The following is a 115,343-nucleotide window of genomic DNA, read 5'->3' on the forward strand; positions in this document are numbered from 1 at the left end:
ATAACGAGCATGTAGTGGGAGAGGTGTTGCTGACAGAGGAGCTCTATGCGGTTCTTCCTGCCAAGCACGCCCTTGCGGATAAAAAGTCCATTATGCTGTCCGAACTCAAGGATGATGAATTTGTAATGTTCAGAGAAGGGTATTCTCTGCGTCCGATTGTATGGGAGGCTTGCAAAAAGGCTGGCTTTACTCCGAGCATCGGCTTTGAAGGGGAAGAGACAGAGACGATCCGCGGGCTGGTCGCAGCGGGAATGGGGGTAAGCCTGCTGCCGGAGATGGCGCTGCATCAGGCAGGGCCGCTCCAGACGGCCAAGGTGCGTATTGAGTCTCCAAGTGTCACCCGCACGATCGGACTCATTCGCCGCTCGAACCAGAAGCTTCCGTTAGTCGCCAAGGTCTTTTATAAATATTTACTGGATCATTTCTCTAAGGAATGTAAGTCCCTATAGCAAAGAGAACCCCGTCCTTATGTGGACGGGGTTCTTGTTTTGAATTGCAAATGGTTCAAAGATATTTGAAATCGCATGAATTATTGGTTAATCCCGGTTCTGAGTAAAGATCATAATATATTTGACGAGCTCCAGCAGAGAGATCAGCGCTGCGGCGACATAAGTCAGTGCAGCGGCGTTCAGTACCTTGGCGACACCTTGCTCTTCCTCGTTGCTTACAAAGCCTTCGGCAATCATCAGATCGCGGGCACGGTTGCTGGCATTGAACTCGACCGGCAGTGTGACCAACTGGAAAGCAACCACTGCGGAGAAGAAGATAATCCCGAGCCCGACAAGTCCCATGTTTTGGAACAGGAAGCCTGCAATAAGCAGAAACGGCGCGATGCCTGATGTTATATTGACGACCGGGAACATCCGGTGGCGCAGCACCAGCATCGGATAATTAACCGAATGCTGAATAGCGTGTCCGACCTCGTGACAAGCTACGGCTACGGCAGAGATCGAATTCTCATAGTAGACCGGTTCGGACAGTCTAACCACACGGTTAATCGGGTCGTAGTGGTCTGACAGGCGGCCGGGAACGGCTTCAATCGGCACATCATGCAGTCCGTTATTATCGAGCATGCGGCGGGCGGCCTGATAGCCTGTAAGTCCGCTGTTGATCGGAACCTCGGCCCATTTGTTGAACGTTCCCTTAACGCGGAACTGCGCCCACAGCGACAGCAGGAATGCAATAATAATCAGAAAATCCATCGGGTGAAAAAACATAATCCAATCGCCTCCATATTGGTAAGTCAGGTGCTGCGGAACGAATCTTGATTAAAACTTACATAAATGGACCTTTGCCAAGCAGCAGCATTAGCGCTTCAATACAGGCGGCTGTCTGCGGCATCAGCTTCGTTGTCAGATGTTTGGCCTGCTGAGGCTTAAGCTTCCCGATGACCGGTTCCAGCTCCTTGACTTCGCGCTCAAGCTTCTGCATATGAAGCTGAAGATCGCTTAGCTTTTTGGTAACCTGCTCCTCGGCCGAAACCTTGTTCCACTGGTCCAAGTTGGCTTTGATCTCTTCCAGCGTATATTTATCCTGCTTCATCTGTTCTATACGTTTGAGCCGGAGCAAAGTTTCATTGCTATACAGACGATAATTTTTTTCTGATCGCTGTTGCGGCTCGAGTAGTCCCATAGAAGTATAAAAATCAATCGTACGCGGGCTGACATTCGCTTTCTTGGCGAGCTCGCCTATGCGGAATAATTTTGTATCCCCAACTGAATCACCTTCCTTCCTTAAAACTGGATTGATGCTTCGTTTTTCTCTTTACCCTTATAAAACCTATATTTATATGATACAGAAAACAGAACCATACAGTCAAACGTTATGCTTTGAGAAAGCCTATGAATCTGTGAACAATGTATGACATGAAGGTAGGCAAATGTGCCTAATCCGAATAAGAACAGAATTTTATGCAGCGATTCATGGAATAAGGTCGAAAAAGCGAAAGATATTTCTTGAATTACCCAATAATATAGATTCATGTATAAAAAACTTAACATTGATTATTGGATCGAGGTCAAACGTTAGACTTTTCGCATGATTATTTGCACTTTTTTGAAAACTCTATTGTCAAAACAGGTCTTACTATCTATAATGACATTAAGTCTTTCTTATCATGTAATAAAAGATAACACATTAAGGGAGTGGTCGTTTTGGTCAAAAAAATGATTCTTACAGTGGGTGCTCTGCTTCTCTTGTTTCCTGCAATGGCATTTGCGGATGCTCCATCCACGGCAATGCTGAATACCGGTTTGAACTCGCTGTGGGTTATGCTAGCTGCAATCCTTGTTATTCTGATGCAGGGCGGATTCATTTTGCTGGAAGCTGGTTCGACCCGAATGAAGAATGCCGGACACGTAGCAGGCAAAACGATCTTTACCTTTGGTCTTGGCTCATTGATTTATTGGGCAGTTGGTTATGGAATTGCATTTGGCGAAAACGGAAACTTATTGTACGGGTTAGGCAAGTTCTTCTATAATCCTCCGGTTTTATATAGTGAGGATGCAGGTCTTTCAGATTCCGTATTTTTTATCTTCCAGCTTGCGTTTGCTACGATTTCATTATCTATCGCATGGGGCGGCTTCGCCGAGCGCGCCAAGCTTTCATCTTATTTGATCTTTACCATTGTGTTTGTCGGTGTCATTTATCCGATGGTTGCCCACTGGATCTGGGGCGGCGGCTGGCTTGCTGAAGACGGTGCGCAAGACTTTGCCGGCTCTACTGTCGTTCACTTGTCCGGTGCGGCAGCTGCGCTCGCGGCTACCATTCTGCTCAAGCCGCGGATCGGCAAATTCAACAAGGACGGCTCTTCCAATCAAATTTTGGGACACAACCAGGTCTATACCACACTCGCAGTTCTGTTCCTGTGGGTAGGCTGGTTCGGCTTTAATGCGGGAAGTACGGTAGCGATTGAAACCGGGTTTTTCGGTTATGTGGCATTCAATACGCAAATCGCAGCCGCCGCAGGAGCTGTTGCCGCGATGCTGATTTCCTGGGCTTTCCTTGGTAAATCCGATATTACAACGATGCTGAACGGCGGTCTGGCTGGTCTGGTGGCGATCACAGCCTCTTGTGCATTCGTTGAGCCTTGGGCGGCAGTAGTGATAGGTCTTTTGGCAGGCGTACTCGTATTCTTCAGCCAAAAATTCTTTGAGAAAATGAAAATCGATGATCCGATCTTCGCATTGTCCGTACACGGTGCGGCAGGTGTATGGGGAACTTTGGCTAACGGCTTGTTTGCAACGCCGGAGCTGGCCGAGACTGCAGGTGTAGGTAAAGCGGGGTTGTTCTACGGCGGCGGATTGGAACAACTTTGGGTACAATTTTTAAGTGTTGTCGTCTGCGGATTGTTCGTATTCATCGTGTCGTTCGCTGTCTTGTACGTCATCAAGAAGGCGGCTGGCTTCCGCGTAACCGAGGAGCAAGAAATAATCGGTCTTGACCTGAGCGAGCACGGTGCTTATGGTTATCCTGAGCAAATGAAAAAAGCACAGCAAAATCTGAACGCTTAATTAGAGCAGGATATCTAATAGGGGGGAGCGCCGTATGAACGATCCGGTACTTGTGCAGCTCCTGCTGCAGATCAGCGCTGCCGAGCTGACCGCAGCGCTGAGACGTCTGCGGGATGCAGCACACAGCCGTATGGATGCTCTTTTCCCTTCGCTGCCTCTGGATGAATACTATCGACAATTAAATGGAGTGCATGATGCGCTGATCAGGCGCGCGGTTGCTCTGGCGGAAGCAGAATTGGCACGGTCGGGGACGGGTTCTCCCCCCGTGCCTTATGCGTATTTATTGTTTGGCAGCGGAGGGCGGAAGGAACAGACACTGTCCAGTGACCAGGATAGCGGAATTATATATGAAAATGCAGAGACAGAGGAAAAGGAGCTCGCAGCGGGGAACTATTTTGCCCATCTGTCGGAGAAGGCGGTTGCGCTGCTCCAGGAGATCGGCTATCCGCCTTGCGAAGGCAATGTAATCAGCGCCAATCCGCAGTGGTGCTTGCCGGAAAGCCGCTGGAAGCAGCAGCTTGAGGGCTGGTTCGAGACTGCGGACTGGGAATCGGTGCGGTATTTGCTGATTGTAGCCGATTGCCGCCATGTATATGGCAGCGAAGAGCTTTTCACAAGGCTAAAAAAGCATTTCTACTCCGATATGCTTGCCAGACCGGTCATTGTGCAGCGGATGCTGGACAATACGATCCGTCACAAGATGCTGATCGGCGTGTTCGGGCAGCTGCTGAAGGAGCAGTACGGCGAGGACGCCGGAAGCATTGATATCAAGTACGGCGCTTATATTCCAATGGTCAATGCGGTCCGTCTTATGGCGGTGCAATCGCAACTGCGGCCGACCTCGACATTGGAGCGGCTGAATGCGCTTGTGCAGGCGGAGGTCGTTACGCAGGAGGAAGCTGCGGCATACAGTGAGGCGTTTTTGTTTTTTCTAAAGCTGAGAATGATTGCTACAGAGAACAATAAGGATGGCATGTACATGAATAACGGCAAGCTGGCAAATCACCACTTGACCAAGGAAATGATCGAGGAATTAAAACAAAGCCTGAAGGTTGGCAAAAGGCTGCAAAGACAGGTGCAGAAATTGACATTGGGCAGGCTGAAAAAATAGTATTTGCGCTGGATGCGTTTGTCAGTTGAATCAAAGAAAGGGTGGCCGGATCTCAAATTGACAGGCCAGCGAAGGAAAGGCAATGCGGAGGCGAGAGCATGAAACAGCAAAAAGGTGTCGGACGTATGTGGCATTTATATAAAATGGGTGGGATTACGCCTGCAATCGCCTCAATGATGGGCTCGCAAAATGCGCAGCAGATGGCTTTCATCCGGTCCGTAAGCAAGGAACAGCGGAAGCAGTCGGTTTTGGATACCCCCCTAAAGGAGCTGGAGATTGTAGTCTTTGATTTGGAGACGACAGGCTTTTACCCTTATAACGGAGATGAAATTATTTCCGCCGGGGGCATTATTGTGCGTGGTGACGAACCGCTGGACGAAAGCCGCACCTTCTACAGCCTGGTCAATCCGCGGCGCAAGGTACCAAGGCATATTACGTCGCTCACCGGCATCACGAATGATATGGTAGGGGATGCGCCGGATTTAATGCAGGTGCTGCATGATTTTATGGAGTTTATCGGTAAACGGGTGCTGATTGCGCATGGCAGCGGCCATGATAAGCAGTTCCTGAATGCGGCGTTGTGGCGGACATCCAAGGTGAACTTGACCCATCGGGTGCTGGATACGATGATGGTCGCCAAGTGGCTGGAGCCAAAGCGGGGAACTTACGGATTGGATGAGCTTCTCGAACATGCAGGAATCCCGGTTACGGAGCGTCATCATGCGCTCCAGGACGCAATCATGACGGCGAAGCTGTGGCAGGCCTATTTAAAGGAGATCACGTTCAGAAATATTACGACACTGGCTGATTTATATGCATATCTGAGCAAGCATTAGCCGCTTCAGAGTGTTTGCAAGTCCCCGTAGGGACTTGCAAACACTCTTTTTTCTGATATTATGAATCATCTCAGCTGCAAGTCAGGCTGTCCCGGCATCGCCAGCTTTGACGGGGGGGCGGATGAGCCAAATGGTCAGCATGAGTGAAGCGGCAGCAAGAACGGTAATAACAATAAACAGTACCGTCTGGGACCGTCCGGTCAGCCATCCGAAGATCGGAGGGCCGAATGCGACGCCGAGAAAGCGGAGGCTGCTGTACAGGGACGTAATCATTCCGCGGTGCTGGCGGTCTACAGCGCCGGTTATCATCGTATTCAAGCAAGGCAGAACAAGGCCTGTTCCAATACTGGAAACAAGCAGCAGGCCAATCAGCCAGTAGATTTGTCCGTGCAGGGCAATGGCAGTTCCGAGCGCTGCTGTCATTGCGGCCAGGCCGATACTCATAAGGGTTTTCATGAGAACGCCGTTATTTTTAATCTTTCTGCCGCTCAGATAAGCGGTAACAACAAGTCCCAGGAGCGGGATGGCAAGCACGCCGCCTTTGGCCACGCCGTCAATATTGTATGGCGCTTTCTCCAGCAAATCAGATAAGTAGAACAAAGCCCCGAACAAAATAAACAATGCCATGGAACCGACGGCAAATGCCGGAAGCAGCCACCGGCCCTTCTCTTTGAAGATCACGCCGATTTGCCTGACATAATATTTCACCGGCGGAGCCTGTGTCTTCTTCTCGGGTTCCTTGATCATAAAGATCATGGCAAGCAGTGAAAGAGCACAGAATACAGGAAAAGCGAAAAAGGGAGCGTACCAGATAATTAAAGCGAACAAGGATCCAAGTATCGGGCTGATCACTTTGCCTGCTCCGTTGGATGCTTCAATTAGACCAAGTGCTTCGCTCTCATTGCCGTCTCTATACATATCTCCGACGAGGGCCATGGCAATCGGGGCGGTGCCTGCTGCACCCAGCCCTTGCAGGGCACGGGCAATAATGACAATTGGATAGGAACCCCATACTGCACCGAACCCGGCCAATATGCCGGCCAGTCCATAAACGATCAGGGAGGGCAGTATTATCGCCTTGCGGCTGAAGCGATCGGATAAATACCCGGCAAAAGGTATGAAAACACCGGCTGTCACCGAAAATAAAGTTATAATCAGACTGGATTGAAAATCGCTGATGCCAAGCTTTTGTTCCATATCGGGCAAAATCGGCACCAGCATAGAGTTGCCGAGTACAAGCACCATTGGAACTGTCGCGAGGGCGATGTATTCCATGAGCTTCGATCCTTTGCCGCTGCTGGGAGACTTGCCATCCGGAGAGGATTTTGCTTCCGCATCATCCTCGCGGTGTCTGCGGTCGACGACAACCCATGGCCACCTGCTTTTGGTCGATTGCATAAAAATTGTTCACCATCCGATCACATTCTTGTCATCACTTATGGTGTTATACTGCCCGCCTGCTTGAGCTTCAATTCTAACCCATGCTATCATGGATTCTAAAGGAGCGATTGGACGATGAAAAAAATCGGGATCATTGTTGCAGCCTGCGTATTGCTGATTTTTGGCTACTTTTTTGTCAGCGAAAAACAGGCGAGCCTTGTGTCCTCTGATACAATGGGAGCACACGAACCACAACCGAAGCCAGGTTTTACCGCACCGGCCTTTGAGCTGCCCGCGCTTGATGAACAAAATTATGCAGTCGGAGGGCAGAAGAAGAAGCTGCTGATGCTGAACTTTTGGGCATCCTGGTGCGGACCTTGTGAACTGGAAGCGCCGGATCTGGTAGAACTGCATAATAAATATGAAAAGCAGATGGATTTGTACGCGGTAAATGCCACCTCCTACGATAAGGAGCGACAGGCCAGGCAATTCGTGGATGATTTTGAGCTGAATTTCCCGATACTAATGGATCGTGACGGGATCGCCACCAAACTGTACAAAATCAGCACGTTCCCGACGACGCTGCTTATTGATGAAAATGGAGTGGTAATGGAAAGAATTGTTGGGGTTATTCCACGGGAGCAATGGGAGAAACGGATTGAAGCGTTAATCAACCCGTCTTGACGACGGCTGAGCGGGATCACAAACGGACATAGAAAAACAACCTTCCAGGCGCTTCGCAGCAGCCCCGGAAGGTTGTTTTTGTTTTAATAAACAAATCGGAGAAAGAGATAATCTCCTCCTAGTGGTTGATCAAGCCCAACCGCTCGCGCTGATCGGACCCGCTGATCTCCAGCTTGGCGGAATTAAGGAGTGCATAACGTATGCTGTCCACGAGCGCCTGCCAGCTTGCTTCAATAATATTGCTGGAGACACCAACCGTGCTCCAGGTGTTATTGAAGTCGGTTGATTCAATCAGAACCCGCACCTTGGCCGCTGTTGCATCATTCTCGTCAAACACCCGAACCTTGTAATCGGAGAGATGAACGTCCATAATGCCGGGATAATATTGTACCAGCGCTTTGCGCAGTGCATTATCCAGTGCATTGACAGGGCCGTTGCCCTCTGCTGCCGTGTAGACGGTCTCGCCATCCACATTAATTTTGACAATGGCCTCTGACAGGAGCTGTCCGTGGCTCTTCTCAACAAGCATTTTGAACGACTCCAGCTTGAAGATTTCCTTGGTTTCGCCGAAGGCTTCGCGAAGCAGCAGTTCCAGGGATGCATCAGCGCCCTCGAATTGATAGCCTTGATGCTCAAGCTCTTTGATTTTGTCGATGATTTGCTTTGTTTTCTCGTTGTTCGCATTAATATCCAGTCCAAGCTCCTGGGCTTTGGAGATGATATTGCTCTGTCCGGCCAGCTCCGAAACAAGAATGCGCTGTTTGTTCCCGACGAGCTCAGGTGCGATATGCTCATACGTTTTGGAATCCTTAAGAATAGCCGAAACATGGATACCGCCTTTATGTGCAAATGCGGCATTGCCGACATACGCCTGATTGACAGGCATATGAACGTTAGCGATCTCGCTTACATAACGGGCTACATTCGTTAGCTGAGCCAGTTGATCGCTGCTGACGCATTGATAATTCATTTTGATCTGCAAATTCGGGATGATGGAGCACAGATTAGCGTTGCCGCAGCGTTCGCCGTATCCGTTAATCGTACCTTGGACTTGACGTGCCCCGGCACCTACAGCTGCCAGCGTATTGGCTACCGCAAGCTCGCAGTCATTATGTGTATGAATGCCGATTGGCGCTGTCAGCTCCTGGCGTACACGGGTAACGATCTCGTGAATTTCACCAGGCAGTGTGCCTCCATTCGTATCACAGAGCACGATCCAGTCTGCACCGGCATCCTGGGCGCTGCGCAGGGCGGCAATGGCATATTCCGGATTATTCTTGTATCCGTCGAAGAAATGCTCTGCATCGTAAATCGCTTCCACATCATTCCGCTTCAGGAAAGCGAAAGAATCGGAAATCATCGCGAGATTTTCTTCCAATGTCGTCTGCAGGGCAGTATGAACATGAAAATCCCAAGACTTTCCGACCAGCGTTGCCGCGGGCACGCCTGATTCTACAATGCGCAGCAGGCTGCTGTCATGCTCGGCAATGCTGTTTTTGCGCCGCGTGCTGCCAAAAGCCGTAATTTTGGCTTGAAGCTGCAAGGATTTGACCCGCTGAAAAAATTCAATGTCCTTGCTGTTGCTTCCCGGATTGCCTCCCTCAATATACTGAACACCCAGCGTGTCCAACTTTTGAGCGATTTTAATTTTGTCATCGGCTGACAAACTGATGCCTTCGCCCTGTGTGCCATCACGCAGAGTCGTATCGAAAATGGAGATTTTTTCTGTCATCGGGATGCTTCCTTTCCTAAATACTATCATTGACAGGCTTAATAAATATTAACGAAGTCATAATTTCCTATTATAACACGGAGCGTCTTCATATGGGTAGCCTAAAACTGGTACGGACAATTGCTCCGGTGATCTTTTTATAGGTAGAAAGAGCATCGTTCTTCTGAAATAAATGCGGGGGATATGCCGGTGCGGCAGCATCCGATCACACAAAGGCCCTGCCTGACATCCTGGAGGGAGTTCAGACAGGGCCTTTGTCATCAATTTATAGCATTTCGTTGTCAATAATACGCCAGTGATACTTTAGAATAGCTTCAAGCTTCTCTTTGTCTTTTGCTTTGAAGTATTCAATGATTTTGCGGTGCTCGGCATTGACTTCATTTAATACCAGTGCAAGCTTTTTGTTATCATTGCTCAGATAGGATTGACGGATAAAGCTGTTTTTCAGCGAGTGAAGCATTTCAATCAGGTTCGGATTATCACATTGGCGAATATAAACGTTATGAAATTTATATTGGTCCTTATGATACTCTGAAAAATCAAACTGGATAATATCGTTTTGAATTTTATCCACAATCGCTTCCATTTCTTTAATATCCTTTTCCGCCAGATTATCTGTGGCAAGTGTCGCGGCAAGAGCATCAAGGGCGCCTATAATTTGTGAGACGTTGAGCTTTTCTTTGCCTTCAAACGGCTTGACGATAAATCCGCGGCGGGGGATATAATCGAGCAGATTGTCAGAGGATAGCTGAAACAGCGCCTCCCGGGTAGGTGTCCGGCTGATATCCAGCTTTTTGCAAATTTCCGCTTCATTGATTTTCTGGTTTGGAAGAAGCGTTCCGTCCTGGATTTTCTGGGCGATGTAATCATAGACATGATCCTTGAGAGACTGATATTTTGGCGCTTGCATGCCGGATTCCCCTTTCGTAATACTTGTTTGCTAAAATATAGAAAGCGCGTCCAAATCAATTGGCTGTTTACATTGACTATTGATCGTCGTGTAGTGTACACTTTTGGATGCAAGTGTTTTGTGCCGCTCTATTGGATCACGCGGATTCGTGTGTTCTGGTAGCCATGTCAGGCCATGTCGCAGTATATGTGTTCATATGCTTCATACATCATATTGCATAAATCAGTCACACTTCTTATTCAACTTCATTGAAGTAAATGAGGTCCATTTTCCTTGTCATTCTAGGGGTTTTCCGTAATGGGAAATGAATGGCGGGTTAAAAATGGATCGTACAGGTATGGTGATTAATGAATAATAATTAACGAAAGTAATTCTTTATCCATGTTTACATCTTATCACTGGAGTTCGCGTTGTTCAAGATGGAGTTGAATTTATATGTTAGATTTATGTCAGGTGGATAACAAGAACAAGCGTAATACAAGGAAAAGCAGTCGAAAAAATAAGTTGTTGATCCCACTTGCTGATGTTATAATAAGTGACATATTAAAAAGAAAACTTGCATAAGTTAGTGTATATTGTATACAGATTTGGAAAAGTATATGACTTTATTTAATATTTTGGAAATCTGTAATACGACTAAATATATAAAATATTAAAAAAGCGGGAGAGATGAAAGAAATGAAGAAACTTTTGATTTTGGCAGTCATGCTCACAACGGTGCTTGCGGGTTGCGGGCAGAAGGATACTGGAACAACAAATACACAAGGCGGTACCGACAATAAGCCGGCTGTAACAGATAAAGCAAAACTGACGGTCGGAACAAGCGCTGATTTCGCGCCATATGAATTCCATAAGAACATTGATGGAAAAGATACAATTGTAGGTTTTGATATTGAAATTGCCAAAGAAGTGGCTAAAGATGCGAATGCCGAGCTGAAGATCGAAGATATGGATTTTGACAGCCTGTTGATGGCGCTGGATACCGGCAAGCTGGACTTTGTTATTTCCGGCATGAACCCGACGCAAGAGCGCAGAGAAGCTGTTGATTTCTCCGATATTTACTACCTGGGCGAGCATAGCGTACTGGTGAAAAAAGATGCTGTGGGCAATTTCAAATCCGCTGACGATTTGAAGGGCAAAAAGATTGGTGTTCAAAAAGGTTCCCTGCAAGAGGAAATTGGCCAAGGCGTAGAAGGCGCACAACTGACTTCCCTGGCGAAGCTGCCTGAGCTGGTTATGGAGCTGAAAACCGGCCGTGTGGATGCTGTAATCGTAGATAAGCCGGTTGCAGACCAATATGCTGCCAACCAGGACGATATCGCAGTAGCATCCGATGTGAAATTCGAGCTTTCCGAAGATGAGACAGGCTATGCGATTGCTGTGAAGAAAGGCAATAAGGAGCTTCTGGACAAAATTAATGCTACCATTAAACGCTTGAGTGAAAATGGGGATATCGAGCGCTTCGTAGTTGAAGCCAACGAATTGGTCGAATAATTTCAGGGACGGAGTAGAAGCTGATGTCGCTAGACTTTACTTTTATGGCGAAATACTGGGAGATGTTTTTGCAAGGAGCCTGGGTTACGCTGCAGCTGTCGTTTTTCGGCGTACTACTGGGTACCGTGTTTGGCATTTTCCTGGCTTTAATGAAAATTTCGAAGGTATGGGTCTTCAGGGCCCTATCTTCGACTTATATTGAGATTATCCGCGGCACTCCAATGCTCGTTCAAGTATTCATCATATACTTCGGGCTGGTGCCTTTTGGCCTTGAATTAACGAAGTTTGAGGCCGGGATTGCAGCACTGACGATCAACAGTGCCGCCTATATGGCAGAAGTATTCCGTGCGGGAATCAATGCAATCGACAAGGGGCAGGCGGAGGCCGCCCGTTCGCTTGGGATGTCGCATGGCATGACGCTGCGCCACATTATCCTTCCGCAGGCGTTCCGTAACATGCTGCCTGCAATCGGCAATGAGTTCATTATTATTGTAAAAGATTCTTCCTTGGTGTCCACAATTGGTGCTGCGGAGATTATGTACACGGCACGGACCGTACAAGGAGCAGCATTTAAGCCGCTCGAGCCTTTGCTTGTAGCTGCTGCGATGTATTTTGTGCTCACATTTACGCTATCCAAGCTGCTGAGTGCTCTTGAAAGGAGGCTGCAAAAACGATGATCCGAGTTAGCGGCCTGCGCAAATCCTTCGGCAAAAATGAAATTCTTAAAGGCATCGATACCGAGATCAAAAAGGGCGAGGTTGTCGTTGTCATTGGACCAAGCGGCTCCGGCAAGAGTACGTTTTTACGCTGTCTCAACCGGCTCGAGGAGCCGACGGGCGGACAGATCTGGTTTGAGGAACAGCAGTTAACCGGGAAGCAGTCGGACCTGAACAGAATCCGCCAGCGAATGGGAATGGTGTTCCAGCAGTTCAATCTTTTCCCGCATATGAGCGTTATGGACAACCTGACTCTTGCGCCGCGAAAGCTTAAGAATCAGAGCAAGGGCGCGGCGGAGAAGATTGCAATGGAACTGCTCAAGTCCGTAGGGCTTGAAGACAAGGCTTCGGCTTACCCGGACAGTCTGTCAGGCGGTCAGAAGCAGCGGATTGCAATTGCAAGAGCGCTGGCGATGGAGCCGGCAATGATTCTGTTTGACGAGCCGACATCGGCGCTTGACCCGGAGATGGTCGGCGAGGTATTGGATGTTATGAAGCGTCTGGCGAAAAATGGCATGACGATGGTTATTGTTACCCATGAGATGGGATTTGCGCGTGAGGTAGGCGACCGCCTTATTTTTATGGATGGCGGTGTTATTGTCGAAGAAGGCGATCCGCGGGCTATTTTTGAAAATCCGCAGCATTCACGGACAAAGGATTTTTTGTCAAAGGTATTGTAATTGCTGCATATAATGCAGGAAACAAAGCGGATTTTGCTTTTGGCGAATCCGGAACTGGAAAGGAATACGTTCCAATCCAGTTTTTTTATCCGAATTTAAGTATATTGTATTTTGTATACAAAATTCATATGAGGTGATTGCGATGCTGGATTCCAGAATGGTGATTCAAATGTCGGATCAATATAGTGCCCATAACTATCATCCGCTGCCGATTGTAATCTCAAAAGCAGAGGGCGTATGGGTGGAAGACCCCGAAGGCAATCGGTATATGGATATGCTAAGCGCTTATTCCGCATTAAATCAGGGACATCGTCATCCAAAAATCATCCAGGCTTTAAAAGATCAGGCAGACCAAGTCACATTGACATCAAGAGCCTTTCATAGCAGCACAGCAGGTGTTTTCTATGAAAAGCTTTCACGATATACAGGCAAACCCAAAATACTCGCAATGAATACGGGTGCAGAGGCTGTAGAGACAGCCATCAAGGCTGTGAGACGCTGGGCATACCGGCATAAGGGCGTTGCCGGCAACGAGGCGGAGATCATCGTCTGCAGCGGCAATTTTCACGGACGGACGATTACAGTGACCTCCTTCTCTTCCTCAGAGGAATACAAGAAGGACTTCGGACCATTCACTCCAGGCTTCAATCTGGTGCCCTATGGGGATATAGCAGCGCTGGAACAGGCTATTACCCCGAATACGGCAGCCTTTCTCGTAGAGCCGATTCAGGGAGAAGCGGGGATTGTCATCCCGGAGAACGGATATCTGGCTGCTGCACAGGCGTTGTGCCGCAAACATCAAGTGCTGCTGGTGGCGGATGAAATTCAGACCGGCTTTGGCCGGACCGGACGCCGCTTCGCCTCTGATTGGGAGCAGGTGGAGCCGGACGTCTATATTATGGGCAAAGCGCTTGGAGGCGGTGTCATGCCGATCTCGGCTGTTGCTGCAGGCGATGAAGTGCTGGGCGTCTTCGAGCCGGGTTCCCACGGTTCCACCTTTGGCGGCAATCCGCTCGCCTGTGCGGTCGCGATAGCGGCGCTGGACGTACTGGAGGACGAGAAGCTGGCAGAGCGCTCTGATGAGCTTGGGAAGTATTTCATCCATAAACTTGCAGAGATTGAGAGTCCAATTGTGAAGGAGATTCGTGGCAGAGGACTATTCATTGGCCTGGAGCTTCATGGGCAGGCCCGTCCTTACTGTGAGAAGCTGATGAAACTGGGACTTTTGTGCAAGGAGACTCATGATACCACAATCAGATTTGCGCCGCCTTTAATTGTCAGCAGGGAAGAACTGGACTGGGCGCTTGAGAGAATCGTGAGCGTATTGCAATAGCAGGATTCTTGACTCAGGTTTTTACTCAATCAGGGAGGGGAAACAGATGAGTATGATGATGCAAAGCAAGAAAGTCGATTTGATTCAGGTTCCTTTTTGGCTGGGGTGCGGCCGGGCGGGAACCGAGCTTGGTCCGGAAAGCATGATGCAGGCAGGCCTGGGCAGACAATTAAAGGCGATTGACGGACTTGCGCTCCGCAGTAATGTGGTTATTGACTGTCCGGCGCCGGCAGCAGCAGCAGGGAGCGGCTCGGCCAAAGCCAAGTATTTGCAGGAGGTAACGGCCATGAGCGGGCTTTTATGCGGGCAGGTAGCGAAATCTGTCAAAGCAGGCGCCTTCCCTCTTGTGCTTGGCGGAGATCACAGCATCGCGATCGGCTCGTTGGCAGGTCTTACCGCTTGTTGCCCGAACCTTGGCGTCATCTGGTTTGACGCGCATGCGGACCTGAACACGGAGGACACGACACTCAGCGGAAATATACACGGGATGCCGCTTGCGGTTGCCCTTGGCCGGTCCCGGTTCAAGCTGACGGATATTCCGGGAGCAGGTCCGCTTTTGAAAAAGGAAAATCTCGTGATTATCGGCGCACGTGATCTGGATCCTGCCGAGAAGGAATATATTCGTTCTGAGGGCATTACCTGTTTCTCGATGCATGAGATTGACCGCATGGGAATTCAGGCTGTTGTGAAAGAAGCGCTTGAGGTGGCCGGAAACGGAACAGACGGCATCCATCTTAGCTTTGACATGGATTGTCTGGACCCGCTGGAAGCACCGGGAGTTGGAACGCCGGTTCCCGGCGGCCTGACTTACCGCGAAGCCCATTTTGCACTGGAACTGTTGGCAGAGACGAAACGCATTACGTCGATGGATCTGGTGGAGGTCAATCCGCTGATTGATTACAACATGCGGACGGCGCGGCTCGCCACTCAACTGATTGCTTCAACATTGGGCAAGCGGATTTTGTAAATTGGCAGGTACAAACTAACGAAAGCTGAGGCGATTGACATGTCTGAGAAGAAGCTTAGTTTTCCACCGTTTACGAATGAACCGTTCACCGATTTCAGCAAGGAAGAAAACCGCCGCGAGATGCTGGCAGCTCTTGCCCATGTCAAAAGAGAGCTGAACCGCACGTATCCGCTGCATATCGGCGGCAAGGAAGTGTATACAGGGGACTGGATCATCTCCATTAATCCGGCTCATACCGGTGAGACAATCGGAAAAGTGAGCAAGGCAGGCTTGGAGCAGGCCGAACAGGCGATGCAGTCTGCGCTCCAAGTATTTGAATCGTGGAAAAAGACTTCTGTAGCGGAGCGTGCAGCGCTGCTCGTCAACGCAGCAAATCTGATGCGTCAGCGCAAGCATGAGTTTTCCGCCCGGCTGGTGTTTGAATCCGGGAAGAACTGGGGAGAGGCGGACGCGGATACAGCAGAAGCAATTGACTTCCTTGAATATTATGCGCGTGAGATGATCCGGCTGGACGAAACTAACGAGCACCGGCCCCTGGTTCCGGTTGCAGGGGAGACGAACAGACTAAGTTACATCCCGCTTGGAGTTGGCATTGTCATCCCGCCATGGAATTTTCCATTGGCCATTTGCGCAGGGATGTCAGCGGCAGCCGTAGTTGCAGGTAATACAATTATTCTTAAACCAGCTTCGACTACTCCGGTCATTGCGTACAAATTTTATGAGGTAATGGTGGAGGCAGGCATTCCTGCAGATGTCATTCAGTACCTTCCGGGCAGCGGTTCCGAGATTGGCGACTACCTGGTAGGGCATCCGCAGACCCGTTTTATCAGCTTCACCGGTTCCAAGGAGGTCGGGCTGCACATTAACCAGCTTGCGGCCGGGCAGGCTCCAGGTCAAATCTGGATCAAGCGCCTGATCGCGGAGATGGGCGGCAAGGACGGCATTGTCGTTGATGAAACGGCAGATTTGGATGCCGCGGCGGATGCAATTGTTGCTTCAGCATTTGGCTTTCAGGGACAAAAATGCTCCGCAGGCTCCCGCGCAATCATTGTGCAGGATGTGTATGACGAGCTGGTGGATAAAATCACGGAACGGACTGCGCGGCTAATCGTCGGTCTCCCTGAGGATAATGTGCCTGTCGGTCCGGTCATCGACAACAGCTCCTATAAGCGGATTCTCGATTACATCGAGAAAGGGAAGGCCGAAGGCAAATTGCTGGCAGGCGGGGGGAAAGCTCCCGGCAGCGGCTACTTCATTGAGCCGACCGTATTTTCCGACGTGGCTGAAGACGCGGTGCTGATGCAGGAGGAAATATTCGGTCCGGTGCTGGCGATCAGCAAGGCCAAAGATTGGCAGGATGCGATCCGCATTTACAACCATACCGAGTTCGGGCTTACCGGCTCCTATTTTTCGGCCGACGAACAGCGGATTGGAGTTGCGCTGGAACACATGCATTGTGGAAACCTCTACATCAACCGCAAATGTACGGGAGCTTTAGTCGGTGCTCATCCATTTGGCGGTTTTAACCTGTCAGGTACAGATTCCAAGGCAGGCGGCCATGATTATCTGCTGCTGTTTACACAGGCCAAGCTAACATCGAGGAAAAATTAGCGGTGAATCTCATGGCGTAGAGAGTACAGGATTATAGAAATTTAAGCACATTTCCCTGGACTGAGTGAGATTAGGATGGGGAATAAATGAGACATGCAGACCATGCTGCATGTCTTTCTTTTTCACAGATGGTGCAGAGTTAAATCGAGTGTAATTGGGCTTACTTTTACATAAAAACGATTGGATTGCAATTTTGCCGCGAAAAATGTAACGTAGGTTGTAGATATTTCATAGAAAGGTCGTGTCATCGTGACAGCATATGCATTTTTGATCAAGCCTGACTTCTATCAGGCATTCGAGAATGAAGAGGAACAGATTGCACATTGCAAGGACTGGGGGCTTCTGTCGGATAAGGCGACAAAGACAAAAGCATTTTACTATAAAGCAGGCGGCGTCAATTTGCCTTGCACGATTGCAGGTTTTGTGGACAAGCTGACCGCTGTCATTGAATTTGAGAATGGTCAGCGGCATTGCATCCATCCCTCCTATTTGAAGGAAATGCAGGCGGCGAATTACGGGCAAAGGTTCTCAGCGCTTGCCGAAGAGATTTCTGCAGAAGGATCGTCTGACTCGAAAACTGCCGGGAGCACAGCAGAATCCGAAAATCCGCAGGATGCGAAAGCCGAAGGGCAGGCAGAAAGCACTCCGCTTGAGGACGTTCAGTTTGAGGAGCTTGCACCGATTGAAGAAACAGTTGCGAGCGGCGAGAGTTCACCGGACAAGCAGGATTCGGCAGATTCGGTCGTCGATTTGTTCGGCAATGTAGAGACTCCAGCAGAGGAAGCGCCAGCGAAACCCAAGGCGAAAAAAGAAAAGAAGCTGAAGCTTCAACTGCCGGAGGATAAAGTGAAAATGACCGCTACAGTGAAGGAGTTCACTAGTGTGCCGAATCATTTCACGGAGACTGAAGATGAGGTTATTATTTATGAGCTGGTCTCTATTGTGGAGCCTGAACTGGAAATTGGCGATGCCTGGTCCAGCTACAGTGCAACCCTGAAAAAGCTGGAGCTCGAAGCCGGAGACATGCTGACCTTTGACGCCAAAGTCGTAGCCAAAAAGCTGACGAAACATCCTGTTCCGTATAAGATAAATAACCCTTCGAAGATACAGAAGGGGTAAGTACCCCGCGTACTAAATTGACTCTATGGACTATATCCGACAAGCCTGTCTTTCTTATTTTTATTATTCAAAGATAGTTGGGTTTGTCGGTTGATGGTTAATTCCTCTTATTTTCGCTTGCTGCCGACAGAGCGGTGAATACGTCTGGCAAGTTAAAGTCCCTCCTAATAGGAGCAAGCATCATTAATCTGTTTGCCCTTACCTGGTTCACACTTGGATCTACCGCAAACTTTAATCGAGGAATAGATCTGGTAACAACAATTCTTTTTCTTATGATCGGGATACCTTCCTTTTTTATGTTAATCATTTCAATATCATTGATCATTTTGGTAAAAAATGAGAACTTAGCGGACTGGAAGAGGACAGATGACAGACAATTCAAATATTGTATCGAGCTTGTTAATTTATTTCAAAAAAATAGTTCCGCGAGACTCTATTTAAAAAATCTGCAGAGCGCAGATGAATTGTATATTTCGTTAGATTTACCGGTTAGAGATATTGGAGGGTTGATGCCTGATAAATATTTTAGTCATTTAGAACCTACAGCCGATTCGAATATTTATAAATTAGTGACAACGAATGAATCCCCGTTTCCGAAAATTGAATTTGAAATTCATATAAAAGAAAAAACAGCAATCGGAATAAGTTCAAAATAGCTAATAACTGTACTTTTGAATGAACCACATGGAGTTTTAAACTGTAGCCCGTAAAATAGACACTCGGAAAAGTACTTCTTTTGGGTTAAAGTCTATGACTCTATGTGTTTTTTTATATCTATATTTAATAAATACATATTTTGTAATATTTATAATATGAATTCACTTACATTAAAACTAGATTAAAATAATCTTAAAATTCTCTTGTCGATACAAATCTCCGATGTTATAATACCTTACGTTTAAGTATGCATTTTGATTTATATTGTATACATAATTTGGTATACAAAATTCAATCTTGTTAGGGGGTTGTCCATGAAGCAAGGTTAGCTACATACGTATATTTATGCATCTAATCTTCTTTGTTCACAACTTTTTCAATTCAATTAAGGGGGAATAAAAGTGTCAGGAAACAAATTGTTTTACAAGTTTACCTCGCTGTTTTTGGCATTAGTGCTGGCTTTATCTGTTATAACGCCTAGCATTTTTGCTGCTGATCCGGAGACGGAGACGAATGTACCAGTTGTTGAAGTTGAACAACCGGCTCAGTCTGTTGAGGAAACTGGTCAAGTAGAAGAAGTTCAAGCAGAAGCTAATCCTGTAGTAGAAATCCCTGGTGTAAGCTTTGAAGAAGGGGCACCGGGTGCAATTGCTTATAAGCATGTCGAGAAGCTTGCTTTAGAAATCGGAAGCCGTTTAACTGGTTCTGTCGGAGAACAAGCGGCTCGTGCTTATATTAAAGAACAGTTTGAAAAGCTAGAGTTTAAAACGGAACTTCAGGACTTCAGTTTTACAAATAGAGGTAATTTTTTCCAATCTCAAAATGTTATTGCTACTAAAAAGGGACAATCGCCTCAAGTTATTATCGTAGGCGCACATTACGATTCCGTAACTGCGGGTAAAGGCGCAGATGACAATGCATCCGGCGTTGCCGTTATGCTGGAAACTGCAGCAAAAGTTGCAGATATTCAAACACCGTATACGATTAAATTCATTGCATTCAGTGGAGAAGAGCAGAGTAAAAAGGGTTCCGAATTCTTCAAGAGCCAAATGACTGCTGAAGAAATTAGAAACACAGTTGCAATGATTAACCTGGATAGCGTTATTGCTGGCGATAACATGTATATCTATGGTGGTAAACAAGACGGCGGTTGGGTTCGGGAAACGGGTCTTGCGATTGCCCAAAGACTGGACTTGAAGCTGCAAACCAATCCTGGTGACAACCCTCAATACCCGAAAGGGACTACAGGTAACTGGAGTGACCATGCTCCATTCCAAGCAGCAGGTATCCCTATAGCATACTTGGAAGCAACAAACTGGGCACTTGGAGAAAAGGATGGCTACACCCAGACTGAAAAAGATGGTAGCATTTGGCATACTGCCAAGGATGATCTGAACTTTATTGCACAGAACTATCCGGGCCGTATTGAAGAGAGACTTTCCACGTTCAGCCAGGTTCTGACTGGGCTTGTAACTGAAATTCAAGGCTTGAGAGTCAGCAATGACAAGGTTTCCATGACCGAGAAACGTGTTATTGATGTGGAATTCGAACTGAATGGTCAAGATGTTGATGTTAGCAAGTTGCAGTTCACTTTTGGCGACAAACCGCTGAATGCCTGGAAGCAATGGAAAGGCTCATCCAAGCAATATGATGGAGATCCCTTCATTACTTTGGTGGAAGCACCTACAGTTACAGGAACTACACTTAAAGCTAAAATTGCTTTTGACTTGATGTATACTCTTAGTACACCTAAGAAAGATGAACAAGGCAACACAATCTATGTTGATATCCCGACCAACGACCTCTCCAGCCGTACAGTCCGTACACTGTACCCGTCCCAAATTGGAACTTTCCAATTGGCGCTGAAGGATGGAGAAAGCACGCTTGCAACAACGCAAATGAAACTCAACGTTTATGATGGCTATCATACATTCGATGAAATCAAGCCTGCAATTGACAGAATCACCAAGGAAGCTAATGAGCTGAATGATCGTTATATCAATACTTCCGTTCTTGGCAAATCAGTTCAGGGGCGTGATATTCAGTTCACGGTTCTGGCTAAAGACAAAGCAACTGTCGACAAGTATCTGAACGAGACATTGCCGGCGATGAAGCAGGACCCTGCAGCTTTGCAAGAAGCAATCAAATCCGGAAATACAGAATTTAAAGTGCCAATCTGGATCAACAACATTCACCCGGATGAAGCTCCAGGCGTCGATGCCATTCTGGATTTGTTCAAAGCCCTGTCTCAGGACAAAATCGTTACATTTAAAACAACAGACAAAGACGGCCAGGAAACATCCATTGATTTTAATGTTGATGAAGCATTGAATCATGTATTCTTCCTAATCAACTATACGCAAAACCCTGATGGACGTTATTTGAACACGCGGGAAAATGCCAATAAATTTGACCTGAACCGCGACAACTCGTACCAGACGCAAGTGGAAACTCAAATTGTAACAGCTGAAATTGCTAAATGGTCGCCAATCTCGTTCCTGGATTTCCATGGTTTCGTTGGCGGGTTCCTGATTGAGCCTTGTACGCCGCCGCATGATCCGAACATTGAATACGATCTTGTGATCGACAATATGATTGAATTGGCAACTGCATTTGGTGAAGCCGGTATTGCGAATACATCGTATACAAGCTATCACATTCCTTATGAGGAAAACCGCAAAAAAGCAGAAGATCCAAACTATGTGCCTAAGCCGGGTTCCCAAGTAACTGGCTGGGATGACGCATCACCTGCTTACACAGCTGTGTACGCGATGCACCAAGGTTCTTTGGGCCACACCATTGAAATTCCATCCTTGAACGAGGAGTCTTCCAAAGCTCTGTTCTATGGTGGAGTTGCTGCAATCGATTATATCGCTAACAATACGCAGAAACTCTTTGTTAACCAGCTTGAAATCTTTAAGCGCGGATTGAACAATAAAGATGTGGGCGAGGCAGTCGACAAATATCTGATCAATGCCAAGCATGAACAAATTGGCAGACCGCGCGGGGACAATGCGAACTTCTTCCCTGAGTATTATGTACTGCCGCTGGACAAAAAACTGCAAAAGAACCAGCTTGAAGTGTACCGCATGGTTCAATACTTGCTGCGCAATGATGTTAAAGTGGAGCAATCTGCACAAGCGGTCAAAGTAGGAGAGGTCGAATATCCTGCGGGCAGCTACATTGTGAACATGCATCAGGTGAAACGCGGCTTTGCAAACCTTGTGCTTTACGATGGAATTAATGTATCCGATTATGATGCATTGTACGCCGATATCATTCAGAACTTCCCGGATATGCGCGGATTCAACAGCTATGTTGTGCGCCAGGCAGATGCTTTCAAAGGCAAAACCAATCCGGTTGCGAAAGTTGAAATTCCTGCAACATCGGTTTCTGCTAATGTAGACAACTACGTGCTGCGCAATACGAATAATGACGTTATTAAAGCAGTGAATGAACTGCTGGCTAATAACAAAAGAGTTCTGATGCTGACTAGCGGCGGCTCAAACTATGAAACGGGAGACTTCCTCGTTTCCAAAGAGAGCCTGCAATCGGTCTCGTCGAAATACTTCCTGGAAGTTGTACCGTTTAACGGGAATGCAAGCACGTCCGGCAAATTGCTGAAATCAGCGAAGGTTGCTGCAGCAGGCATTTTCCCTACCTATGTATTGAAAGAGCTTGGTTTTAACCTGGTTGATGATCAAGCGAATGGCGATGTACTGGTAAACAGCTTTAATAAAGATTTGATCAGCACTGGCAAGCCGTATATCGGCTTTGGCAGAGCGGAACTTGATTCTCTTGACAAGTCCAAACTGCTGGACGGATTCACCTTCAAGACGACATTCAGATCACATGAAGGGCTGTTCAAATCCGTGCTGTCGCAAAACAATGTCATTACAGCACCATATGACAGCAATGAATATTTATACACGGCATCCGGTTCTTACATCACGTCCGTTCCTAACGACGCTAAAGTCATTGCGACTGTAAGCAACGATGCAGATTACTTTAAAGCCGGCTGGTGGCCTGGCAATGAAGCGATTAAAGGCCAGATTGTAGCCTTCACTTATAATGTTGGCAAGCTGAACCTGACATACTTCTCCAACGAGCCGCTTCATCGCGCACATGGTCAAAAGCAATTCCGTCTGCTTGCCAACGCGATTTACAATGCAACTGCAACAGATTATGAAGCGCCTTACTACCCGTCCAATCCGGGAGGTCCGGTTAACCCTGGCACACCTGTTGACCCTGGAAAACCAGTTGATCCTGAGACGCCAGTAACACCGGAAAAGCCGGAAACACCGGAAACACCTGCATTTACCGATCTTGGACCTGTTGCATCCTGGGCTCAGGAAGCAATTGAGGCTTTGACGAAGAAGGGAATTCTGCAAGGTGTGGCAGAAGGCAAATTCGCTCCGGCGAAGGATGTGACACGCGCTGAGTTTATTACGATGCTCGTTAGAGCATTTGATCTGCTCGATGTCAAAGCGAAAGTAGATTTCACAGATGTTCAATCGAATGCATGGTACTACGAGTATGTAGCAACCGCAGTGGAGAAAGGTCTGATCCAAGGCGTGGGCGGCAACAAATTCGATCCAAACCGTGCAATCACCCGTGAAGAAATGGCCATTATGAGTGCGAATGTACTGAAAGCCGTTAAAAACAAGACAGCAGCCGATGCGGCAGCCGCACTGGCAAAATTCAAAGATCAGGACAGCATGGCTTCCTATGCGAAGGATGCAATTGCTCTTCTGACGGAGAACAATGTCATCAACGGCATGACAGCGACAACCTTCCAGCCGAAGGGAATCGCTAACCGTGCCCAGGCAGCGGTAATCATCAACCGGATGCTGGGAATCGAGTAATTGAAGCTCTGATTCCACTGATCCACCCGATTAAAGGGGCCCTTAGAGGCTCCTTTTTTCTATGAATATAAGTATTAATAAACTTTCACTTTATAAGGGATTCTATTTCTGTAGGAATGAAGCTTTTGCCTCACAGCGGACAAAGCCATTTACGCTTGTCTCTATTTCTTATATTGAAAATACTGCTTCAACAGCCTGAGCTGGAAGCCCGGACTTGATTCAGACATGCTCTGTTCGGTTGCCGGAGCGAACAGATCGTTGTATGATCATTATTGGATATGGCGAAAAAAGGGGATGGCTGAATCATGAAGTCCGTTCATGAACATTATCCTGCCAACGGCAGAGTAATCCTTCATCTGGATATGAATGCCTTCTATTGCTCCGTGCACGAGGCAGAGGAGCCGGCCCGGTACAAGGGAGTTCCAACGGCCGTTGCAGGTAGCGTAGAGCTGCGCAAGGGCATTATTGTGACCAGCTCTTATGCGGCGCGCAAACGGGGCGTCAAGACAGGAATGACCGTACGGGAAGGCATGCGCCATTGTCCGGAGCTTGTGCTGATCAAGCCGGATTTCGATTTGTACCGGAAGTATTCGCGTGGCTTTTTGTCCATCGCAAGCCAATACACACCGCTTGTCGAGCGGGTATCCATCGATGAGTGTTATCTGGATATAACAGGCTCCAAGTCATTCGGAACGCCGCTGGAGATTGCGGAGATGATCCAGTACCGCATCCGCACGGAATGGTCCTTGCCCTGCTCGATTGGCGTTGCACCGAACAAGCTGCTGGCCAAGGTAGCCAGTGACATGCATAAACCGAATGGGCTGACAGTGCTGCGCATAAGAGATGTGCCGCGGGTATTGTGGAACCGCCGCTGTGACACCCTGCCCGGAATAGGCAGCAAAACAGCTGACAAGCTCATGCGATTAAATATTACGACACTCGGGCAGCTGGCTGAGGCCGATGAATCCATGCTCCGAAAGCAATTTGGCATTATCGGCTCCTGGCTAAAACAGGCGGCGAACGGGTATGATTATTCTGACGTCAATCCTGTACGGGAGCAGAACAAGTCCATTGGACATACGACAACGCTGCCACAGGATGTAACAGAGTGGGAGGATGTGAAGCGGGTACTGCTTAATCTGGCTGACCAGACGGGCAGGAGACTGCGCAGGCATAAGCTGATTGCCTCCGGAATCCAAATTACGATTCGCACACCGGATATGAAGACGATTACCCGTTCCAGTACGCTGAATGCGCCTATTGAATCAACCGACGATATATACAGAGAGGCAAGCCGTGTGTACAAGCACCATTGGCGGGACGGCAAGCCGATCCGTCTGCTTGGGGTGGCGCTGCATCATCTGACGCCGAAGCAAGATACGGCGCTGCAGCTTGATCTGTTTGATTATGAGGAGCAGCCGAAGAAAGAAGCGCTGACCAAGGTCATGGACTCGCTCCGCGATAAATTCGGGGAGAGTGCCGTGCTTACGGCTGGCATGCTTGGAGATGACCCTTCCGCTTTAATCCGGAACAAGAAAATTCGGGGAACCTCCCTGCAACTGGACGAGGAAGCATTTGATGTTGATGACTAGATGTAATTCTGATATAGTATCATATGATAGAATATAGGAGGGAATACCATGGCTAAGTTTACTTGGGTAGAGAAAGACACATGCATCGCCTGTGGGGCTTGCGGGGCAACCGCTCCTGACATTTATGATTACGATGATGAAGGCCTTGCTGAAGTTATTTTCAATAATGATTGCAATCGCGGCGTAACCGAGATTCCAGAGGATATGTACGATGATCTTCAGGATGCGGCGGACGGCTGTCCGACGGATTCAATCAAAATTGCAGACGAACCTTTTAATATGTAATCTTAATGATTTGAAATAGATCGTTTCAAATTCCCCCGGCCCCGGCAGCAGGGGTTTTTTTTTGTGACCTGGATCACATTTTTGGGTGAAATTTGATCTGAATACATTGTTTTTACTGCTTTTGTATTGTCAACTATGGAAAGCGTGAAATAGAATAAGAGAAAGGTGTTTCAGACAGAGAGGGAGGAAGCAGGTGTTCATTCGGAAGTGGCCCAAAATTGCAGCCGCGGGGGTTATTATCAGCCTGTTCTGGTCACTGTTTGCCAGTCTTGGCACAGGAGGGATGCTGAACTTCATCGAAGCTCCGCTCAGGGATTTGATGCGCGAGATGTCGGATCAGGAGCGTGCCCCATACGATCAGATTAAAATTATCAAAATCGATGATGCCTCGCTAGAGCAGCTGGGACAGTTTCCATGGGACCGAAGCTTGTATGCACAGCTGATTTCGATGCTTGAGGAAGCAAAAGTGAAAGCGGTTTTTCTCGATATCGTGCTCGCTGAGCCGGGCCAGAATCCGGAAGCCGATGAGGCGATGGCCGAGGTGATGAGCAGCTATGACAATATCATTCTGCCAGTTGTATTTGATATGAAGGTCAGGCAGGAGGAGAAGGGCAGGCTGGAGACGGAATCGGTAATTTACCCGGCTTCGACGATTGGCGCTCCTCCGGAACAGACGGGTCATATTAATGTCATGCCGGACAAGGATGGTACGGTTCGCATGCTGACAATCGGGTTGCCGGACCTGGAGGGGAAAGAGGTCCCTGCTGCCAGCGTAAAGCTGGCTAATTACATATTAGATGAAGACAAACAAATCCGTTACGACCCATCGCAGGCTAAGTGGTTCAGGGGCGACAGGCCAATTCCGCTCAATAGCAAAAATCAGGTTACGACGGATTTCTTCTCCAAGCCGAGGGAAGCGATCAGCACCGATACAGGCTATGATACGCAATCCTTCTTTAACGTGCTCAGTGGCGAGGTTCCTGCAGAATACTTTGAGAACAGTATTGTGCTGATTGGCCCGTGGGCCTCCGGCCTGCAGGATGAATATTTGACCCCTTTAAGCAAAAATTTGCGCATGTACGGTGTAGAAATTCACGCCAATATGATTCAATCTCTTGCAATGGGAGCCTTTTACTTCGAAGCGCCGGAAGCTGTTAACTATGCGATTATCATTGCTTTAACCCTGCTGTCTTTGCTGCTTTTTGAGAGATATAGAGGCAGGATATCTTTTATGATTTATATCGCTTTGGCTTTGCTGTATGTGATGTGCTGGCTGAGCATTTATTTCTTCTTCTCCTTATTTATTTCCTTTACCTATCCTTTCCTGGCTATGACGTCTGCATTAGTATGGGCGATCGTATCCCATTATACGGCGGAGCGGCGGGAGCGCGGACGGGTGACGAATATTTTTGGGAGATTTGTCTCCCGCAGTGTCGTGGATGAACTGCTTGCTTCCGGCGAGGAAATCAAGGTAGGCGGCCAGCGGCGGGATATTAGTGTCATCTTCGTCGATATCCGCGGATTCACCCCTATGTCAGAGCGTCTCCAGCCGGAAGAGGTCATTCAGGTGCTGAACGAATACCTGGATATTTGTACGAAAGCCGTCTTCAAATGGAACGGGACTCTGGACAAATTTATCGGGGATGGCGTGATGGCATTCTTCGGCGCACCAGTAGAGCTCACGAATCATCCTGAGCTGGCAGTTCGTGCTGCACTGGAAATGAAGAAGCAATCGGACATACTGGAGCAAAAATGTATCGAGAAGTTCGGAATCGGCGTTAAATTCGGCGTCGGCATCAACTGTGGTCCTGCGGTTGTCGGAAATATCGGCTCTGAGCTGCTGCGGCTCGACTACACAGCGATAGGGGATACCGTGAATCTGGCAGCACGTCTCGAGTCGAACGCGAAGCCAGGACAGATATTGATAAGTGAAGAAATGTACAAGCGTACAGGCGGGCTGTTCGAGCTGGAAGACATGGGAGAAATCAAAGTCAAAGGCAAAGAATTGCCAGTGAGGGTATATGCGGTATTGTCGGAAAAAGAGCCGTATAGCAGTTAGATTCCCGGGAGGAGCACTAAAGAATGATAATAAGAAAAATACTGCTTTCCGTATTGGCCTTAATGCTGCTGGCTGGCCCGCTTGCCGTCTTGACGGGTTCGCGTGATGCGGCAGCGGCAGCATTGAAGCGTGTAGCGGTGCTTAAAGAATTGAAAGGGGACGTCAAGGTCAAAAAGTCCGGCGGTACCAAGGCGTTCAAGGCATTCAAGAAGATGAGCCTCAATGAAGGCGATACGCTGACAACTGGCGCCGGGGCAAGCGTGGTGCTGGAGCTGTCCAGCAAGGATGCGGACGAGGATACGGTAACGATCGGGGAGAGCTCCCAGGTTGATTTCACCAAGCTGTCCGATGCCAAGGGCACCAAGTCAAAAATGAACATCTGGGCTGGTTCCATGTGGGTGAAGGTGAAGTCGATCTCCAATGCCGGCGATACGTTCGAGATCGAAACACCGACCTCCATTATGGGCGTGCGGGGAACCCAGTTTTTTGTCAGCGTCTCTCCTGTGACAGGGACACAGCATACGGCTGTCTTTGCAGGAACTGTACAGGTGACTCCAGCCGGGAAGGCAAGGGAGGCCTATTACCTTTATCCCGCTCAAAATCTGCTCGTGGCTGCCGGGGAAGGCAATGTTCAATCCCAGTTGTCATTTTTAGGAGTTACGGATTTTATCAAAAATTTGTCTCCGGACTTAATTGCGAAAATTATTCAGGATGCAGCTAATATAAATGAGGAAAATGAGGCGATGCTCAAGAAGATGAGCGAGCAAATCGGCCGCGATGTACCGTCAACTTTCCCGGTAAATGATGCGGATTCGTTGGAACGGTATCAGCACAATATCGATCATCTGATCGCAAATATTGCCAAACAGGCAATTGATAAAGGGAAATTCTCTCTTGAGGACATGAAGAAGCTTGTAGACGCTGTAAATCCGGGCCTGCCGGATGGAAAGAAAATTGATCTTTCCAAGGTGGAGGAGCTCAAATTTAGCGAGCAGGAAAAAGCGGAGATGGAGAAGGCCGCCAAGCTTGAAAGAGAGCGCCTGGCCAAAATGAATGAGGAACGCAAAAAGGCGGAGGAAGCCCGGAAGAAGCAGGAAGAACTGCGAAAAAAATTGGAGTTTGAAAAAGCCAGACAGGCGGAGCTGAACCGTCTGGAGGAGGAGGCGCTCAAAAAAGCTGCCGAAGAAGCGCTTAAGAAAAAGCTGACCGAAGAGGAGAAGAAGCGGTTCGAGGATGATAAAAAAGCGCTGGATCCGGATTCGGGTGTGAAACCTCCAACTGGCGGGGGAGGGACTGTGATTACAACGCCGGATACCGCTGCCAAGGTCATCTTGTTGTCCCCTGCAAGCTCAGGAACGCTGACCAACCCTGCTCCGGGAACAGCCTTTAATCTGGAGCTTCAGCTTCAAGGCTTCGAGAACGCACGCTCCATTTCGGGCTATCAGGTGCGCCTGGAGTATGAAAGCGGGCATATTGAATTCCAATATGACAGGTTCCTCTCTGACCCGCTTCCTTACCGGCAGAGCAAGGGGATTTTCGATGTAGAGCCTGAAGGGGCTTCAGTAGATGATGCCCAAAGCGTCGATTTCGTGAAGCATTCGCAGAGCGGACCTGATCCGCAGAGAGGCACGGTCCTCTACGCTGTCTCCAAGTTCAAGGGCAACACAGTTTCCGTCCGCAATTGGACCACGGTGGTGAAGCTGCCGTTTACCGTCCGTGATTTGCCGGCCGGTGCGGGGAGCTACGATGTCAAGTTCCGCATCGCTGAAATTATTGCAGTTAATGCCGACGGTCAGCCTGTACAAAATGTGAAGATTGGCAGCGAACTAAACCTGAAACTTGTAAAAACGAATTAACCGTGCGGGTAACCGATATAAATTGCAGTAAATTCACGTATGTAAAGGAGCCAGCCATGAATAAATTGTTGAAGACAGCGGCAGTGACGGCTTTGGCAGTCCTGCTTGCCGTTCCGGCGGCTGCTGCCTATGCACAGCCGGGTAAGGATCAGATTTTAGACCGTGCTCCGTTATACGAGGTCCATGTGCTTGCAGGTACAGGAGAACTGAATTACCAGGACGGGGATGCCTCCAAGTCTGCATTTCGCGGACCTGCTGCGCTTGCGTTTGCAAAAGGTGAGCTGCTAATTACGGATGCGGGCAATCAGCGTATTCGCGCTATTGTAGGAGGCAAGGTATCGACCCGGGCCGGATCGGATTGGGGAGAGGACAGCCACGGCATGCTGACCGGCGGCTTGAATGACGGTTCCGGAACGTCCGCCTTCTTCCAGTCGCCAGCCGGCTTGAGTGTCAAGGCAGACGGCATGGTTATTGTAGCCGATGCAGATAATCACGCAATCCGCAGCGTTACGCCGGGCGGCAAGGTGACAACGGTTGCCGGGAACGGTTTGATCGGACTTGCAGACGGCAAGGCGGATGATGCCAAATTTTATTCGCCCCTTGATGTCGTTACGACATCTGACGGTATCATCTATGTTGCCGATACACTGAATCATGTTATACGCAAAATTGCAGACGGCAAAGTCAGCACGCTGAACGCCCCTTCCCAGCGGCCGGTGGAATATTTCCCAGGCATGGCGGATATGGCCGGGGATTATGCGGATGGCCCGATTGCATCAGCCAAGTTCAATGAGCCGAGTGCCCTGGCTCTGGATGCAAAGGGCAATCTGTATGTGAGTGATACAGGCAACCAGAGAATCCGTTACATCGATTTTGCCAAAGGCACAGTTACAACAGTAGCGGGAAGCAGCAAGGTGGTCTACGGGCCGGATCAGATATATGCTGAAGGCGGCTTTGCTGACGGCGCTGCAGCCAGCGCTCAATTCCGTGCGCCGCGCGGTCTGGCAGTCACACCGGAAGGCGGGCTCTTGATCGCAGATTCATTGAACCATGCGATTCGCTATTTGAAGGAGGGCCAGGTAACGACGATTGCCGGTACACCGGAGGAGAGCGGAAAGGCCAACGGGCTTGCAGGACATGCAAGACTGAACAAGCCCACAGGAATTGCATTGCTGGGTGACGGCTCATTTGCCATTGCGGATCTTGGCAACAATCTGGTGCGGATTGTAGCTCCTTATGCGCCTCCGGCGGGTTTCAAGGCAGCCAAGGCGATACAACTGCTGTATAATCATGATCCTATCCAGACAGATGCAGTGCCGGCCATCCGGAACGGAACCACTTTCGTACCCCTCAGAGTCATTTCCGAGAAGCTGGGCTATGACGTGAAATATGCACAGCGGCAGGCAACCGTCAGCAAAAATGGTGTTACTTATACGCTCAAGCAGGATTCAGCAATGATTACAAAAATAACGGCTGGCGGCAAGCAGGAGACGATCAAGCTGAGTGCGCCGGTATTTGCCAGCGGCAGCCGATTGTTCCTCCCGGTACGGTTCTTCGCTGAAGAGGCGGGACTGGATGTCCAGTGGCTCAGTGAGCTGAACTCGGTTCTTTTGCGGGATGTATATTTATAGTGACAGACTGTTGCGAACTGTATAAAAATTAATGTTTGATAAGATTCTGATGAGGCTGCTTTGGCCCATTCTTAGTATAATAATTGAATTAAATTAGTTATCGCTTTGAATCTAAGCTGAGACCCGAAAGATGGAACTTTGAAACAGTGTCCTTCTACGGGTCTTTCTCATTTTATTGATGTATCTTTTTAAAATATTTTCAAAAAATTATCTTTAATAAGACTAATGATTATATAGATTTCTGAAGAAATTGTTGTTAGTATATAAAATGGATTATTTTATATAAATAGGGGGAATTAACTTGAAAGTGCTAACAATGAGAAAGCCGGTAATTACTTCTCTCCCTGCAATAGCAAATATGAACGCCATACTTGGGCACTATGAAGATAAATATTGGCCTTGGTTTGTGCAGAATCATATACAGCTTGTTGGCTGGGATAATCCTGAGCTGTACGTACAATTTTATTATCCGTTATTCCGGAAGCATTACCCGCTGTTGTCTAACCAGACGCTTAACAAGAAATATGTTCAGCGAATGGGGGAGGATATGGCGGAGGTATTCATGGACTTTTTGGATGATGATCAATATATCTATCTAAGTGTAGATACTTATTATATTCCGGCTTATAAAAATGCAAATCAGTATCATCACCCCCATGACATGTTGATTTATGGTTATGATTCCAAAAGGAAAAGGTTTATGATTGCCGATTTCTTCAATGGCAGTTATGAGTTTACAGAAGCTTCTTTTGAAGAGGTTCTTCAAGCAGTTAACAGTTCGCATTGTGAGGATGAATATTTTAATCATATTCAGTTGTTAAAGTATAATCCCAACGAAGCTTTTACTCTAGATATGCAACATATTTCATTGATGCTGAATGATTATTTGACTTCCTATAAAACTTCAAGCCGATATAAAATGGTCGAAGAACCGGGTAAAGATACGGATGCATGGGGTATTTCCGTGTTTGATATATTGAAAAAGAATCTGCAGGATCATTCCAGCGCAAATATTAGATCGCTGCACTTATTATGGGATCATAAGGTAGCCATGACCTATCTGGTTAATTATTTGGGAGCGGAGGGCAAATTGCGCCACTACAAAGCAGCGGCAAATGACTATGCCGAAATTGAAACCGAGGCTCTGGTTATTAGAAACCTTGGGCTTAAATATAATATGAATAACAGTAACGTTCTGTTTGACGGTCTTCTGACCCGCCTTACAAAACTGAAGGAAAAAGAAAGTGATGCAATAAAACGGCTGCTGGATCTTATAAATGAGTAAACGGAAAAGACCGCTTCCCTTTGCCGGGAGCGGTCTTCATTATAATAAAAGTGAGATTATGACAAAATAAGCAGCAGGGATACAGCAATGACAACGACAACAAAACTGGCTCCGATCCAGATCAGCGCTTTTTTGTTGACTTCCTCTTTAGGCTTCTGAGGCAATACGGGAGTACGCTTGCGCGGTGCACTCATAAATAATCAACCTTTCTATAGCCGATATTAAGAATACCCTAATTGTAATCGTTTTCTGACCTTGCCGCAACATCTCTGGCCGGGAAATTTGGGCCATTTCAAACAAGCTGGCACTTTTCTTTTTAGGCAGAAAAAGATAAACTGAAACATAAGAGGCATATATAGAAAGAACGGAGTGAACAGCTTGTTGTACAGAAAGATAGCAAAACCTTTTTTATTTCGGATGGACCCGGAAAATGCACATCATCTTATTATTAATGGTATGAGTACCGCATCGAAAATTCCGGGGGTCAAACCGCTATTGCGTTCCATATGGGGAGTCAAGGAGTCAGAGAAGCTTAAGAGTGAGCTGTTTGGTCTTACGTTTGCACATCCGGTCGGGCTTGCAGCGGGCCTCGACAAAAATGCCCATGCCGTGGAGGGGTTTTCCAATATTGGCCTTGCGTTTATCGAAGTCGGTACGGTTACGCCCAAGGGGCAAGAGGGAAATGAGAAGCCCCGTATGTTCCGGTTGCCGCCCGATCAGGCGCTCATTAACCGGATGGGCTTTAATAATGAAGGTGTGGAAGCGATGGCTGAACGTCTGAAGCGTCTGCCGTCCCGCCAGATTCCGCTGGCAGTCAACATCGGTAAAAATAAAGTGACGCCCAATGAAGCGGCGCATGAGGATTATCAGAAATGCATTCGCAGTTTATACGCCTATGGCGATTTTTTTGTGGTTAACATCAGTTCGCCGAATACACCGGATTTGCGTGCACTTCAGCACGGAGATGAGCTGAAAACACTGCTGGCTGCTGTCTCCGAGGAAATGCAGGCACAAGCTGGGAAAACTTCGGCTTCAGCACCTGTCAAGCCATTCCTGGTGAAGATTGCCCCGGATATGACCGAGGAGCAGCTGGAATATACAGTACATACGATTCAAGGCAGCGGCGCCGCCGGTATTATTGCCACCAATACAACAATCTCAAGAGCAGGGCTTAGCCATCCTAACTCGAAGGAGACGGGAGGGCTGAGCGGTGTGCCGGTGAGAGAGCGCTCAACAGAGGTCATTCGCAGTGTATACCGCATGACAGGCGGCAAGCTGCCGATTATCGGCTCGGGAGGCATCTTCACCGCACAGGATGCATATGAGAAAATCCGGGCTGGCGCCAGCCTGGTGGAAATTTATAGCGGGATGATCTACGAAGGGCCGAATTTGCTGAAAGAAATTAATCATGGGCTGCTTCAGCTTCTTGAACGTGACGGCTTAAGTCATATTACGGAAGCGATTGGAGCAGACCACAGATAACAGGGTTGGGGGCGAAAGCATCATGGATGGAAGAGATTGGAATCACTTTTTGCTTCCATATGAGCAGGCTGTCGAGGAATTAAAGGTCAAATTCAAAACGATGCGGGGCGAATTGAAGGTTCGCGAATCCTATGCTCCGATCGAATTCGTTACGGGTCGTGTCAAGAGAATTTCCAGCATCCTGGAGAAGGCCAAACGGCTCAGTGTGCCGATGGACCAGCTGGAGTCCGGGATTGAGGATATTGCCGGGATTCGCATTATGTGCCAGTTTGTGGATGATATCCACCGTGTTGCCGATTTCATCCGCAATCGCAAGGATTTGGCTCTGGTTAACGAAAAGGATTATATCACCAATTTTAAAGATAGCGGCTACCGCAGCTTTCATATGATCGTTGAGTATCCGGTACAGACGGCGCTTGGCTTAAAGAAAGTACTGGCCGAGATCCAAATTCGCACGCTTGCGATGAACTTTTGGGCAACCATTGAGCATTCGCTTAATTATAAATATAAAGAGAGTCTTCCTGATGAAGTCCGGCTTCGCCTGAAAAAAGCGTCGGAAGCTGCCTTTGTTCTGGACAATGAAATGTCAAGCATTCGTCAGGAAATTTTGAACGCCCAGCGCGGCTTCGAGGAGAAATCCAACCTGGTATCCCAGGTGCTCACAGGCATTCAGGATTTGTATTTTTACTACAGAGTGCGTGAGGCGGCCCAGTTTCAATTGCGCTTCAATGAATTGTGGGAGAACGAAGATGCCTGGGAGCTGAAGGAGCTGTCCGAGGACATCAAGCTGGCAATTTCCCGTGCCAAGGGCAATTCGCAATCCTGATGCCCGGAAATTGCACATGCTCTCTATATGAAATTAAAAATCCCCGAAGCCTGCGCTCCAGGCTTCGGGGATTTGCATGATTGCAAAACAGAACGTCTATCGATGCAAGGCAAGGGTGATTAACCCTCTGTAAACAACAATGCTGCTGCCGTCCCGGACGGCAGCAGCATTAGACTTCTTCTTTGAATTCGGCGGCTGTTTACTGCATTAAATATTTTTCGGTTTGTATTTGTCGTCAATGGCTTTCTTGATTTCGGCTGTGCTTTTGCCTTCCTTGGCCATGGCGACAGCATCTTCTGCTTCCATCTTGCAGATGCCGCACGAGGTGCTGTGGTCGGACCAGGCGACTTCCTTCTCGTCAACGCTGGCAATGAAGCAGCGAAGCAGGGAATCGTGGGCCGGCTCGTAAGTCATACAGCCGCAATAGCAATTCAGCTCGTCAATAACATCCCGGAATTCGGCGACGTCCTTATACAACTGGCTGGTACGCTTCGTATGATTGGAGAGGAAGCCCGGCAGCGCGGCCAGTGAGGCTGTCTTCTCGAGCTGCTCCGATTCAACCGCGGAAACATGATTGGCATGTTCATTTGTACCGGACTGCCCTTCGCTTCCGGAGGAAGCACATCCGGTAACAATGATGGCAAGCAAAGCCAGGAAGACGAAGCCAGCCAGTGACTTGTCCAGCCAATGGAGCTTTACAGCGTCAGGTTTTTGCGCCATGCATTATCCCTCCTTGCCGCTATGTCTCTTGAAGAAGCTGATAAAATCATCCTTCGAGTAACCTGGTCCTCCGCCTTCGCTGACACCGCCTTCAAGCTTCTCGACCAACTTGCCGTCCTTGTAATAGGCGAGTGTAGGTGTGAATTCGATGTCGTATTTATTGAAGTATTCCTGAAATTCGCGCAGGTTGAACTGCGGCAGGTCGATTCCCAGATCTTTGACAATCGGCATCAATACCGGAGTGGTGTTGCGGCAGTGGATGCAATCGGAAGCGAAGAAATAAATAAAGGACCCTTCTGCGCTTTTTACTCTTGTATTTAGTTCATCAGGGAGTATAATATTTTGATAATTAGGATCATTCAGCAGGGCTTTGGTGGCCGGGTTAAGCTGCGAGGAAGGCTTGCCATATAGCGCGTTCTTGTCAGACTGGTTCAGAACAAAGATCAAACCGAATAACGCAACAACAATAATCAGATAAATAGACATTTTTTTCATATACGATTTCATCTCCCCTTTTTAATGAAAAATTTTGCAGCGTGGATGCAGAGAATGTCCCCTGCTTCTAACTTCATAGCCTGATCAAGAGGGCTGCATGGAACAGGCGCTGCCTCCGCCGTGACAGCGTGGCTGTCCATGCCTGGCGAAATCCGCCAGCGCTTGATTGACAAGCCCTTAAAGGGTGAAGCGGCAGTACATTTTTCGGTTCTGTGCTGCTTACTAAAAGTAATTATAGCTGATCTTATTTTACTATGAAAAACGATTTAAAGCGAATCCATGACAATTTTGCGGCAAGGAGATTTTACAAGAATGGGTATAGAGCTTCCGGTTTTATTCAGAGACAAAATGAAGGAGAGACTGGGCGGCGAGTTTGAAGCTTTCATGGCTTCCTATGACGCGCAGCGCTGGTACGGGCTGAGAGTGAACCGGTTGAAAATAACACCTGTGGACTATCTGGCGATCGCCAACAGAGAGGGGCGGCTTGAGCCGATCCCGTGGTCGGAAGAAGGCTTTTATTATGATGAAAGCAGTCGTCCGGGCAAGCATCCCCACTATCATGCAGGCTTGTATTATATACAGGAGCCAAGTGCGATGGTACCAGCGGAACTGCTGGATGTTCGTCCCGGGGACCGTGTGCTTGATTTGTGTGCGGCTCCTGGAGGCAAGTCAACCCAGCTGGCTGGAAAGCTTGGCGGGGAGGGCTTGCTTGTAGCCAATGACAATGCCAGAGAGCGGACGAAGGCGCTGGCTAAAAATATCGAGCTGGCCGGTGTGCGCAATGCGGTGGTGCTCAATGAGGAGCCTGCTGCGTTGGCCGAGGTATTTGAAGGTTTCTTCGACCGTATTCTCGTAGATGCTCCTTGCTCCGGGGAAGGAATGTTCCGCAAGGACGAATCGATGATCCGCCAGTGGGAGCGTCACTCCGTGGAACGCTGCTCTCTTATGCAGCATGATATCCTGCGCCATGCTATGCGGATGCTCGCTCCTGGCGGGCGGCTTGTCTACTCCACCTGTACATTCTCGCCGGAGGAAAATGAAGAGCAGATCGCATCTCTGCTGCTTGATCATCCCGAGCTATCCGTAATTGAAGTGCCGCTGCACCATGGCTGGACGGCGGGGCGTCCGGATTGGACAGCAGCAGCAGATTCAGCCCATGCAGCAGGGCGTGATGCAGCCGCGCAGGTAGCGGGGACGGTACGGCTTTGGCCGCATCATGTGCAAGGCGAGGGGCATTATGCCGCAGTGCTGGAGAAGCGGCCTTCAGCCCATGCAGCCGGGAAAGCAGAAGCAGACGGTGAAGACGCGGCAGACCGTTACCTGAAAGACAAGCCGCTGCTGATCCGGTCACAGGGAGATAACGGCCAGAGGAAGAAAGAGAAGGGGTTGAAGAAGGCTGGCCGTGAAGCAAATTCCAGAAGCAGACACAAAGCGGATCAGCAGTCCGGCCGGGGGACTATGGGGAAGGGTACAGCGTCCTATGGTAAAGGCACGCATAAGCAGTCGGCTTTAGCAGTTGTGAGTCCGGAACAAAGCTGGAGGGAGTTTGCAGTTGCTTCCTTGCATGGAGCGGAGCTATGGCCGGGGAGGCTTGTAAGCTACGGGAGCCGGGTCTATCTGCAGCCGGACGGGTTGCCGCCCTTGGATGGTTTGCAGGTTGTTCGAGCGGGCTGGTATTTGGGTGAAGCGGGCAAGCACAGATTTGAGCCTTCCCAAGCGTTGGCGATGGGGCTAAAATCAGAGGAAGCTGTGCAGATGATGAACCTGCCCTCGGAGAACCAGGAGGTAATACGCTATTTGAAAGGCGAGACATTACAGGTCGGAGCTGAACAGCCCAACGCTCATAACAGCAGCAGTACGGCTCCGGCAGCGGGGCAGCTGCAAAAGGGCTATGTACTCATCTGTACAGACGGCTTCCCTGTCGGTTGGGGCAAATGGGATGGCAGCATGCTCAAAAATGAGCTGTCTGCCGGATGGAGGTGGACATAAATATGGCAAAGCAATTGATGCGGCTGGACAAGCTGCTTGGGAATATGGGTTTTGGCACGCGCAGTGAGATCAAGAAGGCAGTCAAGCAGGGCAAAGTAACAATTGACGGCACTGTGGCCAAAGATAGCGGGCTTCAGGTCGATCCTGCCCGGCATAAGGTTGAATTTGAAGGGACGCCAGTCGTCTACAAGAGCGAAATTTACTTGCTGCTGAATAAGCCGCAGGGTGTGATTTCGGCTACAGAGGATACGAGGGATCAGACCGTTATTGATCTGCTGAAGGAGGAGGATAAGCTGCTTCAGCCGTTCCCTGTCGGCAGGCTGGACAAGGATACGGAAGGGCTGCTGCTGCTGACTAATGACGGCCAGCTTGCCCATGAGCTGCTGTCGCCGCGCAAGCATGTGAACAAAACCTATGAGGCGCTCGTGCGCGGCGCTGTCAATGAAGAGGACCGGACTCAATTCGCGAGCGGTGTAGAGCTGGATGACGGCTATATGACTATGCCGGCTGAGCTGGTCATTCATAATGTGAAGGAAGCCGGCGGGGATGAGGTCCATTCCTTTATCAGCCTGACGATACAGGAAGGCAAATTTCATCAGGTAAAGCGGATGTTTGAGGCTGTCGGGAAAAAGGTATTGAAGCTGCGACGGGTGGCGATGGGACCGCTGCTGCTCGATGAATCGCTGGCACTCGGTGAGTACCGCGAGCTGACCGTTGACGAGCTTGCAGCGCTGCGCGCGCACCGGGGGAGCAAGCAGATCCCCGCAAAAGGAGGGCAATTGAATGAATTATGACATCATTGCACTGGATGTGGACGGGACACTGCTTACAGATGATCATGTGCTCACCAAAGGTACGATTGAGGTTCTGCAGCAGGCAGCTGCCCGGGGTGCAGAGATTGTGCTCTGCACTGGCAGAGGTCCCGCAATTACAATCCCGATTTTGGAGCAGATGGGACTGAGCGGTACTATCATTACGCATAATGGCGGTGCAACCGTCGATTCGGCCAGCCGCAAGGTTGTCAGCCAGTTCAGTTTCGGACTGGACGAGGTTGCTCTTTGTCTCAATTACTGCCGGGAGCAAGGCGTTCATTTTGATCTGAATACAGCCTTTGACCTTTATATTGAAAGGTATAATGAGGCTGCCGATACGATGTACAGCCAATATGGAGCTTCGCCGATTTTGCTTGAGCAGGGCACTGTCTATCCGGAAGGACTTGTTAAGATGTGTCTGTTCGGTACAGGCGAGGTTATAGATACGGTGGAGAGCCACTGGGAGCGCTGGTCAGGCGGCATGCAGTTTATCCGCAGCGGCGATTACTTTATTGATGTGATGCAAAAGGATGTTCATAAAGGCAGAGCGCTTGAGGAATTGGCTCGCATGCGGGGGATTGAGCGAAGCCGGATTATGGCGATTGGCAATTACTATAATGATATCGGCATGCTGCAAGCGGCAGGACTTGGCATTGCGATGGACAATTCGCCGGATAGAGTGAAAGCCGAGGCGGATGCCGTCACCTTGTCCAACAATGAGGAAGGCGTACGTCACGCTTTGCAGACCTATTTATAATAGCTATCCCGAACACGCAATATAAGCAGTGTACCCGCACGCGGCGGGCACACTGCTTATATTTTTAAAAATATAAGAATGCATACAGCTCGTATCCGAATATTCTTATATTTCCCCGCGCAACGTATCTGCTCCCTGTCAAAGACATTGGCAGCCGGTTACACTCATAGGCTTACATGAGCTGCGAGAGTCTACTAGTACAAGAAGCTGCGGGTGATGATAACAAGCAGGATGAACAGTACGAGAATCGCACCAGTAGAAGTAAAACCTGCACCTAAACCACTCATTCTAATTCCTCCCTGCATAGTATTCCGGTGCCGCTTTTTCAAGCTAGTAGAACATTTAAGGTTACTTGTTCGAAGCCCATATTTCGGCGAACAAGAGGCCACCCGTGAAGGGGGTCAAGGAACCGGACTGCTGCCAGCTCAGTCCAGCCATCGGTTCATGCTTGACAGAAGCCGTCTGCGCCTGCAATATTGTGCTTCGTCTCTTGGCATCCGGTATACGATATCATATGACCCTGAAGGCTTTTCGTTTGGACATTTGTCCCGTACGGGAAACAATTGGGCAGATGCAGGAATGGAGTAAGGAGCGTTTACAGCCAGCGCAAACCTTTGGGCAGATGATTTTTCACCTGTCCGCCGCTGGCTTTCCCCCAGCCCAGCGGGAGGCCGTCTACAGCTACAAGTCCCCATCCGGCAGAGCCGTCATGCGCGGCAATTGTCTCCCCGTGCAGATACGCCTTGATCTCGTCAGCTTCCGGTGAATAGCTTTGCATCCATACAGCCTTTGGCGCAGGGGCGGACATCGCCAATGCATGAGCCGGCTCGAACCGTCCTTTGCGAATTTGCCCAAGGTGCAGGCCTGGACGCATAATACGCAGGCCGTCTAATGAAGCAGCACCAAATCCGCCTTCCCGCGGGATCGGGAGCCAGTACAACGCTTCGCCGAAGCGCAGCGGCTCACCGCTTCCAAGTTCAAATCGAGGCAGCGTCTGCGTGCAAAACGCCTGGAACAGCTCCATATCCGCCAGTCCGGCGGATGAACTCTTGCCGCTCGCCTTCCGGCGCTTGCCGGAACGCTGTGATGCGGCAGATTCACCGGATGAATCGGAGCCGCTGCTTTGCTTATGCAACACCGCTACAAAATGCCCCTCACCCTTTACTTCATGAGGCCATAGACGTTCCGTATGCTCTAGCGTAAATTCAGGGTGGAGCTGGAGGAAGCGCTCCATGCATTCTTCGTTCTCGATCCGGTTGAAGGTACAGGTGGAGTAAGTTAGTGTACCGCCTGGCTTCAGCATAATGGCGGCGTGCTCCAGGATGTCAGCTTGCCTGGTTGCGCACAGCTCGGTATGCGCCAGCGACCACTGTGAAATGGCATCCGGGTCCTTGCGGAACATGCCTTCACCGGAGCAGGGCGCATCCAGCAGAATGCGGTCAAAGAAGCTCTGGAATCGTGCGGACAGCTCGTCCGGTCCGGCTTGGGTCACGACGGCATTGCGGATGCCCAGGCGTTCCACGTTTTCACTTAATATTTTCGCTCTGGCAGGATGAATCTCATTGGCAATGAGCAGGCCTTGGCCTTGCATCTTCGCAGCAATTTGTGTCGTCTTGCCGCCGGGAGCTGCCGCCAAATCAAGGATTGTTTCGCCGGGCTGAGGGTTCATCAGCTCAACTGCCGACATCGCCGAAGGCTCTTGAATATAGTAGAGTCCGGCTGCATGGTAGGGATGCTTGCCCGGCCTGGTTTCTTCATTATAGTAATAACCTTGGCTGCACCAGGGAACGGGTGTCAGGCCGAATAGCTGATGGGCGCTGATGGCAGCGCCCGCCGCCTCCTCCTGAGAAGCTTTCAGGGAATGAATCCGCAGCCCGGCTGCACGAGGGAGCGGGAAACTGCCCAGGAAGGGCTCCGCCTGCTCGCCCAGCATTTTTTGCATTTGAGTGATATAATCAGAAGGAAGCTGATGCTGCATAAGAAATAAGGCTCCTTTTAATCGTTTAGTTTTGCATTGTCCGTGACTGACAGCCGCGGATGCTCATCCCTGTATTATAGCGTAAAATGAGCGTCAGGGACTACCGTTGATTCAATTGTTAACTACGTAAAATCAGCCTCAGGTTCACAAAATACGAAACCTTGTTATAAATGTCCCGTATAAGTGTATACATTATAGTAATATAGACAAGTCATTACCCAGGAAATGCAGAAGCGGAGGCTATCAGGAGATGGATGGATTTCGAACAGGCACAGAGCGTTTTCGCCAGTTTATAGTGAACAACCGGTTTGTGTTATTTTTATTGGTGTTGTTGTTAATCGGATTGAATATTTTTATTTTTACCAAAATTTCCTTCGTATTTGCCCCCTTTGTAGTGCTGCTGCAGACCGTGATGCTCCCGATTGTGCTTACCGGTGTCGTGTATTATCTGACGAATCCGCTGGTTGATTTTTTGGAGAGAAAAAAAGTTAAACGTACATATTCCATTGTTTTCCTCTATGTGCTTATTATTTTGATTGTGACCTTCCTGCTGAAGACAGTGATTCCGCTGATTGGTAATCAGGTGATGAGTCTGGTTAACAATTTTCCGGTCTATGGCCAGCAGTTGCAGCACATCTTTGACAATCTGGTCGACAGTTCGGTGATGAACCAGCTCCAGCAGTGGATGAAGATTAATCCAAACGACATTGTTCAGCGTGCTGCGGAGCAGACGTCAGCTATTATCCATAATGCCTGGGCGACTATCGGCGCATTTTTGGGCAAGCTGACCGAGATTGTGCTGGCGATTGTAACCGTTCCGTTCGTTTTATTTTATTTGCTGAGAGACGGCAAGAAGCTGCCGCGCTACATTTTACGTTTTTTGCCGAACTCCTTGCGCGGCTCCAGCCTTCAAATTATGACGGAAATGAACCATCAGATCAGCTCCTATATCCGCGGCCAGATTATTGTTAGCTTCTGTATCGGCTGTCTGCTGTACTTGGGCTATCTCATTATTGGTCTGGAGTACTCGCTGGTGCTGGCAATTATTGCGGCTTGTACGGCAGTTGTCCCTTATCTCGGGCCGGCTATCGCGATTACACCAGCCTTGATTGTCGCTATTGTTACTTCGCCGGTCATGCTGATCAAGATGATCGCCGTATGGACAGTCGTACAATTAATCGAAGGTAAATTTATTTCGCCGCAAATTATGGGGAAAAGCCTTCGGATCCACCCGATCACCATCATTTTTGTCATTTTGACAGCGGGCAAGCTGTTCGGTATTTTCGGCATTATTTTAGCCGTACCGGGCTACGCGGTATTGAAGGTTATGGCGATGCATCTTTTCAAATGGTTTGAACTGCGCTCAGGGTTGTATACACCGAAGTGAGAGTGAAGGCAAGCCTGCCCTTGAACCGGCTCCCGGGCCGGTTCAAGGGCAGGATTTAGAGTTTATCATGCAGCAAGAGATTGTTACTTCTTCGCCTTCTCCTTACTCAAGTTAAGGAGGGCTCGGAATTGAACAAGAAAGTTCTGGTTATTATTGGAATTGTTATGATGGTTTTGTTTCTGGGCCTGCTGGTGCTGAATATTTCCCTGCCGGAGAAAAAGGAAGCTGCGGTGATCGAGATTCCTGAATTAACGGAAATTGATCCGTATTTAAGAATTCGGAATGGGTTTGATAAGCTGAAAGCCGGTCTGGATGAAATGGAGCGTCAATCGCCGAAATCTGCGCCTCTAGTGCAGGGCAATGGAATTTCCATTGACAAAAAAGCGTTTCTGTTCTACAAATTCAATGTTCATTTAACGGACAGCTTGCGGGAAGAGCCGATTGGCGCCCCTGATGATCGTGAGCTTCTGGATCGCATGGTGAAAAAGCTCCTGTTTGTCCAGCAAGGCATTGAACGGGGAGTAACGGTTTCGGATGACGAAATCGATGAATTTATCGCGGGCCAAAGAGATATGTTTGCCAACTATAATCCGGACAATGAAGAAGAACGGCTTCTCAAGGCAGTATTCGAGAACAGAATCCGCATTACCGGACTTTCGGATACGGAGTTTTGGCAAAGTGATGAGGCAAGGCAGAGCTATTTTGAGGCAATTGTATACAGTAAATATTCGGATACGCTTATTTCTGAGGGGACAATAGAAGACCGGAAAGAAATTGATGGCTACATCGATGAGCTGTTTAAGAAGTCGAAGCGTAAGCTTGTGTATAATTACAGTTGAATGTCCATTAATTAGGGGCGTCGGCTTCAAGGATTTATTCTTGAAGGCGATGCTTTTTGCTTTCCTTTTTATTGAGAAATATACATGCCCATTTTCAAAATAATGCCATTGACATTTGACAAAAACCGCGTTAAATTATATTCAATTAATCCAATTAATTAACTTGGTTTTATGATTCGTCTGTAGCTGCCGCCTGGCAAAGTAAGATACACATTTGGGGCAGTTCGTTATGTACAAAGGGGGAGTAGGGTTCATTTTTTTATAGTCAGCTTGTTTTAGTCCTTATAAAAAAATTATGAATCCCCTTAGGAGGTACAAACATGAATCAGAGAACCTTGGTTCTTACACTCGGTGCGCTGGCGATTGCCATTAATGTAATCGCGGGTACTGTAGTCAGCAATTTGAAAATTCCTTTTCTTTTCCTCGATACGGTAGGCACGATATTTATTGCAACGGTGTTCGGACCGTTCTGGGGCGCGCTTGTGGGATTGTTAACCAATCTCGTCCTCGGCGTTACCTCCGGCTACACAGCTATTCCATTCGCACTTGTTAATGTGATTGTAGGTCTTGTTGTCGGCTATATGGTTCGTAAAAATGGTTTTCGTTTTTCTTCGGCCTTAATTTCGGGTATTCTGCTAGGTATACTATGCCCTGCGGTTGGTTCCGTTATTGCCATCGGATTGTTCGGCGGTTTGACCGGCAATGTGCAGGACGTAGCGGTGCTGTGGCTGAAGCAGGCAGGCATGAGCTTGTTCGCAGCAGCTTTCCTGCCCCGTCTTGGCGAGAATTTGATCGATAAAATATTATCTGCTCTGCTTGTCTATTATGTTGTAAAAAATCTGCCGCAATCCTTGATTAAACGCCCTTCGGCGAAGAAAAGAGATTCCCGTGCAGCGTAGTAAAACGATTATTGTCGCCTCGCACTGTGTCATTAACCAGAATGCAGTCGTAGGCGGAGAAGCTCGCAGTCCAGGCGTCATGAAAGCGGCAATCGACTGGACCTATGAGCAGGGGTACGGAATGTTCCAATTGCCTTGCCCTGAATTTACATTTCTCGGCCCTGAGCGGCCTCCGATGACGGTAGAGGAGTATGATACACCGGAGTTCCGTGCCCATAACCGTAAAATTTTGCAGCCGGTCGTTGAGCAGTTGAAGACGTACCAGGATCATGGCTATACGATTGCAGGCGGACTCGGCATCTCGGGCAGTCCGTCCTGTGACCCGGGAAAAGGCGTATATATGCGGGACTTTCTGGAGCTTGCAGCCGAATGGGGCGTTGAGATTGATTTCTTCTGGCAAATTCCAAATACGGAGGACGGCATCTTTGACCCGAATTCTCCGGGCAGCGTATTTGGTCCGATAGGACCAAAAGCAGGTATGAAGCAGGCCGGGAATGATGCTCTCGCGGATACTGATACCAATGCTGATGCCGATGCTTCAGGCAGCAAGGAGGAGCATCCGTCATGATCGATATCCGAAACACAACCTTCTATTATAATGCGTCACAAGATGATGAAGAGGATGCCGGCCACAAGCCGGCATTATCTCATGTATCGCTGAATATTTCCCCCGGAGAGTTCGTCGCCTTCCTCGGCCGCAACGGCTCGGGCAAGTCCTCGCTATCCAGACTGCTCAATGGCATCGAGCTGCCGACAGAGGGAACTGTCAGTGTCGAAGGGCATGTGACATCAGACAAAGCCGCGCTGCCGACTGTGAGACGGGCTGTACAGATCGTCTTCCAGAACCCGGAGAACCAGCAGGTTGGAATTACAGTCGGCGAGGATATCGCCTTTGGCTTGTCCAACATCGGCTGGCCACAGCGTGATATTGCGAATCGGGTAGCTTGGGCAATTAATCTTGTCGGCCTGGATGCGGATGAAGACCGTCCAGTGACGAACCTCTCCGGGGGCGAGAAGCAGAAGCTGGCCCTCGCTGCTGTGCTCGCTCTTGCTCCGCGCTATCTCATTCTCGATGAAGCAACCTCCATGCTTGATCCTGTTGCCAGACGGCAGTTTGTAGCGACTCTGCATGAGGTGCGGAAGCAGTATTCATTTACATTGATTTATATTACGCATCATTTGGAAGAGGTAACGGATGCCGACCGCTGGATACTGTTTCAATCCGGCAGAGTTGTCACTTCAGGCACGCCAGCTGATCTTATGGAAGATGTCCGGCTTTTGCAGGATTGCGGGCTGGAGCTGCCTTACTACCAGACGCTTGCAGGGCTGCTGCGGGAGAGTGGCATCGCGGTTCCCGCTGCAATAAATGAACACGAATTGAGGGAGCTGTTATGCAAATCAAGCTAGATCGCGTATCCTTCACCTATGGCAAACGAAGCCGGAACAAACCGCCTGCCGGACCCTATGTGCTGAAGCAGCTCGACTTGACAATCGAAAGCGGCGAGATGTTGGCCATAGCCGGCAAGTCCGGCTCAGGAAAGTCGACTTTTCTTCAGCTTCTGAAGGGGTTTCTTGCTCCGTCTGAAGGAACGGTCCTGCTGGATGGCGTCAACCCTCATCAGGCCCGCAGGCCTGAGCTGTTTGACAAGGTCGGGTTTATTTTTCAGTATCCGGAGCATCAATTGTTCTCAACCACAGTGTTTGACGATATCGCCTTCGGACTGCAGAGTGCCGGACTTGCGGATGAAGAGAAGGAAGCCCGGGTACGGCAGGCGATGGCGGCGGTGCAGCTGGATTATGAAGCATTTAAGGACTGCAGCCCTTTCGAGCTGAGTGGCGGCGAGAAGCGCCGCGTAGCCATTGCAGGTGTAGTTGTACTGGAACCGGAAGTATTAATTCTGGATGAGCCTACGGCAGGGCTGGACCTGCAATCGCGGACGGCACTATTTGACCTGCTTCATGCGATGAACAGGGAGCAGGGAATAACCGTCATGTGGGTGAGCCACCAACTGGAGGAAATATTGGAGCATGCGACCCGTCTGATTGCGCTGAAGGAAGGCACATTCCTGGCAGACGGACATCCGCACAGCCTGCTGTCTGATCCGGTCTTGCTGGAAGCATTCGGCTGGGAAGAGCCGCCAGCGCTGGTCGTCTCCCGTCTTCTTCAGGAGCTGGGAATGATTGAGACTGGCGGGCAAAAGGCTCTGGCACCGGGCGAGGCCTCGGAGGCCATTATCCGGCTGCTAAATAGGCAGCGCATAACAGTTTAATGTAAATGAGGGAATGGTTATGGCCGGAACAAGCTTTTTATTATATCAAAAACGCGACTCCTGGCTGGAGCGCTGGGATCCGCGGATGAAAATCGTAGCTGTCCTGTTGTTCGGGGCTGCGCTTCTGCTGACGCATAGTTTGGGACTCAAGACTGCCCAACTGCTGCTTTTAATCGTATTATGGGGGATGGCCAAGTTGTCCTGGCGGGTGCTGGCGTTCACTTTGCTGTCATTGTCCATCTTCTTTGCCTCTACAATGATCTACCAGTCTGTGCTCACTGCCGTTCCTGGGGAAGACATGATTACTTGGGGCTGGATCAGCTTTTCTTCACAGGGTGCGGTCAGAGGCATCATGATGTGTGAACAGATTGCGGGCATTGTGCTGCTGCTGGCACTGCTGGTGCGGACGACCTCGCCGATTGTGCTGGCGGAAGGGCTGGAGATGCTGCTGAAGCCGCTCAAAAAATGGCGGCTGCCTGTTCATGAAGCGGTCATGATGTTCTCGATTGCACTGCGCTTTCTCCCAATTCTGATTGAGGAATTTGATAAAATCCGCAAAGCTCAGCTTGCCCGGGGAGGCGGCTTCCACCGCAAGGGCGTATCAACGAGATTCCGCGGTGTATTGCCGATGCTGATGCCACTGTTCGTGATGTCGATTATCCGGGCCAAGGACCTAGCCGTAGCAATGGAATCACGCTGCTACCAGGGCGATGAGGGACGGACGCCAATCCGGATGTACCGGCTGCGTGCTAATGATTATGCGGTGTTCAGCTTCTCTATCGTGAACTTGGCAGCAATATTCGTATGGTAGTCTGTAGGAAATTGCCCCTTTTAAGCGGATTTGACTTCGAGATAGCCAGATAGCTTAATATTGTTACAGTTCAATAAACAGAAGCCTGTTGTCATACATGCGTGACAGCAGGCTTCTGTTTATTTGTTTGAAGCAGTGTACTTCTTCTTACATGATAGCATGCAGCTTTACGATGAATGAAGACTGGGCACCGCTTGGATTTGCGATTTACATTGATCTTGCAGATTCATCGTTGCCAGTTGATCTGAAGCGGGTCGTTGGTCTATCATAAAGACACCTTATCTGTGTTGCAGTGGCAGCTTGTCACTCGCATCCCGGGCAGAGTTTTGTTTTTTTAGATTTAAGGGGGAGTGGCAAGTTGAAGGGGATCGAACAACAACCGGATGGCCGCCGATGGATTGCCGGGTGGGAATCAGCCATGCCGTTAACTGATAGATGGATGACAGCAGGCGAAGTCCTTTGCTTGCCAAGCCACGCAATTATTCTAATTACAGACGGGCAGGCAATTTGGAATATTAATGGGCATACCGTGCAGGTTGCATTTGGTGAGTTAATTGCAATTGAAGAGAACTCCGTGATCAAGGTATTGGAGGGCGGCAGCCTGGATCTGGCAGGCTGGAAAATCCAATTTCATACGTATTCCTTTTTCAAAGAGACAAGGGAATTAACCCAATTTGAATGGCAAGTGCCCGCAGGGGATACCTTTCAAAAGATGCGGGTAACAGGCGGTTTTCTAACGGGGATTAGTGACCGATTGAGTTCAGAGGGTTCCAATAATAACAACGAAATGCTGGTTGGCAATCAGCATCTTCTGTACGGCTTTTTAAAGCAGTTATATGAAAAACCGCCGGGTGAACCGCAGACGACAGAAAAGGGCATTATGCTCTCCATAGCGTATATGGAAGAACATTATGATGAGGTCATCACGCGCGAGCAACTGGCTCAAATTGCAGGCATAAGCCAATGGCACTATTCCCGCAAATTTAATGAGCAATATGGCAAAAGCCCCACTGACTATTTGGCAAGCTACAGAATTTATCGCGCACAAGAACAATTATTGTTAACGTCAGCAAGGTATCAGGAAATTGCCAAAAAAGCCGGCTTTGAGGATGCCCATTATTTTAGCCGCCGGTTCAAACATTTTACAGGCGTGTCCCCGAGAAATTATGCTCCAACCTTGCACCAACGGAAAATAGTTGCTATTTCTCTGCTCAGTGCTGAAGTTTTAATACAATTGGGCATTGTGCCGCATGCTGTCATGGTGACCCCATTACTGCTGCCTCAGCATCTGCGGCAGCTGTTTGAGGAGCATCAGGTGAAGCTGCTGAAAGTGCCGCAATATACATTCAATATCGAACTTATTCAGCAGGCACAGCCGGAGCTTATTATCGGACATTTTGTTACAGAGGATATGAAAAAGAAGCTGCGCCCGATTGCGCCCATAATAACAGGCCTCACAGTTGATTTGAATCTTCTTCTTAGGCACTTGGCTGAATTATTTGATCGGGGAGAAGAAGCGGCAAAACATCAGCTGCAGATGCAAAAACAAGTGAGCACGGCAAAGAAGCAGTTGCAACCGCTCATTCAATCCCAAGCTTCTGTCATGGTGCTGCGGGTTGAGCCTTTTGGATACCGCTATTTGGGCGGGGCATCAAGCGGCGTATCTCAATTGCTGTATCAACAGCTTGGGCTACTACTGCCAGAGCCGTTGAAGTCAGGGGAGGCATGGTTCAACCCCTGTTCAATCGAGCTCCTAAGCATCGCTGACCCGGAATATTTATTTGTGGAGAAACGTGTCATGGAGAATTTCAGCTCAGAAGAAAATATGGAGAAATTAAAGGATAGCAGCCAATGGAAGAAATTAAAAGCGGTCAATAACAACCGGGTTTATGAAATAGATACGAGACTTTGGGTAGACGGCTGCGGAGTTGCCGGGCAGAAATTGATTATCGATCAAATTGTAAGCTGTCTCATGGGCAGCGGGCAGGACCGCGCACAATAATCCACTTTAATAGGCACGATCTGCTATGGAATGAAATCTTCTTATTTGATAATCTTTGATAGTGATAATTATTATCAACGAGGGAGAGAGCGTACAACATGTCTAAACGATTGATTATGCTGATTGGGGCCGTTCTGTTGCTGGTGGCCTTGGCGGCATGTTCCAATTCATTAGAAGAACCAGCCAACAACGAAAAGTCTTCTGCGGAAGTGCAAGAAAACAAGGAAACAAAAGTCGTACAGGATGTTTTCGGAGAAGTAACGATTCCGGCAAAGCCGAAAAGAATATTGGCGGCGAGTTCGAGCTATGCAGAGTATTTGATTGAGTTGGGGGTTACACCGCAATTTTCTTTAGTCATTCCGGAGATTGAACCCGATTACCGCGCACCTTACCTGGAAGAGCACGATGTTGAGATGCACAAAATGAAACAATATCAATACAACTATGAACAAATACTAAGCTTGTCTCCAGATCTCATTATTATTGCAGGAAAAGGCCTGGAAACGAAAATATATGAAGAGATGTCCAAAATTGCGCCTACAGTTGCTCTGAATGCCAGTAGCGGCATGCATGGTGCGATGAGAGAAATGGCCTTGATGTTTGATAAGCAGGCAGAGGCGGAGAAAATTTTAGCTGAGTTTGATCAGAAGGCGGAGCAGGCAAAGGAAAAAATTCATCAAGCGATCGGTGACAAAACCGTCCTCGTTCTGCGGGTGGAACCTACACGGTACCGCTACCTGGGACCAAAAGCGGATGACGATGTAAGCAGGTTCTTCTATGAGACACTCGGGCTTAAAAGTCCGGAAGTCATCAAGGATGCGACTGACTGGTTTACACAATTTTCGTTAGAAATTTTACCGGATATCAATGCTGATTATATTTTCGTGGAACAGCGCAGTCTCGAAGACAATGACAGTTCCGAATCCCTGGAGCTGCTGGAGCATAATTCATTGTGGAAAAACATGGAGGCTGTTAAAAATAATCATGTATTCCCATTGCGTACAAATGATTATATTCAGGCTAAAGGCCCAATTGGTACAGGCATGCTCATTGACTATATTGTAGAAAAGTTGGTGCCGTAGATATGCATACAGCGGATATTTATGATATTACGATCGTTGGCGGCGGCCCGGCGGGCATGTATGCAGCATTCTATAGCGGCATGAGAGCGATGCGGACCAAACTGATTGATGCCAAGCAGGAATTGGGTGGATTCATGCGTACCTACCCGGAGAAGCTGGTGTGGGATGTGGGCGGGGTAGACCCGATTCGTTGCGAGCATTTGATCGATGCCCTCGAGCGGCAAGCTAAGACATTTGACCCCACCATTGTACTCGGCCAGGAAATTGCCCATATGGAACAGGGCGAAGATAAAGTGTTTGTATTAATATCCAAAACGGGCGAACGCCATTATACCCGTACCATATTATTATGTGCCGGCCGGGGCATGACGCAGGTTCAGAAGCTGGATATTGAAGGTGCCAATCGTTATGAAGTGACGAATCTTCACTATACGGTGACTGATTTGTCGAGATTCAACAACAAGCGGGTTCTGATCTCTGGCGGTGGGGACTCCGCTGTGGACTGGGCAAATGAAATTGTCGGCCGGGCAAAAGAAGTCATTGTTGTGCATCGGCGTGATCAATTTACCGCACATGAACTGCCTGTTGCCGAAATGAAAGCATCGGCTGAAGTGATGACTCCATATTACATCTCCCGCTTGTACGGTGCAGGGGACCGGCTTGAGAGCGTCGAGCTCGCACACTCGGAGACGGGTTTGATTCAGCGGATTGAAGTGGATGAAGTAATTGTGAGCCACGGATTTGACCGTGATTTTGGCGGCCTGGTAAATTGGCAATTGGACCGGGAAGACTACGGGGTGTCTGTGGATCCGCGAATGCGTACAAGCATGCCGGGGATATTCGGAGCCGGCGACTTTATTACGTATGGCAGTAAAGTCCGTCTCATTGCAGGCGCCTTTAATGATGCGGTGCTGGCTGTTAACAGTGCGAAGCTCTACTTGGAACCGGCAGCTTCCGATATGGCTGGTGTCTCTTCTCATAATGCCCGTTTCTTTGATAAAAACAAAGCGATTTTACAGGGTTAATGGAAGAGAAGCTTAATGGAGCAAATAGCACTTGCGCCAAGCTCTAAGCAATAAGCCGGAATGAGTGAGTTGGAAAAGATGTGCGGGTGCCGGATTGCCGCCGTTAAACGCTTAACCCTGAATGTTGGGGTTAAGCGTTTTTTTTACGCAAATTAAAGACGGCTTTGCCATTCCGGTATGAGATCCGATACGAACCCATTACAGATGATAGGGGTTGATTAGTTCTGCTCATCTACTGGCAATTGACAGATCGTTCAACAATGGCTACAATCATTAAAGAGTAATTATTACGATTTATTAAAGTTATTTTGTAATTTTGACTCCATTTAAGAATCAGCGGTTGACCACTGTAAGTAGCTTGAGCGGAGAGAAAGAGGGAGGCTGGAGAAGCGTAGCGTTCGCCTTTGTTCGCGGATTTCGACCACGTATAGGAGGGATACAGGGAATCCGGGAACAACAGCGATCGGAGTTTCTCGCAGCGTTGCTTCAGCGTTCCGTGTCAACCACTGATTCTATTTTATACGTAATTTTTACTATAAAAATTAATTTTCAAGGAGGCATATATGAAAACATCTTTAATTCCGGTAACAGTACTAAGCGGATATCTGGGGGCAGGCAAAACGACGGTACTCAATCATGTGCTGCATAACCGGCAGGGACTTAAGGTTGCAGTCATCGTCAATGATTTGAGCGAAGTCAATATCGATGCGGAGATGGTCAAAACCGGGGGCGGCTTGTCACGGACAGAGGAGAAGCTTGTTGAAATGTCCAATGGCTGTATTTGCTGCACACTGCGCGAGGACTTGCTCAGAGAGGTGGAGCAGCTTGCCAGGGACGGGCGCTTTGATTATATCCTGATCGAATCCACGGGCGTTGGAGAACCTGTTCCAGTCGCGCAAACCTTCACGTATCTGGATGAAGAGCATCATATCGATTTATCCAAGCTGTGCCGCCTTGATTGCATGGTGACTGTTGTCGATGCCAATCGCTTCTGGCACGATTATGCCTCGGGTGAGACGCTGCTGGACCGCCAGCAGGCCACAGGGGAAGAGGATACGCGGGATGTGGTGGACTTGCTCGTCGATCAGATTGAGTTTTGCGATGTGCTGCTATTGAACAAATGCGATCTGGTCAGCGAGGAGGAATTGCTCCGGCTGGAGAAGGTGCTGCGCAAGCTGCAGCCGCGGGCCAGATTGCTTCGTATTCAGCATGGCCAGGTTGATCCGGCTCAAATTTTGAACACCGGATTGTTTGATTTTGAGGAGGCCAGCAGGGCGGCCGCATGGACAGAAGAGCTGAACAAGCCTGTGCATACCCCGGAGACTGAGGAGTATGGCGTCAGTTCCTTCGTATACGAACGGATGAAGCCGTTCCATCCGCAGCGGCTGATGGATTGGATGGAGGAATGGCCGGAGGAAGTCGTCCGGGCGAAAGGAATGGTATGGCTTGCCTCCCGCAACAGTATCGCCCAGAGCTTGAGCCAGGCCGGTCCGTCGATCCGTTTTGGTCCCGCAGGCTACTGGATGGCTGCTTTGCCGGAGGAGGAACAGCAGGCTGTGCTGGCTGAGGAGCCGGGGCTGCTGGAGAGCTGGGATGACCAGTATGGAGACCGGTTGAACAAAATTGTATTTATCGGCGTGGGGATGAATCAAAGCGAAATCAGGGATTCACTTGACCGCTGTCTGCTCGCAGAGGATGAGCTGCACATGGATTGGCAGGAGATGGACGATCCGTTCCCTAATGTGGCGGAAGGGCAGGAGGAGCTGGTACAATAATTAGCCGCGCGAAACAGGCTGCATCCTTTAAGACTTGCTTACAGGTATAAGAAGGGAGGGGGATACCGCTTTCTGCGGATTACGTAAAAAAGCTGGATCAGCCGCTTAACCTGCGGACAATCCAGCTTTTTCATTTTTATTATAAAATTAAAATACAAAGTCCTCATCGCGCAGCGGCTCAACATTGGTTGTGCGCACGTAGCCATTGCCCTTTTTGGAGAAGAAGTCATGCTGCTTCGTCTGGGTGCTGAGTCCGTTGATAACAATCGGGTTAACTTCCTCTTCAGGGAAGATCGGCTCGAGACCCAGATTCATCAGTGCTTTGTTGGCGTTGTAACGGACGAACTTTTGCACCTCTTCGGTCATGCCGATTCCAGTATAGAGCTGCTCGGTATAGCGCTCCTCGTTCTCATGCAGTGTATTCAACAGCTCCATCAGCTCGTTTACCGCAGCCTTGCGCTCTTCTTCAGGCAGCTCCTGGAGCTTCTCCTGCGCGAGTACGCCGACGTATACGCCGTGAATGCTCTCGTCCCGCAAGATCAGGTCGATAATCTCGCCGCTGCTTGTCATTTTGCCAAGGCCCGCCAGGTAGAGCGGGTAGAAGAAACCGCTGTAGAACAGGTAGCTTTCCAGCAGCACGGAGGCGCCCATAGCCATGTACAAATCTTTGGTTGTTTCAATATTTTTATAGTAACGGGAGATGATATCGGCTTTCTTCTGCAGGTACGGATTAAGCTCCACCCAGCGGAATACTTCATCAATCTCTTCCGTAGTAGCCAATGTTGTGAAAATACTGCTGTAGGATTTGGCATGGATTTGCTCCATCATCCCCATGAATGCCAGCACCGCTTTGCGCTGCAAGCCCTCGACATGCTCCATAATTTTCGGCATTCCGATGCCGCCCTGAACGGTATCCAGCAGAGTCAGACCGCCGAGCACCTTCATATATAAGTCGCGTTCCGTATCGTTCAATTCAATCCAGGACATCTTGTCATCCGAGAGCGGAATCTCCTCATCTGTCCAGAATTGCATAATATTTTGGTTCCAGAACATGCTTGTATAATCGTCGTCCGGACGATTCCAGTTAACGGCTTTCATTAAATTCCTTCCCTTCCTGTGCGCATCGCGGCCACGGCTTTCATTGCAAGCAAACGTGGGTTGATTCTGCTGATACATTTATAAAGAAAATAAGATTCATGCGTCTTATTGTAGCATTCAGATAACATAGCGAAGGAATTTAACCTGTTCAGTTAAATTCCTTCAACAAAGTGGTTCATTGCCTCATTATATGCGAAGTGAAACGAAAGCAGCCGCCATCAGAAGACGGCGGCTGCCGTTTACACTAGTGCTTTCATACATGGTCTCCGCAAGAAATGCATGCTCTGTTTACACTGCGCAGCTAATGCATTCCTCGACGCTCAGACGGTTGGTACGTGTATAGTACAGGGATTTCAATCCCAGCTTGGCTGCATACAGGTAGTAACGGGCCAATTCACGGGTTGTTACGTTGCTGTTCACGTGAAGCACTGTCGAGATACCCTGGTCAATATGGGTCTGGATTTCGGCAATCAGCTCCAGCACCTTGAACTGGTCGGTCTGATAAGCCGACTTATAGAAGAAGAAGTTCTCCTTCGACAGGTATGGCATCGGATAGTAGGTCGTTGAGTTCGCATAGGTGCGTGTCTCAATTTGCTCTACGATTGGCATTACGCTGGAAGTTGCATTTTGAATGTAAGAAATGCTTTGTGTTGGCGCGATCGCCAGACGGTAAGCATGATACAAGCCGTGTTTGCGCACATCTTCCTTAAGCTTCTTCCAATCTGCAGAAGTCGGGATGGCAATCCCTTCGAACAGTTCCTTCACCTTGTCTGTGGCAGGTGTGTAGTCGATGTTCTCATAACGCTCAAAGTAGGTACCCTTCGCATATTCGGAACGCTCAAAGTCATGGAAGACAATGCCGCGCTCGCGGGCGATTTCCATACTCTTCTCCAGGGAGTGGAAGTTCATCATCATGAAGAATGTACGTGCAAAATCCTTCGCTTCATTGCTGTCATAAGCAATCAGGTTTTTCGCCAGATAACCGTGCAGGTTCATGGCGCCAAGTCCGACCGAGTGGAGCTGCTCATTCGCTTTGACAATACCCGGAGCATTAGCCACGCGAGTCATGTCGCTCACTGCAGTCAGCGCCGTCATTCCTTCATGGACAGATTCTTTGATTTTCTTCGTATCCATGACGTTGGCAATGTTCAAGGATGCGAGGTTGCAGCTGATATCACGGCGGATAACATCCTCTTGACCGTAATCATTGATTTCGGATGTCTCCTGCAATTGGTAAATTTCCGTACACAGGTTGGACATCTTGATTGTACCGATATCCTTGAGCGCATGGAAACGGTTGGCGTTGCTGCGGTTCATAATATATGGGTAGCCGGATTCAAGCTGAATCGTGGCGATCTTCGTCAGCATATCACGAGCGCTCATGATGACTTTCTTCTTGACCTTGTCATTGGCGAGCAGTTCGTCATACATTTCATCCATATCCATATCATCCATATGGCTGCCGTAGGCGTCATACACGGAGAATGGGGCAAATACGTGCAGCGGCTGATTCTGTTCAGCCAGCTGGTAGAATTTATCCGGTACAATCAGACCGATCGAAAGCGTCTTGATACGGCTTTTTTCATCGGCATTAATTTTCTTGCTGTCCAGGAATTCGAGAATATCCCAGCCGAATACGTTGTAGTAAGCGGCACCGGAGCCTTTGCGCTGTCCCATTTGATCTGCGTAGGAGAATGCATCCTCCATCAGTTTCAGAACAGGGATAATACCTTTGGCTGCTCCTTCAACGCCTTTGATCGGTTCACCGCGTCCGCGCAGCTTGGACAGGTTGACGGCAACACCGCCCCCAATCTTCGAGAGCTGCATGCAGGTGGACAGGTTGTAGTTGATCGAATTCAGCGCATCGTCCATTTCCAGCAGGAAGCAGGAGACCATCTCGCCGCGGCGGCTCTTGCCGGCATTGAGGAAGGTTGGGGTGGCAGGCTGTACGCGCTGCTCCATCATCGCTGTAGTCAGTTCACGGGCTGTTGCTGCGCTGCCGCCTGCCAGATGCAGGGCTACCATCGCGACCCGGTCCGGATAATGCTCCAGCAACTGTGAGCGGTCATTGGTACGCATCGCATAGTCCGTGTAGAACTTCGAAGCCGCCATGTAGGACTGGAATTCAAAGCCGAAGCTGTGGGCCAGGCGGATAACCTCTTCCACCTCTTCATGCGTATATTGCTCATACACGTTCTCATAAAACTGATTCTCGATCAGGTAGTTCATCCGCTCGGTAATACTGTCGAACATCACAGTCTTGGTCTGGATATCCTCCATAAATGCTTTTACCGCTTCTTTATCTTTATCGAGTTGGAAAAATCCGTCCTCGTCTCTACGCATTAGCTGGTTGTTCAATTCAACATGCAGCAAGTGCGCTCACCTCTTTCTCGAATCTCTTTACATCCTCTATCGAGCCTGACAGCTCAAACTTGGTCAACACCGGCACGCCATAGCGCTCCGAGATGGAATCCGCGCTTTTGCCGAAGCTTGCACCCCAGTTGCGGTTGCCGCTCGCGGACACACCCACCAGATACCGGAAGTTATGGCGCAGAAAATGATTGACCTTCTCCGGAATTTGTCCGAATCCGGTCGTATATGTAATTAATACAAAAGGTTCCTCTATATGCATGCTTTCACTCAGCTGCACAGCGCGCATTCCAAGCTTCTCTACAAATCTTCTAACATTCCCGGTCTTTGAATCGTATACAACCAGCATTGATTTCACTCCTCTATGATTAAAATATAAGAGGCACGGGCCGCGAGCCCATACGCTGCTTACATTTATCCGTCAGGCCCTTTTCACATCATGGAGTGAAACAAGCCTGTGCACGATCAGTCACTAGATATTGAAGACAATAATCAATTTATATCAATATATAGTGATTGTCAAGAGAACAATGCAAAGTTTGCCCGTTTGTCCTTACTTTCGGTACAAGTGTTGATTTTGTGTCATTTTTGACATTCGGCGGGCAAAGGACACGGGTCTAAAGAGAGAGTTTTGGGTCCGCGAAGAGGAAGCTTATTTTGCTAGGCTGATATAGGGTGCTGTTACATTATAGAGGTCCAAAGAGGCTGCTGCAAGAGTCATTATTCTGCTTGTCCGGTATTGACAAAACGAAAAAAGAGGCTCCTTCGTGCAGTGGCGCTGCCTGAAGGAGCCTCTTGCAGTCATGTCAAAAAAATAATTGCCTGCACCCCAAGATCTTGTATCAGCGGTTAGCAACTAGGGGAGAGGCCTAACCCCAACATATAGATTCCAATCATACCAGCATGCGAACGAACGCACAAGGGGGAAGATTACAGGATAACGTTACCAGCGCTCCTCGGAAAAAGCCAGATCAGCAAACTGTCTGGAGCCGATCGTCCCTGTCGCCTCCAGGGAGATGCCGTCAAGCAGTCCTGTGCAATGGTAATCAATCCGGCAGCCGTCCCTGCCCGCCTGTCTGGCCTGATCATCGGCCAGGCTGCGGATCGCCTCAAGCAGCCGCTCATATTCGTCCCTGCCGGACAGATAGGTCAGGCAAATGCTCGCTTGCAGCGTGACGCGGCTGTCGCCTTCATGAAGCACAGCGGTTGTAGCTGCCCAATCATCCGTGCCGCTCTCATGTCGAAAGCCATATAAATTTGTTGATAAAAGTTGTGCATACCACATCCTAAAGACTCACTCCTTTGGATGGATCATCTGTTCAGGACGGACGATCCTGTCGAATTGTTCTTCGGTCAGCAGCCCGCTTTGAAGTGCCGCTTCCTTAAGTGTCAACCCTTCCGTGTGAGCCTTCTTGGCAACGGCAGCGGCATTCTCATACCCAATATGGGGGTTAAGCGCTGTAACAAGCATCAGCGATCTGCTCAAATGGTCGCTGATAACCGCCAGATTCGGCTCAATGCCAACCGCACAGTTATCATTAAAGGAACGCATGGCATCAGCCAGCAGAATTGCGGACTGCAGGAAATTATAGATAATAACGGGCTTGAATACATTCAGTTCAAAGTTCCCCTGGCTGGCAGCAAAGCCGATTGCCGCATCATTGCCCATGACCTGGCAGGCTACCATTGTCAGCGCCTCGGATTGTGTCGGATTCACCTTGCCCGGCATAATCGAGCTTCCCGGCTCATTGGCGGGAATGGTCAGCTCGCCGATTCCGGAGCGGGGGCCGCTTGCCAGCCAGCGGACATCGTTGGCAATCTTCATAAGATCGGCAGCGAGCGCCTTGAGCGCACCATGGACGAATACGAGCTCGTCGTGGCTCGTCAGCGCATGGAACTTGTTGCTGGCAGAGACAAAGGTTTTGCCGGTCAGACTGCTGATATGCCCGGCGGCCAGCCCGCCGAACCGGGGATGCGCATTGATTCCTGTTCCTACTGCTGTGCCGCCAATAGCAAGCTCCTGGAGAGACTCCGAGCTGCTTCTGATCATCTGGCCGCTCTTCTCCAGCATGCGGAACCAGCCGCTAAATTCCTGCCCCAGCGTCAGCGGTGTGGCGTCCTGAAGATGGGTGCGACCAATTTTGATAATATCGGCAAATTGTCTGCTTTTGTCTGACAGTGTCTCTTTGAGCGTTTCCAAAGCCGGCAGCACTTGATCCTCAATGGCTGTCAATGCGGCAATATGCATAGCAGTAGGGAACGTGTCATTCGAGCTTTGGGAGAGGTTGACATCGTCATTGGGATGTACACGGACATCGCTGCCGGCGCCCGCAAGCCGCTGGTTAGACAGATATGCAATCACTTCGTTGACATTCATATTGGACTGTGTGCCGCTTCCAGTCTGCCAAACCACGAGAGGGAAGTGTTCATCCGCCTTGCCGGATATAATATCATCCGCCGAAGCGATGATGGCCCCGGCCCGTTCATCGTCAAGCTTGCCGAGCTCCCGGTTGGCAAGTGCGGCGCTTTTCTTGAGCACGGCAAATACCCGGATCAGCGCAAGCGGCATCCGTTCGCTGCCGATCCGAAAGTTTTCCAGACTGCGTTGGGTTTGAGCGCCCCAGTATTTGTCTGAAGGGACTTTGATTTCACCAATTGTATCCTTCTCAATCCGGTAATCCATCAATGAATCACTCCTTAATTAATAATGATTATCAATATCATAATTTTATCATGAAACCAGCCCCTTTAAAAGGGCAATCCAAGTGGACATGAGGGGTAAAAAGGAGTACCATGTAGGTAGGACATAAATATAAGAAGTGATTGGTTATTATAACCCTCATTTCATTATATTTTCAGGCCTGTCATAACGGCGATTTCGGCATATTGAAGTGCCGGGCACAGACTCCCGACCAGTGGCACAATTGCGGCTGTTAAAGGGTTGGACGTGCCCAAGGCTGCTGCCAAGGGTGTCCTTATGCATGCCGGCAATGGGCTGCCGCCCGCAGCAGAAAATGGCTGGCGGCCGGACGCTGTCCTGAACATTAAACAATTGTGCAGTATGGAAAACTTTTGTAGGTTGCAAAACAGAACCATAGAAGGCTCATGATCCGGGTCCGGGCAGCATTAGTCAGGCTGAGAGATTCGATTATGCACAGGTCCGTTTTGCAAGGAAAGCGTTTTACGCAACACTATAAGTCGGAGGTTCTGTCATTGTGCTGCAGTCTACTCAACTGCTTCAGGCCGGTTCAGTTATTATGTCCCTGATTGCCGGATGCGCATTAATTATTCTGCGAATCAGGGCCGGGCGGAAGCCTACCACACTGAGGAAAATCATCATGCCGCCCATCGGGATGGCAACAGGCTTTATAATGTTCGCCCTGCCAATGATGCACATTCCGTGGTTATGGGGACTTTCAGCATGGGGGACAGGGATTCTGATCTTTGCTTTCCCGCTGGTGGTGACAACACGGCTGGAACGAAGACAGGCCGATATCTATGTAATCCGGTCCAAAGCTTTCATTTTCATTATGGCCGCCTTGCTGCTTATCAGGCTTGGTCTCCATGGCGTTGTGGAGAAGTATATGACGGTTCCGCAGACAGGGTCGTTATTCTTCCTCCTGGCGTTCGGGATGATTGTCCCGTGGAGGCTGGCAATGATCAGTGAATATATCCGGCTGCGCGACAGCGGACAGCGGGAAGAGGCACAAATGGAAGAGACGGCGGATCAGGGGCAGAAACCGGTACGGAGGCTGACTTGATCAGTTTTCACCCGAGTCGGTAGACTCTTTATTCTATGTCGAATTTAGATTGAAAAAATCTCAATTCAATATTTGTTTCCGGTTTCAATTACATAGTATAATTCTATAATGTGAGATAGTTGTAAATTCTGCGTAAATGTTTCGCAGAGAAATGTAAAATATCGGCCATGAGGGGTAGAACCAATTGAAATTCAGACCGTGCATTGATTTGCACCAAGGGAAGGTCAAACAAATCGTCGGAGAGACGCTGAACTCAGATCACCATCAGGTGGTAGAGAACTTTGTCTCCGACCTCAGCCCTGCTCATTACGCGGCCATGTTCAAGGCCGACGGCCTGACCGGCGGGCATGTCATCATGCTTGGCGGCGGGAATGAGGAGGCTGCCGCTTCGGCACTGCGGGAATATCCCGGCGGACTGCAGATCGGCGGGGGGATTACGGCGGAAAGCGCTGCTTCGTATTTGGAATATGGCGCCTCCCATGTTATTGTAACCTCCTATATTTTCCGGGACGGCAGACTGGACGAGAACAACCTGCAGCGCATTGCTTCTGAAACAGGAAAATCGCGGCTGGTCATCGACTTAAGCTGCAAGGAGCGGGACGGACGGTGGTACGTCGTCACGAATCAATGGAAGACATTCAGCGACTTTGAACTCCATCCGTCAAACATTCAGTATCTGGAGCAGTATTGCGACGAGTTTTTGATCCATGCGGTTGATGTGGAAGGAAAGCGCACAGGAGTACAGGAGAAGCTTGCCAGCTCGCTGGCCGAATGGACGAGTATCCCGACAACGTATGCCGGGGGCGCCCGTTCGCTCGACGACCTGGAAAGGTTCGCTCAATTGACAGACAGCAAGCTGGATATCACCATTGGAAGCGCCCTCGATATTTTCGGCGGGGACCTCTCCTATGCCAGGGTGGTTGAATATTGTGGCCGCCAGGGCATGAACTAGCCAACGCAAGGTATTCATGGAATCATCGATCAAACCACAGACTATAGCGAATGCGCTGATTTGCTTCACTGCATTTCTATAGCAAAAAGCAAGCTGGAGGGTTATGGCAATGACAACCATAAGTAGTACACAGTCGCCCTGGCAGACCTATTCAGGCCCAAACCTGGGATATATTAATGAACAATACGAACTGTTTCTCCGTGATCCCGACTCTGTAGAGCCGGCTTATAGAACGTTATTCGAGCAGTGGGGCGAGCCGCCGCTGCAAGCTGAAGAACAACCGACAACGCCTCTCCCGCCGGGACAACGTGAAGGGGTTATTTCGTTTGAGCAAATGGAAAAGCTGGTTGCTGCAAGCAAGTATGTGTCCAATATCCGGACCTACGGCCATCTGGCAGCGAAGCTTGATCCGCTGGATCTCCTTCCAAAGACGGAAGATGTCCGCATGCTCAAGCCGGAAAATTACAAATTGACCAGACTGGATCTCATGGGATTGCCGGGAGAGCTGATCTGGGAAAATGCAAAAGGAACCAAAGACAGCGGTCTTGATGCCGTGGATAAGCTTCTGCAAATTTATACCGGAACAACAGCTTATGAATTTGACCATATTCATGTGCAAGCGGAACGGGAATGGCTGACGAAGCATGTAGAGCTGCCCGAGAAGCAGACTCCGCTCAGCCTTGACGAGCAGAAAGCACTGCTTGACAGACTAGTTCAAACCGAACAATTCGAACATTTTCTCCATCGGACGTTCCTCGGCCAAAAACGGTTTTCCGTTGAAGGTCTGGAGGTTCTTATTCCTATGCTCGATGAGCTGGTGCGGAACCACTCCGAGTCCGGTGCGACTGATATATTGATGGGTATGGCCCACCGCGGCCGCTTGAATGTGCTCACTCATGTGCTGGGCAAACCATACAGCAAAATTTTTGCGGAGTTCCAGCATGGTTCAAATAAAGACTTTATGCCGCCGGAGGACCCGAACGGCAAGACTGGCGACGTGAAATACCATTTGGGCGCCCAGCGCACAATCCAAAATAGCAGCGGCCAGACAACCCGGATCACACTTGCGAACAATCCGAGCCATCTGGAGTATGTCAATCCGGTTGTCGAGGGCTTTGCAAGAGCGGCCCAGGAAGACCGCACGCAGCCCGGTTATCCGAAGCGCAACGAGGATCGCGCCGCTGTCGTGCTCATGCACGGCGACTCCGCATTCCCTGGTGAAGGCATCGTAGCTGAGACGCTGAATTTTGACCGGCTTCCGGGCTTCCGCAACGGCGGAACGATCCATATTATTGTCAATAACCGCATCGGCTTCACAACGGAGAGCATTGATTCCCGCTCCACCCGTTATGCGAGCGATGTAGCCAAAGGCTTTGATATTCCGATCGTGCACGTGAACGGGGATGATCCGGAAGCATGTATTGCAGCCATTCGCCTGGCCTGCGAATATCGCAAGGAATTCAAGAAGGACTTTGTCATCGATCTGGTGGGCTACCGCAGATACGGCCACAATGAGATGGATGATCCGCAGCCGACCCAACCGCTTGTATACGACAAGATGCGCACTCATTCTTCTGTGCCGAACGTGTACTCGGAATCGCTGGTCAAACGCGGCATTATTACGAGCGATGAACTGCCGAAGATGAAGGAAGCCATCATCAGCAAGATGGATGAAGCCTATGAGCAGGCAAAAAATCAGGAAGCTGTGAAAACTACCCAGGCTTCGCCGGTGGCGGAAAGACAGGGCTGGATCGAGCCGCATACGGGTGTCAGCATGGACCTGCTCAAGGATATGAACGAGCGTCTGCTTGAGCGTCCGGCATCCTTTACGCCGTATTCCAAGCTGGCCAACATTTTGCAGCGCCGCTCCGGTGCTCTTGATGAAGGCAAAAAAGTCGACTGGGCACTTGCCGAGACGCTGGCGTTCGCAACCATACTGTCAGACGGTACGCCAATCCGGATTACCGGCCAGGATGCAGAGCGTGCGACTTTCGCGCACCGGAACCTGGTGCTTCACGACAGCAAGACAGGCGCATTGTACTGCCCGCTGCATCATTTGCCGCAGGCTCGCGCTTCCTTCGCAATCTATAACAGCCCGCTCTCCGAAGCAGGGGTGCTCGGCTATGAATATGGCTATAACGTATTTGCACCAGAGACACTGAATATTTGGGAGGCGCAGTACGGGGACTTCACCAACGTTGCGCAGGTACTGATCGACCAGTTCATTTCCTCCGCGAGAGAGAAATGGTCGCAAAAATCTTCTATTGTCATGCTGCTGCCGCACAGCTACGAAGGACAGGGGCCGGAGCATTCCAGTGCCCGTCCGGAACGTTTCCTGCAATCCGCTGCACAGGACAACTGGACGATTGCCAATCTTACCAGCGCCGCGCAATACTTCCATCTGCTGCGCAGACAGGCGGCCATTGCCGGTACGGATCAGGCCAGACCGCTGATCGTGATGGCGCCTAAGAGTCTCATCCGCCATCCGCGCGTTGCTTCGCCGGGTACCGATCTGAGCGAGGGCAAGTTCAATACCGTGCTTGAGCAGCCGGATCTTGGTACGAAGCCGGAGCAGGTAGAGCGGATTGTATTCTGCACAGGCAAGCTGGCGATTGATCTGGATGACGCCATCCAGAACGTAGGAGATCAGGACTACTCCTGGCTGCACATTATTCGTGTAGAGCAGCTGTATCCGTTCCCTGAGCAGGAAATCAAGAGCATTCTCTCCCGCTTCACCAAGGTGAAGGAGATTATCTGGACTCAAGAGGAGCCGGAAAACATGGGAGCCTGGCGCTATATCAGACCTCATTTGCAAAAGGTGGCGCCTAAGAAAGTTGAAGTGGATTACATTGGACGTCCGGAGCGCTCCAGCCCGGCCAGTGGCTATAACACCGTTCATGCCCATGAGCAGCAGCAAATTATCGCAGCGGCTCTGCAACTGAAGCAGGATCACTAATAGGGGGGCACTACACAATGTTTGAAGTTAAAGTTCCACAAGTCGGAGAATCGATCACAGAGGCAACCATCTCGCAGTGGCTCGTCAAAGAAGGAGACCAGATCAGCGCTGGTGATATTCTTCTGGAACTGGAAACCGATAAAGTGAACATGGAGGTTACGGCAGAGGCAAGCGGTGTCGTATCCAAAATTATCAGACAAACGGGCGACAATGTAAAAGTCGGCGAAGTAGTTGCACAGATTACAGCAGGTGGCGCAGCAGCACCTGCTCCACAGGCTGAGCCGGCGAAGGAATCCGCTCCGGCGGCCCAGCCTGAAGCTGTGAAGGCAGCTCCGGCAGCCGAACCTGTCAAGCAAGCCCCGGCCGCATCGGAAGCGTCCGTGGTCAATGCGAGCCCTTCCGCAAGAAAGCTGGCAAGAGAGAAGGGGATTGATCTGAATCAGGCACTGGGCAGAGTCGGTGCGGGCGATATTGCTGCTGTCAGCAATGCGGCTCCGGCAGCTCCTGCGCAGCCTGCAGCGGTTCAAGCCCAAGCTCCGGTACAGGACGATCCGACTGTTGAGCGCGTGAAGATGTCCAGACGCAGACAGACGATTGCCAAGCGTCTTGTAGAAGCGCAGCACACAGCAGCGATGCTGACCACCTTTAATGAGGTCGACATGACGGCCATCATGGACGTGCGCAAGCGCCGCAAGCAATCCTTTGCTGATAAGCATGATGTAGGGCTTGGTTTCATGTCCTTCTTCACCAAAGCGGTAATCGGCGCCCTGAAGCAGTTCCCGCTGCTGAATGCGCAAATCGAAGGCGATGAAATTCTTATGCACAAGCGCTATGATATCGGTATCGCGGTTTCAGCTAAAGAAGGTCTTGTTGTACCTGTTGTCAGAGATGCCGAGCGTCTCAGCTTTGCTGCAATTGAGAAGGAAATTTCCGGGCTGGCCCAGAAGGCTCGTGCCAATACATTGGCATTGTCTGATCTGCAAGGCGGAACCTTTACCATCACGAACGGCGGTATTTTTGGTTCCCTGATGTCGACACCGATTTTGAACGCTCCGCAGGTAGGAATTCTCGGCATGCACAAAATCCAGCTTCGTCCGATAGCCATCGACAACGAGCGTATGGAGAATCGTCCGATGATGTACATTGCCCTTTCCTACGATCACCGCATCGTAGATGGCAGTGAGGCAGTACGCTTCCTCGTAACCGTGAAAGAGCTGCTGGAAGATCCGGAGTCGCTCTTGCTGGAAGGCTAAGCCCTATTGAAATATAATATATAAGAAGACCTGTCTTCCCCACGAGGGGTGACAGGTCTTTGCTTCTATAAGGCCCTGTCCGGCATTCATTTGTTCAACTTATACAGGAAGGAGGCGGCATATCAATGAAGGCAAACAGCAAGGAAATTGAAGGATTCAAGCCAGTTGCAGACCAGTCGGCCGTTATTCTGATTCTGGGTTCCATGCCGTCAGAGGAATCACTGCGCCGGCAGCAATATTACGGCAATCCGCGCAATCATTTTTGGCCGATTTTGTTTGCGCTTTATGATCAAGAGCCCATTAGTGAATACGGGGATCGGATCGCCTTTCTAAAGTCCAAGGGCATTGCCTTGTGGGATGTGCTTGCCCGCTGCCGCAGGGCCGGGAGCCTGGATGTCAACATTACCGATGAGCAGGCGAATAACTTTTCGAATTTCTATGCCGCCCATCCAAACATTAAAGCGGTGCTGTTCAATGGAACAAAAGCGGAGAGCGTCTACCGCAAGCAGGTGGGTCTGGACAACGAGCGGACTTATCTTCGTCTTCCTTCCAGCAGTCCTGTGCCTGGCAAGTACAATTTGACACTGGAGCAGAAAATTGGGGCCTGGCGTGATTTGCTTTTGAACATTCAATAAGGCGGGAGAAAAAGCCCTCTGAGATCATTGAAACAAAAACAGATGCATAGTAATGGGCCTGTCTACAAATAATGGACATTAAATGCCAACAAAGGTGGTCTATTACTATGTGTGATCGTTTTTCTCTTCATGTCCGGACAGATGAGCTTCAGGATAAATATCAGGTACAGCGCATTGAGGGCGAGTACAGGCCACGCTATAATATAGCGCCGACCCAGTCTATTCCGATTATTGTACAGGGCGAGGGACAGCGGCAGCTTGTTGAGGCACGATGGGGGCTGTTTCCTTTCTGGGCCAAGGATTCAGTGAATGCGGATTTTGGTTCTGTGAGCAGCAAAAAAATATTTGACCGCATCATCAAACGGCAGCGGTGCCTGATCCCATGCAGCGGATTTTACGGATGGCATATGGAAGGAAAGGACAAACAGGCGTTTCATATTGTTATGAGGGACCAGAAGGTGTTTGCCATGGCTGGACTATATGAGACGCGTGTGGACCCGCGCGGCAAGCTGCACCGGAGTTGTACCATTGTGACCGCAATGGCCAATACAATTGTCTCTTCTTACCACAGCAGAATGCCAGCTATTATGGATGAAGAAGAGCAGCTGCGCTGGCTGGACCCGGATATGACGGACCGCTACATGCTGGAGAATCATATCTATTCCTATCCCGCTTCCGCAATGCGCGCCTACCCGGTGACTCCGCTGTCCCATAATGAGGAGCTGGAAGCGCCTGAATTAATTGAGGAGTTCAGTCCGTCGCTTGCACTCGTAAAGGAGTGACGTGAGAATCGAAGAGTATCCAGGCTTTTAAGCTGTGCCGCATCCGGGATGCGGCTTTTTTGTTTTCATTTTCTCTTGCTGCCAAGAGCGGTTACATAAAAGTCCTTTCCTTTTTTGACAATCCCGCCCTCTTGCCGGATAATACGTAATGGTGTCTATAGACGGACGCGGACGACAGATGTCCGGTCTGATAAGTAGTGGGGAAGCGGAATCAGCTTAAGAAATGAATGAGCACAGGAGAGGTGTCAATGAAATCATTAGTTCTTGCCGAGAAGCCGAGCGTAGCCAAAGAACTGGCACGTGTGCTGGGATGCGGGCAAAAGCAGAAGCATCATTACGAAGGGCCGCAATATGTGGTAACCTGGGCGCTTGGCCATCTGGTTACACTGGCGGAGCCGGAGGATTACGATAACAAATATAAAAGCTGGAATCTGGAGGATTTGCCGCTGCTTCCGGAGCGGATGAATCTGAAAGTGATGAAGGAGACATCCCATCAATTCCGCGGGGTGGCCCAATTATGCAAACGTCAGGATATCAAAGAACTGATTATTGCTACGGATGCCGGACGGGAGGGAGAACTCGTCGCCCGCTGGATTATGGAGCTGGTCAAATGGCGCAAGCCTTACAAACGGCTGTGGATTTCCTCGCAGACGGACAAGGCAATCAAGGACGGCTTCCAAAAGCTGAAGCCGGGCAAGGATTATGACAATCTGTATGCTTCGGCGGTATGCCGGGCAGAGGCGGACTGGCTGATCGGACTGAATGTAACGCGGGCACTTACCTGCAAGTACAATGCCCAGCTTGCCGCAGGCCGTGTCCAGACGCCGACGCTTGCGATCATGATGGACCGGGAAGCGGAAATTTCCTCCTTCCAGTCCAAGCCGTATTGGACGCTCGCAGCTGATCTAGGGGGCTTCCAGGCGATTTGGAGAGAGAAAGACGGACATGACGGACGTGTATGGGACAAGGCGAAAGCGGAGCAGGTGGCAGCCAGATTGAACAATGCCAAGGCCCGTGTCGACAAGCTGAAGACGTCGGATAAAGCTGAGCCGCAGCCGCTGGCCTATGACCTGACTGAACTGCAGCGTGATGCGAACAAACGGCTCGGCTTTTCAGCCAAGCAGACTTCAAATGTGCTGCAGCGTCTTTATGAGCAGTATAAGCTGGTCACCTATCCGCGTACCGACTCCCGTTATTTGACGAGCGATATGGTGTCAACACTCAAGGGCAGGCTGGAGAGCATTGCGGTTGGGCCATACACGGCTTTGGCCCGCAAGGCGCTTAAACAGCCGCTCAAAGTAACGCGGCGGATTGTCGATGACAGCAAGGTCACCGATCACCATGCCATCATCCCGACGGAGCAGTATGTGAATTTAAGTGCGCTGGGCAGTGACGAACGGCGTCTGTACGATCTCATTGTAAAGCGGTTCATCGCTTTATTTTATCCGGAGTACCGGTATGCGGAGACAAGTGTCGTTATCAAGGCAGGCGAGGATTTGCTGTTTGCCAAAGGCAAGGTTGCCAGAGACCAGGGTTGGAAGGAGGTCTACGGCAGCCATACGTACAGTGATGAGGACGATGACGAGACACAGGCTGAGCCTGATTCTTCCTCACAGCAAATTTTGCCTGAGCTGGCACAGGGACAGCTGCTTACTGTCCGGAATGCAAGAGCGCGCGAGCTGAGAACGACACCGCCGCCGCGTTATACAGAGGCGACACTGCTGGGCATGATGGAGAAGAACGGGCTTGGAACACCTGCTACCCGCGCAGACATTATCGAGAAGCTGCTCGGAACAGATACGATTGAACGTCAGGGCAACCGTCTTAGTCCGACAGGCAAGGGCAAGCAGCTCATGGAACTGGTTGTGGATGAGCTGAAGAGCTCCGGACTGACAGCGCAATGGGAGCAGGAGTTGGAGCGGATATCCAAGGGCAAGGGAGATGCGAAGCGGTTCATGGACGGCATCCGCAAGCAGACGGTGGACTGGGTTGGAGCTGTCAAACGGGAGACGAAGGAGTACAAGCCGCATAACCTGACCCACTCCAGGTGCCCGGAATGCAGCAAGCCGTTGATGGAGGTCAAGAGCAAGCGCGGCAAGACGCTCGTCTGTTCGGATCGTGAATGCGGCTACCGGCGGGCTGCAGAGCCGAGATTGTCCAACAAGCGCTGTCCGCAATGTCGCAAGAAGATGGAAATCCATGAGGGCAAAGCCGGGAAATATGCGCAATGCCGGCCTTGCAATTTCGTAGAGAAGCTGGACGGGGAGCGTGGCGGCGGCAAAGCGGACCGCAGGGAGCAGCAGCGCCTGGTACAGAAGTACAGCGACAATGAGACACTATCTTCAAGTCTTGGCGATGCGCTCAAAGCTGCGCTGATGAAGCAGGATAACCAGGATTAAAAAAGCGGCGGCTGGTCAACGATTAATAATAGACCAGCCATTCCCTGATCAGGTATAGCACAATAAGATGCGCAGGGTAAAAGCTCAGCCAGATCCAACGCGGGGGGCGCAAACGGTCAAAGCTGTTGTACAACTGGGGCGTGTAGATCAGAGTGGCGGTGCTTATCAGACTATATATCTGTATCACCCAGCCCTTATGAATAATAACTGCAATATTAATCAGGGCATGCAGTGAAAGCTGCAAGCGGCTTTTGATATACCGGTAGATCAGTACGAGTGCAAGGCCGTAGTAGCCATAATCAAAGTTCATCAGCTCCAGCGCCACACCCGCTGCGATGGTGACGGCTCCGCCTAAAATAACAGACTTGCTCTTGTCAATAGCCAGGAGCACGAGCAGCGAGACAAACAGCGCCGCAATAACGTTGATGCCATCGGCTTCAAGGGCCAATTGAAATGGAAGCTGGGAAATTGCGGCCAATAAGGCTAAGCGGATCAGGTAGTTTCGGATGTTGGATGTGTGGTAATAACCCATGACAAGGGCAAACGCATAGATCGGGAAAGCAATGCGCCCGATAATGCGCAAAGCGGAGTCATCGTTGAAGAACACAACTCCGATATGATCGATTAGCATTGTAATCATGGCGATAATTTGCATACAGCACCTCGTTATTCGGATTTGGCAGGCTGGTTCCGGCCGCTCGAAGCATACAAATAACTTGACTACTATCATAGCATAAGCCTGAGCGGCTTGCCTTCGCCCGGCAACCGCACCGGCATATTGCAGCAGTGCCCGAAATGCAACTGCACAACGTTCATGAGGCACTGTGCGGGAGCAGGAACGGCGCTGCTGCCATAATCCGGATAGCGCATACATTCAATATGACTTGCAGTAGCCGTCAATCTATGAGTACAATGACAAAGGAACCAAGTTCCGTAAGTGCCCTTGCAGCTTGAACCATCCTTGTCAAAACAAAAGCCGGGAGGATTGCGCGATGGACAATTGTATGTTGGTGAAAAAGCCCTCGCTTCATTTAGCGGGAATCAGTTACTCAGGTCCGTATTCCAGTTTTCCTGATGAGGTAATACGACTGCGGGATGAATTCCTTGCCAGAAAGCATGAGCTGGGGAGCTATTCCAAGTCAACCGCTTTGTATTGCCCGTATTACGGAAATGAGGTTTTTGCCACTTACTGGGTATGCTATGAGGTAGGCCAATTGGAGCAAACGCCGCCGGATATGGTGCAGTTTACAATTCCCGGGCACAGCTATGCGATGATAAGCTGTACGACGCAAAGATTTGGCGAAGGTTATGAACGCCTGATGGCCTGGATGAAGGAAACAGGACTGAAGAAGGTTGAACAGGCAGTAGGTATTGAAGTGTATCATTTTGACGAGCACCTGGAAGAGGAGCTTGTCGAAATTCTGATTCCGGTCGATCAGCCGGATTAATAAATGGTGAAGGCGCAAAGTGAGGGAAGAGGATGCCGCATCTGATTGGAGAACGAATTCGGCTTCGTGAATACAGGCGTGAGGATCTGCTCCCAATGCGGGAGTGGGTGAACGATCCTGTGATTACGGAAAGCCTGTCGGATACCTTTTTGTATCCGCAGACCATTCAGGACACAGAGGCTTTTATAGAAGGAGCCATGGAGGGTGCGGGAGGACACCGGGGGTTCATTATTGCCCACCGGCATACCGAGGATTACATTGGACAGATCGACCTGTTTGAAATCGACTGGAAAAACCGGGTAGCCGAGCTGGGCCTCGTTATCGGCAGCCAGGTCAATCAGGGACGGGGCTATGGGACAGAGGCGATTAGGCTTCTCCAGCGGTTTGTCTTCCAGAGTCTGAATCTGAACCGGTTGCAGCTGGAAGTGTATGACTATAATCGTCCTGCACTCAGATGCTATGAGAAATGCGGCTTTATCGAAGAAGGCCGCTTAAGGCAAAGACAATTCCGCAACGGAGGCTACTGTGATCTGATACTGATGGCCATACTGCGGGAGGAATATGAGAGACAGGAACAGGTGCAGCGGACGTTATAGGCGTCAGCGGCACCTGTTTATGTGTTGGCTGCAAGGCTGCAGTGCCCATTTATGCATCCAGTATATAATTCCAGCGCAACAACGCTTATAATAAATAGAGAAGCTTTATCATGATATGGCTGCTATATAAGTTGAACCGAATCTTTCATCCAGCAGGAGAGCTTATAGAGCGGCTGCAACTGGCGTGATTGGAGGAAATGCCTTGGATATACTGCAAGCTTTGTTTTTCCCTCCCGAACAGCCTGGAGGGGTGTCCTCCATGGTTCCCTATATACAGGATCGTTTTAATAAAATGAACTGGCAAGTGGAACTGTTCTCGATCCCCAAGCGGGTGAGGGGTAAGGGACAGGAGGAGGTCGTGTTCGAGACCTTCGATGTGAGGGAGTTTGAGGGCAATAGTACGATCGATAAATATTTGCAAACCTTTCGGGATTATGTATGGTGGACGCGGCTGAGGATTCATAAAAGCTATGATCTCATTCATGCGCATCATCCGATAGCAGCTCTGGTGATGAAACAGCTGTTTCCGGATACGCCGCTGCTGATGACGATTCACTCCAGTTATGAGCGCGAGCTCATCCTGAACGGCAGAATTGAGGAGGGCGGAGCGGAGCATCGCTTCCTGACGGCGATATATAAAGAACTGGAGGCGAAGGCAGACAGGCTGCTGACGGTATCTGAATCCTTCCGTTCGTATCTCGCTCCCCATCTGAATAACCCGGAGAACATCAGAGTCATCCCGAATGGATTCGATGAGAAGCGCTTCCGGCCGATATCCCACGAAAATGAAGTGCCGCAGCTCATTACCGTATGCCGGTTAGTTCCGGCGAAGGGGCTGGATGTACTGATGCATGCCTGTGCGGATCTTAAGCGCCGCGGCAAGCCGTTCGTCCTGCATATAATCGGGGATGGACCAATCCGCGAGGAACTGGAGCAGCTTGCGGTCGAACTGGACTTATATGATGATATTATTTTTTACGGGTATATGCTTCACCCGGAGGAATTCATGCCATTCTTTGATATTTTCGTGCTTCCCTCCCGGGCAGAGGCATTTGGCTCCGTATTTGCGGAGGCTGCATTGTGCCTGCTGGCTCTGGTCGGAACCCGTGTAGGGGGAATTGCCGAGCAGATCGAGGACGGTATCAACGGCTTGCTTGTGCCGCCGGAAGACCCGATTGCACTTAGCAATGCACTGGAACTGATGGTATCCGATCCGGCATACCGCTATAATATGGCCCGTGCAGCCTGGAATAAGGCCAAACAGGTCTACTCCTTACAGCGGGTTATTGCACAGCTTAAGGAGGTTTATTCGGGATACATGCCATCTGTGCTTAACGACGCACAATCAGCGCCATCCAGCCCAGACTGATCAGGCCGAAGATCGGATACAAGGTAGACAGCAACGTGCCGAAGCCGAACTGGCTAAGCAGAAAGCTAAGAAACAGAACCATGAGGATAATGAAATCCTGCCGCCATTTGAGATGCTCCTGAAGCTGGACAGTGAGGCCATATACATTAGCAATCAGTGAAGTAAAGATTTCAGAGAAAATAAGAAAAATAAAAACCCATTGAATCCCATGCCCGAGCTGCCTGGCTATGCCTCCCATTGGAATGGCGTACTGGGTAATGCCGGGCATATTTGCCGAGAGGGTGATATGTCCGACAAGGAGCATAAACCCGATTCCGATCCCGCCAATCCAGGCGCCGCCGATAATAGCGCTGCGGTCTTTCATTTTGGCGCCCAGAGGGACGAGCACGGCTTGACCCAGCGACAGGTTATAGGCGGTATACAAAAAGGGGGATGCCCAGGCTGCCCAAGGGGAATAATCATTGACCAGATGAAGCCACCGTCCGGAGTTTGGGGTATCCAATGTCTTGAACAACATAATGACTGTAAAGAGCAGCATAATGGGGGCGACAATGGAATTCACTGTCAGGATGGCCTTGAGCCCTTTTCGCAAAACAAAAAAACAGGCAACAAGCGTTAGTATAAGCCCGGTCTGATAGGAGATGTTCAGATGCTCGAGGAAGATGGAGCCGGCACCGGCCAGCATAACTCCTGTTACACCGAGCAGCACAATCATCATGAAAATACTGACGAACTGTCCCAGACGGTCCCCGAACAGATTCCGGTTCAAATCCTCATAGGAAACAGCGTTAATTTCAGCTGCGAGCAGCATCATTTTTGCACCAAGCCAAATAAATATACAAGTAACCACCAGAATGGTAAAGGCGCTGATAAATCCGAAGCGGGTAAAAAATTGCAATATTTCCTGGCCGCTTGCAAAGCCTGCGCCGACGACTGTCCCCATAAAGGTAAGTCCGATCTGCAGCATTTTCCCCAGATTCCGCAATTCCTGTCCTCCTCTTCAAACACACTCTATAAAAAGGTATGTCCAAATAGGGACAAGGATGACTTGTACACAAAATAAAAAAACCTTCGCGTCTGTCTGGAAGCCAGAGGGTGACCGGTTCCATGAGGCAAAGGTTTTTTGGAATAACTGCATCTATAAGCCGAGTGCTAGGCTTGGACAAATAATTTGATCGAAGTGACCTCATTATTTTGAGGATCAAGGTCGAGCTTCAGGAAAGCGCCATCGGCCTTGTAGCCGAGCGTGTACGTATTATGGTTGCTTGGCTTGCCCAATGCCTTGATGGCATCCTCGCCAGGCTGGCCGATTTTCAGTCCGTTCAGATCCGTCTTCACTTCCGAATCAAAAATCTCTACGAATTTGACCTTGTTCTTCGTATCGAATCCGACCCAAAAGCCTTTGTACTCACTTACATAGCTTGTTTCCTTTTGTTCCTCCATTGTGAACTCTTCCTCGGCTTTGCCATACTGTGCAATTACCGAATCCTTGCTGTCGCCAATCGCGATGCCGAGCAGCTTGGGCGACTTGGTGTTCCAGCCTTTGTCCTTGTCACTTTTGCTTTTGCTGATTTTGTCCACTGTGCTGGCAGCAGTCTCACCGATTCCGGGCGTCTTGGGACTATCCTCGGGAGGGGTAATCATGTCGGAAGGATCAGGCTTGTTTTCCTGGCTATTATAAGCCTGCTGCGGGCTGTTTTGATTCTCCTGGTTGTTAGGCCCGGCTGTATGTACGGTCTCTGCTGTCTGATCTCCGTTCAGGTTGGCAGGCTGCTCGACTGTAGCGGAACACCCGGCAGCGAGCGCAAGGCTGACTACAGCAGGAGCAATCCAAAATATGGATTTTTTCTTCATAGGTAGGACACCTCCTTGCCACATCCATTTGCGTATGCATGCTTTATTATACTTAGACGGTAAAAATGCCAAAAAGTTTCATGAAATTTTTCCTGGCTCAACATTTAAGCTGATCTTTTTTGTTTAAGAACAAAACGCCAAGGCTCTGACTGGCAGAGCCTTGGCGTTGAAGTTTTGGGGCTTTACGTTATGCTAAAAATTATTGGCTGGAAGCTGCTTTCAATGCTTCTTCAGGCACTTTGATTTCTTCAACAGCATTATGCTTGGAGAAGATATTTTTCATATCCATATCCATGACGACTTTTGCACCGTCCTGCTCCATTTCCAGCACCGCTTTCACGTCTGTACGGGTAGGCTGGTAAGTCTCTTTATTTACTGCACTGACAACCGTCATGCTTTTAATGGTCATAGCTTCCATCATGGCAGCAGCTTGCTCATTTGAGCCAGCCTGGTTCAACAATTCTTTGCCCATCTTCATCAGACTGTCCCCGGAAAGCTCGGCAGTAAGCACATACTCATTGCCTTCTTCGGCAACTTTAGTATCTGTAGCAATTTTTTTGTATTGCTCGAATTGCGCCTCAGGCTTCATGGAAGATTCCATGCTTGCCAGCATTTGATCCTTCATCTCATCCGGAAGCTTCACCCAGGTTCCGTTGGTTTGAGCGTAGATGCCTTCAGTAGTGATATATTGGGAAACGTTTTGATCACCCTGATCGGTTTTTATTTGCATCTCCTGGAACATTTGCACCGGTTCTCTGACCATGTCGGACTTCATCGACAGCTCAATATTTTGCTCCTGCTGCTCTCCGCCTTGTGAAACCACGATGTTTTGTTTCATTTGAGTTTCCATCGCGAAGCTTTTCAGCTCTGCGCCGGTTTTGGCCATTTTGTCAAACAGTTCTTCAGCCGAAGGCAGCGAAGCGGATTGGGTGTCTCCTGCGCCTTGGGTTTGTGTATTGCTGCTGGCAGGCGTATTGCCGGTTGTACCTTGTTGTTCCTTCGCTCCGCAAGCTGTTGCTCCTAACAGCAACGATGCAGCCATGAGCAGAATTGCTAATTTCTTCATTTTTGATTTCCCCCTATGTATTTGGACTCTTTAAAGAGAATACCCAAATTCAGTACGTTCAAAAAAGAGTAAATAGAACTAATTCCATAGATAAATGGTCCTGTTTGACAATTTTTGCATCAATTTCATAGGAATAAAGTAGGTGATTATTGAATTGGTTCACTAGGAAGCTACCTTTTTCCAAATGCTCACCGGACAGATTGGCGATCAGCATATATTTGAAAATATATGACCCGAGTCATGTACTTTTGATCAGTGAGGATCAAATTAAAGTGCATAAATATGTGGTTGTCAAAAGCAATTATAAGCGCATGGTTTGAAGGAAGATGCAATGGAATGACCTCTCTTTCATCCAAAAAGAAATCCACGCAAAAAGTTATCAAAATAAAGCGCTTAATATGGAGGAAAAAGTTGCGGAAAGGTTGTATCTATGGTACTTTAACGGAAAGAATTGTAGGAATTGAAGGGAACGTGAACTTATGGATATTTTAAAAGAGAGAATACTTCGTGAAGCGTCAATCTTATCCAGCGATGTGCTGAAGCTGGATGGGCTGCTCAATCATCAGGTCGATCCGGAGCTGACGATGCTGATGGGGCAGGAGTTTGCCCGGCGTTTTGCGGAGGATAACATTACAAAAGTCATTACTGTGGAGTCCTCAGGCATTCCGATCGCCTTTGCGACAGCGCTGACTTTGAATGTGCCGCTGCTCTTTGCCCGCCGCAAAAAAACGCTGATTGCTGAGCCTGATGCGCTGAGCGAGCGTGTCCCTTCATTTACGAAAGGCATTGTTACAGATATTATGGTTTCACGGCAGTATTTGAGCGAGGGGGACCGCGTGCTGTTCATTGACGATATTATCGCCAACGGCGATGCGGCACGCGGCTTGATCAAAATTATTGAACGCTCCGGCGCAAGTCTGGTAGGGCTCGGTATCGCCGTAGAGAAGGCATTCCAGGCCGGAGGCCGCACGATCCGCGAGCAGGGTATCCGTGTAGAATCGCTCGTGCGCATCGCTTCGCTGGAGGGCGGCACGATTTCGTTCGTGTAAATCAAAGTTTCCAGAGATTCGTCTCTTTCCACGGCGGATGTTTTCATCTATAATAACAAGTAATTGGCGTAAAAAGGGAGGCAGAAGGATATGGATAAATTAGAAATCTCGCCAGAATTTTTTTATACAAAATTGTCCGATGCCAAAATTCATTTCGAGCGTGCTCTCGATTGCAAACATACTGAGTTCGACACTTTGTACCCGTATATGATTGAGCATCCGCAGTTTTTCTGGTATAAACGTTATGTCGCATGGTCTGAATTATTAACGGTTGTGAAGCTGTGTGAGGAATTGCAGTTGAATTGGCGTGACCAGTTCACTGAGCGCCAGAGCGAATATATTGCCAATCGCGTCATGTCGTCACGCGTTCTGGATGAATGGTACGAAACGAATGACTCCAAGGAGCATGTAGGCTAAGCTGATCAGCATTATACGGTATATGATACGGAAGAGACCTAGCGGGCCGTGTGCGGCCCAAGGGTCTCTTTGCTTATACTTAATTGAACAAAGGGGTGGAGTTATGCTTTCAGATGAACAACTGGATGCCTTCAGAGTACAAGGAACGGCTGTCAGGGTCGTGCGCGATCATATAGAGGGAAATGATGTATATGGCATAGTGGTGGCCTGGAATGAGGAGCAGGTCATGATCCGCAAGAAAAGCCGGCGGATTGTCAAACTGAGCCGCAGTTACCGCTATGAGCCTGCTTCAGAAGAACGAAGCGGCCCGGTGGAATAAAAAAATTAACACCATGAGGGGAAGTTGCCTGATCATCGAGCGGGATGGTCAGGCTCTCTTTATGGACAAGTCAGCCCGGTGGTAATCACACAGCCTCCATTTAATTGAAAAATAAAGCGCTATCATGGATAATGAGTATGAAAATATAAAAAATGGATGATTTTATGAGTTATATAAAATAACATATGAAATTATACTTACATATTTAGTTATAAATAATAACGCTTGTTGTTATGATCAAACGGTTACATTTTATGATTTAGATGATTTTATCCCCCTAATAGAAATTTATCCTCCTTACCAAATTCACGCGCTCTTCCTACAATTAAAAGTGTACCTTAAACCAACCGATCTTGAGGAGGTCTTGAAATTATGAAGAAAAGTTTGGTGCTGCTGCTCTCGCTGATCTTCGTTATAATGCTTGCGGGCTGCGGCACTAGTGGCAATGGAAATAAGCCCGGCAGCGAAGGCCAGCAAACTGCAGGCAACGGGGATCAGGGCGGCAAGACAAATAATGAGCCGTTCGAAATTACGATTCGTCATACTCAGGTAGGGGAGTCCAAGAAATTCCGTCTGGCTTTGCTGGAAGATGTGGTCAAAAAGACAGAAGCCGCTGTTCCAGGCTTGAAGATCAAGCTTGATGGCGTGGACTCTGAAGTAAACCGGAAGGAAAGGCTAAGAGGTGAAATGGCTGCTGGCAAGCCGCCGGAAATCTTTGATGTCATGGGCAGTCCGGATGCGGAGCTTTATGCGAAGGAAGGCCTGATGCTTGATCTTACTCCTATTCTTGAAGAGCTGGGACTGACAGAAAAATTCACAACTTTGGTACCGTTTACGCATGACGGAAAAATATACGGCATTCCGATTGGCGGTTCGATTGAAGGCTATTTTTATAATAAAGAGTACTTTGAACAAAAAGGCTACCAGGTTCCAAAAACATTGGCAGAGCTGGATGATCTTGCAGCGAAAATCAAAGCTGACGGCAAGTTCCCGTTTGCCCAAGCTTCCAAAGATGCATGGATTCCGCTGATGACAACGAACAATCTGTGGTCCTATTATGGAGGCCCTCAAATTACGTATGGACTCAAGACCGGTGAATCCAAATGGACGGATGATAACATTGTGAAAGGGGTAGCCAAGCACCAGGAATGGGTACAAAAAGGCTACTTTAAAAAAGGCGAACTTGGCTTTGAATATGCACATATGAGAAACCAGGTTATTACCGGCGAAGCCGTCATGATGATGGACGGCTCCTGGGCCAACTCGGTATTCAGAGACCCTGCGCAGGCAGGAGACATGGTTGGCAAAATCGGCTATTTTAATATGCCTCCGGTGAATGCCGGCGATCCTGTCGTCGTCATGCAGGATGCCAACAACGGATACGGCTTCTCAAGCGCAGTCGCTGAAGACCCGCGCAAGCTGCAAGTTGTGAAGGAGTTTATCCGGAATATGTGGACTGAAGAGATGCAGCTCCGCGGACTGAAGGAAGACGGCGTATTGCCGGCAATGAAGATGGATCTGGATCAAATGAAGACCGTTTCGGATGATCCGCTCATGCAGGATATTTTCAGAGCGGTAAGCGAAATCGGAACCTCCTTCCCGGCGTTCGACGCACTGGTGCAAGCTGAGGTGAACACAGCGCTCAGCACAGGCATTCAACAGGTAATCAGCGGCGATATTGATGCAGCGAAAATGCTGGAAAATGTGCAGGCTGTGCAGGATGCGGCCAACTCAGCTGCTCAATAACCCGCCGTTTATAATGAATGGGCGCCACCCGCCTTAAGGCATGTGGGGGCGTCTTTTTTTTCAAAATAAAATGCCAGAGTCCTCAACCATTATGCGGAGGTTCCCATGAATAAAGCGCTTAGAAATCCTCTGATTTATATGTTGTTCATCCTGCCGGCTTTTATATTGTTTGTCGCTTTTTTCATTTATCCGATTGTTACAGCGGTCAACAACAGCTTGACGAGCTGGAACGGCATCTCCAAAACGATGACCTATATCGGAATGGACAACTACGCCACAGCCGTTCAGGATAAAATTTTCTGGTATTCTGCACGCAACAACGTGTATTTTATTTTGTTCTCCTGCTTGATTCAGGTTCCGGCCATCGTCTTCTTCTCGTTGCTTATCGCAAATGTAAGAAGGTTGAAGGATCTTTACAAAACGGCTATCTTTTTGCCTTCTATCATGTCTACAGCAGTCATCGGCATTTTGTGGGGGTTCATCTATAATCCGGATTTTGGGCTGATGAATGAATTTCTCGGCTTGTTCGGTATCGAGCCGGTCTATTGGCTGTCGGACAAAAATTGGGCGATGATTGCCATCCTGATCACGAATGCCTGGCAGTGGACAGGTTTTTACATTGTCATGGTGCTGGCGGCTATCCTCTCCATACCAAAAGAGCTGGATGAGGCAGCGGCTATCGACGGTGCGACAGGCGTTCAGAGAGCGACAAAAATTACGCTGCCGCTCATTATGCCGATTATTTCGGTCGTGGTGATGCTCAGTATTGCCGGGGCTATGAAGGCCGCAGATATTGTGCTGGTTATGACCAAGGGCGGTCCTGCCGGTGCGACAGATGTTATGGCGACGTATATGATCCGCTATGCGATTACAAGCTTCAAGCACGGATTCGGGAATGCGATTGCTGTACTCATCTTTTTGTTCACGATCATTATTACGGTCCTGTACCAATTCCTCATCGCCAGACGGACGGAAAGGATTGAATATTAATGAGAACGTTCAAAAAGACGATTCCGCATATGTTTCTCATGGGCTATCTCCTTATTATTTTATATCCGTTCCTGTTCGTCCTGTTCTCATCTGTCAAAACGAACAATCAGGATATTGCTTCCAATCCGTTCGGGCTGCCTTCTTCCATGTCGTTTGACAATTACGTAAATGCCTGGGTCAATGCAAAAATCAGCACCTATTTCTTCAACAGTTTGTATATCGGCGTGCTGGCGGCATGCATCTCGATTTTGCTGGCTGCAATGCTGGCCTTTGCCGTTACCCGGATGCGGTACAACCGGATCAGCAAAATTGTGTTCCAGCTGGTACTGATCGGCATGCTGATTCCAAACAACTCATTGCTGCTCCCGATCTATGGAATGATGCGCCAGTTAAATGTACTTGATACACATATGGCGCTGCTGCTGCCGTATGTGGCCAATGCGATTCCGTTCACGGTTATTATTTTGGCGGCGTTCATGCGTTCCCTTCCTGGCGAAATTGAAGAAGCTGCGGTAATAGATGGATTGAGCTCTGCCGGTCTGTTTGGTAAAATTATTATACCAATTACTATTCCTGCCATTGTGACCGTATTTATTATTAATTTCCTGGGCAACTGGAATGAATTTTTACTTGCGAATTACTTTCTTTCCGACGATAAGCTGAAGACGCTGCCGGTTGGAATGGTCGGCTTCAGGGACGCCTACAATACGAATTACGCCCAGATGTCTGCGGGAATTGTGTTCAGCGTCCTGCCGGTGATTATCATTTATGCCATTTTGCAAAAGAAAATTATCGAAGGCGTAACGGCTGGCAGCGTCAAAGGATAGCCGCGGGTTGAACCATCCGGCAGTCACCCTTGGACCCTCACAATTGCCAGTACACCCACGGGGAGCTGCTGCTACTTGAATCTGCGTGTTAAAGTCATGACGGCATTTATATCACTTGTCATCATTCCGTTATTCATTCTCGGAATCATTACATTTGTCGTTACCTTCCGGTCAATTGAGCTGAAGTACACGCAACAGGCGGAATATTCGCTCAAGGCAATCGGATACAGCATACGAAGCGTTTTTAATGAAATCAACAATTTGTCAGATAACGGCATTGCCAAAGGGGTATTTCAGGAGGCACTGCTGGCAAATGACCCGGACGCCCAGGACTTGACGGCGACGACCCAGCTTGAACTGAATGCCAATCAGAAAAATTTCCGCTCGCTGCTATACACCCATCCTGCGATCGATTATGCATTTTTGTATAATGCTTACGGTCACCGGGGTTCTAACGTCATTACGATTTTCAACAAGGAAAATTTCCGGACGCTGCCCTATGAGAAGTTTCAGGAGCATCCTTTGTACAATGAAATTTTATCGCTAAATGGGATGCCCAAGTGGATTGCTCCTTACGAATACACGGATTTGACCGGATCGGACAAAGTATTCGCGCAAATTCGGCTCATCAAAAATTTGACCAATTTCAAGCGCGTCGGTATTCTGGTAGTGCAGATTAAAAATTGGGAATTTGAGAAAATATTTCAAAATTTGAAGCTGGGCAGCAGCATGAAGGATACACGGTTCATGCTCGTCAATGATGAAGGGCTTATTCTGTATGATCATCAGTCGGAGCTGGATGGTCAGCTGCTGCAGCCCCATATCCAGCACAAGCTTCATCTGGACAGTGATTATCAGAGCTTCAAGGAGGATTTCGACGGGCAATTGAGTGTCATTTCGGTTCACAAGCTGAAAGGGTATCCGTGGCGGCTTGTATCGGTTACCTCCTGGCGCTATCTGTCACAGGAAGTAACAACTTTTGCGAAATGGTTTGCCGGTATTATTCTGGTCTGCGTCCTGACCGCAATGCTGTTCAATATGTTGTTCATGAACCGGATTACGGGCACAATCGGTGTTATCGTACGTTTTATGCGCAAGGTAGAGAGCGGCGACCTCGGGGCGCGCGTGGAGGAGAAAGGGGATGATGAGCTGCTGCTGCTCCAACAGGGCTTCAATAACCAGATGGATAAGATCAATGAATTGTTTGATCAGGTGAAACGGGAGCAGCTTCAAAAGGCCAATGCGGAGCTGAGGGTGCTGCAGGCGCAAATCAAGCCGCACTTTCTGTTCAACACACTGGAATCGATCAATGTGCTGGCCGTTCAGAACGAAGGGCGCAAGGTTAGCGAGATGGTGCTCAGGCTCGCGAGTATTCTGCGGATCAGTATCCAGGACAAGGAAGAAATTGAGCTTGGTTTGGAAATTGAGCATTTGCGCAGTTATCTGGAGATTCAAAAATTCCGCTTCGAGGAGCTGTTCGAGTACGAGATTGATATCCCGCAGGAAATGATGGGCTGCATGCTGCCCAAGCTGACGCTTCAGCCGCTGGTAGAAAACAGCATTCAGCATGGCTTCGAGGGCATAGACTATATCGGAAAAGTCAAGGTTACCGGGCGGATGGAGAAGGACCGGATTTTGCTGAGGGTCGAGGACAACGGCATCGGGATTACAAATGAACAGTTGACTGCAATGTCGCATGTGGACGGGGATGATCCCGCACTTCAGTCTTTGCAGCCGTATCCGAGCCATGAACGCCGGGGGCTGGGCCTCCGCAGCGTCTCAGACAGGCTGCGGATTCGCTATGGCAGCAGATATGGCTTGTTTATTTGCTCCTGGCCGGGACAAAAGACCGTTATTCAGTGTATCATTCCAAAACAGGAATCGGGTGATAATCATGAGACTGAAAGCTTTATTGGTAGATGACGAGGTGCATATTCTAAACAACCTGTCCAAGGTGCTGCCATGGGCCGATATGGGCTTTGAGATTATCGGATTGGCCAGGAGCGGTGTCGATGCGCTCGAGATGGCGGTACTGCACCAGCCTGACCTGATCCTGAGCGATATCCGCATGCCGGTGATGGATGGAATTACACTGGTGAAGAAGATCAGGGAGCAGGGGTTAACCTGTGAAATGCTGCTCCTGTCCGGTTACCAGGAATTCGAATATGCCAGAACCGCACTCCGGTATGGCGTCAGAGACTATATTTGCAAGCCGATCAACTATATGGAATTGGAGCAGACGGTACGAGACATTGCCCGGCAAATCGGTGAACAGCAAAAGAAGCAGGATACCGAGCAGCGACTGCAGGAGGTCGCTTCCCGGGTCAATGAAACTTATTTGCTGCATGCTCTGCTCGGAATTGAGCAGGAACCGGGAAATGCGCTGCGTGAGGAGGAGGATACTGCGGATGAGGAACGTTACGGAGTGCTGCTTGTTGATTTGGAGGGCTATGCCCACCAGTCGATGATGTGGACGATCCGCGAGCGGAAAGCCTGGAATCTGCGTTTGACGACCGTTTTAAAAGACATGTTGGCGCCGTTGATGAGGGAATATACAGTACTTCAGGTTCGTGAAGGGGAATGGTGTGTAGTATTTAACAATTCAGTAGCAAAGGGTGAAATGACAAGAGCCGGAATCGAGCCGGTCTATGAACGGCTGCAGAGCATCGCAGGTGAGAAGGAAGGCATGATCACCCGGATGTGTGTGGAGCACAATCTGTTCTCCCTGCATGAACTTGGTTCCGTCTATCAGAGAATGCAGCAGATGCTCATTCTCAGCCGGCCGGAGCAATGGTATGTGGATGTCTGTGCTGCTCAAATGAATACGGACGAACGGGAAGCAGGAAGCCTGCCGGATGCGGGAGAGCCGCAGTGGCTCTGGATTGAACAGATTGGCAGCGGTCTGCGCGGCGGTAATCAGGAGTTGCTTGTCCAAGTGATGTCCGAATTGAAAAGCTACGTTGGACATCTGAATGAGGGCCGGGTTGGCCGAATGGAGAAGGTGCTGCATTATTTGCTGATTCATTTGCTCCGTGAAATGCGTGAACTCCATATGTTGTCCGGAGAGCAGGAGGAAATGATCTGGCTCCGGCTGCAGGATTCGCTAAGCCTCAAGGAGCTGCTGTCGCTGATGATGTCACTCATTGAGCAGTCGAAGGAGTCTTTAATGGGGAAAAAATCTTCAGAAAGACTGATGATGGCTGCGCAAAGCTATATTCAGCAGCATTTGGGGAAGGACTTTGGCATTGAAGATATTGCTGATTATTTGGGTATCAGCTGCAGTTATTTTTGCCTGCTGTTCAAAAATTACTTTGGCGAAACCTTTGTCGAGCATTTGACCCGGCAGCGGATTGAAGCGGCCAAGAGCCTGCTCGGCGGCAGCGACAAATCCATCACACATATTGGATCTGTAGTCGGTTATCAGGAGCGCCGCTATTTTACGAAAGTGTTTCAAAAATATACCGGAATGACTCCTTCAGAATATCGGCTGAAGGAATCATCCGCAATTTAAATAAGAAGGTGAGAGGAATTGCAATTGTCACAGTGGACGTTGGACGAGAAAATTGGACAGCTTTTTATTTGCGGTTTTAAAGGGTTGATTCCGGATGAGGGCATTAAAGCATTAATGGATGAATTCCATATCGGGGGCATCGTATACTTCAGAAGAAATGTAGAGTCGGTTAGCCAGATCAGAGAGCTGTCGGCAAGCTTGCAGGCTTCGCCGCGCAATCACCCGGATATTCCGCTGTTTATCTCCATCGATCAGGAGGGCGGCATGGTGTCCCGTCTGGATCATGATGGCATCAGCCGCATTCCCGGCAATATGACGCTCGGAGCAGTGAATGACCCGGAGCTGACCTGCGAAATAGCGGTTCTGTCTGCTCAGGAGATGCTTGCACTAGGAATGAACCTGAATTTCGCCCCTTGTATTGATGTGAACAATAATCCGGGAAATCCGGTAATTGGTGTCCGTTCATTCGGAGAGGACCCGGAAAAGGTGTCCGTGCATGGCGCCGCTGCAATCCGCGGGTATCAGACAACAGGTGTATGCGCCACAGCCAAACATTTCCCGGGTCATGGCGACACGGCAGTCGATTCCCATCACGGCTTGGCTGCGGTGCCGCATGACCGGAAACGTCTTGAGCAGGTCGAACTGCTTCCATTCCGCCGGGCTATCGAGGCCGGAGTCGATGCCATTATGACGGCGCATGTGATCTTTCCGGCGTTCGAGCCGGATGCCATCCCGGCAACACTGTCACGCCGTGTGCTGACAGACCTGCTGCGCGATGAACTGGGCTATGAGGGTCTTATTATTACGGATTGCCTGGAGATGCATGCAATTGCCAAGCAGTGCGGTATTGCCGAAGGCGCAGTACGCGCCATTGAGGCTGGAGCAGACATTGTCCTGGTCAGCCACACGCTGCCGGAGCAGATTGGCGCAATTGAAGCCGTTCGTGAGGCGGTGCGAAGCGGGCGTATAAGCGAGGAACGGATTGACCAGTCGCTGGAGCGGATTTTGTCCCTGAAAGCGAAACGGCTTGCTATTGCCGAGAGTGCGTCTCAGGTTGCTACTGCGGTCGAGCCAGCTGATAGCGGCGTGCTGACACCGCCAGAGGCCAGCAGCAGTCTGCTGGGCCGCGCTGCGGAGCAAAGTGTCACCCTCGTCTGTGACACTGGCAATCTGCCGCTGGACAGCGCTCAGCCGGTGCTGGTAATCTGGCCGGAACTGCGGCGCAAGACGGAAGTTGATGAGCCATCGGTTCATAAGTATACGCTGGGGGATGCGCTGCAGGCTGCCGGGTATGATGTTGCTGTGTGCATAATCGGTACAGAGCCGGAAGAAGCGGAAATCCACGAGGTTATGAATCAGAGTACACGCTATAACCAAATTGTAGTGGTAACTTATACGGCGGAAGGGTCAATTCCGGAGGGTCAGCGTGGTCTTGTCAAGGCGTTGAACCGGGTGAAGGAATCCCGGGTTATCGTCGTATCCACCCGTAATCCGTATGATATCGCGGCATTTCCTGAGGTTGGCACTTATCTGTGCCTCTATGAGAACCGCCAGTTTTCACTGGATGCGCTGGCAAAGGTGCTGGATGGCAGCAATAGCCCGCAAGGCATCCTCCCGGTCAGTCTCGGATCGGAATACCCTGCGGGCTATCGAAAGCCGCAGCTTGATGATCTAAATTAAGTCAGAAAAATAAGTACAAGGGCTCCGGCTGCGAAGCAGTACCAGGAGAAGTATTTCAGATTGCCGCGCTCCATGACCCCCATGAACCACCGGAGTGCGAAGTAGGTCGCGACAAAGGAGAAGATGAACGCGAGCGTGTAAGGAAGCGCATGGGTTGCCAAATCCGGGTCGCGTACAAGATGCTTCGTCTCGAGAATCATCCCGCCTACACTGATCGGGATGTACATGAGAAAGGAAAACCGCAAAGCGGTTGACTGCTTAAGGCCAAGGCCAAGCGCAGCTACAATGGTAGAGCCGGAACGGCTGATGCCCGGAATGAGGGCAATGGCCTGGGCGAGACCAATGAGCAGCGCGTCCTTGGCTTTTAGCTGTGAGTCACTCTTGCGGCCCCGCATATTGCGGATCAGCCAAAGGGCGACCCCTGTGATCAGCAGGGTTACCCCTACAGTCGTCATGCCCTTGAATGTCTCGGATATCACATCATTGAACAGAAAGCCGACGATGCCTGCGGGAATCGTGGCAAGGACCAGATAAATAATGAACATAAAATCAGAGCGGGCTGCTTCTTCGCGGCGGATCAGGTAAGCCCATCCGTTAATGCACAGACGGATAATATCCTGGCGGTAAATAATCAGGACCGCCAGCAGCGATGCGAAATTGACCAGTACCTCGAAGGACAGTCCTTCAATATGTAAGCCGAATAAATTTTGGGCAATAATCAGATGCCCGCTGGAGGAGACCGGGATCGGCTCCGTCAGACCTTGAAACAAACCTAACAGCGCATACTTCACATTCAACCAAAATTGTTCCATGTAGCGTACAACACCTCACTAATGTAATTGATGCAGAAAAACCATTCCATTGACGTACCGCCGGGCAAGCGCATGGAAGCTTGACGTATGTACGGATATAATCGCAACATGGAGGGCGCTTTGCAGCGCCTTTTGCTGCTGCTCCGTCAAACTGCTGTGCATGGCGGCGTTCTCATAAGCAATCTCGTCAATCAGCTTATCCCATCTGGCGATCGGATCGCCCTGCTCCCCGGATACCGCTTTGATGCGGGAATCCAATTCCTCGAACAAGGAAGCATAGGCGGCATAAAACTCCAGTGGCTCAACCATCCCCGCAGCCCGCTCGGAATGTTCCCTGAAAATAATGCCGAAATATTTCCGTATCGATTCATAATCAAGCGTGGATCGCAAATCCTCAATAATAAAGAACAGTGCAATCTGCTGCAAAGAGTACCTTTTTCCCTCTGAAGGCTGTCCGATAAATGACTTGAAGTCTCTTTTTACCCAATTTTGAACAGAAGTAACTGAAAATTGGGTATACTCAATATGAGCCCCCAATGAAACGATGTCATGCAGGGAAAATGCGGGATTAACCCCGGATTTAATCATGCGTTCCATGACAGGCGAGAGGGATGTGGCGATAAAGGCATTCATCGATTCGCCCTGTTCCATTTCACGCTGGTGGCGGATCCGCCAGCTGTTCTGAACAATGCTGAGCGGCGAGATTTGCGATGACCGGCTTAATGCGTACAGCAGACAGGCCATTTCTTTACGGGTCAGGGTCAAGGTTTCCATGCCAAGTCACCTCGTTTATGTCTTGAAATATAAGAAGCGGATCGGCTTTGCAGGCAATATGCGCTTGTAAGCCTCAGGGTTTTTTCCGGATGTCTGCCACAGATGGAATAAGGCTTGTCTAAGGGCAAGCAGCAGGAAGATGGACTAATTCCAAATCAGGGAACCGTCTTTTGTTAATGATAAATTGGGATGCGCCCGGTGTCAAAGCCTTAAATGGAAGAGCGGACCGTATTTCATCCCGAAACAAATGAAAATCAGACCATTTCAGGTGAATTTCCCTTAATTGGCGGTTTGAGTGTAAAACTTATCCAATATATAATAAGGTTCATGAAACAGGTTCATATGAACCTGAAACGACAATAATTTCATTTGCCTACAAGAAGGAAGGATGACATGCTTCTCAATTTATTTTTAGTGGCGATATTAATCATTTTGACTGCATTCTTTGTTGCGACGGAATTCGCAATTATCCGCATTCGTCCCAGCCGGGTGGATCAGATGGTGGTTGAGGGGAAGAAAAATGCACTGGCAGTTCAACGGGTCACCACCAATCTGGACGGTTATCTATCTGCCTGTCAGCTCGGGATTACGATTACGGCTCTTGCGCTCGGCTGGCTGGGTGAGCCGACAGTTGAGAGCCTGCTGCGTCCCTTGTTCGAGCGGATTCAGATTGGCGAGAACCTGACGCACATTCTCTCATTCGGTATTGCATTTTTCCTGATGACGTATCTGCACGTTGTGCTTGGCGAGCTCGCTCCCAAGACACTGGCGATTCAGAAGGCGGAGCAGATCTCCGTTCTGTGCGCACCGCTGATCATTGTCTTCCATAAAATCATGTATCCGTTCATTTGGATGCTGAATGGCTCGGCGAATAAGCTTATCCGTCTGTTCGGCATGAAGCCGGCCAGCGAACATGAGGAAGCACACTCTGAAGAAGAAATCCGGATCATCCTGTCCGAAAGCTATCAGAGCGGCAAAATCAACAAGACGGAATTCGGTTATGTAAACCGGATCTTCAACTTTGATGAGCTGCTTGCGAGGGAAATTATGATTCCCCGCACCGACATGATGTGCTTGTACGCCAACAAGTCGCTGGAGGAAAATATTACGATCATCAAAAGAGAACAGTATACCCGCTTCCCCGTTGCAATGGAGAACAAGGACAACATTGTCGGGATGATTAATACAAAGCAGTTCTTTCTCAGCTATGACAACCAGAAGGATTTTGACCTGAAGAAGCTGCTGCGCCCCGTTCTTACCGTATCCGAGGTGATGCCGGTGAAGTTGCTGCTGAAGCGGATGCAGCAGGAGAATGTACATATTGCGCTGTTAATGGACGAATATGGCGGTACTTCAGGGATGATTACAATTGAAGATATCCTGGAGGAGATTGTCGGGGAAATCCGTGATGAATTCGACCAGGATGAGAAGCGGGAAATTGAGCAGCTTGACGAGAACCACTACCTTGTGGAAGGTGTTGCGCTCATCGACGAAATTAACGAGCTGCTGGATATTAACCTGGAGCATGAGGATGTAGACTCCATCGGGGGCTGGATCTATGCACAGCAGCCTGATCTGGAAAAAAATGTGGAGTGGCATTTTGAGAATTTGACCTTCATTGTGCGGGAACGTGATAAGCGCCGTATCCGAAAGATCGAAATTATTAAACAGGACCATCATGATCAAATGGAGACGGTTGAAAACAGTTGATTCCGATGATTTTACATGTTAGAATTTATGACATATAAAAATTATCGCCAACAACATCTTTGATCAAAGAGACACTACAAGGGGCGAAGCCGGCGTAGTGTCTCTTTTTTTATGGGCAAAAAAGCCAATCACAGGTTAATTGACTGCATGAAGGCGATGCTGCCCTCTATACTTTTTAAGTGAGGGGAAAAAAGATGACAAGAGCAGTGTTTGATGTCCAAAAATACGCCGTATTACTTCTCATTTGTCTTGTTGCCGCAGGCTGCTCAAGTACCGCTGACAAGCCCTCTCCAACGGGGGAAAACATGGCAGAGGTGAAGAATTCCCTTGTGCTCGCTGTTGGCCCGGAGCCTGAAGAAGGCTTTGATCCGACAGCCGGATGGGGCCGCTATGGTTCACCGCTATTCCAGAGCACGCTGCTCAAACGGAACAATGAACTTGCGATTACGGGTGATTTAGCGCTTGGTTATGAGGTGTCAGCGGACGGAAAGCACTGGACGGTCAAGCTGCGGGAGGATGCCCGCTTCTCGGACGGAGAAGCCGTGACCGCAGAAGACGTCAAATTTACATTTGAAACGGCAGCCGGAGGGGGCTCGGTCATCGATTTGACCAATATGGCTTCTGTATCGGCACCCGACAAGTTTACGGTGGAATTTGAACTGAAGGAGCCTCAGTCCACCTTCGTCTCTCAGCTGGTTGCAACGGGTATTGTGCCGCAGCACGCCTATTCAGCGGGCTATGCAAACAAGCCGGTCGGCTCTGGCCCATATGTTCTGGTCCAGTGGGATAAAGGGCAGCAGGTGATTGCCGAGGCGAATCCCTACTATTACGGGGACAAACCCCGTTTTAAAAAGCTTGCTTTGTTGTTCTTGAGTGAGGATGCTGCTTTTGCCGCGGCAAAAGCAGGAGAGGTCGATATCGCCTATATTCCCGCAACCTTCAGTACACAGCAGGTTCCAGGCATGAGGCTGGAGACGGCGCGGACAGTGGATAACCGGGGCATTGCTTTTCCTTATGTGAAGGCGGGAGAGCAGACAGCAGAAGGCTACCCGGTCGGAAATGATGTGACAGCCGACATTGCCATCCGCAAAGCGATTAATATTGCGGTAGACCGCAAAGCGCTGGTGGAGGGGGTGCTGGAGGGGCACGGAACACCCGCTTATACAATTGTGGACGGGCTGCCCTGGTGGAATGAGTCTTCAAGATTTGCAGACGGCAATCTGGAAGATGCCCGCGCAATACTCGGACAAGGCGGGTGGTCGGATCAGGATGGTGACGGCATCGTAGAGAAGGACGGGCTGAGCGCTTCGTTTCATCTGCTCTATCCGGCTAATGATGTGATCCGCCAGTCGTTGGCAATTGCTGTGGCAGACCGGGTCAAATCCATTGGCATTGAGATCATTGTAGAGGGAAAAAGCTGGAGCGACATCGACCGGCTGAAGCATGCACATGCGGTCGTATGGGGGTGGGGCAGCCAGGACCCGATGGAAATGTACAATGTATACAGCAGCAAGTATAGAGGCGCAGGCTATTATAATACGAATTATTACAGTAATGCTGCTGTGGATGAATGGATGGACAAGGCGCTTCGTGCCGGGAGCGAGCAGGAAGCGGCCGGGTACTGGAAGAAAGCGCAATGGGACGGCAAGACAGGACTCAGCATGGCTGGAGATGCCCCATGGGCCTGGCTCGTCAATATCGACCATCTGTATTTGGTGAAGGAGCAGCTCCATATCGGCAAGCAGCGGATTCATCCTCACGGCCATGGCTGGCCGGTGACGGATAATATCGAAGAGTGGGACTGGATGCCATGATACGCAGCCTGCTCAAATTTCTGCTGGGAAAGATGCTGCGGCTTGTTGTACTTCTTGCAGCGATCAGTATTCTCTCGTTCATGATGGTCAAGATGGCACCAATTGATCCGGTGCAGGCTTATGTCGGGGCGGACCTGCTGAAGGTGAGCGAGGCACAGCGTGAACAAATCGCCGCCTATTGGGGACTGGATCAGCCTCCGCTTGCACAGTTCCTGACCTGGGGGAGTGCTGTCTTGAAGGGAAACTTGGGCACCTCCATGACATTCAGGCAGCCGGTGACGGATGTCATTGCCGAGCGGTTCCTAAGCTCGCTTGCGCTTATGGTCAGCGCCTGGGCGTTGTCTGGCCTGATCGGCTTCGCGGCAGGGGCGGCTGCCGCAATGAACCGCAATACATGGGTGGACCGCATGATCCATTGGTATTGCTATACGCTAGCAGCAACCCCTGCATTCTGGCTCGGCTTGCTGCTAATTATGGTCTTCTCCGTCTGGCTGGGCTGGTTTCCGCTTGGGCTGGGTGTTCCGGCAGGGATGGCGGCAGACCAGGTGACGCTGGGCGACCGGATCTATCATATGTTTTTGCCGGCGCTCGTGTTAAGCGTGACTGGTATCGCCACAATTGCACTGCATACGAGACAAAAGCTCGCGGAGGTGCTGGACAGCGATTATATTATATTTGCCAGAGCGAGAGGGGAGCGGGGATTTGGACTGTTTTGGCGTCATGGCCTGCGCAATATTGCACTGCCTGCGCTGACCCTTCAGTTCGCTTCCTTTAGCGAGCTGTTCGGGGGAGCTGTACTGGCGGAGCAGGTATTTGCCTATCCGGGTCTCGGACAGGCAACGGTACAGGCCGGACTGCGCGGTGATGTGCCGCTGCTGCTCGGGATTGTGTTGTTCAGCACCTGCTTTGTATTTGCGGGAAATATGATCGCGGATCTTCTCTATACGATTATTGATCCGAGAATCCGATCCAGGGACGGGGGCGATCCGCTTGAAGCCGGATAATCTTGCTATGCCGGACACAGCTTCAGGGGGGAAGTGGCTGAACCGCCGCCAGCGTGCGGTGATTGCGGCAATAGCCTCGGCCATGGTGCTGTTCGCGGTTCTGGGGTTTGGGCTGGCACTTCCAGGGAGCGGGCTGGATGCCCGGCTTGAAATCAGAAACCAGCCGCCCTCATTATCACACCTGTTCGGAACGGACTGGCTGGGCAGGGATATGCTGACCCGGACATTAAAGGGCTTGACACTCAGCATCTTTGTCGGCCTTGCAGCAGCTGCCAGCAGTGTACTCATTGCTGCCATAATGGGTCTTGCCGCTGCAATGGGAGGAAGATATATGGACCACATTATTGGATGGATCACGGACTTATTTCTCAGTGTTCCGCACCTGGTAACGCTGATCCTGATCTCCTTTATTCTGGGCGGTGGCGTAAAAGGGGTATTGATTGGCATTGCGGTGACGCATTGGCCTGCAATGGCACGGATGATTCGTGCCGAGCTGCTGCAGCTCAGAGAGACGGATTATGTCCGGTTATCCAGCCGGCTTGGCCGGTCGCGCTGGTGGATTGCCACCCGGCATCTGCTTCCTCATCTGCTGCCGCACTTGTTGACAGGAATGTTGCTTATTTTTCCTCATGCCATTTTGCACGAAGCCTCGATTACATTTTTGGGCTTGGGGCTGTCGCCTCATCAGCCTGCAATCGGCATTATTTTATCCGAATCAATGCGCTATTTGTCAACAGGCCTGTGGTGGCTGGCCTTTTTCCCGGGAGCTGCTCTGCTGCTTATTGTCCGTTCATTCGACCGGGTGTCGGAGTATATCCGCCTGCTCATTCATCCGGCATCTGCACAGGAATGAATTACAGTGTGCGGCGGGTTTGTGAAATAGGTGCTGCAGTGTTGGGCGGATAAGTTTCACTAAAGAAACGGAACCCGGATAGCCCATTACACTTATATAGAATTGAGGAAGGTTCTTGTACAAGGGGGAGCAGTCATGACGGTACTGGAAATCCGAAATTTATCGGTGTTTTTCTCACGATATTACAATTGGTTCCGCAAGCGTACAGAAGCTTGCCTGAACGGACTTGAGCTGTCTGTGGGTGCCGGCCAGCTGGTTGCAGTCATCGGGTCCAGCGGCTCGGGCAAAAGCCTGCTCGCTCATGCTGTGATGGGTATTTTGCCTCGTAATGCCGGCTGGAGCGGGCAAATGCTGTATAAGGGGGAATTGCTGACCCCGCAGCTTCAGCAAAGACTGCGGGGCAGGGAGCTTGCTCTTGTGCCGCAATCTGTCAGCTATTTGAACCCGCTCATGCAGGTTGGCAAGCAGGTCCGAATGTCTGGCGGAGGTGTGCGAAGCCGGACGGAACTCAGATCGATGTTCCGGCGCTATGGATTGGAGAGTCAGGTGGAGAGGATGTATCCGTTCCAGTTGTCAGGAGGAATGATGAGACGTGTGCTGGTATCGACGGCAACACTCGGTGGTGCCGAACTGATCATTGCCGATGAGCCGACGAGCGGCCTGCATGCGGAACTGGCCCAGGAGACCGTGATGCGGTTTCGCGAGCTGGCAGATGAAGGGAGTGCAGTGCTGCTGATCACGCATGATCTGGAGTCGGTGCTCCCTTACGCGGATGCGATTGCGGTATTGTATGGCGGGACGAGCATAGAAGTGGCTCCTGCGCATTATTTTTCCGGGGACGGCACCATGCTCAGACATCCGTATAGCCGTGCATTGTGGACGGCTTTGCCGCGTAATGAGTTCACTCCGCCGAAAGGCAAGCCTCTTGTCCGACCGGCAAGAAGCGCGGCGGGCTGTCCATATCGGGAATATTGTGAGTCCGCAAGCGAGGCCTGCCGCTCAGGGCAAATCCCGGTGCGCCGAGTAAACGAGGGGTGGGTGAGGTGCATCGATGCGACTTGAAGCACAGCAGTTGGGCTATAGGCTGGCAAAAGATAATTGGCTGTTCCGCAACATTGATTTGACGCTGGAACCGGGGCAAATAACAGGCTTAATGGGTCCAAGCGGAGCAGGCAAGTCGACAATTGCCCGGATTTTAGCGGGATTTATCCAGCCTGCCGAAGGGAGTGCCGTTCTGAAGAAAGCGCTTCAGCACGAAAACAGGGAGCGTTCCTCTGCCATAGGAGGGGCTGTCACGGATAAGCAGGGATGGAAGCGCAGGCGAACTGACGGCTCAATAGTCCGGAAGCCGGGTGGGAATACTGTCCCGTACCCCGTTCAGCTTATCTTTCAGCATCCGGAGCAGGCGGTCAATCCGAAATGGAAGCTCCAGCGAATTGTGGAGGAGGGGGCGAAGCCTGATCAGGAGCTGCTTTCTCTGCTCGGCATTGATCCGGGTTGGCTGGATCGGTATCCGCGCGAGTTGTCCGGGGGTGAATTGCAGCGCTGCTGTCTGGCAAGAGCCCTGGCTTGCAAGCCGAGTTTTCTCATAGCCGATGAGATGACTTCCATGCTTGATGCGATTACACAGGCGCAAATCTGGCATGCAGTCCTTGGCATTGCGCAGCAGCAGGGCATGGGACTACTGGTAATCAGTCATGACCAGCCGCTTATCAGGCGTTTGTGTGACCGTGTGATTTATCCATGGGAAACGGCTAACGAAAATAAAAAGGTTACGGTTAGAGGTTAAGGCAAGTAAATGTGCGAATATTGAATTGAATCCTAAAAGATGCCCTTTCGGAAGGATGGCAGGTGTTGGCCCTTGTTATCCGCAGACGGCAATCCGAATCTGGCGATGTATTCGCTTATTGTAACGGCTGTGCTGAACGTTGCGTTTAACTACTTGTTTTTATTTGAGCTGGATTTTGGAGTTAAAGGCTCGGCATGGGGACTGATTTGTGCGGCTGCAGTTGGCGCATCTATTTTGTTTCTGCATTTTTTTCGTAAAGAGAGTACGCTTAGATTCCGGAAGTTTTCATTTTCGTGGGATCTGCTGAAAAATACGTTCATCATTGGTTTTCCCAGCTTTATTGCGGAAGTCGGCATTGCAGTTTTTACAACTGGTTATAACATTGCGATGGTCAAATGGGCGGGGACTGCCGGCGTATCCGCCTTCTCAATATTGAACTATCTCCATAGTGTTATTTTGATGGCATTCCTGGGGATGGGATCAGCAATTCAGCCGCTGATCAGCTTTTATCGTGGAGCAAAGCTTAGAACCAGGGAAAAGGAAACCATACGAATTGCGGTTAAGACAGCAGTCGGAATTGGTTTTGGGGTTCTGCTGATCGGCTTCTTCGGCGCGAATCTGATGGTGTCTGTATTTGGGAACTTTGCCGAAGAAGTAAGGCAGCTTGCGGTAGACGGTATTCGCCTGTTCTTTATAGCTTATCTATTTATGGGTGTGAACTTTGTTATGATGACCTATTTTCAGGCTACTGAACAGGTGAAAATGGCAATCTGGATCACAATTGCCCGGGAAATTTTGCTGATGGTGGCGATATTGCTCGTATTGCCTCATTTTATCGGAGTTAATGGAATCTGGCTGGCGATTCCGATTTCCGAAGCGATCGTCGTGCTGACCATTTATTTATATTTGAGAAAGCGGAGCAGGGCGGCTGCGCCGGTTAGCCTGTAAAATTAATAAACAAAGCCAGCCGTCTGTGAACTGAACGGCTGGCTTTTGCTTTATTCAGGCAGCTGGCTTGTAATGAACGCGCTAATAATTAGCGTCTCCGCGATCCGCGTGTGTTCTTGCCTCTAAGGCCTACTGGTCCGCAGCATACATCTTTATAGGAAACCGGGTAGTAATGTTTTGGAACAGGAACAATGTGATGTTGGTTGATAACTTCAATTGGATGGACAATTGGCTGGGCTTGCGGGTGGAACGTATTGTTGTATACTTGTGTTGGGGCTGTTACGATAGGGCTTAATTGGTTAGGGCCAGTTCCAGCAGGACCAACTTGGTTACAAGGGTTGTGATGGTGATGGTGATGATGACCATAAGACATTCACTTCAACACCTTTCCGAAGTTTTAGTTACGATGTCAGTATACGCACAGGGGCTAAAAAAGCCTGTACATTAGCCTGTGTGCATTTGTAATTCCGCATTTGTCTCCTAATGGCTAAATATCACGCCACTTCGTGTGCAGGGGTCGGGTGCTGTTCAGGAGCATGCAAATAATAAACCCGATATAGCCTCCTCAGGGAGGTTTTTTTGATGGCTTTTCCGCTCATATTGAAATTAATTCGCCTTTACAAGCAAAAATAGTTATGTTAGATTAACCGATATACCAATCATCCTACGTTTGAAGAAAGGGGTGTCAGTCTTATGACAATTAAGAAGACCAGCCGCTCCACATTAGTGGAACAGGTAACGGAACAGATCGAGCAAATGATTGAAAGCGGACAGTGGAAAGTAGGGGAGAAGATCCCGCCTGAACCCGAGCTTATGGAGCAATTTGCTGTCAGTCGAAATACACTGCGGGAAGCGATTCGCTCGCTGGTACATGCCGGAATGCTGGAAACCAGACAAGGAATCGGGACCACAATAAAATCGGATACGAATTTGGGATTGGCTTTGGAGAAAAAAATTCAAAAGAGCAGGCTTGTGGATACGCTTGAAGTGCGGCTGGCACTGGAACGGGAGGCGGCCCAACTGGCAGCCGAGAGAAGGACAGCTGAAGACCTGGAGCATCTTAGGGCTTGTCTGGAGCGCTGCAAAACGGCAAGTGAGGGTGAGGATACTCTCCACTTTGCCGATATGGATGTTGCCTTTCATAAAGCAGTTGTCCGGGCCACACATAATCCGATGTTTATTGAACTCTATGAGCATATTACCGATTCCCTGCACAAGAGCATCTGCGATATTATGAGCCTGAACCCGGCATGCTTTGGAAAAGAGATCCATGATGATCTTTTTGAAGCCATTGGGAAGGGTGATCCGCAATTGGCAGTAGAAAGTGTAAACAACTATTTAAAACAAGTCAAAGCTTCAATGCTTCCGATTATTGAGCAATAAATGGGTGGATTCATCCATCGTGAACAAGACCAGCAGGAGGATAACTTCATGAGCACGTCGAATCAAGACCGTTCCCAACCAAAGTCAAATTTCCAGGGGCGTACCCTGACTCCATGGCTATTATTGACGGGAATCATTTTCATTGCTGCCACTATGCGCGCGCCGTTAACTTCAGTAGGACCGTTAATTGGCCTTATTCGTGAAACTATGCATATTTCTAATACCTTGGCAGGGCTGATTACGACCTTACCGTTGTTTGCCTTTGCTATTTTCTCGCCATTTGTGCCCGCGCTGGGCAGAAAGTACGGGATCGAGCAGGTCATGTTCGCATCCATTATTCTGCTCACCACAGGCATTGTCATCCGTTCACTATCAGGCGCAATAGGCCTTTTCGCGGGGACAGCTATTTTAGGGCTTGCGATCGCAGTTAGCAATGTGCTGCTGCCCGGTCTGATCAAGCGTGAATTTCCGCATAAACTGGGTATGATGACGGGGATCTACTCGATTTCAATGAATCTGTGCGGAGCAATCGCCTCCGGGATTAGTGTGCCGATGGCAGTCGGACTCGGCATGGGGTGGAGCGGTGCATTAGCCGTTTGGGGAATTATGAGTCTGATTGCAGTCCTGTTATGGCTGCCGCAGGTGAAACGCCGTGAGAATCGTACTTCCGCTACGGTCCATGCGGCCAGAGATAAAGTGAATTTGTGGCGTTCGCCATTAGCCTGGCAGGTGACGTTTTTCATGGGACTGCAATCAACGCTCTTCTATGTTACGGCAGCCTGGCTACCGGATATCTTGGCCGAACAGGGTATTTCTGCAGATCAATCCGGTTGGCTGCTTTCCATTTTGCAATTGGCGCTGCTCCCTTTAACGTTCATTGTTCCGATTATCGCCGGACGTATGTCCAGTCAGCGCCCCTTGGTTGTTCTGTCATTTTTATTTGTTGTAAGTGCTATTTTGGGTCTGTTGTATGGAAGTGCCGGTGCTATTGTGATATGGATCATTTTGCTTGGTATTGGCATTGGCTTTGCATTCGGGCTGGCGCTAATGTTCTTCGGATTGCGGACCCGGAATGCCCAGGAAGCAGCAGAACTTTCCGGAATGGCACAATCCTGTGGTTACTTGCTCGCCGGGACCGGTCCGGTCCTGTTCGGATTTTTGCATGATGTGACGCATAGCTGGTCTACTCCGCTATATGTGCTGCTTGGCGCGGCTATTCTGCTCCTCATATTTGGTCTTGGAGCATCGCGCAACCGGTATGTGGGGGAGAATCCCAATTAAAGTTTTTTAAAGCGATACAACAGCCATGAAAGGCAAACGAGTGCTCCGAAGCTTGGGGCACTCGTTTTGTTATTGAACCTTTTGAAGAAAATCGGCTTAACCAGACCAGGTTTATACCCAGAACTCAAGCTGTTGTCTTTTGTTATTGGCATACTGGATCACCTGTGCACAGCGCTTCTGGCCGATCTTTTCGGTGATAAAGTGGATCACTTCCAGGCTGCCTTCACAGTCGACCGGGATTACGATCTCTTGATTGATATCATGAATGATAATGTGTCCGCCTCCAAATTTGGAGACAGACACAGCCAGAACGTCTTTAAAATCTATTTTTACGACTTTGCTCCGGAGTCTGACAGTGATAGACTCATCATTGACTATGGTCTCAGTGGAAGAGATGGACGCCCACATCATGCCGGACAGCAATCCGGCAATGACGCATATTCCGCCAATATTTGTTTTGAGCTCTGTGCTTTCTATAAACAAAAGGGCTAGAGCAAAAATGGCGAAAAGCGAAAGGGTGGTAAATTTCGCTGCCTGTCGGACAATTTTTTGATTTTTGCCTGCGGTAATGACCAATTCCCCATATTCATTTCGTTTTGCTGGTCGAAGGGCATACAAACCAATTTTTCTATTTATAAATCTGGCTAATCCCCAATTCATTTCTTAACCCCCCGTATTTGAGTGTTTATCAAGAAGCAGATGACTGATCATCGGTACCTGTGGGAATGGCGGATTCCTTTTTTCTGGTCAGCATTTTCTTGATAAGTGCAAAAATGCCACCTACAGCTGCTATGACGATGAAGATAAATTTTTTGCCGAATGCGGCTATCAAACCGATGAGCCCTGCTTTTTTGGCAACTGCCAGCCCTGCGCCTCCGAGCACAAGTGCGCTAAGTCCATACTCAGACACTTTATCTGTTCCTTCAATGAAATCTACATATCGTTTTCCTTCATTGACTTGAAGCTTGGGCATTATTTTAGTATCGAGCGTAACCCGGTTGGCTTCCCGCTCAGCAGGATCAGAGACCAGAATGGCGGAAATATAGCCTTCCCTCGTTAACAAGCGTTCATGATAGTTAACAAGGGGTTCCTTAGCTTCATTCTCAAACATCATGGACCAGGTCAAGTTATGCGTCTTGTCGTCATAGAAAGGCTCCACGTCCCACCCGGCTACATAAAGGCGGCTTTCTGGTTCAAGCTCTTTGTTTGCTTCTTCCGATCCGTCCTTGTAGCTTTTCAAAATGGCATTGGCATCGATCTTTTTTTTCTCGTCATCATAAATATGACCGGATTCCTCGTATTCGAAGTACACGACCCAATTTTGATTCTCATCAAGCGGATGAATGCTTCCGATCTCCTTGCCGGATGGTTTGAAGTTCCAATCTCTTTGCAGTTTTATCGTGTCGGCCCCATCAAGGAATGTAAACTCTTCGTTCAGGTCCACAGTTGCCATACTTCCCAAAGATATCTTTTTCCCGCCTTCAATCCAGTTGTAATTATTCTCCGCAGATACAGAAGACCCCCATAATAAAATTAGGGTTAGAACTAATCCAATCGATCTTTTCATCATGTCTATACTCCTTTTTAGCTGGTGTTCGGTGCCTTTCATTCATTGCTTTCCACATTTTTCAATCAAATGGATTTCATTGGATTTAAACACAATAATATTTCGGCGGGTGAAAAGGTTTTTTGAAGTGGATATTTGTGGACATTTTGTGAACGCGGCAAACGGGATAGTCTAAATGAAGTGAAATATAGAGGCTTTCCTGAGGCACTCGTTGGGGGATAACCAGTCGTATTTGAACAACAACAATTTAGGAAGCGATGGTCACGATATTTTTCTAGAGGAGCGTATCCGGCTTTTCTTGCAAAATAAAAAGCCCGTACTCTGCTATATAAGCAAAATACGGGCTTTGAATACAATTTAGGATGCGGTCGAGAGGACTCGAACCTCCACGTCATTGCTGACACTAGAACCTGAATCTAGCGCGTCTGCCAATTCCGCCACGACCGCATGTTGTTTTCAACAGAAAATAATATATCACGATTCGGGGGGATTGGTCAAGCACTGTTGTGGAATATTTTTCAGGGAATGATTTTACCATCTATGTTAGGGGAGCTTATCAAATCTGTTTTCCTGGGCATCAATTAAAGCCAGCTTGTAGTTGAGCTTTTCCAGCGTTTTCATCAAAAGAGAAATTTGTATGATGCAATCGATGATTCATTATCCGTTTGAGTACGCAAATGAGCAAGAAGTCGCTGATCAAGTGTATGCTGCTGCCTCCGATACTTCAAACAGACTGCGTTACCTTGCGGGACCGGATGTGGAAGAGATGGCAAAGCTGAGATGGACCGCGTCAGAGGAGCAGTATCTTTCAACGATGCGAGGGCTGTTGGGTCACACTGAATGGTGCCGGAACAAGAAAGCCTAAGATGGGAAAAAGGAAACTTATTAACAATCAGATCCCCTCACATCTACCAGTTTGAATGGCATTCCGCATGAGCTGAACGGAATGCTGATGGATGGAGGGGGATTTTTATAAAGGGAATTTTGCAATGAATTGAACAATTGCATAAAGAAAGAGCAAATCTGAGCAATGGCATTTGACCCAAAGCGTGTTAGTCTGAATGTATGGAAGCATACTTTGCAAGGAAGGCGGGATCATTTTGTCATACTTATCAGTCAGTACCTGGAGTCTGCATCGTTTATTGGGGCCGCTGCGCTGGACTATCTGGGATGAGGAGACGGGCACACACCGTACAACACAGCAGGATCAGCCTGAAGTGATGACATTGCTGGAGCTTCCGCAGGAAGCCGCGGCCCGGGGGTTCAAAGCAGTGGAGATTTGTCATTTTCATTTCCCGTCCGTGGAACCGGAATATTGTGCCCGGCTCCGGGAGTCATTCCGTGAGGCAGGGATTTCATTCGATACGCTGCTGCTCGATTACGGTGATTTAACTTCGGGCAATCCTGAACGAGTGGAGTCTGACCTGGAGCTGATGCGCAATTGGATAGAGACAGCATCCCGGTGTGGTGCCAGACAGATTCGTATTGTTGCTGGGGAAGCTGAACCGACAAATCAAGCTGCGTTGAAGCAGTCTGCCCGTTTGTTTGCTGAGCTTGGGTATTTTGCAGCAGACAAGCAAGTAAGAGTTGTAACAGAAAATTTCAAAGCGCTTACTTCGACTGGAGAAAATTGCCTTGAACTGCTTCGCGTTGCGGGGGACGCGGTTCGAATAATTACAGACTTCGGAAACTTCAAAGGGCAAGCAAAATACGTCGAGCTGGCAATGACTGCACCATATTCGGTATCGGTGCATGCCAAGCCGCATTACGATGAAAACGGGCATCCTGATCAGGAGGAGTTCGAGCGTTGCCTTCGTGCAGTGAGTGCAGCGGGGTATCGGGGGCCTTATGTGCTGATCTATGACGGACCAGGTGATATGTGGGAGGGATTGGAGAGAATTCGGGACATTGTCGAACCGTTCGCGTCGAGTCATGGCTCGTTGTAGCGGAATGGGCAGTAAAGCCCGCCAGATACTGATCCACGGGTTTTACTGCCCATTGAAAAAAATCAGATTAGGGGTTGACAGTCAGTTTATATATTAGATATACTATAAAAGTCGCTTGAAGGAAATAAATTATGTACTTCAGCAATAACACGCGGTCGTGGCGGAATTGGCAGACGCGCTAGATTCAGGTTCTAGTGTCAGCAATGACGTGGAGGTTCGAGTCCTCTCGACCGCATCATACCCTACAATCAAACTCTTCTTCGGAAGGGTTTTTATTTTTGCGCTATACAGCACTGTAATGATAGTTGAATTGAAGTTTCAGGTAAGGATCAGTCCGGAGATGTTGTTGTTTCGTAAGTTGTACGATAAAAAAAGATGCCGGGCTGGGAACTGACACATTGGCGTCGAGCGCCATATAGTCCATAACTCATGAGATCACGCCCCATTGCGTGCCTGCACGTGCAAAATCACTGGCCGGCTTGCCGCCTACTTATATCAGCAACGGCAGCATTGCATGTATACCCCGGATATCATCATTTGTCCCCAATGTTTCGGAATGCACATTATTCTCAAATCCGTTCACGATCGGGGCTGCTTACAGTTTTATGAAATGATTCGGGCACCAATGGCCAAGGGAGCACTGGAGACAGCAGGCACAACAACCTGGAATGATTCTGATACGGTGGAATTGCCATTCACGCCTACCTTCAGGATATCAAGTCCATACCACCCTGAAATATTCCCCCACTCATTGGTTGGCGAGTAGCGGTAGCCAATTCCGTTGTAGTAAAGACAAGGAAACAATGATCCGCCTGTACTTCCGATGAAAATTCGATACTTGCGATAAGAATTGCTGTTATTATAAATAGGCAAAGTAACATTGATTTGCTGCCCGTAGTTCCCCAAAACTCCACCTGAAGCTAAACCGCTATAGTCCGCTACCCAAGGAACATCCGTTCCATTGAAAGTATCCCCTGCAGCTGCAAGTGTATAATATCTCCCTTTAGAGTCAGTAGGGGATAGAGCATTGAAAACCGTTGTATTCCAATATCCGCCTTGACCGATACCGCGAACCCGGTTCGTTCCATCTACAGCTGCAGCAGCATTTCCATTTCCAGAATTAGAAATGTAGGCCAAATCCCAAAGGGTTACACTAGCATCACTGTTATCATTAGCATTTTTGACACTTACTCGGGCTATGATGCCAAACACGCCACCGTGAGGAATCTGTCCTTGTAAAAATATATTTCCGTAGCCTCCTGGTTGGACCGTTACAGAGAGCGGGGAATTCATGCTTGTGTTCCAAAAAGACAACCAGGCATTCGAATCCGGTTGCACGCCTGCATATTTGGTAGTTCCATAATTAGATGAGGTAATTCTTACAGGGAAAGCGTTTGGATTGTGAATAAGAATGCAGTTCGTAAGTGCTGATCCTGTTTTGTTAGAATGCCAAGTATAGATTTGGCCTGTTCCTTTAACCGGTGCCCGGTTCAGATAATAGCCGCTATCTGCTGTCGCGGTATTTAAGACGGATTCAGGATTGTTGGAGTAAAAGAAGAACCCCCCTGAAAGGCTGGTCGTACCCGTTCCGCGAGGAGCCGGGCTATCGTATCCAAATAAAAATGGGGAACTATTATTAATCACAACTACACCCATCTTCATCCCTCCATAACAATGAATTGAATTGCAGTGCCATCTCAGTGCAATATATGAGAAGTGTTTCTTAGATTCTTGGAGGAATAACATAAAAATTAAAAAAAAGGCAAACGGCATATGTTTTGGGGCGGTAAATAATAGAGCAGGAAAGCTGACAATGCCAAGATATTCTTGCATGTGCAACCATTTCAAAAAAATGGCGTCTTTATGTATAGATTAAATTCTGGAGGTATATATGTTGAAAAAATGGATGTTCGCTTTACTGGCTTCGATGGTGCTGACTGTACCCGTTTTTGCTGATTCCAGCTATGCAGATCCTGCAATGATTCAGTTGAATGACGGGAAGCTGGAGAATAACCGGCTAATGATTCCATTGCGGGTTGTATCGGAGCAATTAGGTGCAAAAGTGAACTGGGATCAGCAAAGCAAAACGGTGACCATTTTCAAAGATCATACCACGGTAAAGCTGACTCTGAATTCGACGCAAGTACAGGTAAATCAATTGACGGTTACGCTGGATGTACCTGCTAAATTGTATAATGGATCACGGACGTATGTTCCATTGCGGTTTGTCAGCCAAGCGATGGGAGCGGAAGTCAGCTGGAATCAGCAGGCGCTGCAGGCAACGATTCAAACAACAGAAAAAAAGATTGTCATTGGTATGGAACAGGGGAAAGTCGAGGTGCCATCGTCCAAGCGGATTACAGAGCAACGGGCAAAAGTTATTGTTGAAAAGTTGAACGAAGCAACCAACATTTCCTCTATTAAGCAAATTCGCTCGTATTTTAGTCCGTATTTCACGGATAAATTTATCCATACAATAATTCAAAATAAGGGACTCGCCTATGATAGCAAATTTACCCGTATTTGGCCCTCGGCCATTTCGTATAAGGACCAAAACACAGCAACTCTGATTCAGTCCACAGAGCCGGATTCCAAGTATGGCACGAGCCAAACCTTATATCGCAAGGTGACGCTTGTGTTCACATCAAAGGGCTGGAAAGTTGATGGAGTCTCATTCGAGCTTGTTGATGAAATATTAAATCCATAAAGAAAACCAGCTCATTTAACAAATGAGCTGGTTTTCTTTTATCCGTTAGCTTGAGACGCCAATTAATCAATCATATGTATGAACCATTCCCCTTGTTTATTTGGTTGAATGGCATAGAACATTTTTACATCCTCAACTGTCCCTGCTGTTGTATCCAGCCGTTGTCCGATAACAGTAATGTGAACCTCATGCTCGTTAGGCAAATCGTATTTCATGCTTTCGATATCTGTAAACTTATATTGGAATTGGTCACTATAATAAAATTTCATGGCATCTGCTAAATCTTCATTTACAAACCCGGAGTTGTAAAGTTTGTGGTCATGCTCAATCAGAGCGGCAAGATTGTTCTTGAGCACATCAAGTGCAGGGAGATCGCTTTCAGGCAATTGATTCTGATACGATTCCAGATTTATCGATAATTCTGCTTTAAAATTAGTTGTATTCTCCGGACGACTCTCTGTGTTCGCAGCCATTTGTGATTCTGGATTACCCCCGCAAGCCCCTGTGAAGACCAAACCGCTTAATATCACGATCATCCCGATTAATTTCACCATCTAATCCCACCTTTATGAATATATGTTGATTAGACGGGAGGAAGGATGAATAGGTTTCAATTAGCAATGTTTATCTTTGCTGTTGACAAATAGCCGACAAAATCAAATAATGATAATAAGTAAACAAAAAAGTTTACTAAGTCTAAGAAAAATGGAATAGTCAAAGCGAAGCTGGCTCACAATGCAAGCTGACCGCGATTCAGGATTGGGATGTATCAGGGAGGGAAATATTTTGAAACTAATCGTAACGGATGCTGCTGTGAATTGTTTCCGGGAAGAATGGGATTACCGTGAGGAAGACAATGTGCGTATTTATGTAAGATATAGCGGCGGTGGAAGCTATACACAAGCATTACGGCTTTATCCCCGAACCGGAAGTGGTTATTATGAAGGAATATTATATCAAAAACTCCGCTTCTTCATTGAAGCGGAGTTTTTGGCATTATTCGCCCGTTTTATATGAGACGGTGCTGATACCATTTCGTTCCCCGGAAGCGCCACAGGAAGATGGCGCCGCGTACGCCCCATTCAAGACTCATTGCCAGCCAAACGCCAATCAGTCCATAACCCAATGAGACGCCCAGCACATAACCAAGGCTGATTCGGAACAACCACATCGTCAGCATGGAGGTAATGGAGGTGAATTTGGAATCCCCGGCCGCCCGAAGAGCGGCTGGAAGGATAAAGCTGATCGACCATAGCGGTACCTGCAGTACCGTTGACATCAGCAGCAGCCAGAAAATATCGTCAATGATGTCTGCTGGCGGACTAAAGATACTCACCAGCGGGTGAAAGAACGGCATGAGAACGATGCCAACGAGTGCCAGAGCGCCTGAGCCCAGCCATAGGAAAGCCTTAATGAACTTGCGCGCATCTTTGACATCGCCCCGTCCTATGCACTGTCCGACTACGGTCACAATCGTTAGCGACAAGGCGGACGCCGGTATCTGGAACACCATCGCGAGCGATGAAGCGATCGCATTGGTGGCAATGGCATGCGTTCCCATCCCGACAATAAATACTTGTGTCAGCAGCTTGCCGCCATTGAAGAACATCTGCTCCATGGCAAACGGGACGCCAATAAACAAAATTTTGCGCAGCATGGACATCGGCACATGAAACAGATCGCGAATCCGGACATGAAGCGTAGCATCCCATTTGAACAAATAAATGAGTGCAAGAGCTGCTCCTGCAAAACGGGCTATGTTCACAGCCAGCGTCATGCCCAGCACACCCATATGCATAAAATTGATCATTACAATATTGAGCAGGACATAGAGCAGATTCATGATAAGGGATAAAAACAACGACGCCCGCGTCTTGCCAATGCCGCGCAAAGAGCCGCAGACGGCCTGAACGATTCCAAGCCCCACATACGAGATACAGCTTCCGATCAGATAGACTTTGGCGTCACCCAGTACCTCCGGGGTCGCGGAGCCGAACAGCAGGCCGAGTACCTGGTTGTGCAGCGCTATAAGGAGGAGGCTGATGATGAGCGAGATGCCGGCGACTGATGTAATGCTGCTGGCTGTGGCGCGGGAGACCATCAGCGGATTTCCGCTCCCTTTATACTGTGCAACTACCACGGTTCCGCCTGTTGCAATCGCCACAAATACGTTGATCATGAAGACATTAAGCGAATCCACCATGTTGACTGCACTGACCGCATTTACGCCTGAAGAGGAGATCATCGCGGTATTCAGCAAATTAAGTCCGATAATGAATGCCTGATCAATGAGGATCGGGAGGAATAATGCGATGATTTTGCCGGAATCCATCGAATCGCCGCTTAGAAATTTGTCTAGCCATTTTTGCACAAGCATTCGCCATTTGTACGCCATTGCTTTCATCACTTCTTTGTTTTTATTGGAAAATCGAAAAAACTCTTCACTTGAAGAGCTTTTTCAAAAAAGGTATGCCGTTTCAGTAGAATGAAGCTTATTCCGTTCAATTCGCCTCTCTAAAAGTGGCAGTGCTAGTTTGGAGGATACCACCATGCGCTCCATCTGTCAATCAGCTTAGGCATTGGATTGCTTTTTCAAAAAGGAGGTGATCAAATGATGGCGAGACAAAAATTCATTTTTGGGAGGTAACGCTAATATTATTAGCCGCTGGGAATTGGAACAAAGAGTAAAAATAAGAACAGATGCAGATACTGAAATTTAATGATGCTTTTCGAACTCCATATACCCGGAAATGAAAGGATAACTCAACAATGAGGATAATCATTGGCATTCTAAGTCTGCTGGTGCTTTTTGGCCTTTGCTATGTCACAAGCAAGGACAGAGGCCAAATCCGCTATCGACCGATATTTGTTATGATCGCTTTGCAGCTTGTACTGGCATTTGCCCTGTTGTATACAGGCATAGGGTCTTTTTTGATTCAAGGCTTCGTATCTGTATTTGAGCGGTTATTAAGTTATGCGGGAGAAGGGGTAGATTTTGTTTTTGGCGGAATGGCCAATCCGGATGCCCATCCGTTTTTCCTTAACGTGCTGCTGCCTATTGTGTTTATTTCTGTTCTGATCGGGATTTTGCAATATACGAAAATTCTGCCGTTTGTGATCCGGTATGTAGGGCTTGTACTGAGCAAAGTGAACGGGATGGGGAAATTGGAGTCTTTTAATGCTGTTGCTTCCGCAATATTGGGACAGTCTGAGGTGTTCATCTCGGTAAAGAAGCAATTGCCTTTGCTATCGGAGAAGCGTCTGTATACGCTGTGCGCTTCCGCAATGTCGACGGTTTCCATGTCTATTGTCGGAGCTTACATGACGATGATCCGGCCTGAATATGTAGTTACAGCTCTTGTTCTGAATCTGTTTAGCGGCTTCGTAATTGTTTCGTTGCTCAACCCTTACCGGGTGTCTAAAGAAGAGGATGTTGTGATGATGCAAACTGTAGAAAAGCAGTCCTTCTTTGAGATGTTAGGTGAATACATTATGGACGGATTCCGTGTGGCAGTTGTGGTAGCTGCGATGTTAATTGGATTTGTGGCTTTAGTCGCCCTGATCAATAACATTTTCAGCGGGATTTTCGGATTATCGTTTCAACAGATGCTTGGTTTCGTCTTTGCGCCATTCGCTTTTCTTATTGGCGTGCCCTGGAAGGAAGCTGTTGATGCGGGAAGCATTATGGCTACCAAACTGGTAACCAATGAATTTGTAGCGATGCTTGAGCTTGGAAAACAAACCGAATTATCCGCCCGCACAATTGGAGTTGTCTCGGTATTTCTCGTGTCCTTCGCAAACTTTTCATCCATTGGAATGATTGCTGGCGCAGTGAAAGGGCTGAATGAGAAACAGGGAGACACGATTGCCCGTTTTGGGCTGCGGCTGCTTTATGGTGCGACGCTTGTAAGCTGGCTATCGGCTACGATTGCCGGATTTTTTATTTGAGTTTCAGAGCTGTCCCAAAACCGCAGCGTGAATGCTGCGGTTTTTTGTCTTGACTGTAACGTAACGTCATCGTGGATAATGAAATTTAATTATTAACAAAGGCGGTGGAAAGTATGAAAATAAGAGCTTTACGCTCAGATCAAATTTATCGTAAGGTAGTACAGGCGCCACAAGAGCAGAAGACAGAATTATTCAGACATGAAATGCTGGCTCCGTTCATGAAGAAGTGGGAGATTCAACAGATTCCTTTTCAAGCGGCAGAGCCCGGGGGATTTGATGTGATGACCTTGCATAATATGATGGGCATCCCGCCAGAAGGGATGACTAATAAGATTTCAACCGAATTGGAGCTCATTTCGTCCGAGTCCTTTTGGGATGAGTGTGAAGCGGCTGTGAAGACCAGCCTTGAATTATTTACAGCGAATGGCGTAAACCTCCGTGTCTCCGATTATTTGTTCACGATTCTGCTTGGGAGTCCGGGCAGCCCTGCATTAATGCTCAATGAAGGATATAGTGGTGATGGGGGAATTCCCGGATATATGTTGTGCACGCTTGTACCCAATGAGTACACGATGCCCCGAATGAAGGCCGCCTTAGCCCATGAATGCAACCATAATGTTCGTTATCAATTTATTGGGTGGGATTATACCGTTACATTAGGTGAGCTGGTTGTAAGTGAAGGGTTGGCTGAAAACTTTGCTACTTCTATTTTTGGGGAAGAGCTGCTCGGCCCTTGGGTATCGAAAACAGATGCAAAGACGCTGAATCAGCAAATTAAACCTGTGCTCAAGGACCAATTGAAACGAACAGGCTTTGATCAAATTGCACCGTACCTTTATGGGGACGAGTTGGCAAAGCTGCAGCATTTTACACCCGTCAATATTCCTTATTGTGCAGGCTATGCCTGTGGATATCATTTAATCAAGTACTATTTAGAAAAAACAGGGAAAACGATCTGTGAAGCTACAATTACTCCAGCCAATCTCATATTAAAGGAAGTAGAAGGGTTTTGGGATGAAGAAACCGTTATTAGCTGTTAAAGACATTGTCCAAATTACAGGCATTACAAAAAGAACTTTGCATTATTACGATAGAATCAACTTATTAAAACCGACTTTCATAGCGGAAAATGGTTACCGGCTCTACGGTCAGGACGGTTTAGCCAGACTCCAAACGATTTTATTTTTAAAGGAAATGGATTTTTCGCTAAAAGAAATAGAGGAAATATTGAAGCTTCCAAAGGAAGGGCAGCAGCAATTATTAAGAAGACATAATCAGACGTTGCTGTTAAAAAAACAAAGATTAGAAACCATAATGACTGCACTAGATGAGTATGTGTCAGGGAAGGATGTCTACAACCTGGGTGTTTTTAAGCATTCATCTATATTGCCCTTGCAAAAACAATATGCCCATGAAGCCAAATTAATCTACGGAGACACAAAAACATACAAGGAATTTGAGGAAAACCTGGAGAACCTCTCTCCTGATGAACAAGCAAGCTTATTTTCGGAATTTGAACAAAATATGGAAAGCATATTTAGAAAAATGGCAACCTGTGTGCACCAATCTCCTGCTTCCGATGACGTGCAGCAATTAATTACAGCGTGGAAAAGTGTTCTCGGGCAAACGATTGGATGTGACTCCGAAATGTTAACCTGTATTGCAAATACGTATAAATCCGATCCGCGATTCCAAAATTATATCAATCAATTTAGCGATGAAAACCTGGCTGAATTTCTGTATCATGCGATTATGCATCATATCAGTCAAATGAAGAGCTAATGCCCCCCTCATACAAGGGACTAACAGCAAGCAGGGTGAGTATAACGATTCATTTACCATTCCTTTATTAGTTTTTGAATGTTCGGAATCCACCAAAAAAGCGGCAAATAAACATGAGTTCATTTGCCGCTTAGGGTTCGAATTTACCCCGGAATGCCCCAAAAAAATAAAACACGCTTCATTCAGCACGTTAACATAGTTCATCGCACTATGAATAAAGGCTTCTCATAACCAGTTATAATATGAGTGAGTTAAGAACAACAAATCTCTCCTTGAGATCAGATGCCTTAAATTAAAAGGATCGTTGGCTAAGGAGTTAATAATATGGAAGGATATTGATTTATATAGAATCCGGCATTTGGGAAAGAGAGACCAAGAAAATGACTCGACACTTATAATCAGCTATGATATTATTCTGAAGTTACCGCCAGAAGCAGGCGGTCATTTTTTTGTGGGTATTTTGAACAAACATTCAGTATAAGTTGGAGGATAATTAGATGGATTTATTATTCAAAAATCGGGGCGCTATGCTGCTTCTGATGTTAAATTTATTTTTGGTCTTTGCCGGTATCGGTCTGGTCATTCCGGTAATACCAAAATTCATAACCATGATGAATATCAATGGAACGATCGCCGGATTGCTGGTTGCTTCCTTTGCATTTACGCAGCTGGTTTTCTCTCCGCTTGCGGGACGGCTGTCCGATTCCTTCGGGCGCAAGCGCATGATCGTCGCCGGAATGTTGGTCTTTGCCTGTGCCGAGGTTATATTCGGTGTAGCGGAATCTGCTGCGCTGCTCTTTGTATCCCGGATGATGGGCGGCATTAGCGGCGCACTGATTATGCCGGCAGTCATGGCCTATGCGGCGGATGTCACGGCCGAGCAAGAGCGTGCCAAGGGGATGGGATTTATTAATGCCGCGATTACGACAGGCTTCATCATTGGCCCCGGCATCGGGGGGTACATTGCCGAATTTGGTATTCGCGTCCCTTTTTATGCTGCCGGAGTTGCCGGTCTGATTGCTGCAATCATTACTGCAGTTGTACTGCCTGAATCTCTGCCGTCCATTGTGAAAGAGGATGAGAACAGCAAAAATGCAGTGTCCAAACCGGAGCCGAAAAAGAGTCTCATTCAGCAACTGCGTTTCGCTTACCGCGAGCCGTATTTTATCAGCTTAATCATTGTATTCGTCATGTCATTTGGACTTGCCAACTATGAAACGGTATTCGGTCTGTTCGTCGACCATAAGTTCGGCTTCACACCGAAGGATATTGCCTTTATTATCACCTTCGGCTCCATTGCAGGAGCGGTGGTTCAGTTAACCATTTTCAGCTGGATTATAAACCGTTTTGGCGAGAAGCTCGTCATTACGCTCTGCCTGCTCGCTGCCGGGCTGTTCGTCCTGTTGACTTTGTTTGTTCATCAGTACTGGCTGATCTTCGCCGTCACCTTTATCGTATTCTTGTCCATCGATATTTTGCGTCCGGCTATTAGCACGCAAATGTCCATGGTTGCACAAGAACAGCAGGGCTATGTGGCCGGACTCAACTCCGCTTTTACAAGCCTTGGAAATATTATCGGGCCGGCAGCAGCCGGACTGCTGTTCGATATGAATGTGAACTACCCGTATGTGGTTGCCGGAATCATCCTGATTCTGTGCTTCGGGCTTACACTTGGCACAGGAAGCAAACGCGCACAGCGTGTCCGGACTTAAAGAAATGCAAAAAGGACCTTCACCCTAACGGATGAAGGTCCTTTTTGCAATTGTTCCTGCATGCTATTTTGACAAGGTGTCCAGCTTTTGCTTCGCTGGCTTGGAGTACATCTTATGCAATACAATGGTTTGAATAATAATGAAAATGCCTCCCACCGACCAGTAAAGCGGCAGTGCCGCTGGCATGGCAAAGGAAATGGCACCCATCATAATCGGAGACAGCAGCCCAATGAATGCCATGGGATTGTTTTGTCCGGGTTGCTGCTGGGCAGCGATGGATTGCGACACGCGAAATTGCACAAAATATACAGCGGCTGCAATGAACGGCATTATTTTGTCCGGATGGCCAAGGCTAAACCAGAGAAAGTCATGTGCGGCAATTTCCGGTGTGCGCTGTATAGCATAGTAAAACGCAAGTGTAATTGGCAGCTGCAGAAGCATGGGCAGACAGCCCATATTGAGCGGGTTGACTTGATGCTTCTGATACAGCTGCATCATTTCCGTTTGTTTTTGCTGCTGCTTCTCCGGACTTTTAGCGTTTTTGTACTTTTCCTCAAGTATCTTGAGCTCAGGCTGAAGCACCGCCATTTTCTCTCTCATGTTTGCCTGCTTTTTGCTGGAGTTCATCATGAGCGGCATAATGGCGAGCCGGATAATGAAGGTCATCAGCACGATCGACAGGCCGTAGCTTCCGTCAAACGAATTCGCGAAAAAAGTAATCAGCAGCGAAAATGGATAGATCAGATAGTGGTTGAATATACCCGGCGATTCGGCATTAATAGGATTATGCGGGTCTGCTGCCGAGCATCCGCCAAGTATCAGAATCATCATCATTAGGGCGAGCAAAGTAAATAAACGTCTTTTTGATTTCATGTAAATCCTCCCTGTTTGTTGTTATACAACTAACAAGGGGAGAATAGTCTGTATCATCGTCAGGCGCTTCCTTGCGCATTATAGTACGGGAAATCCAGCGATGCATGTGCGTAGGCAGTATCAGTCTGCCCGGTACAATACAAATAGCGTCAGTATTGGCATCCTTATAGTTCCATTGGATTCCCTTCGCAGACAGGAGCATGAAAGGAAGGAACGCAAGAGACAAGGCAAGTCCGATGGAAAAGAAAAAATGGGCCAGTTCAATATAAAGTTCCAACCGGTTCACCTCCTTATGCTAAATGAATTATATCACGCCAAACTGATGATTCCTAGTGAACCGCAAGGCCGGAAACATGATGAAGATATGGTGCAGCATCCAAAAAACCGCCCTGCTTCCAATCAAAGGAGCGGGTCGGTTCAAGACCAATGCTGTCACTTCGGAAAATTCGGGCCATGGCGGATAACCGCTGGCAAAAGTATGCTTTGGGGCAGTGGCAGGAAGCAGGAGACCTGTCACTGCCCCTTTTTGACCTCTTGAAAAATAGGAAGGGCAAATCAACAAAGAATTGAATTAATATACTTATAAATGTATAATTATTCAAATACATAAATGATAGGGAGTGTGAAAATGAAATATAAAATATTTGTGGATGGGCAGGAAGGGACGACAGGCTTGAAAATCCATGATCACTTATCCAAAATTCCTAACATAGAAGTAATGAAAATTGAGCCGGAAAAGCGAAAGGATTACGAAGTCCGCAAGGCGTTAATCAATGAAGCTGATGTCGTATTCCTTTGCCTCCCGGATTTTGCTTCCAGGGATTCCGTCTCTATGGTAACTAATCACAAGACCAAAATAATTGATGCAAGCACTGCTTTCAGGACTAACAAGGAATGGACATACGGATTGCCGGAATTAAATAAATATCAAAGAAATAAAATCAGGCATTCGTCCAGGGTGTCTGTCCCGGGATGCCATGCGACAGGGTTTATTTTGGCCATGCACCCTTTAATATCTGAAGGAATCATACCAAGCGAATACCCTGTATCTTGTTTTGCACTTACGGGATACAGCGGCGGAGGCAAGAGTCTGATCTCCCAATATGAGAGTTCAAATAGAGAAGAGCTTTTCGCACCACGGCCATATGCGCTTCACCTGGACCACAAGCACCTCCCAGAAATGCAGCTATATTCAGGGCTAAACTCGGCCCCGCTGTTCACTCCAATTGTCGGGAACTACTATCAAGGCGATGCCGTGACGATTCCCCTCTTTCCCGGCATGTTCTTAAAGCATGTCACGGCCGGAGATATTCAGCAACTGCTGGCCTCTTACTATAAAGATGAACGTTTTATCCGGGTTATTCCCTATGACTCTGGTGCATATTTGGAAGAAGGTTTCTTCAATCTCATGCAATGCAATCATACGAATAATTTGGACATCTTTGTTTTTGGTCATCAAGATCGCATATTGCTTGTCACCAGATTTGATAATTTGGGGAAAGGGGCTTCGGGTGCAGCCATTCAAAATATGAATATTATGCTTGGTTTTGAAGAAGGGACAGGACTAGAGTAAACATGTTCGATCAGAGGACAATCTGTCACACTACTAATTGGGAATGATTATCATTATGTAGACTGGCGGTTTGAAGCCAGCGATTATCTTGTACGGGATCAAAATGAATATTTCCGGCTTATTCTTATTGCTACTGGAGAAGGAAATTTGGAGACAAAAGGCCGGGGACACCTGATGGGGCCGGGAAGTTGGTTCATACTGCTGCCGGACATTTCGTATGTGATGCTTCCAAAGGATGGAACCGGTATTGCATATTATGAGGTCAACTTCGAGACGTGGATGAAAAGCGTCCTATTGCAGACGGAATGAAAGTGGATGATATCGT

Annotated in this window: 99 protein-coding genes, 2 tRNA genes and 1 pseudogene (1 of these 102 running past the window's edge); 74 read left to right on the forward strand and 28 right to left on the reverse strand. The window is 48.9% G+C overall.

Annotation, left to right across the window (positions count from 1 at the left end; all coding sequences use genetic code 11):
- Positions 1 to 449: the final stretch of a glutamate biosynthesis transcriptional regulator GltC gene (gltC, locus tag H583_RS0122810; protein WP_028562496.1), read on the forward strand. The gene continues 454 nt to the left of window position 1, outside the view; 449 of the gene's 903 nt are visible here — the last part of the coding sequence; its start codon lies beyond the left edge, outside the window; it ends in the stop codon at positions 447 to 449.
- An 87-nt stretch (positions 450 to 536) separates the two neighbouring features.
- Here gltC and H583_RS0122815 read toward each other — a convergent pair whose 3' ends face one another.
- Entirely contained in the window at positions 537 to 1,217 is a 681-nt protein-coding gene (locus H583_RS0122815; protein ID WP_028562497.1) for a zinc metallopeptidase, read from the reverse strand.
- A 58-nt stretch (positions 1,218 to 1,275) separates the two neighbouring features.
- Positions 1,276 to 1,749: a MerR family transcriptional regulator gene (locus H583_RS0122820; protein ID WP_051236855.1), complete on the reverse strand. Its 474-nt coding sequence runs from the start codon at positions 1,747 to 1,749 to the stop codon at positions 1,276 to 1,278.
- Between the two features lie 404 nt (positions 1,750 to 2,153).
- On the opposite strand from H583_RS0122820, the gene H583_RS0122825 reads away from it, so the two are divergent.
- From H583_RS0122825 to H583_RS0122835, 3 genes are all read left to right on the forward strand, one after another.
- On the forward strand, positions 2,154 to 3,512 hold the full coding sequence (locus tag H583_RS0122825) for an ammonium transporter (protein ID WP_028562499.1): 1,359 nt from the start codon (positions 2,154 to 2,156) through the stop codon (positions 3,510 to 3,512).
- A gap of 34 nt (positions 3,513 to 3,546) precedes the next feature.
- On the forward strand, positions 3,547 to 4,623 hold the full coding sequence (locus H583_RS0122830; RefSeq protein ID WP_028562500.1) for a DUF294 nucleotidyltransferase-like domain-containing protein: 1,077 nt from the start codon (positions 3,547 to 3,549) through the stop codon (positions 4,621 to 4,623).
- Between the two features lie 98 nt (positions 4,624 to 4,721).
- Positions 4,722 to 5,459 carry a 3'-5' exonuclease gene (locus H583_RS0122835; protein ID WP_028562501.1) on the forward strand — a complete coding sequence of 246 codons (738 nt, stop codon included), beginning with the start codon at positions 4,722 to 4,724 and terminating at the stop codon, positions 5,457 to 5,459.
- A gap of 81 nt (positions 5,460 to 5,540) precedes the next feature.
- Here the strand turns inward: H583_RS0122835 and H583_RS0122840 are convergent, their stop codons facing one another.
- Positions 5,541 to 6,857, reverse strand: coding sequence for an MFS transporter (locus H583_RS0122840; RefSeq protein ID WP_028562502.1), 1,317 nt, complete (start codon positions 6,855 to 6,857; stop codon positions 5,541 to 5,543).
- Between the two features lie 117 nt (positions 6,858 to 6,974).
- Between H583_RS0122840 and H583_RS0122845 the strand changes: the two genes are divergently transcribed.
- Positions 6,975 to 7,523 (forward strand): TlpA family protein disulfide reductase, encoded by a 549-nt coding sequence (locus tag H583_RS0122845; RefSeq protein WP_028562503.1) that lies wholly within the window; start codon positions 6,975 to 6,977, stop codon positions 7,521 to 7,523.
- Between the two features lie 118 nt (positions 7,524 to 7,641).
- Here the strand turns inward: H583_RS0122845 and cimA are convergent, their stop codons facing one another.
- The gene (cimA, locus tag H583_RS0122850; protein WP_028562504.1) at positions 7,642 to 9,255 is read right to left on the reverse strand and encodes a citramalate synthase; all 1,614 of its coding nucleotides are present in this window, start codon (positions 9,253 to 9,255) and stop codon (positions 7,642 to 7,644) included.
- Positions 9,256 to 9,520: 265 nt separating this feature from the next.
- Complete coding sequence (locus H583_RS0122855) at positions 9,521 to 10,165, reverse strand: GntR family transcriptional regulator (protein WP_028562505.1); 645 nt, start codon at positions 10,163 to 10,165, stop codon at positions 9,521 to 9,523.
- A gap of 678 nt (positions 10,166 to 10,843) precedes the next feature.
- Here H583_RS0122855 and H583_RS0122860 point away from each other — a divergent pair.
- The 14 genes from H583_RS0122860 to H583_RS0122930 all read left to right on the forward strand — a co-directional run bounded on the left by H583_RS0122860 (position 10,844) and on the right by H583_RS0122930 (position 32,315).
- The gene (locus tag H583_RS0122860) at positions 10,844 to 11,659 is read left to right on the forward strand and encodes a transporter substrate-binding domain-containing protein (protein WP_081667443.1); all 816 of its coding nucleotides are present in this window, start codon (positions 10,844 to 10,846) and stop codon (positions 11,657 to 11,659) included.
- A 23-nt stretch (positions 11,660 to 11,682) separates the two neighbouring features.
- Positions 11,683 to 12,336, forward strand: a complete 654-nt coding sequence (locus H583_RS0122865; RefSeq protein WP_028562507.1) for an amino acid ABC transporter permease — start codon at positions 11,683 to 11,685, stop codon at positions 12,334 to 12,336.
- A complete protein-coding gene (locus H583_RS0122870) occupies positions 12,333 to 13,055 on the forward strand; it encodes an amino acid ABC transporter ATP-binding protein (RefSeq protein WP_028562508.1) in 723 nt (240 codons plus the stop codon). The genes H583_RS0122865 and H583_RS0122870 overlap by 4 nt, the downstream gene beginning before the upstream one ends.
- 142 nt (positions 13,056 to 13,197) lie before the next feature.
- Complete coding sequence (locus H583_RS0122875) at positions 13,198 to 14,388, forward strand: ornithine--oxo-acid transaminase (RefSeq protein ID WP_028562509.1); 1,191 nt, start codon at positions 13,198 to 13,200, stop codon at positions 14,386 to 14,388.
- 46 nt (positions 14,389 to 14,434) lie between these two features.
- The gene (rocF, locus tag H583_RS0122880) at positions 14,435 to 15,355 is read left to right on the forward strand and encodes an arginase (protein WP_342663550.1); all 921 of its coding nucleotides are present in this window, start codon (positions 14,435 to 14,437) and stop codon (positions 15,353 to 15,355) included.
- A 39-nt stretch (positions 15,356 to 15,394) separates the two neighbouring features.
- Complete coding sequence (gene pruA, locus H583_RS0122885; RefSeq protein ID WP_028562511.1) at positions 15,395 to 16,966, forward strand: L-glutamate gamma-semialdehyde dehydrogenase; 1,572 nt, start codon at positions 15,395 to 15,397, stop codon at positions 16,964 to 16,966.
- 249 nt (positions 16,967 to 17,215) lie between these two features.
- Positions 17,216 to 18,085 (forward strand): hypothetical protein, encoded by an 870-nt coding sequence (locus H583_RS0122890; protein WP_036710518.1) that lies wholly within the window; start codon positions 17,216 to 17,218, stop codon positions 18,083 to 18,085.
- Positions 18,086 to 19,143: 1,058 nt separating this feature from the next.
- Entirely contained in the window at positions 19,144 to 23,607 is a 4,464-nt protein-coding gene (locus H583_RS37900; RefSeq protein ID WP_028562514.1) for an S-layer homology domain-containing protein, read from the forward strand.
- Positions 23,608 to 23,912: 305 nt separating this feature from the next.
- On the forward strand, positions 23,913 to 25,199 hold the full coding sequence (locus tag H583_RS0122905; RefSeq protein WP_028562515.1) for a DNA polymerase IV: 1,287 nt from the start codon (positions 23,913 to 23,915) through the stop codon (positions 25,197 to 25,199).
- A 48-nt stretch (positions 25,200 to 25,247) separates the two neighbouring features.
- On the forward strand, positions 25,248 to 25,484 hold the full coding sequence (locus tag H583_RS0122910) for a ferredoxin (RefSeq protein WP_028562516.1): 237 nt from the start codon (positions 25,248 to 25,250) through the stop codon (positions 25,482 to 25,484).
- Positions 25,485 to 25,677: 193 nt separating this feature from the next.
- The gene (locus tag H583_RS0122915) at positions 25,678 to 27,543 is read left to right on the forward strand and encodes a CHASE2 domain-containing protein (RefSeq protein ID WP_051236857.1); all 1,866 of its coding nucleotides are present in this window, start codon (positions 25,678 to 25,680) and stop codon (positions 27,541 to 27,543) included.
- Between the two features lie 23 nt (positions 27,544 to 27,566).
- Positions 27,567 to 29,399, forward strand: a complete 1,833-nt coding sequence (locus tag H583_RS0122920) for a FecR domain-containing protein (RefSeq protein WP_028562518.1) — start codon at positions 27,567 to 27,569, stop codon at positions 29,397 to 29,399.
- Between the two features lie 56 nt (positions 29,400 to 29,455).
- On the forward strand, positions 29,456 to 31,030 hold the full coding sequence (locus H583_RS0122925) for an NHL domain-containing protein (protein ID WP_051236859.1): 1,575 nt from the start codon (positions 29,456 to 29,458) through the stop codon (positions 31,028 to 31,030).
- 301 nt (positions 31,031 to 31,331) lie between these two features.
- Entirely contained in the window at positions 31,332 to 32,315 is a 984-nt protein-coding gene (locus H583_RS0122930; protein ID WP_028562520.1) for a cysteine peptidase family C39 domain-containing protein, read from the forward strand.
- A gap of 56 nt (positions 32,316 to 32,371) precedes the next feature.
- Here H583_RS0122930 and H583_RS37260 read toward each other — a convergent pair whose 3' ends face one another.
- Entirely contained in the window at positions 32,372 to 32,509 is a 138-nt protein-coding gene (locus H583_RS37260; RefSeq protein WP_169456511.1) for a hypothetical protein, read from the reverse strand.
- A gap of 184 nt (positions 32,510 to 32,693) precedes the next feature.
- Between H583_RS37260 and H583_RS0122940 the strand changes: the two genes are divergently transcribed.
- Both H583_RS0122940 and yjbM read left to right on the forward strand, forming a co-directional pair.
- Positions 32,694 to 33,797 (forward strand): quinone-dependent dihydroorotate dehydrogenase, encoded by a 1,104-nt coding sequence (locus H583_RS0122940; protein ID WP_028562521.1) that lies wholly within the window; start codon positions 32,694 to 32,696, stop codon positions 33,795 to 33,797.
- A gap of 22 nt (positions 33,798 to 33,819) precedes the next feature.
- Positions 33,820 to 34,623 (forward strand): GTP diphosphokinase, encoded by an 804-nt coding sequence (gene yjbM / locus H583_RS0122945; protein WP_028562522.1) that lies wholly within the window; start codon positions 33,820 to 33,822, stop codon positions 34,621 to 34,623.
- A gap of 207 nt (positions 34,624 to 34,830) precedes the next feature.
- Here yjbM and H583_RS33970 read toward each other — a convergent pair whose 3' ends face one another.
- The gene (locus H583_RS33970; protein WP_051236861.1) at positions 34,831 to 35,343 is read right to left on the reverse strand and encodes a PCYCGC motif-containing (lipo)protein; all 513 of its coding nucleotides are present in this window, start codon (positions 35,341 to 35,343) and stop codon (positions 34,831 to 34,833) included.
- A 3-nt stretch (positions 35,344 to 35,346) separates the two neighbouring features.
- Entirely contained in the window at positions 35,347 to 35,838 is a 492-nt protein-coding gene (locus H583_RS0122955) for a thioredoxin family protein (RefSeq protein ID WP_028562523.1), read from the reverse strand.
- Between the two features lie 312 nt (positions 35,839 to 36,150).
- On the opposite strand from H583_RS0122955, the gene H583_RS0122960 reads away from it, so the two are divergent.
- Genes H583_RS0122960 through H583_RS0122970 form a run of 3 tightly spaced genes read left to right on the forward strand, consistent with a single transcriptional unit; the run spans position 36,151 to position 39,396 of the window.
- Positions 36,151 to 37,827 carry an RsmB/NOP family class I SAM-dependent RNA methyltransferase gene (locus H583_RS0122960; protein ID WP_028562524.1) on the forward strand — a complete coding sequence of 559 codons (1,677 nt, stop codon included), beginning with the start codon at positions 36,151 to 36,153 and terminating at the stop codon, positions 37,825 to 37,827.
- A 2-nt stretch (positions 37,828 to 37,829) separates the two neighbouring features.
- Positions 37,830 to 38,621: a pseudouridine synthase gene (locus tag H583_RS0122965; RefSeq protein WP_028562525.1), complete on the forward strand. Its 792-nt coding sequence runs from the start codon at positions 37,830 to 37,832 to the stop codon at positions 38,619 to 38,621.
- On the forward strand, positions 38,611 to 39,396 hold the full coding sequence (locus H583_RS0122970) for a Cof-type HAD-IIB family hydrolase (protein ID WP_028562526.1): 786 nt from the start codon (positions 38,611 to 38,613) through the stop codon (positions 39,394 to 39,396). Before H583_RS0122965 ends, H583_RS0122970 begins: the two co-directional genes overlap by 11 nt.
- Positions 39,397 to 39,590: 194 nt before the next feature.
- Here H583_RS0122970 and H583_RS36260 read toward each other — a convergent pair whose 3' ends face one another.
- Together H583_RS36260 and H583_RS0122980 are read right to left on the reverse strand one after the other, a co-directional pair.
- A complete protein-coding gene (locus tag H583_RS36260; RefSeq protein ID WP_154665963.1) occupies positions 39,591 to 39,683 on the reverse strand; it encodes a sporulation protein YjcZ in 93 nt (30 codons plus the stop codon).
- A 308-nt stretch (positions 39,684 to 39,991) separates the two neighbouring features.
- Positions 39,992 to 41,374: an RsmB/NOP family class I SAM-dependent RNA methyltransferase gene (locus H583_RS0122980; RefSeq protein WP_028562527.1), complete on the reverse strand. Its 1,383-nt coding sequence runs from the start codon at positions 41,372 to 41,374 to the stop codon at positions 39,992 to 39,994.
- 250 nt (positions 41,375 to 41,624) lie between these two features.
- On the opposite strand from H583_RS0122980, the gene H583_RS0122985 reads away from it, so the two are divergent.
- The 11 genes from H583_RS0122985 to H583_RS0123035 all read left to right on the forward strand — a co-directional run bounded on the left by H583_RS0122985 (position 41,625) and on the right by H583_RS0123035 (position 53,464).
- A complete protein-coding gene (locus tag H583_RS0122985) occupies positions 41,625 to 42,761 on the forward strand; it encodes an AI-2E family transporter (RefSeq protein WP_028562528.1) in 1,137 nt (378 codons plus the stop codon).
- A 128-nt stretch (positions 42,762 to 42,889) separates the two neighbouring features.
- Positions 42,890 to 43,600: a hypothetical protein gene (locus H583_RS0122990; protein WP_028562529.1), complete on the forward strand. Its 711-nt coding sequence runs from the start codon at positions 42,890 to 42,892 to the stop codon at positions 43,598 to 43,600.
- A gap of 320 nt (positions 43,601 to 43,920) precedes the next feature.
- The gene (locus tag H583_RS0122995; protein ID WP_028562530.1) at positions 43,921 to 44,499 is read left to right on the forward strand and encodes a CD3073 family putative ECF transporter S component; all 579 of its coding nucleotides are present in this window, start codon (positions 43,921 to 43,923) and stop codon (positions 44,497 to 44,499) included.
- Complete coding sequence (locus H583_RS33975; RefSeq protein WP_036710523.1) at positions 44,489 to 45,067, forward strand: CD3072 family TudS-related putative desulfidase; 579 nt, start codon at positions 44,489 to 44,491, stop codon at positions 45,065 to 45,067. The genes H583_RS0122995 and H583_RS33975 overlap by 11 nt, the downstream gene beginning before the upstream one ends.
- A complete protein-coding gene (locus H583_RS0123005; protein WP_028562531.1) occupies positions 45,064 to 45,906 on the forward strand; it encodes an ATP-binding cassette domain-containing protein in 843 nt (280 codons plus the stop codon). Before H583_RS33975 ends, H583_RS0123005 begins: the two co-directional genes overlap by 4 nt.
- The gene (locus tag H583_RS0123010; protein ID WP_028562532.1) at positions 45,891 to 46,769 is read left to right on the forward strand and encodes an ATP-binding cassette domain-containing protein; all 879 of its coding nucleotides are present in this window, start codon (positions 45,891 to 45,893) and stop codon (positions 46,767 to 46,769) included. The genes H583_RS0123005 and H583_RS0123010 overlap by 16 nt, the downstream gene beginning before the upstream one ends.
- A gap of 19 nt (positions 46,770 to 46,788) precedes the next feature.
- A complete protein-coding gene (locus tag H583_RS0123015) occupies positions 46,789 to 47,580 on the forward strand; it encodes an energy-coupling factor transporter transmembrane component T family protein (protein WP_028562533.1) in 792 nt (263 codons plus the stop codon).
- Positions 47,581 to 47,938: 358 nt separating this feature from the next.
- Positions 47,939 to 49,582 (forward strand): helix-turn-helix domain-containing protein, encoded by a 1,644-nt coding sequence (locus H583_RS0123020; RefSeq protein WP_245585974.1) that lies wholly within the window; start codon positions 47,939 to 47,941, stop codon positions 49,580 to 49,582.
- A 98-nt stretch (positions 49,583 to 49,680) separates the two neighbouring features.
- The gene (locus H583_RS0123025; protein WP_028562535.1) at positions 49,681 to 50,664 is read left to right on the forward strand and encodes an ABC transporter substrate-binding protein; all 984 of its coding nucleotides are present in this window, start codon (positions 49,681 to 49,683) and stop codon (positions 50,662 to 50,664) included.
- Between the two features lie 2 nt (positions 50,665 to 50,666).
- Positions 50,667 to 51,689, forward strand: coding sequence for an NAD(P)/FAD-dependent oxidoreductase (locus H583_RS0123030; protein WP_028562536.1), 1,023 nt, complete (start codon positions 50,667 to 50,669; stop codon positions 51,687 to 51,689).
- A gap of 563 nt (positions 51,690 to 52,252) precedes the next feature.
- A complete protein-coding gene (locus tag H583_RS0123035) occupies positions 52,253 to 53,464 on the forward strand; it encodes a GTP-binding protein (protein WP_028562537.1) in 1,212 nt (403 codons plus the stop codon).
- Between the two features lie 147 nt (positions 53,465 to 53,611).
- Here the strand turns inward: H583_RS0123035 and nrdF are convergent, their stop codons facing one another.
- The 5 genes from nrdF to fumC form a co-directional block, all read right to left on the reverse strand.
- Positions 53,612 to 54,562, reverse strand: coding sequence for a class 1b ribonucleoside-diphosphate reductase subunit beta (gene nrdF / locus H583_RS0123040; protein ID WP_028562538.1), 951 nt, complete (start codon positions 54,560 to 54,562; stop codon positions 53,612 to 53,614).
- Positions 54,563 to 54,850: 288 nt separating this feature from the next.
- Complete coding sequence (gene nrdE, locus H583_RS0123045) at positions 54,851 to 56,935, reverse strand: class 1b ribonucleoside-diphosphate reductase subunit alpha (RefSeq protein ID WP_028562539.1); 2,085 nt, start codon at positions 56,933 to 56,935, stop codon at positions 54,851 to 54,853.
- A complete protein-coding gene (gene nrdI / locus H583_RS0123050; RefSeq protein ID WP_028562540.1) occupies positions 56,922 to 57,281 on the reverse strand; it encodes a class Ib ribonucleoside-diphosphate reductase assembly flavoprotein NrdI in 360 nt (119 codons plus the stop codon). The genes nrdE and nrdI overlap by 14 nt, the downstream gene beginning before the upstream one ends.
- Before the next feature lie 594 nt (positions 57,282 to 57,875).
- Entirely contained in the window at positions 57,876 to 58,217 is a 342-nt protein-coding gene (locus H583_RS0123055; RefSeq protein WP_028562541.1) for a hypothetical protein, read from the reverse strand.
- Positions 58,218 to 58,226: 9 nt separating this feature from the next.
- A complete protein-coding gene (gene fumC, locus H583_RS0123060) occupies positions 58,227 to 59,615 on the reverse strand; it encodes a class II fumarate hydratase (RefSeq protein ID WP_028562542.1) in 1,389 nt (462 codons plus the stop codon).
- 532 nt (positions 59,616 to 60,147) lie between these two features.
- Between fumC and H583_RS33980 the strand changes: the two genes are divergently transcribed.
- The 7 genes from H583_RS33980 (at position 60,148) to H583_RS0123095 (ending at position 69,670) form a co-directional block, all read left to right on the forward strand.
- A complete protein-coding gene (locus tag H583_RS33980) occupies positions 60,148 to 60,693 on the forward strand; it encodes a CcdC family protein (protein ID WP_342663552.1) in 546 nt (181 codons plus the stop codon).
- Between the two features lie 184 nt (positions 60,694 to 60,877).
- A complete protein-coding gene (gene hisA, locus H583_RS0123070; RefSeq protein ID WP_028562543.1) occupies positions 60,878 to 61,645 on the forward strand; it encodes a phosphoribosylformimino-5-aminoimidazole carboxamide ribotide isomerase in 768 nt (255 codons plus the stop codon).
- A gap of 109 nt (positions 61,646 to 61,754) precedes the next feature.
- Complete coding sequence (locus H583_RS0123075; protein ID WP_036710528.1) at positions 61,755 to 64,601, forward strand: 2-oxoglutarate dehydrogenase E1 component; 2,847 nt, start codon at positions 61,755 to 61,757, stop codon at positions 64,599 to 64,601.
- A 17-nt stretch (positions 64,602 to 64,618) separates the two neighbouring features.
- Complete coding sequence (gene odhB, locus H583_RS0123080) at positions 64,619 to 65,854, forward strand: 2-oxoglutarate dehydrogenase complex dihydrolipoyllysine-residue succinyltransferase (RefSeq protein ID WP_028562545.1); 1,236 nt, start codon at positions 64,619 to 64,621, stop codon at positions 65,852 to 65,854.
- A 125-nt stretch (positions 65,855 to 65,979) separates the two neighbouring features.
- The gene (locus H583_RS0123085; RefSeq protein ID WP_028562546.1) at positions 65,980 to 66,489 is read left to right on the forward strand and encodes a DNA-deoxyinosine glycosylase; all 510 of its coding nucleotides are present in this window, start codon (positions 65,980 to 65,982) and stop codon (positions 66,487 to 66,489) included.
- A 107-nt stretch (positions 66,490 to 66,596) separates the two neighbouring features.
- Positions 66,597 to 67,271: an SOS response-associated peptidase gene (locus tag H583_RS0123090; protein WP_028562547.1), complete on the forward strand. Its 675-nt coding sequence runs from the start codon at positions 66,597 to 66,599 to the stop codon at positions 67,269 to 67,271.
- Between the two features lie 248 nt (positions 67,272 to 67,519).
- Positions 67,520 to 69,670, forward strand: coding sequence for a DNA topoisomerase III (locus tag H583_RS0123095; RefSeq protein WP_028562548.1), 2,151 nt, complete (start codon positions 67,520 to 67,522; stop codon positions 69,668 to 69,670).
- Between the two features lie 22 nt (positions 69,671 to 69,692).
- On the opposite strand, the gene H583_RS0123100 is transcribed toward H583_RS0123095, so the two are convergent.
- A complete protein-coding gene (locus H583_RS0123100; protein WP_028562549.1) occupies positions 69,693 to 70,325 on the reverse strand; it encodes a TraX family protein in 633 nt (210 codons plus the stop codon).
- Positions 70,326 to 70,662: 337 nt separating this feature from the next.
- Between H583_RS0123100 and H583_RS0123105 the strand changes: the two genes are divergently transcribed.
- The 3 genes from H583_RS0123105 to H583_RS33985 all read left to right on the forward strand — a co-directional run bounded on the left by H583_RS0123105 (position 70,663) and on the right by H583_RS33985 (position 73,083).
- Positions 70,663 to 71,118, forward strand: coding sequence for a GyrI-like domain-containing protein (locus tag H583_RS0123105; RefSeq protein WP_028562550.1), 456 nt, complete (start codon positions 70,663 to 70,665; stop codon positions 71,116 to 71,118).
- 32 nt (positions 71,119 to 71,150) lie between these two features.
- Positions 71,151 to 71,714: a GNAT family N-acetyltransferase gene (locus H583_RS0123110; RefSeq protein ID WP_028562551.1), complete on the forward strand. Its 564-nt coding sequence runs from the start codon at positions 71,151 to 71,153 to the stop codon at positions 71,712 to 71,714.
- 202 nt (positions 71,715 to 71,916) lie between these two features.
- The gene (locus H583_RS33985; RefSeq protein ID WP_051236863.1) at positions 71,917 to 73,083 is read left to right on the forward strand and encodes a glycosyltransferase family 4 protein; all 1,167 of its coding nucleotides are present in this window, start codon (positions 71,917 to 71,919) and stop codon (positions 73,081 to 73,083) included.
- Here H583_RS33985 and H583_RS0123120 read toward each other — a convergent pair.
- The 3 genes from H583_RS0123120 to H583_RS0123130 form a co-directional block, all read right to left on the reverse strand.
- Entirely contained in the window at positions 73,046 to 74,068 is a 1,023-nt protein-coding gene (locus tag H583_RS0123120; protein WP_028562552.1) for a YkvI family membrane protein, read from the reverse strand. The two genes, H583_RS33985 and H583_RS0123120, sit on opposite strands and share 38 nt — an antisense overlap.
- Before the next feature lie 167 nt (positions 74,069 to 74,235).
- Positions 74,236 to 74,937 (reverse strand): hypothetical protein, encoded by a 702-nt coding sequence (locus H583_RS35585; protein WP_051236865.1) that lies wholly within the window; start codon positions 74,935 to 74,937, stop codon positions 74,236 to 74,238.
- A gap of 199 nt (positions 74,938 to 75,136) precedes the next feature.
- Positions 75,137 to 76,003: a DUF6612 family protein gene (locus H583_RS0123130; RefSeq protein ID WP_028562553.1), complete on the reverse strand. Its 867-nt coding sequence runs from the start codon at positions 76,001 to 76,003 to the stop codon at positions 75,137 to 75,139.
- 479 nt (positions 76,004 to 76,482) lie between these two features.
- Between H583_RS0123130 and H583_RS0123145 the strand changes: the two genes are divergently transcribed.
- The 9 genes from H583_RS0123145 (at position 76,483) to nagZ (ending at position 86,542) form a co-directional block, all read left to right on the forward strand.
- Entirely contained in the window at positions 76,483 to 77,052 is a 570-nt protein-coding gene (locus H583_RS0123145) for a xanthine phosphoribosyltransferase (RefSeq protein ID WP_028562554.1), read from the forward strand.
- A 90-nt stretch (positions 77,053 to 77,142) separates the two neighbouring features.
- Positions 77,143 to 77,469 (forward strand): hypothetical protein, encoded by a 327-nt coding sequence (locus tag H583_RS0123150; RefSeq protein ID WP_028562555.1) that lies wholly within the window; start codon positions 77,143 to 77,145, stop codon positions 77,467 to 77,469.
- Between the two features lie 103 nt (positions 77,470 to 77,572).
- Positions 77,573 to 77,788, forward strand: coding sequence for a hypothetical protein (locus H583_RS0123155; RefSeq protein ID WP_028562556.1), 216 nt, complete (start codon positions 77,573 to 77,575; stop codon positions 77,786 to 77,788).
- 372 nt (positions 77,789 to 78,160) lie between these two features.
- Positions 78,161 to 79,534, forward strand: a complete 1,374-nt coding sequence (locus H583_RS0123160; protein WP_028562557.1) for an ABC transporter substrate-binding protein — start codon at positions 78,161 to 78,163, stop codon at positions 79,532 to 79,534.
- Between the two features lie 105 nt (positions 79,535 to 79,639).
- Complete coding sequence (locus tag H583_RS0123165) at positions 79,640 to 80,524, forward strand: carbohydrate ABC transporter permease (RefSeq protein ID WP_028562558.1); 885 nt, start codon at positions 79,640 to 79,642, stop codon at positions 80,522 to 80,524.
- On the forward strand, positions 80,524 to 81,351 hold the full coding sequence (locus H583_RS0123170; RefSeq protein WP_028562559.1) for a carbohydrate ABC transporter permease: 828 nt from the start codon (positions 80,524 to 80,526) through the stop codon (positions 81,349 to 81,351). The genes H583_RS0123165 and H583_RS0123170 overlap by 1 nt, the downstream gene beginning before the upstream one ends.
- Positions 81,352 to 81,426: 75 nt before the next feature.
- The gene (locus H583_RS0123175) at positions 81,427 to 83,274 is read left to right on the forward strand and encodes a sensor histidine kinase (RefSeq protein WP_028562560.1); all 1,848 of its coding nucleotides are present in this window, start codon (positions 81,427 to 81,429) and stop codon (positions 83,272 to 83,274) included.
- Positions 83,246 to 84,862, forward strand: coding sequence for a response regulator (locus H583_RS0123180; protein WP_028562561.1), 1,617 nt, complete (start codon positions 83,246 to 83,248; stop codon positions 84,860 to 84,862). The genes H583_RS0123175 and H583_RS0123180 overlap by 29 nt, the downstream gene beginning before the upstream one ends.
- Before the next feature lie 18 nt (positions 84,863 to 84,880).
- Entirely contained in the window at positions 84,881 to 86,542 is a 1,662-nt protein-coding gene (gene nagZ / locus H583_RS0123185; RefSeq protein ID WP_028562562.1) for a beta-N-acetylhexosaminidase, read from the forward strand.
- On the opposite strand, the gene H583_RS0123190 is transcribed toward nagZ, so the two are convergent.
- Together H583_RS0123190 and H583_RS0123195 are read right to left on the reverse strand one after the other, a co-directional pair.
- Positions 86,539 to 87,354, reverse strand: a complete 816-nt coding sequence (locus H583_RS0123190; RefSeq protein WP_028562563.1) for an undecaprenyl-diphosphate phosphatase — start codon at positions 87,352 to 87,354, stop codon at positions 86,539 to 86,541. The two genes, nagZ and H583_RS0123190, sit on opposite strands and share 4 nt — an antisense overlap.
- 18 nt (positions 87,355 to 87,372) lie before the next feature.
- Positions 87,373 to 88,128 carry a DUF1836 domain-containing protein gene (locus tag H583_RS0123195; protein WP_028562564.1) on the reverse strand — a complete coding sequence of 252 codons (756 nt, stop codon included), beginning with the start codon at positions 88,126 to 88,128 and terminating at the stop codon, positions 87,373 to 87,375.
- Between the two features lie 393 nt (positions 88,129 to 88,521).
- Between H583_RS0123195 and H583_RS0123200 the strand changes: the two genes are divergently transcribed.
- The 9 genes and pseudogenes from H583_RS0123200 to H583_RS0123240 all read left to right on the forward strand — a co-directional run bounded on the left by H583_RS0123200 (position 88,522) and on the right by H583_RS0123240 (position 98,910).
- A complete protein-coding gene (locus tag H583_RS0123200; RefSeq protein WP_028562565.1) occupies positions 88,522 to 89,838 on the forward strand; it encodes a hemolysin family protein in 1,317 nt (438 codons plus the stop codon).
- A gap of 194 nt (positions 89,839 to 90,032) precedes the next feature.
- A complete protein-coding gene (locus H583_RS0123205; RefSeq protein ID WP_036710537.1) occupies positions 90,033 to 91,652 on the forward strand; it encodes an ABC transporter substrate-binding protein in 1,620 nt (539 codons plus the stop codon).
- Positions 91,649 to 92,656: an ABC transporter permease gene (locus tag H583_RS0123210; RefSeq protein ID WP_036710540.1), complete on the forward strand. Its 1,008-nt coding sequence runs from the start codon at positions 91,649 to 91,651 to the stop codon at positions 92,654 to 92,656. The genes H583_RS0123205 and H583_RS0123210 overlap by 4 nt, the downstream gene beginning before the upstream one ends.
- Positions 92,657 to 92,663: 7 nt before the next feature.
- Positions 92,664 to 93,509: an ABC transporter permease gene (locus H583_RS0123215; protein ID WP_028562568.1), complete on the forward strand. Its 846-nt coding sequence runs from the start codon at positions 92,664 to 92,666 to the stop codon at positions 93,507 to 93,509.
- A 135-nt stretch (positions 93,510 to 93,644) separates the two neighbouring features.
- The gene (locus H583_RS0123220; RefSeq protein ID WP_028562569.1) at positions 93,645 to 94,571 is read left to right on the forward strand and encodes an ATP-binding cassette domain-containing protein; all 927 of its coding nucleotides are present in this window, start codon (positions 93,645 to 93,647) and stop codon (positions 94,569 to 94,571) included.
- A complete protein-coding gene (locus tag H583_RS0123225) occupies positions 94,561 to 95,298 on the forward strand; it encodes an ABC transporter ATP-binding protein (RefSeq protein WP_028562570.1) in 738 nt (245 codons plus the stop codon). Before H583_RS0123220 ends, H583_RS0123225 begins: the two co-directional genes overlap by 11 nt.
- An 84-nt stretch (positions 95,299 to 95,382) precedes the next feature.
- Positions 95,383 to 96,246: pseudogene (locus H583_RS33995) on the forward strand (MATE family efflux transporter); the annotation flags it as partial.
- 693 nt (positions 96,247 to 96,939) lie between these two features.
- Positions 96,940 to 97,629, forward strand: a complete 690-nt coding sequence (locus H583_RS0123235; protein WP_028562571.1) for a FadR/GntR family transcriptional regulator — start codon at positions 96,940 to 96,942, stop codon at positions 97,627 to 97,629.
- A gap of 48 nt (positions 97,630 to 97,677) precedes the next feature.
- Positions 97,678 to 98,910, forward strand: a complete 1,233-nt coding sequence (locus tag H583_RS0123240; protein WP_028562572.1) for a CynX/NimT family MFS transporter — start codon at positions 97,678 to 97,680, stop codon at positions 98,908 to 98,910.
- A gap of 111 nt (positions 98,911 to 99,021) precedes the next feature.
- Here H583_RS0123240 and H583_RS0123245 read toward each other — a convergent pair whose 3' ends face one another.
- The 3 genes from H583_RS0123245 to H583_RS0123255 all read right to left on the reverse strand — a co-directional run bounded on the left by H583_RS0123245 (position 99,022) and on the right by H583_RS0123255 (position 100,924).
- Positions 99,022 to 99,570, reverse strand: a complete 549-nt coding sequence (locus H583_RS0123245) for a hypothetical protein (protein WP_028562573.1) — start codon at positions 99,568 to 99,570, stop codon at positions 99,022 to 99,024.
- Positions 99,571 to 99,598: 28 nt separating this feature from the next.
- On the reverse strand, positions 99,599 to 100,480 hold the full coding sequence (locus tag H583_RS34000) for a DUF2167 domain-containing protein (RefSeq protein WP_036710543.1): 882 nt from the start codon (positions 100,478 to 100,480) through the stop codon (positions 99,599 to 99,601).
- A gap of 360 nt (positions 100,481 to 100,840) precedes the next feature.
- Positions 100,841 to 100,924: transfer RNA gene (locus H583_RS0123255), tRNA-Leu, on the reverse strand.
- Positions 100,925 to 101,114: 190 nt separating this feature from the next.
- On the opposite strand from H583_RS0123255, the gene H583_RS0123260 reads away from it, so the two are divergent.
- From H583_RS0123260 to H583_RS0123270, 3 genes are all read left to right on the forward strand, one after another.
- Entirely contained in the window at positions 101,115 to 101,342 is a 228-nt protein-coding gene (locus H583_RS0123260; RefSeq protein ID WP_028562574.1) for a hypothetical protein, read from the forward strand.
- Positions 101,343 to 101,577: 235 nt separating this feature from the next.
- Entirely contained in the window at positions 101,578 to 102,423 is an 846-nt protein-coding gene (locus H583_RS0123265; RefSeq protein WP_028562575.1) for a sugar phosphate isomerase/epimerase family protein, read from the forward strand.
- Between the two features lie 151 nt (positions 102,424 to 102,574).
- A tRNA-Leu gene (locus tag H583_RS0123270) sits at positions 102,575 to 102,658 on the forward strand.
- 368 nt (positions 102,659 to 103,026) lie between these two features.
- Here H583_RS0123270 and H583_RS0123275 read toward each other — a convergent pair.
- Positions 103,027 to 104,079 carry a hypothetical protein gene (locus H583_RS0123275; protein ID WP_028562576.1) on the reverse strand — a complete coding sequence of 351 codons (1,053 nt, stop codon included), beginning with the start codon at positions 104,077 to 104,079 and terminating at the stop codon, positions 103,027 to 103,029.
- 235 nt (positions 104,080 to 104,314) lie between these two features.
- On the opposite strand from H583_RS0123275, the gene H583_RS0123280 reads away from it, so the two are divergent.
- The gene (locus H583_RS0123280) at positions 104,315 to 105,130 is read left to right on the forward strand and encodes a stalk domain-containing protein (RefSeq protein ID WP_028562577.1); all 816 of its coding nucleotides are present in this window, start codon (positions 104,315 to 104,317) and stop codon (positions 105,128 to 105,130) included.
- A gap of 62 nt (positions 105,131 to 105,192) precedes the next feature.
- Here the strand turns inward: H583_RS0123280 and H583_RS0123285 are convergent, their stop codons facing one another.
- The gene (locus tag H583_RS0123285; RefSeq protein WP_028562578.1) at positions 105,193 to 105,684 is read right to left on the reverse strand and encodes a hypothetical protein; all 492 of its coding nucleotides are present in this window, start codon (positions 105,682 to 105,684) and stop codon (positions 105,193 to 105,195) included.
- A 232-nt stretch (positions 105,685 to 105,916) separates the two neighbouring features.
- Between H583_RS0123285 and H583_RS35590 the strand changes: the two genes are divergently transcribed.
- Positions 105,917 to 106,147, forward strand: a complete 231-nt coding sequence (locus H583_RS35590) for a hypothetical protein (RefSeq protein WP_028562579.1) — start codon at positions 105,917 to 105,919, stop codon at positions 106,145 to 106,147.
- Here H583_RS35590 and H583_RS0123295 read toward each other — a convergent pair.
- Positions 106,140 to 107,525, reverse strand: coding sequence for an MATE family efflux transporter (locus tag H583_RS0123295; RefSeq protein ID WP_081667451.1), 1,386 nt, complete (start codon positions 107,523 to 107,525; stop codon positions 106,140 to 106,142). The genes H583_RS35590 and H583_RS0123295 overlap by 8 nt on opposite strands.
- A gap of 374 nt (positions 107,526 to 107,899) precedes the next feature.
- On the opposite strand from H583_RS0123295, the gene H583_RS0123300 reads away from it, so the two are divergent.
- The 4 genes from H583_RS0123300 (at position 107,900) to H583_RS0123315 (ending at position 112,572) form a co-directional block, all read left to right on the forward strand.
- Positions 107,900 to 109,078, forward strand: coding sequence for a NupC/NupG family nucleoside CNT transporter (locus H583_RS0123300; protein WP_028562581.1), 1,179 nt, complete (start codon positions 107,900 to 107,902; stop codon positions 109,076 to 109,078).
- A gap of 113 nt (positions 109,079 to 109,191) precedes the next feature.
- Positions 109,192 to 110,118, forward strand: coding sequence for a DUF2268 domain-containing putative Zn-dependent protease (locus H583_RS0123305; RefSeq protein WP_028562582.1), 927 nt, complete (start codon positions 109,192 to 109,194; stop codon positions 110,116 to 110,118).
- Positions 110,093 to 110,860: a MerR family transcriptional regulator gene (locus tag H583_RS0123310; protein ID WP_028562583.1), complete on the forward strand. Its 768-nt coding sequence runs from the start codon at positions 110,093 to 110,095 to the stop codon at positions 110,858 to 110,860. The genes H583_RS0123305 and H583_RS0123310 overlap by 26 nt, the downstream gene beginning before the upstream one ends.
- Positions 110,861 to 111,357: 497 nt before the next feature.
- A complete protein-coding gene (locus tag H583_RS0123315; RefSeq protein ID WP_028562584.1) occupies positions 111,358 to 112,572 on the forward strand; it encodes an MFS transporter in 1,215 nt (404 codons plus the stop codon).
- Positions 112,573 to 112,635: 63 nt separating this feature from the next.
- On the opposite strand, the gene yidC is transcribed toward H583_RS0123315, so the two are convergent.
- Entirely contained in the window at positions 112,636 to 113,445 is an 810-nt protein-coding gene (yidC, locus tag H583_RS0123320; RefSeq protein WP_028562585.1) for a membrane protein insertase YidC, read from the reverse strand.
- Positions 113,446 to 114,073: 628 nt separating this feature from the next.
- Between yidC and argC the strand changes: the two genes are divergently transcribed.
- Both argC and H583_RS37670 read left to right on the forward strand, forming a co-directional pair.
- Positions 114,074 to 115,018, forward strand: coding sequence for an N-acetyl-gamma-glutamyl-phosphate reductase (gene argC / locus H583_RS0123330; RefSeq protein WP_028562587.1), 945 nt, complete (start codon positions 114,074 to 114,076; stop codon positions 115,016 to 115,018).
- A 36-nt stretch (positions 115,019 to 115,054) separates the two neighbouring features.
- Positions 115,055 to 115,327 (forward strand): AraC family ligand binding domain-containing protein, encoded by a 273-nt coding sequence (locus tag H583_RS37670; protein WP_281170137.1) that lies wholly within the window; start codon positions 115,055 to 115,057, stop codon positions 115,325 to 115,327.
- Positions 115,328 to 115,343: the final 16 nt, after the last annotated feature.

This window comes from Paenibacillus pinihumi DSM 23905 = JCM 16419, assembly GCF_000422505.1.
In the GTDB taxonomy this organism is placed as follows: Bacteria; Bacillota; Bacilli; order Paenibacillales; family Paenibacillaceae; genus Paenibacillus_D; species Paenibacillus_D pinihumi.

What these genes read in the sequence shown, in the direction of transcription:
- H583_RS0122815 (WP_028562497.1), bottom strand. Translation starts at nt 1,217, where the DNA reads ATGTTTTTTCACCCGATGGATTTTCTGATTATTATTGCATTCCTGCTG.
- H583_RS0122830 (WP_028562500.1), top strand. Translation starts at nt 3,547, where the DNA reads ATGAACGATCCGGTACTTGTGCAGCTCCTGCTGCAGATCAGCGCTGCC.
- H583_RS0122835 (WP_028562501.1), top strand. Translation starts at nt 4,722, where the DNA reads ATGAAACAGCAAAAAGGTGTCGGACGTATGTGGCATTTATATAAAATG.
- H583_RS0122840 (WP_028562502.1), bottom strand. Translation starts at nt 6,857, where the DNA reads ATGCAATCGACCAAAAGCAGGTGGCCATGGGTTGTCGTCGACCGCAGA.
- H583_RS0122845 (WP_028562503.1), top strand. Translation starts at nt 6,975, where the DNA reads ATGAAAAAAATCGGGATCATTGTTGCAGCCTGCGTATTGCTGATTTTT.
- cimA (WP_028562504.1), bottom strand. Translation starts at nt 9,255, where the DNA reads ATGACAGAAAAAATCTCCATTTTCGATACGACTCTGCGTGATGGCACA.
- H583_RS0122855 (WP_028562505.1), bottom strand. Translation starts at nt 10,165, where the DNA reads ATGCAAGCGCCAAAATATCAGTCTCTCAAGGATCATGTCTATGATTAC.
- H583_RS0122860 (WP_081667443.1), top strand. Translation starts at nt 10,844, where the DNA reads ATGAAGAAACTTTTGATTTTGGCAGTCATGCTCACAACGGTGCTTGCG.
- H583_RS0122865 (WP_028562507.1), top strand. Translation starts at nt 11,683, where the DNA reads ATGTCGCTAGACTTTACTTTTATGGCGAAATACTGGGAGATGTTTTTG.
- H583_RS0122870 (WP_028562508.1), top strand. Translation starts at nt 12,333, where the DNA reads ATGATCCGAGTTAGCGGCCTGCGCAAATCCTTCGGCAAAAATGAAATT.
- H583_RS0122875 (WP_028562509.1), top strand. Translation starts at nt 13,198, where the DNA reads ATGCTGGATTCCAGAATGGTGATTCAAATGTCGGATCAATATAGTGCC.
- rocF (WP_342663550.1), top strand. Translation starts at nt 14,435, where the DNA reads ATGAGTATGATGATGCAAAGCAAGAAAGTCGATTTGATTCAGGTTCCT.
- pruA (WP_028562511.1), top strand. Translation starts at nt 15,395, where the DNA reads ATGTCTGAGAAGAAGCTTAGTTTTCCACCGTTTACGAATGAACCGTTC.
- H583_RS0122905 (WP_028562515.1), top strand. Translation starts at nt 23,913, where the DNA reads ATGAAGTCCGTTCATGAACATTATCCTGCCAACGGCAGAGTAATCCTT.
- H583_RS0122910 (WP_028562516.1), top strand. Translation starts at nt 25,248, where the DNA reads ATGGCTAAGTTTACTTGGGTAGAGAAAGACACATGCATCGCCTGTGGG.
- H583_RS0122920 (WP_028562518.1), top strand. Translation starts at nt 27,567, where the DNA reads ATGATAATAAGAAAAATACTGCTTTCCGTATTGGCCTTAATGCTGCTG.
- H583_RS0122925 (WP_051236859.1), top strand. Translation starts at nt 29,456, where the DNA reads ATGAATAAATTGTTGAAGACAGCGGCAGTGACGGCTTTGGCAGTCCTG.
- H583_RS37260 (WP_169456511.1), bottom strand. Translation starts at nt 32,509, where the DNA reads ATGAGTGCACCGCGCAAGCGTACTCCCGTATTGCCTCAGAAGCCTAAA.
- yjbM (WP_028562522.1), top strand. Translation starts at nt 33,820, where the DNA reads ATGGATGGAAGAGATTGGAATCACTTTTTGCTTCCATATGAGCAGGCT.
- H583_RS33970 (WP_051236861.1), bottom strand. Translation starts at nt 35,343, where the DNA reads ATGGCGCAAAAACCTGACGCTGTAAAGCTCCATTGGCTGGACAAGTCA.
- H583_RS0122955 (WP_028562523.1), bottom strand. Translation starts at nt 35,838, where the DNA reads ATGAAAAAAATGTCTATTTATCTGATTATTGTTGTTGCGTTATTCGGT.
- H583_RS0122960 (WP_028562524.1), top strand. Translation starts at nt 36,151, where the DNA reads ATGGGTATAGAGCTTCCGGTTTTATTCAGAGACAAAATGAAGGAGAGA.
- H583_RS0122965 (WP_028562525.1), top strand. Translation starts at nt 37,830, where the DNA reads ATGGCAAAGCAATTGATGCGGCTGGACAAGCTGCTTGGGAATATGGGT.
- H583_RS0122970 (WP_028562526.1), top strand. Translation starts at nt 38,611, where the DNA reads ATGAATTATGACATCATTGCACTGGATGTGGACGGGACACTGCTTACA.
- H583_RS36260 (WP_154665963.1), bottom strand. Translation starts at nt 39,683, where the DNA reads ATGAGTGGTTTAGGTGCAGGTTTTACTTCTACTGGTGCGATTCTCGTA.
- H583_RS0122980 (WP_028562527.1), bottom strand. Translation starts at nt 41,374, where the DNA reads ATGCAGCATCAGCTTCCTTCTGATTATATCACTCAAATGCAAAAAATG.
- H583_RS0122985 (WP_028562528.1), top strand. Translation starts at nt 41,625, where the DNA reads ATGGATGGATTTCGAACAGGCACAGAGCGTTTTCGCCAGTTTATAGTG.
- H583_RS0122995 (WP_028562530.1), top strand. Translation starts at nt 43,921, where the DNA reads ATGAATCAGAGAACCTTGGTTCTTACACTCGGTGCGCTGGCGATTGCC.
- H583_RS0123005 (WP_028562531.1), top strand. Translation starts at nt 45,064, where the DNA reads ATGATCGATATCCGAAACACAACCTTCTATTATAATGCGTCACAAGAT.
- H583_RS0123010 (WP_028562532.1), top strand. Translation starts at nt 45,891, where the DNA reads ATGCAAATCAAGCTAGATCGCGTATCCTTCACCTATGGCAAACGAAGC.
- H583_RS0123015 (WP_028562533.1), top strand. Translation starts at nt 46,789, where the DNA reads ATGGCCGGAACAAGCTTTTTATTATATCAAAAACGCGACTCCTGGCTG.
- H583_RS0123025 (WP_028562535.1), top strand. Translation starts at nt 49,681, where the DNA reads ATGTCTAAACGATTGATTATGCTGATTGGGGCCGTTCTGTTGCTGGTG.
- H583_RS0123030 (WP_028562536.1), top strand. Translation starts at nt 50,667, where the DNA reads ATGCATACAGCGGATATTTATGATATTACGATCGTTGGCGGCGGCCCG.
- H583_RS0123035 (WP_028562537.1), top strand. Translation starts at nt 52,253, where the DNA reads ATGAAAACATCTTTAATTCCGGTAACAGTACTAAGCGGATATCTGGGG.
- nrdF (WP_028562538.1), bottom strand. Translation starts at nt 54,562, where the DNA reads ATGAAAGCCGTTAACTGGAATCGTCCGGACGACGATTATACAAGCATG.
- nrdI (WP_028562540.1), bottom strand. Translation starts at nt 57,281, where the DNA reads ATGCTGGTTGTATACGATTCAAAGACCGGGAATGTTAGAAGATTTGTA.
- H583_RS0123055 (WP_028562541.1), bottom strand. Translation starts at nt 58,217, where the DNA reads ATGTGGTATGCACAACTTTTATCAACAAATTTATATGGCTTTCGACAT.
- fumC (WP_028562542.1), bottom strand. Translation starts at nt 59,615, where the DNA reads ATGGATTACCGGATTGAGAAGGATACAATTGGTGAAATCAAAGTCCCT.
- H583_RS0123075 (WP_036710528.1), top strand. Translation starts at nt 61,755, where the DNA reads ATGACAACCATAAGTAGTACACAGTCGCCCTGGCAGACCTATTCAGGC.
- odhB (WP_028562545.1), top strand. Translation starts at nt 64,619, where the DNA reads ATGTTTGAAGTTAAAGTTCCACAAGTCGGAGAATCGATCACAGAGGCA.
- H583_RS0123085 (WP_028562546.1), top strand. Translation starts at nt 65,980, where the DNA reads ATGAAGGCAAACAGCAAGGAAATTGAAGGATTCAAGCCAGTTGCAGAC.
- H583_RS0123090 (WP_028562547.1), top strand. Translation starts at nt 66,597, where the DNA reads ATGTGTGATCGTTTTTCTCTTCATGTCCGGACAGATGAGCTTCAGGAT.
- H583_RS0123095 (WP_028562548.1), top strand. Translation starts at nt 67,520, where the DNA reads ATGAAATCATTAGTTCTTGCCGAGAAGCCGAGCGTAGCCAAAGAACTG.
- H583_RS0123100 (WP_028562549.1), bottom strand. Translation starts at nt 70,325, where the DNA reads ATGCAAATTATCGCCATGATTACAATGCTAATCGATCATATCGGAGTT.
- H583_RS0123105 (WP_028562550.1), top strand. Translation starts at nt 70,663, where the DNA reads ATGGACAATTGTATGTTGGTGAAAAAGCCCTCGCTTCATTTAGCGGGA.
- H583_RS0123110 (WP_028562551.1), top strand. Translation starts at nt 71,151, where the DNA reads ATGCCGCATCTGATTGGAGAACGAATTCGGCTTCGTGAATACAGGCGT.
- H583_RS35585 (WP_051236865.1), bottom strand. Translation starts at nt 74,937, where the DNA reads ATGAAGAAAAAATCCATATTTTGGATTGCTCCTGCTGTAGTCAGCCTT.
- H583_RS0123130 (WP_028562553.1), bottom strand. Translation starts at nt 76,003, where the DNA reads ATGAAGAAATTAGCAATTCTGCTCATGGCTGCATCGTTGCTGTTAGGA.
- H583_RS0123145 (WP_028562554.1), top strand. Translation starts at nt 76,483, where the DNA reads ATGGATATTTTAAAAGAGAGAATACTTCGTGAAGCGTCAATCTTATCC.
- H583_RS0123150 (WP_028562555.1), top strand. Translation starts at nt 77,143, where the DNA reads ATGGATAAATTAGAAATCTCGCCAGAATTTTTTTATACAAAATTGTCC.
- H583_RS0123155 (WP_028562556.1), top strand. Translation starts at nt 77,573, where the DNA reads ATGCTTTCAGATGAACAACTGGATGCCTTCAGAGTACAAGGAACGGCT.
- H583_RS0123160 (WP_028562557.1), top strand. Translation starts at nt 78,161, where the DNA reads ATGAAGAAAAGTTTGGTGCTGCTGCTCTCGCTGATCTTCGTTATAATG.
- H583_RS0123165 (WP_028562558.1), top strand. Translation starts at nt 79,640, where the DNA reads ATGAATAAAGCGCTTAGAAATCCTCTGATTTATATGTTGTTCATCCTG.
- H583_RS0123170 (WP_028562559.1), top strand. Translation starts at nt 80,524, where the DNA reads ATGAGAACGTTCAAAAAGACGATTCCGCATATGTTTCTCATGGGCTAT.
- H583_RS0123180 (WP_028562561.1), top strand. Translation starts at nt 83,246, where the DNA reads ATGAGACTGAAAGCTTTATTGGTAGATGACGAGGTGCATATTCTAAAC.
- H583_RS0123190 (WP_028562563.1), bottom strand. Translation starts at nt 87,354, where the DNA reads ATGGAACAATTTTGGTTGAATGTGAAGTATGCGCTGTTAGGTTTGTTT.
- H583_RS0123195 (WP_028562564.1), bottom strand. Translation starts at nt 88,128, where the DNA reads ATGGAAACCTTGACCCTGACCCGTAAAGAAATGGCCTGTCTGCTGTAC.
- H583_RS0123200 (WP_028562565.1), top strand. Translation starts at nt 88,522, where the DNA reads ATGCTTCTCAATTTATTTTTAGTGGCGATATTAATCATTTTGACTGCA.
- H583_RS0123205 (WP_036710537.1), top strand. Translation starts at nt 90,033, where the DNA reads ATGACAAGAGCAGTGTTTGATGTCCAAAAATACGCCGTATTACTTCTC.
- H583_RS0123210 (WP_036710540.1), top strand. Translation starts at nt 91,649, where the DNA reads ATGATACGCAGCCTGCTCAAATTTCTGCTGGGAAAGATGCTGCGGCTT.
- H583_RS0123215 (WP_028562568.1), top strand. Translation starts at nt 92,664, where the DNA reads ATGCCGGACACAGCTTCAGGGGGGAAGTGGCTGAACCGCCGCCAGCGT.
- H583_RS0123220 (WP_028562569.1), top strand. Translation starts at nt 93,645, where the DNA reads ATGACGGTACTGGAAATCCGAAATTTATCGGTGTTTTTCTCACGATAT.
- H583_RS0123225 (WP_028562570.1), top strand. Translation starts at nt 94,561, where the DNA reads ATGCGACTTGAAGCACAGCAGTTGGGCTATAGGCTGGCAAAAGATAAT.
- H583_RS0123235 (WP_028562571.1), top strand. Translation starts at nt 96,940, where the DNA reads ATGACAATTAAGAAGACCAGCCGCTCCACATTAGTGGAACAGGTAACG.
- H583_RS0123240 (WP_028562572.1), top strand. Translation starts at nt 97,678, where the DNA reads ATGAGCACGTCGAATCAAGACCGTTCCCAACCAAAGTCAAATTTCCAG.
- H583_RS0123245 (WP_028562573.1), bottom strand. Translation starts at nt 99,570, where the DNA reads ATGAATTGGGGATTAGCCAGATTTATAAATAGAAAAATTGGTTTGTAT.
- H583_RS34000 (WP_036710543.1), bottom strand. Translation starts at nt 100,480, where the DNA reads ATGATGAAAAGATCGATTGGATTAGTTCTAACCCTAATTTTATTATGG.
- H583_RS0123260 (WP_028562574.1), top strand. Translation starts at nt 101,115, where the DNA reads ATGATGCAATCGATGATTCATTATCCGTTTGAGTACGCAAATGAGCAA.
- H583_RS0123275 (WP_028562576.1), bottom strand. Translation starts at nt 104,079, where the DNA reads ATGGGTGTAGTTGTGATTAATAATAGTTCCCCATTTTTATTTGGATAC.
- H583_RS0123280 (WP_028562577.1), top strand. Translation starts at nt 104,315, where the DNA reads ATGTTGAAAAAATGGATGTTCGCTTTACTGGCTTCGATGGTGCTGACT.
- H583_RS0123285 (WP_028562578.1), bottom strand. Translation starts at nt 105,684, where the DNA reads ATGGTGAAATTAATCGGGATGATCGTGATATTAAGCGGTTTGGTCTTC.
- H583_RS0123295 (WP_081667451.1), bottom strand. Translation starts at nt 107,525, where the DNA reads ATGGCGTACAAATGGCGAATGCTTGTGCAAAAATGGCTAGACAAATTT.
- H583_RS0123300 (WP_028562581.1), top strand. Translation starts at nt 107,900, where the DNA reads ATGAGGATAATCATTGGCATTCTAAGTCTGCTGGTGCTTTTTGGCCTT.
- H583_RS0123305 (WP_028562582.1), top strand. Translation starts at nt 109,192, where the DNA reads ATGAAAATAAGAGCTTTACGCTCAGATCAAATTTATCGTAAGGTAGTA.
- H583_RS0123310 (WP_028562583.1), top strand. Translation starts at nt 110,093, where the DNA reads ATGAAGAAACCGTTATTAGCTGTTAAAGACATTGTCCAAATTACAGGC.
- H583_RS0123315 (WP_028562584.1), top strand. Translation starts at nt 111,358, where the DNA reads ATGGATTTATTATTCAAAAATCGGGGCGCTATGCTGCTTCTGATGTTA.
- yidC (WP_028562585.1), bottom strand. Translation starts at nt 113,445, where the DNA reads ATGAAATCAAAAAGACGTTTATTTACTTTGCTCGCCCTAATGATGATG.
- argC (WP_028562587.1), top strand. Translation starts at nt 114,074, where the DNA reads ATGAAATATAAAATATTTGTGGATGGGCAGGAAGGGACGACAGGCTTG.